The following is a 113,423-nucleotide window of genomic DNA, read 5'->3' as shown; positions in this document are numbered from 1 at the left end:
GCAAACGGCGGGCGCGGAGGCGAAGGACGCGGGCGCGGCGGGCGTGGGCATCGCCGATGCGGGCGTGGGCGGTGCCGGTGTGCCGGGCGCGGGCACGCGGCGGCGGCGATCGCGGCGGAATGGCTGGCGCGCCGCGACATGGCCGCCGTCCTGCGTCTCCTGAGAGCCCGCCGGCCGATGCCCGCCGTCCCGGTCACCGTGGTGAGCACGACCCTCCGGCGGGCGCCGGGCCGGCGGGTGGCGGCGGCGCTGGGCGCGGAGCTGGTCCGCGTCCGCCGCCGCGCCCTGCTCCGCGACCCGACCCCCCTGGTGGCGGCCGTACGCGGCCCGGGGGAGACGGGCAAGGGCTGACGGCGGGCGTGACGGCCAGCACAATGGGGCAGCGGAACGGCCCATCCGTACCAGATCCGTCCGACGCCACACGAAGGACCCGGACCCGTCCACGAAGGGGTGCGCGTGACCACCGAACACGAGCAGATCGCGGTCGCCGGAGAGGGATCGGCGTCGGCCGCGCCCGACGTCATGCGCCTGAGCGCGGGGGTGGAGGCGCGCGGCGCCTCGGCCGCGCAGGCGTTCGCCGAGGTCAGAGCGGCCTCGGCGCGGCTGGACGCCGCCCTGCGCGAGGCCGGGGTCGCCGCCGATGACCTGCGCACGAGCGAGCTGTCGCTCGGTCCGGAGTACGAGGCGTACCCCAAGGTGTCCGGCTACCGCGCCGCCCAGGGGGTCGAGGCCGTGGTGCGCGACCTGACGCGCGCGGACCGGGTGGTGGACGCCGTCGCCGGGGTGGGGGAGGAGGCGCGGCTCGACGGCGTGTCCTTCGAGCTGTCCGACCCGGCCGCGACGCTCGCGCGGGCCCGCGAACGGGCGTTCCGCGACGCCGCGGCCAAGGCCGCCCAGTACGCGAGGCTGGCCGGGCGGGCGCTCGGCCGGGTCGTCTCCGTCACCGAGGACGCGCGCGGCGGCCCCCAGCCGATGCCGTTCGCCGCGATGGCGGCCGAGGAGCGCTCGTCGATCAGCCCCGGCCGCCAGACGCTGTCGGTCGGCGTGCGGGTCGTCTACGCCTTCGCCGACCCCGACCCCGACCCCGACCCCGACCCCGCCGACCCCGATCCAGATCGCGACGCCGCCGACGCCGGTGCGCCGGACCCGCGCCACGGAGGGCGGACGGAGGACTAGGGCAGGGCCAGCATGCGGTCGAGGGCCACGCGCGCCCAGTGCGCCGTGTCCTCGTCCACCGTGATCTGGTTGACCACCTCGCCCAGCGACAGCGACTCCAGCGCCCACACCAGGTGGGGCAGGTCGATGCGGTTCATGGTCGAGCAGTAGCAGACCGTACGGTCCAGGAATGAGACGTTCTTGTCGGGGAACATCCCGGCGAGCCGCTTGACCAGGTTGAGCTCGGTGCCGACGGCCCAGCTCGACCCGGCCGGGGCCTGCTCCAGCGTCTTGATGATGTGCTCGGTGGAGCCGACGTGGTCGGCCTTGAGCACCACCTCGTGCCGGCACTCCGGGTGGACGAGCACGTTCACGCCCGGCACGCGCCGCCGTACGTCGTCGACCGACTCGGCCGTGAAACGGCCGTGCACCGAGCAGTGGCCCTTCCACAGGATCATCCTGGCCCGCTGGAGCTGCTCGCGGGTGAGGCCCCCGCCGGGACGGTGCGGGTTCCACACCACGCAGTCGTCCAGCGACATGCCCATCTCCAGCACGGCCGTGTTGCGGCCGAGGTGCTGGTCGGGCAGGAACAGCACCTTGCCGCGCTGATCGAACGCCCAGTCCAGCGCGCGGCGCGCGTTGGAGGAGGTGCACACGGCGCCGCCGTTGCGGCCGCAGAACGCCTTGATGTCGGCGCTGGAGTTCATGTACGTGACGGGGATCACGTCATCGGCCAGGCCGGCGTCCTCCAGCGCCTCCCAGCACTCCTCCACCTGGTCGAACGTGGCCATGTCGGCCATCGAGCACCCGGCCGCCAGGTCGGGCAGGATCACCTTCTGGGCGTCGGAGGTGAGGATGTCGGCCGACTCCGCCATGAAGTGCACGCCGCAGAAGACGATGTACTCCGCCTCCGGCCGGGCCGCCGCCAGCCGGGCCAGCTTGAAGGAGTCGCCGGTCACGTCGGCGAACTGGATGACCTCGTCGCGCTGGTAGTGGTGGCCCAGCACGAACAGCCGCTCGCCCAGCGCCTCCTTCGCCTTGCGCGCCCGCTCCACCAGGCCGGGGTCGGAGGCCGGCGGCAGCTCGCCCGGGCAGTCCACCCCCCGCTCGGAGTGCGGATCGGCGCCCTGGCCGAGGACGAAGAGCGGCAGACCGGTCTGGGTGGCCATCGCCATCCCCCCTTATCGTCGGTTTGACGATACCGATGATGGCACACGGCTCGCCATGGTCGCGTCCCGGGTGGGCGGAGACCGAGCAGAACAGGGGAGGGGCAGGGGAATGCCGGGCATACCCCTGGTGTTGGTAGCGTCTTAGTAGGACGTCAGAAAGAGACAGCCGGGTTAGGGAGTCAGCAGATGACGGTTGAGAGCAGCGAGACCACAGCGCAGGGCCTGATCCTGACCGACGCGGCCGCCGCCAAGGTCAAGAGCCTGCTCGAGCAGCAGGGCGAGGAAGGTCTGCAGCTGCGCGTGGCCGTGCAGCCGGGCGGCTGCTCCGGCCTGCGCTACCAGCTCTTCTTCGACGACCGCCAGATGGACGGCGACGTCGTCACCGACTTCGGCGGCGTGAGTGTCGTCACCGACAGGATGAGCGCCCCGTACCTGATGGGCGCCTCCATCGACTTCGTCGACACCATCGAGAAGCAGGGCTTCACCATCGACAACCCCAACGCCACGGGTTCGTGCGCGTGCGGCGACTCCTTCAACTAGTCGCCTGACGGGTCGTCACCGACACGGTCCCGCTCGCCTTTGTGCGTGCGGGACCTTCGCGTATTCTCGTTGGGCTCAATTGGCTTGCAGACAACGAGGAAGAAGAATCCCGTGCGCATCGCCGTCACCGGCTCCATCGCGACCGACCAACTGATGACGTTCCCCGGCAGCTTCGGCGACCAGCTCATCGCCGAGCAGCTCGACCGGGTGTCACTCTCGTTCCTGGTCGACGACCTGCAGATCCGTCGCGGCGGGTGCGCGGCGAACATCGCCTTCGGCATGGGCTGCCTGGGCCTCAACCCGATCCTCGTGGGCGCCGTCGGCAACGACTTCGCCGACTACCACTCCTGGCTGGAGCGCCACGGCGTCGACTGCGGCTCGGTGCACGTCTCCGAGACCCGCCACACGGCGCGCTTCCTGTGCACCACCGACGAGCACCACAACCAGATCGCCTCCTTCTACACCGGGGCGATGGCCGAGGCGCGCCTCATCGAGCTGCAGCCGGTCGCCTCCCGCGTCGGCGGCCTCGACCTCGTGCTGGTCAGCCCCAACGACCCCGACGCGATGCTGCGCCACACCGACGAGTGCCGCCAGCGCGGCATCCCGTTCGCCGCCGACCCCTCGCAGCAGCTCGCCCGCATGGGCGACGACCAGATCCGCGACCTCGTCGACGGCGCCGCCTACCTGTTCTCCAACGACTACGAGAAGGGGCTCATCGAGCAGAAGACCGGCTGGTCCGACGCCGAGATCCTGTCCCGCGTCGGCGTCCGCGTCACCACGCTCGGCCCCAAGGGCGCGGTCATCGACCGCGCGGGCGAGCCGTCCATCCACGTGGCCCCGGCCCCCGAGCTCGGCAAGGCCGACCCGACGGGCGTCGGCGACGCCTTCCGCGCCGGCTTCCTCGCCGGCCTGGCCTGGGGCCTGTCGCTGGAGCGCTGCGGCCAGATCGGCAACCTGACGGCCACCCACGTGCTGGAGAACGTCGGCGGCCAGGAGTACGAGCTCGGCCAGAAGGTCTTCCTGGAGCGCTTCGCCGCCGCCTACGGAGCCGACGCCGCGGCCGAGGTGGCCGCCCACGTGCGCTGCCACCACCCGTAGCCCCGAGCGCCCTGCGGCGCCCCTCACGGGCGCCCCGGCACCCTCCAGCAAGAGGCCCTGGAACTGTGAGGGGCCCCTGGAACGCGGACGACCCGCGAGCCGCGCCTCGGCGCCGCCCGCGGGTCGTCCGGGTGCCGCCCGGGTCAGCCGCGCGCGTAGACGCGGTGGACGAACTCGGCGAGCTGCGCGTCCGGCAGGTGCCTGGCCAGGTCGGCCTCGCTGATCATGCCCACCACGTGGTCGCCCTCGACCACCGGCAGCCGCTTGATCTGGTGCTCCTCCATGCGCGACAGCGCCTCGGCCAGCGGGGCGTCCGGCGTCACCGACACCAGCCCCGCCGTGAGGTCGGCGGCCCGTACCTGGGAGGGGTCGCGCCCCTCCGCGATGCACTTCACGACGATGTCGCGGTCGGTGATGATCCCGACGACGCGCCCGTCCGGATCGCAGACGGGCAGCGCCCCAACGTTGTCGTTGCGCATGAGCTGCGCCGCCCGGTCGAGCGTCTCGTGGGCCGGGAGGCATTCGGCGCCCGGGTTCATCACGTCGCGCGCGGTCTCGTGCGGGTGTCCTGCGGTCATCTCTCTCCCCCTGGGGTGCTCGTCAGCGGTCGGTCCGCTCTGGCCCTACCCAGGTCGCGTCACATGCCACATCCCCGGACGAATCAGACGAAACAGGGGGAGAGGTCAGTAGTTGCGCCGCACGTGGATCGCCCAGCCGCCGCCCGGCAGCTCGTACGAGCCGACGTGGCGGTGGGACTTGAGCCGGCACCAGGCCGGCACGTCGGTGTAGGCCGCCGGGTCGTCGGCCAGGACGGCCACCACCGAGTTGAGCGGCACGTGATTGATCTGCTCGGCCAGCATGATGATCGGGATCGGGCACTTCTTCCCGAGCGCGTCGATCGTCAGTGCCGGTGCGGTGACCTCGGTCATGCGACTCCTGCGTCGTGGCGGATCCGGCGCACCAGCTCGGGCAGCACGGCGAGGAACCGATCGACCTCGTCCGCGGTGGCGCCCCTGGGCAGGGAGACCCGCACGTTCCCATGGGTGAGCACGCCCATCGCTTCCAGGACATGCGATGGACGAAGCGTACTAGCGGTGCAGGAACTCCCGGACGAGACCGCGAATCCCGCCTTGTCGAGTTCGCCGAGCAGCACCTCGCCGTCCACGTACAGACAGGAGAACGTCACGATGTGCGGGGCCCGCTCGACCGGCTCGCCGATCACCTCGACGTCCGGGACGACCTTCGGGATCGTCTCCCTGATCCGCCCGACCAGCTCCGACAGCCGCCGCTGCTCCTCGGGCGCCTCCTCCGCCATGGCGCGCAGCGCCGCGGCGGCGGCCACGATCGCCGGGACGTTCTCGAAGCCCGGCACGCGGCGGCGCTCGCGCTCGTCCTCGGGCAGGAACGAGCGGAACCGCGTGCCCTTGCGCACGGCCAGCACGCCCACCCCGGCCGGGCCGCCCCACTTGTGGGCGCTGGCCGTCAGAACCGACCAGCCCGCCGGCACCGGCAGCCGGCCGGCCGTCTGCGCCGCGTCGACCAGCAGCGGCACCCCGTGCCGCCGGCACGCCTCGGCCACTTCGGCCACCGGCTGCAGCGTGCCCACCTCGTGGTTGGCGCTCTGCAGGCACGCCAGCGCGGTGCCCTCGCGGGCCACGGCGGCCTCGAACGCGGCCGGATCGACCCGTCCGGTCAGGCTCACGCCGACCGTCTCGACCGTGCCGCCGTCGCGTTCGTGCAGCTGGGCAGCATGGAGCACGCTGGAGTGCTCCACCGCGCCGGTCACCAGATGGCGTCCGGCCCTGCGCCTGCCGTGTAGGGTGCCGAGGGCGCCGAGATGCACGGCCTGCGTGCCCGAGGAGGTGAACGACACCTCGTCGGGGCGCGCGCCCAGCACCTCGGCCACCTCCGAGCGCGCCTGCTCCAGCAGCAGGTGCGCCCGGCGGGACTGGGTGTACGGCCTCGCGGGGTCGGCCCAGCCGACGTCGACCGCCTCCAGGAGCGCCTCGCGCGCCCGGGGGTGGAGGGGCTCGGTCGAGGCCGCGTCGAAGTACGCCACGAGACCATCGTCCCACCCGCGCGGACCCGCTCGCGGCCGGCTGCCGGCCGTCCGGCCGTATCCCGGCCGGGAGAGGCGGGCCCCGTCAGGGCGCGCCATTCGAGGGGCCGCGCGGGAGGGCGGGGCCCCTGCACGCTAATGTGTCTGCAATCAGCTGTGCATTTGGAAATACGAGCGCCCAAGAGTGACTCTTGGGCTTCATCTGTGGGGTAGGCGATCCGTGAGTCCGACTCGCCGTTCGACACGGCGTTCGTTGGCCCGGCGCGGGGTGCCGCGCGCCGCCGCTTTGGCGTTGCTGCTGGCCACCGTGACGGCGTGTGCTAATGACGTGCCCAAGGCCGACTGGTCTCGTGGCCTCCTTCCGACGAGCATCACGACCCAGGGTGACACCATCACCAATCTGTGGAACGGTGCCTGGATCGCCGCGCTCGCCACGGGTGTCGTCGTCATCGTCCTGATCGTCTGGGCGTGCATCTTCCACACCCGGCGGCGGGCCAAGGCGGAGCTGCCTCCGCAGGTGCGCTACAACCTGCCGATCGAGATCTTCTACACGCTGGTCCCGCTCGTCATGGTGTCGGTGTTCTTCTTCTTCACGGCGCGTGACACCCGCGAGGTGGACGCCGTGTCGGGCAAGCCGGACGTGCAGGTCAAGGTCGAGGCGTTCCAGTGGAGCTGGCGCTTCACCACGGTCGTCGGCGGCAAGACGCTCAAGCCCGTCACCGGCACGCCGGTGAGCGACTACCACCAGGGCCCCCAGCTCGTCCTGCCGGTGAACAAGCGCGTGGAGTTCGACCTGAGCTCCCCGGACGTCATCCACTCGTTCTGGGTGCCGGCCTTCCTGTTCAAGCGCGACGTGATCCCCGGCCTGCTCGAGAACGACAAGGGCCGGAAGTTCGAGATCACCACGCTGAACAAGCCCGGCGTCTACGCCGGCCGCTGCGCCGAGCTCTGCGGCGTCGACCACAGCCGCATGCTGTTCAACGTCAAGCTCGTTCCGCAGGCTGAGTACGACCAGTACATCGCGACCCAGACTGGGAGCGCCCAGTGACCGCCATCCAAGAGCCCCTCCGGACGACGGCCAGGCCCACACCCAAGGGCCGGATCATCGCCAAGTGGCTGTCCTCCACCGACCACAAGATCATCGGTCATCTGTACCTGATCACGTCGTTCATCTTCTTCCTGATCGGCGGCGTCATGGCGCTGGTGATGCGGGCGGAGCTGGCACAGCCGGGCCTGCAGATCACCACCAACGAGCAGTTCAACCAGCTGTTCACCATGCACGGCACGATCATGCTGCTGATGTTCGCGACGCCGCTGTTCGCGGGCTTCGCCAACGAGCTGATGCCGCTGCAGATCGGCGCCCCGGACGTCGCGTTCCCGCGCCTCAACATGGTGAGCTACTGGCTCTACCTGTTCGGCAGCACCATCGCGGTGTCGGGCTTCTTCACCCCGAACGGCGCCGCCTCCTTCGGCTGGTTCGGCTACGCCCCGCTGTCCAGCGCGGTCTACTCGCCCGGCATGGGCGGCGACCTGTGGATCATGGGTCTGGCGCTGTCCGGTCTGGGCACCATCCTCGGCGCGGTCAACTTCATCACCACGATCATCTGCATGCGCGCACCCGGCATGACGATGTTCCGCATGCCGATCTTCACCTGGAACGTCCTCCTCACCAGCATGCTGGTGCTCATGGCGTTCCCGGTGCTGGCCGCCGCGCTGCTCGCCCTGGAGGCCGACCGCAAGCTCGGCACGCATATCTTCGACGCGGCCAACTCCGGGCCGATCCTGTGGCAGCACCTGTTCTGGTTCTTCGGCCACCCCGAGGTGTACATCATCGCGCTGCCGTTCTTCGGCATCGTGACCGAGATCCTGCCGGTCTTCAGCCGTAAGCCGATCTTCGGCTACATCGGCCTGGTGGGCGCGACCATCGCGATCGCGGGTCTGTCCATCACGGTGTGGGCGCACCACATGTTCCCGACCGGCCAGGTCCTGCTGCCGTTCTTCTCGTTCATGACGTTCCTCATCGCGGTGCCGACGGGCGTGAAGTTCTTCAACTGGATCGGCACGATGTGGCGGGGCCATCTGAGCTTCGAGTCGCCGATGCTGTTCTCGGTCGGCTTCCTCATCACCTTCCTGCTCGGCGGTCTGACCGGCGTCATCCTGGCCTCGCCGCCGCTGGACTTCCACATCAGCGACACCTACTTCGTGGTGGCCCACTTCCACTACGTGGTGTTCGGCACGGTCGTCTTCGCGATGTTCGCGGGCTTCTACTTCTGGTGGCCGAAGTTCACCGGCAAGATGCTCAACGACCGCCTCGGCAAGCTGCACTTCTGGCTGCTGTTCATCGGCTTCCACACCACGTTCCTCATCCAGCACTGGCTGGGCGTGGCCGGGTTCCCCCGCCGCTACGCCGACTACAGCGCGGCCGACGGCTTCACCGACCTCAACATGATCTCGTCGGTGGGCGCCTTCATCCTCGGCGCGTCCACGCTGCCGTTCTTCTACAACGTGTGGAAGACCTGGCGCTCGGCGCCCAAGGTCACGGTCGACGACCCGTGGGGCTTCGGCGGCTCGCTCGAATGGGCGACCTCCTGCCCGCCGCCGCGGCACAACTTCACCTCGCTGCCGCGCATCCGGTCGGAGCGTCCGGCGTTCGACCTGCACTATCCTCACACGTCCGCCAAGTCCGCCCAGGAGGTCGAGGCCTGATGAAGGTCCAGGGTTGGCTGTTCCTGCTGTGCGGCCTGTTCTTCGCCGGCGTCGACGTCGCCTACTGGTTCTGGACGAAGGCCGAGTCGGGCCGGGGAGAGCCGGTCGGCACCACCGCCATGGCGATCTCGGTCGGCTTCGCCTTCATGATCGGCTACTACCTGATGTTCACCGCGCGGCGCATCGGCGCCCAGCCGGAGGACAACAAGCAGGCCGACATCAGCGACGGCGCCGGTGAGATCGGCTTCTTCAGCCCGAGCAGCTGGTGGCCGCTGTTCCTCTGCCTGGCCGCGGCCTTCGCCTTCGCCGGGTTCGTCATCGGCCTGTGGATGTTCATCATCGGGGTCTTCCTGGTGATCATGGCCATGATCGGCTTCGTGTTCCAGTACTACCGGGGCAACTTCTCGCACTGACCCGAGCCGTCTGGTCCCAGTCTCGAAGCGGGCGTCCTCCTTGGGGGAGGACGCCCGCTTTTTGATGATCTTTACCACGTCGCGGAAGTGGCCAATCCATCACGCAGGGTAAGACAAGAGGCGAAGGGACCGAACAGGACGGGGGAGTACTCGTGGGGCACCTCGCGCATGGATCGGCCGCTCTGATCGCTGTGTCGCTGCTGACGGCCTGCACCGCCACCACCGCGACCAAGCAGACCGTCAAACCCGCGGCGGCCCCGGACGTCTCCGTGGCCGTGACCCCCCGTGACCGCGCCGGCGACGTGCCGACCGACGAGACCGTGGTCGTCGCCGCGGACTCCGGGACGCTCAAGAGCGTCCACGTCACCAGCGACCACGGCCGCCTGGCCGGCGTCATCAGCGACGACGGCACCCGCTGGCGCAGCAACCAGACCGCCCGGCCCGGCACCACCTACACGGTGCGGACCGTCGCGGTCAACGCCGACGGCAAGCGCAAGGAGAGCACCAGCACCTTCACCACGGTCAAGGCGAAGGACACCTTCGACATCGCCTACATCACGCCCAACAGCAACGACACCGGGCTCACCGTCGGTGTCGGCATGCCCATCATGATCACCTTCGACAAGCCGGTCACCGACCGGATCGCCGTCGAGCGCAACCTCACCGTGCAGACCTCCAAGCCCGTCCAGGGCGCCTGGCACTGGTTCGACGACCGGCACGTCGACTTCCGGCCCACCGAGTACTGGCCCGCCCGCACCAAGGTGCGCGTGGAGGCCCGCCTGGCCGGCGTGCGCGGCGGTGAGGGCCTGTACGGCAAGCGCGACGTGCGACTCGACTTCCGCATCGGCCGCGAGCAGATCACCCGTGGCAGCACGCAGAACCACGTCCTGACCGTCAAGCGCGACGGCAAGGTCATCCGCACCATGCCGATGAGCGCGGGACAGGGCGGCGCCTGGAAGTTCTACACGACCTCCGGCGTCCACCTGGCCATGTCGCGGGAGGCCGTCACGGTCATGACCTCTCCCGGCATCGGCCCCGGCGAGCCCGGCTACTACCAGCTCACGGTCTACAACACCGTCCGCATCTCCAACAGCGGCGAGTACGTCCACAGCGCGCCCTGGTCGGTGGGGGCGCAGGGCAACTCCAACGTCAGCCACGGGTGCGTGAACGTCAGCCCCGAGAACGCCAAGTGGTTCCTCGACAACACCCTGATCGGCGACCCGATCATCATCACGGGGTCGCCGCGGGTGCTGGAGCCCACCAACGGCTGGGGGCACTGGCAGGAGAACTGGAAGGAATGGCTGAAGTGGAGCTCGCTCAAGGACGGGCCCACGACGACCTTCTGACCCGCCCCTGACCAGTGGCGCCGCGTCGTGGCCGCCAGAGGGCCTCCTGGCGCTCTGTGACGCTCCCGGTACTCCGTTGTACGGGAACGGGCGTGCGGGCGGCTGAGGGCCGTCCAGGCGCCTCACAGGCAGTCGAGGGCACGAGCCCTGAGCCGGGGGTCAGGCGGCGCAGCTGACCTCGATCCAGCGGTCGAGGGTCGCGGCGGCCCGGCCGGAGTCGACCGCCTGCGTCGCGCGCGCGTAGGCGTCGATCATGGCGGAGTCGAGGTCGTCGCCCGGACCGTCGAGCGCGACCAGCGCGGCGGCGGCGTTGAGCAGCACCGCGTCGCGCACCGGCCCCGTCGCCCCGCCGACCAGGTCGCGCACCGCCTGGGCGTTGAAGGCCACGTCGCCGCCCCGCAGCGCGCCCGCGTCGGCGCGCGGGATGCCCAGCACGGCCGGGTCGAACACGGTCTGCGTGGCCGCGCCGTCGCGGACCGTCCACACCGTCGAGGTGGTGGAGATCGTCAGCTCGTCGAGGCCGTCGTCGCCGCGGAACACCAGCGCCGACACCCCGCGCTCGGCGAAGACGCCCGCGAGCACCGGCAGCATGCCGGCGTCGTAGACGCCGATCGCCTGGGCGGCGGGCCGGGCCGGGTTGGTGAGCGGGCCGAGGAAGTTGAAGACCGTCGGGACGCCGATCTCCTTGCGCGGCGGCCCGGCGAAGCGCAGCGCCGGGTGGTAGACGGGCGCGAAGCAGAAGGCGATGCCCGCCTCCCGGGCGACCCGGGCGGTCTGCTCGGGGGTGAGGTCGAGGCGGATGCCGAGGTGCTCCAGGACGTCGGCCGCGCCGCACGAGGACGAGGCCGCGCGGTTGCCGTGCTTGACGACCCGGGCGCCCGCCGCGGCGGCCACGATTGCCGCCATCGTGGAGACGTTGACCGTGTGGGCGCGGTCGCCGCCGGTGCCGACCACGTCGACCACCGGGCCCTCCACGCTCAGCGGCGTGGCGAACTCCAGCATGGTGCGGGCCAGGCCCGCCACCTCGGCCACCGTCTCGCCCTTGGCGCGCAGCGCGACGGCGAAGCCGGCGATCTGCGCCGACGTCGCGGAGCCGGACATGATCTCTCGCATCGCCCACGCGGTCTCGTCGGCGGTGAGGTGCTCGCCGGCGAGGAGCGCCGACAGCAGGGCGGGCCAGGTGGTCCGGGCATCCACGGCGGGCACCTACTTAGCGTTGAGTCGGGTGGAGGAGCGGCGGCGCATGAGGTCGGCCACGGTGTCGGCCAGAACCAGGGGCTCCAGCGGCTGCGGGACGACGGCGTCGGCCTTGGACCACTCGGCCAGCCAGCGGTCGTCGCGCCGGGCGATGATCAGGCACACCGGCGGGCAGTCGTAGACCTCGTCCTTGGCCTGACGGCACACGCCCATGCCGCCGGCCGGCTGGGTCTCGCCGTCGAGCACGGCCACGTCGATCTCCCCGGAGCCCAGCCACTGGTGCGCCTTGGGCTCGGTGGCGCACTCCACGATCTCCACGAAGGGCACATCGGCGGCCGGACGGCGGCCGAGCGCCTGCCGCACCTCCTCGCGGGTGGTGGCGTCGTCGCTGTAGACGAGGACCTTCATGGTGTCGTCGGTGCTCACGGTCGCGCTCACTATCGGTCGAAGCGGTATAGGGTCACCTGGGATCGTACCGGTGCGGCGGCGTGCAATCCCAGGCCGCCGCCCCTGGCGCGTGATTTGCAGGAATTATCCCAGCTTGATGGTCTCCGGACTCCCGCTAACGGGGGGTCGTGCGCCGGACCGACACCCGGAGCCGCAATAATGCTGCCCGTGGCGACAGCATCCGCAATAACTTCGACGACGACAGCACACCCGGCCCGTAGACCGAACCTGGTCAGCGTCGGGACCATCGTGTGGCTGTCCTCTGAGCTCATGTTCTTCGCGGCGCTGTTCGCGATGTACTTCACCATCCGGTCGGTGAGCGAGGGCCACGGCCTCGAATGGGGGCCTGCGCTGCTGCCGAAGGGCGCGACGGCCGAGGGCGCTCACCTGAACATCCCGTTCGCGACGGTCAACACGATCATCCTGGTGCTGTCGAGTGTGACGTGCCAGCTCGGCGTGTGGGCCGCTGAGAAGGGACAGGTCGGCAAGCTCCGCTTCTGGTACTTCGTCAGCTTCCTGATGGGCGCCGTCTTCGTCGCCGGGCAGCTGTACGAGTACGGCGAGCTGGCGAGCGAGGGCGCCACCCTGTCCGCCAACGCATTCACGTCGGTGTTCTACCTCACGACGGGCTTCCACGGCCTGCACGTGACCGGTGGCCTGATCGCGTTCCTGTTCATGCTGGGACGCACGTACGCCGCGAAGCGCTTCACGCATGAGCAGGCCACCAGCGCCATCGTCGTGTCCTACTACTGGCACTTCGTCGACGTCGTCTGGATCGGTCTTTTCGCGACCATCTACATCATTCGTTAAGGAACGGGATCTCTGTGACTAGGATCACCGCTTGGCGGCGGCATCCCCTCGCGAGATACGCCGTCCTGATTTTGGCGTTGGCGCTGGTCGGGATGGTATACACCGCGTTCGTGCAGGCCAGCCGGCCCGCGGACGCGGCTCTTGCCTCGGGCAAGCTCGACGACGTCGCCGCGGGCAAGAGCCTGTTCGAGGTCCACTGCGCCAGCTGCCACGGCATGAACGCGCAGGGCACCTCGACCGGTCCGACGCTGATCGGCGTGGGCGCGGCGGCCGTCGACTTCCAGATGAGCACCGGCCGCATGCCGGCGTCCAACCCCGGCGCCCAGGCGCCGCGCAAGCCGATGGCGGGCTGGGTCACGCCGGACAAGATCCGTCAGATCGGCGCCTTCGTGCAGTCGCTCGGCGGCGGTCCGCAGGTGCCCGGCAAGGAGCAGGTCGACCCCGCGCTCGGCGACGCCGGCAAGGGCGGTGAGCTCTTCCGCGCCAACTGCATCCAGTGCCACAACTGGGCCGGCGCCGGCGGCGCGCTCACGCAGGGCAAGTACGCGCCCAACCTGAACCAGGCCACCCCCACGCAGATCTACGAGGCGATGGCCACCGGCCCGCAGGCCATGCCGGTGTTCAACGACACCACGATCACGCCCGAAGAGAAGCGCAGCATGATCGCCTACATCACCCAGGTGCGCGAGCAGAAGGACCCGGGAGGCTTCGGCCTGGGCCGGATTGGCCCCGTGACCGAGGGTCTCGTAGGTTGGATCGTGGGCATCACCGCCCTCGTACTCGCCTCCATCTGGATCACCGCGAAGAAGCGACAGAAGTCATGACAGACATCGAGCACGAGATCGAGCAGCCGGACGAGCGCGTACCCAAGCGCGTCATCGGCACCCCCGCCCCGGGCACCTCGATGCTCGGCGACGGGGGACCCGCCGCACGCGACGCGGAGGTCGCCGGCGTCACGTACCAGGACGAGACCAAGGCCCGCAAGGCCGAGAAGATCGTGGCGCTGTGCTTCACGATCACCTTCCTGGCGGCGATCGCGTTCATCATCTCCTACGTGGTGTTCCAGGTGGGCAGCCCGGAGAAGACCGCGATCTCCAACCTCGCGCTGGGAGGCAGCCTCACGCTCGCGTTGCTGGGGCTGGCCGTCGGCATCGTGGTCTGGGTCCGCCAGATCATGCCGAAGTACTCCCTCATCCAGGAGCGCCACCCGATGGTCTCCGACGAGGACAGCCGCGAGGTGGTCGCCGAGACCTTCCTCCAGGGCGCGAAGGAGAGCGGGTTCGTCAAGCGCCCGCTGCTGCGCCGCACCCTGCTGCTCGCGGCGGCCCCGCTCGGCCTGATCCCGCTGGTCCTCCTGCGCGACCTCGACAACTCGAAGATGCCGGGCGCGAAGTTCAACGAGACGCTGCGCCACACCGTCTGGGGCGAGAAGACCAAGGAGGGCAAGCCGCTGCGCCTCGTCGTCGAGGGCACCGGCCAGCCGATCCGCGCGGCGGACTTCAACTCGCCGGGCGGCATCCTGTCCGTCGTTCCCGAGGGCTACCAGCACGACCTCAACGCCCTCGCCAAGGCCACGCTGATCCTGATCAAGTTCCGGCCGGACGAGATCAAGTCGGGCACCAACCTGAACTGGACGCACGACGGCATCGTGGCCTACTCCAAGATCTGCACGCACGTGGGCTGCCCCGCGGCCCTGTACGAGCAGACCACCCACCACATCCTGTGCCCCTGCCACCAGTCGACGTTCGACGCCGCCGACGGCGCGAAGGTCATCTTCGGCCCGGCCGCGCGGCCGCTGCCGCAGCTGCCGATCACGGTCGACGACCAGGGCTACCTCATCGCCAAGGGCGACTTCGCGGTGCCCCCCGGTCCCAGCTACTGGGAGCGCGGCGACGCCGAGGCCGAGGCCAGGGCCAAGGGAGGTCACGCATGAGCAGCGACCTGACATCGGTACCCAAGGGCATCGCCGGCCCGTCGAACTTCCTCGACGAGCGCATCGGCGGGGCCAACTTCCTCAAGCGCAACCTGAGGAAGATCTTTCCCGACCACTGGTCGTTCCTGCTCGGTGAGATCGCCCTCTACGCGTTCATCCTGCTGCTGCTGACCGGTACGTTCCTGACGTTCTGGTTCAAGCCCAGCATGGGGGAGATCGCCTACAACGGCTCGTACGCCCCGCTCAAGGGCGTCATGATGTCCGAGGCGTACGCGTCGTCGCTGGAGATCAGCTTCGACGTGCGCGGCGGCCTGCTCGTGCGGCAGATGCACCACTGGGCGGCCCTGCTGTTCGTCGCCGGCATGATGGTGCACATGCTCCGGGTGTTCTTCACCGGCGCCTACCGCAAGCCCCGCGAGCTCAACTGGCTGATCGGCGTCCTGCTGCTGACGCTGGCGCTGGTCGAGGGCCTCACCGGCTACTCCCTGCCCGACGACCTGCTCTCCGGCGCCGGTCTGCGGATCACCGAGGGCGTGGCGATCTCGCTGCCGCTGGTCGGCACGTACATCACGTTCTTCCTGTTCGGCGGCGAGTATCCGGGCGAGGACATCATCTCCCGGTTCTACTCGCTGCACATCCTGCTCATCCCGGGCCTCATCCTGGCGCTCGTGTCGGCCCACCTGGTGCTCATGTGGGTGCAGAAGCACACCCAGATGCCGGGCAAGGGCCGCACCAACAAGAACGTGGTGGGCGCGCCGTTCTACCCGGCCTTCATGGCCAAGGCGGGCGCGTACACGCTGTTCACGTTCGCCGTGGTCGCCGGGCTGGCGACGTTCACCCAGATCAACCCGATCTGGCTGTTCGGCCCGTACACGCCGGCGGACATCTCGGCGGGTTCGCAGCCCGACTGGTACATGGGCTTCCTGGAGGGCTCGCTGCGGCTCATGCCGTCGTGGGAGATCAACCTCTTCGGCACGTCCCACGCGGGCACGCTGCCGCTGAGCGTGATCATCCCGGCGCTCGTGCCGCTGGGTCTGGTGATGACCGGTCTCGCGCTGTACCCGTTCCTCGAACGCTGGATCACGGGCGACCACCGCGAGCACCACGTCGCCGACCGCCCGCGCAACAACCCGCACCGCACGTCGATCGGCATGTCGGCGATCGTGTTCTACGGCGTGCTGTGGCTGCTCGGCGCCAACGACGAGCTCTCGGCGAACTTCCAGATCTCGCTCAACTGGACCACCTACGCCGGCCGGGTGCTGGTGTTCGTGCTGCCTGCGCTGGCGTACATCATCACCTACCGCGTCTGCCTCGGCCTGCAGCGCTCCGACTCGGCCGTCGTCTCGCACGGCGTCGAGTCGGGCGTCATCAAGCGGCTGCCGCACGGTGAGTTCATCGAGATCCACACGCCTCCGGCGGACGACATCGAGGCTCACGTGCGCGGCAAGGAGGCGGTGCCGATGCTGCCCGTCGAGGCGGACGGCGCCGGCATCCCGCCGAAGGGCATGCGCGGTCCGCTCGGCAAGCTCCGGGCCCGCATGTCGCGCGCGTACGGTGGCGAGAAGATCGCTCTGGACGAGGGTCACGGCCACGGCCATGGCCACGAGGACGAGCACGCCGCGATCGGGTCGGGCGAGGACCGCTCGCTGACCCACTGATCCACCCGCCGCCGGTCTCGTGGGACCGGCGGCCCAGCCCGGGCCCGGACGGCACCAGCCGCCCGGGCCCGCGCTGTCTCCTCGTCCTATGGGCGGCGGGGGGAAGATCGTGCCGGACGTCACGAGGCCGGGGGACGCGGGCGGCGCGGTACGAGGCGGAAGGGCGCGGGCGGCGACGACCGAACAGCGCCGCACGAAAGCGGGCAGCGTAGAAGGCGCGTCTCAACAGGCGGTGCAGCAGCGGGCGGCGCGGCCGCTGGCGGTCGGCAGCGGGCGGTGCAACGGCGGGCGGCAGGGGAGAGCGCGGATGGGGGCGGGGGCGGAGGCGGCGCACGGTGGCGAGCCGCATCCGCGCACGGGGACGCACCCAAGCGGGTAGTGCGCGACAGGCCGCAAGCGACGGGCCGCACAGTGAGACTGCACGTCAGCGGGCCGCGCGGACGTCGGCGGCACAGGTGGAGCGCGCAGAAGGGCGGCCCGGCGGGGCGCACCTCCAGCGAGAGACACAGCAGAGGCCGGCCGTCGGGCCCTCAGCGAGTGGTGGGTCGTCAGTGGGAGGCGGACTGTCGGCCCCTCAGCGAATGCTGAGCCGTCAAGGGAAGGCGGACCGCTGGTCCTTCAGCGAGTGATGGGCGGTCAGTGGGAGGCGGAGCGCCGGGCTTCACCGAGTGACGGGCCGCCCGATCAGCCGAGTGAGACCGGCGGTCCAACCGGGATCGCCGGTTCAGGCTGAGATCCCAGGTTCAGGCAGCGATCGGCGGTTCGGGGGGAGGCCGGCAGCGCAGGCGGAGGCCGGCGGTTCAGTCGGACTCGGTGAAGCCGATCGAGAACGCGGCGTCCAGGTCGTGCTTGGAGTAGGCCCGGAACGCGATGTGGGTCTCGGTGTGCAGCACGCCCGAGACCTTGTTGATGCGGCCCGGGACCACCTCGGCGATCTCCTCGTAGGCGGCCACCCGCACCATGGCCAGCAGGTCGTACTCGCCGGTGATGGAGTAGACCTCGCTGACGCCGTCGATCTCGGCGATCGTCTGGGCGACCTCCGGGATGCGGTCGACCTCGGCGTTGATGTGAACGATAGCCGTGACCATGGCCCCAACTCTATCGGGTCAGCGCAAGGGCCGGCCCTCGCGGGAGCGGGAGCGATCGGCGGCGAGCGGCCGGTAGGCGAGCTCGATGCGGGCCTTGTGGCGGGCCGCCCCGTGGATGGGCAGCGCCCAGTCGCCGTCGACCTCCACCAGCCGCACCCCCGGCGACTCCAGCCAGCGCAGGATGCACTCCGTCTCCTCGGCGCTGGCCGCGTGGATCGGCCCCGCCCCCGGCAGGACGGTCTCGGCGCGGGCCGCCAGCGACTCGACGAACGGCACGGGGTGGGCGCCGCGCGGCATGACCCCGGCCGCCGCGAGCCGGCCGTACCGGATGACGTGGATGTCCCAGCCGCCGTCGAAGGCGGGGCTGGCGGCGATGAGCTGCGGGATGCGCGTGATCGCGGACAGGCGCTGCATGCGCGCGGCCGTGCGGACGAACGCGGCCAGCCGGTCACGGTCGATCGACGCCTCCTCGTAGCGCTGCTCGGCCGACAGCCGCTCCATGCGGGCGGTCACGGCGGCCAGGACGGGCGAGGCGTCGAGCGTCATGGCCCGGCGCGCCGCCTCGGCGTGCAGGGCGTACTCGGCCTGGCTCTGCCGCCCCTCGCAGGGCGCGCCGCAGCGGCCCATCTCCAGCAGCACGCACGCCGCCCGGCGGGTGCGCAGCGTCATCGGCTGGGTGCACTGGCGCAGCGGCACCGCCTCCTGCAGGGCGAGGCGGGCGTCGTCGGCGGAGCGGTTGTTGCCGAACGGGCCGAGGTAGGCGGCGCCGTCGTCCTTGATCTCGCGCACGATCGACAGCCGGGGGAACGGTTCCTGGGTGAGCTTGAGCCAGACGACCTTCTCCGGGAAGCGGGAACGGCGGTTGTAGCGGGGCTTGGCGCCGCCGATGAGGCGCAGCTCCCGCACCTCTGCCTCTAACGCCGTGGCGCAGACGATGTGGCGGACCCGTTCGGCGATGCCGATCATCTCGCGGATGCGCGGCCGGGTCTCGCTGGCGGTGAAATAGGAGCGCACGCGGTTGCGCAGGTTGGTGCTCTTGCCGATGTAGAGCACCTCGCCGCGCTCGTCCTCGAACAGGTAGACGCCGGGGGAGTGCGGCACCGACTCGGCGAGGTGGCGCTTGCGCTGCTGCTCGGGCGTGGGGGCGCGGACGAACGACTTCAGCTCCTCCAGCGTGTGGACCTGGAACGATCCCGCCCGCTCGATCAGCCCGTGCAGGACGTGCACGGTGGCCCTGGCGTCCTGCAGGGCACGGTGGCACGGGTCGGCGGGGCTGCGGAAGAACCGGGCCAGCGTGGCCAGCTTGCTGTTGGGCGTCTCGTCGCGGGTCAGCACCCGCCGGGCCAGGTCGACGGTGTCGACGACCGGGTTGGCCGGCGGCGGGTAGCCGTGGGCGGCGCAGGCCGCCTTGACGAAGCGGGTGTCGAAGCCCGCGTTGTGCGCGACCAGCGTGGTGCCCTGGATGAACTCGAGGAAGCTCGGCAGCACCGCCTCGATGCGCGGCGCCGCCACGACCATGGCGTCGGTGATGCCGGTGAGCACCGAGATGAACGGCGGGATCGGGCCGCCCGGATCGACCAGCGTGGAGAACTCGCCCAGCACCTCGCCGGCCCGCACCTTGACCGCGCCGATCTCGGTGATCTGGTGCTCGGCCGGCGAGCCGCCGGTCGTCTCCAGGTCGAAGACGACGAACGTGACGTCACTCAGCGGGGTGCCGAGCTCGTCGAGGGTGCCTTGTACCGCGTCCACGATCCAAGACCATAGAGTCGGCCACCGACAGTTGTGCGTCCGCCCGACGAATAACCCTTCATCATGATCATTAGTTAGTCTTCCGGGTATGTCTGGCGGAAGACTCGCCGGCCGCTACTCCCTGATCGTCCAGCTCGGCGCCGGAGGCATGGGGAAGGTGTGGCTGGCCAGGGACGAGATGCTCGATCGCGAGGTGGCGGTCAAGGAGCTGACGCTGCCCGAAGGGCTGCCCGCCGCGGAGCGGAACGAGCTGGTCACGCGGGCCGTGCGCGAGGCGCAGGCCACCGCCAGGCTGCGCCACCCCGGCATCGTGGCCCTGCACGACGTCATCGTCGAGTACGGCCGCCCGTGGCTGGTCATGGAGCTGCTGCGGGGCGGCAGCCTGGCCGACGTGGTCAAGCGGCACGGCCCGATGCCGCAGGAGCACGCGGCCCGGGTCGGCGCCGACCTGCTGGAGGCGCTGGCCGCCGCCCACGCGCAGGGGTTGCAGCACCGCGACGTGAAGCCGGGCAACGTGTTCATCACCGACACGGGCCGGGTGGTCCTGACCGACTTCGGCATCGCGCGCCAGGAGGGCCAGGCCGCGATCACCGAGCAGGGCCTGACGATCGGCTCGCCGGGGTTCATCGCCCCGGAGCGGCTGGACGGCGACCCGGGCGGCCCGGCCAGCGACCTGTGGTCGGTCGGGGCCACGCTGTACTACGCGGTCGAGGGCCGGCCGATGTACGGCGGCACGGCCGGCGAGCGGATCACCGCGACGCTGACCACGCCGCCGCCCGAGGTCGGCGGCCACATCGGCCCGGTGATCGCGGCGCTGACCGCGCGCCACCCGTTCGCCAGGCCGGACGCCCGCACCGCCCGCGACGCGCTCCGGCAGGTGGCGGCCGGCCAGTCGCCGCGCCTGACCGTCACGCACGAGATGACCGCCCCCGGCCGGGTGCGGCGCCCCCGCAAGGGCCTCCTGTGGGGGGCCGTGGCCGCCGTCGTCGCGCTCGCCGTCGTGGGCGCCGGCGTGTTCCTGCTGGTGCGGCAGCGGGGCGACGGGCTTCCCGAGGCGTTCACCGTGCCGATGGACGTGTGCGCGGTGCTGCCGGGCGAGGACGTCGCCCGGCTCCTGCGGGTCCAGAAGCCCCCGGCCGGTGAGCGCAGCTCCAACGAGGAGGGACCCACCTGCGGCTGGACCATCCCCAAGACGGGGATCGGCCTCCAGCTCCAGAACGACTCCGACACGGCCGACCCGTGGTCGATGACGCCGGCCTCGGCGCACATCCTGTTCGAGAACCAGAAGATCAAATGGGGGAAGTACCGGCAGATCGACTGGACCTGGCCCGAGGTCGGCGCGACGGGCTCCAACAAGGCCACCCTCACCCCCGTCCACGCCGTGACGGGGATCGGGGAGGAGGCGTTCGGCTACGAGATGAAGGGGCCGACGGGCCGGATGCACAGCGCCCACGTCTACTTCCGGCTGGCCAACCTCGTGGTGCGGGTCGAGTACACCACGCTGGGCGACCGGCCCACCGACGACGACATCAAGCGCACCGTGCTGGACGCGGCGCGGGCCACCGAGCAGGCGTTGCGCCGTGCGGGCTGACGCCTATCGGCTGGCCGGCCGCTACCGCCTGGTCGAGCGGCTCGGCGAGGGCGGCGCGGGCACGGTCTGGCGGGCGATCGACGAGACGCTCGACCGGCAGGTGGCGGTCAAGCAGGTCCGCGTGCCGCCGGGCCTGACCCCGCCGCAGCGGGCCGCGTTCGCCGACCGCGCCATTCACGAGGCCCGCTCCGCCGGGCGGCTGCGCGACCCGGCGATCGTCATGGTCCACGACGTGGTGCTCGACGGCGATCAGCCGTGGATCATCATGGACCTGGTCACCGGGCGCTCGCTGGACAAGGTGGTCAAGGAGCGCGGACCGCTGCCGCCCGAGGAGGTGGCGCGCATCGGGCTGAGCGTGCTGTCGGCGCTGGAGACCGCGCACATGAACGGCATGCTCCACCACGACGTCAAGCCGGCCAACATCCTGATCGACGCCGACGGCTCGGCCATGCTCACCGACTTCGGCATCGCCGTGCCTCTGTACGGCCAGAACGGGGCGGGCCCCACCTCGGGCGGCGGCTCGCTCGGCTACATGGCGCCCGAACGGCTGAACCAGCAGGCCGCCGGCTCCGCGTCCGACCTGTGGTCGCTCGGCGCGGCCCTGTACGTGGCCGCCGAGGGCAGGGCGCCGTTCGAGCGGTCGATGCCGGCCGCCGTCGCGGCGGCGGTGCTGCTGCACGACCCCCCGTTCCCGGAACGGGCCGGACCCGAGCTCGGCGGGCTCATCATGGCGATGCTCGCCAAGGACCCGGTCACGCGCCCGCCGGCGGGCCTCGTGCGGGAGCGGCTGAGCGCGCTGGCCGAGCCTGTCCGCCGCCGTCGCCGCTGGTGGCTCGCCCCGGTGGCGGCCGTGGCCGCCGTCCTGGTGGGCGTGGCCGGCTGGTACGGGGTCACGGCGCTCAAGGGGACGCCCGAGACCGGGAGGTTCGCCGCGGCGCCCGACCCGTGCGGGCTGGTCGGCGACGCCCTGGCCGTCGAGCTGCTGGGCGGGAAGGTGCTGCGGACGGCGCCCCGGTGGGGCATGTGCCAGTGGAAGCTCGACGGGGCCCCAGCGCCGCGCACGCTGACCGTCGAGGTCTGGGCCGAGCGGCCGGCCGACGACCTCGGCGGCCCCCAGGTGGCCGAGCGCAGGTACGCCAGCGAGCGCGCCGGAAGGGTGGGCGCGAAGGGCACGGTGTTCCGCACGGTCACCGGCGAGGGGCAGGATGTGAAGGAGGTGGGCGAGGCCGCGTACGCGCAGACCTCCTTCAAGCTCTCCACCCTGAAGGAGGGCATCAGCCACGATGTGGTGCTGTTCCGCCTGAGCAACCTCATCGGGCAGGTGACGCTGGAGCGCGGCGACGTGCCGCTCAAGGACGCGGGAGGCGGCAAGGAGACGGTGCTCACGGCCGCGCGGACGGTGTCGGCGGCGCTCGGGGGATGACCTGTCGCCGGGTCCCTGGTGCCCGCCCGGACCCTGGGGGCGGGGCCGTGGCGCTGGAGGACGTGGGCGCTCTGGGTGGATCGGCGAGTGCCGCATCACCGCTTTCACTAGCATGTTCAGTCGCATGTCAGGACGAATCCTCAGGAGTCCCTCGTGAATGCCGGTAGCCGGAACGAGCCCCCGCACAACCCCCGCCCGGGGCCGGGCGGCCCGTCCGAGCCACCGGCCGGGCCCGCGGCGCCGCCGCCCGGGTTCCAGCCGCCGTCCCCGCAGGCCGGGCCGCAGGGTCACCCGCCGTCCCAGCCGGGGCCGCAGGGCTCTCCGCCGCCTTCTGGGGGCCCGCAGCCGCCGTACGCCGGCCCGCCGGGGTTCCCGCCGTCGCAGGGGTCGCCGGTGCCTGGCGCGTTCGTTCCGTGGGAGCCGCAGGCGGAGCCGTACGAGGGCCGCCCGGTCCCTGCCCCCGCCGGCCCGCCGCCGGGTCCTCCCGCCGGTGCTCCAGCGGAGGCTCCGAACGGTGCTCCGGCCGGGCCGCCATCCGGTCCTCACTCCGCTGGTCCTGACTTCGCAGGTCCTGACTTCAGGGCCCAGCCCGGTCCTCACTCCGGGGCCCCTTCGGGTCCCGGTTTCGGGGCGCCGGTCTGGCCTCCCGCGTCACCGTCTCCCGCATCACCGTCTCCCGCGTCTCCGTCGCCCGCATCGCCGTCTCCGGGCTCGCCGGCCGGGCCGCCCTCGGGAGCGCCCGCCGGGCCGCCCGTCCGGCCGGACGCCGGTCCCTCCGCCTCGCCAGAGGGCATGCCCGCCCCGTACGGCGGCCCGCCTTCGGGACCGTCCCAGGGCCCCGCGCCTCAGCCGTACGGCGCACCGCCTCCCGGCATCCCGTACGGCCCGCCCGCCCAGAACGCTCATGGCCCCGGACCCGGTCGGCCGGCGACCACGGACGGCGGGCCGGTCACCATGCCCTCGTCCGTCGGCCTGGACCTCCCCACCGGAGGAGCCCCCACCCCCGCCCGCCCGAAGGCGCGCCGCCCCTGGGTGACGCCCGTCGTGGCCGCGGGCGTGGCGCTCCTGCTGGCGGGCGGCGCCGGCGGCGCGTACCTCGTGTACGGCAGGACGTCCGCCGGTGAGGAGCCCGCGGCCAAGACGTCCAAGCCGGCGAACGGCCCCGTGCCCGGCCCGGACGTGTGCGCCATGCTGCCCAAGGAGACGATCGACCGGCTCGTGCCCGAGGCGAAGGTCACCGGCGACTCCCGGTCCACCGACTACACGATCAACTTCGACTGCACCTGGGCGAACCCTCGCATCTCGTTCGGCGAGTACTGGCGCAGCCGCCAGATCGAGGTCAGGGTCGACCAGCACCGCGGCGACGGCGCGAAGACCGGCCGGTCGATGGCGCAGAACTCGTTCGAGATCGACCGCGGCGGCGCCAAGTACGCCGAGACCGCCAAACCCACCGCGAAGAAGGGCGACAAGGACTACACCTCCAAGGTCACGGACCTCCAGGGCGTCGGCGACGGCGCGTTCGCCCAGTACGTGTGGCGGCGCTCGGGCAGCGTGCTGTGGTACTCCTACGGCGAGGCCCACGCCCGGGTCGGTGACATGACCATCGAGGTCAAGTACCAGGCCGACCAGCGGCGCAAGGACGCCGCGGTGCTCACCAACAAGACCGTCCAGTCGATCACCGAGGACAACGCCATCCGCGAGGTCACCGGTCTCGTCGGCCAGATCGCCAAGGGCGTGGCCGCGTGGAAGGCCGCGCACCCCGACGTGCTGGCCCAGCCGCTCAAGATCTCCACGCCCTCGCCCTCGCTCCCGACCGCCACGCCCTCGCCGTCGCCGACGCCCCTGGCGGCCATGCCCGCCGACTGCGTGGCGGCGGGGAAGGCGGCGACCGCCCTGGTGCCGGACGCCGAGACCAAGGCGACGGGCAGCACGACGGGCGCGGAGACCCAGAACGAGTGCCGCTGGCTCAACCGCAAGATCGACGCAGGCGGCGGCGTCACGAAGGTCCGCAGCGTGCTGATCACCACGCACCGGTTCGTCAACCGGGCGGGGGCGCCCGATCCCGGCGCGGCCAGTACGTTCTACGCGAGCCGGCGCGGCGGCAACAAGTCCATGGAGTCCTTCTCCACGAAGGAGGTCGCCTGGGACGAGCTGACCGACATCAAGGGCATGGGCGACGCCGCCTACAGCCAGTACCTCACGTACCGGCGGGGCGTGGTGTTCGCCGGCAGCACGACCGTGATGATCCGCAAGGGCGCGCTGGTCGTCGCGGTGGACTACGCGGGGCAGCAGCACCGCGACGACGAGCCCACCAACTCGCCCAAGGTCCGGCTCATGGCGAAGAAGGAGGCGCGCGCGGGGGCGCTCAAGGTGGCCCGCGCGTACCTGGCGGGCCTGGAGGGCAAGCCGACCGGAAGCTGACCGGCCAGCCGGAGGCGTCCCCGGTCCCACCGCCCTGAGACGCCTGTCCCGGGACACGGTGTCCCGGGACAACGGGACACAAAACCGGCGACAATGCTCGAATGACGAAAACCGGACCGGTCGGGGCGCCGGCGAGCGCCGCCCGCCCGCCCGTGATCGTGGCGGTGGCGGTGACGCTCCTCGTGGTCGCGCTCACGGCCGGCACGGTCGTCCTCGACGTGGTCAACGCCGGCGTCGCCGTCCCGCCGGGCGCCGACCTGGACGAGGTGAGCTGGCCGTACGCCGTGGCCGGCCTGGCCCAGGTCGTGCCGGGCGCGCTGCTGCTGCGGCGGCTGCCCCGGCACCCGGTCGCCTGGGTGCTGGTGCTGTCCGGGGTCCTGTGGGGGCTGAACGGCTTCTCCGACGCCTGGTCCCTGCACGCCGTCTACGGGTCCCCGGGGACGCCGGGGGCGGCTCTGGCGTACTGGCTGTACGCCCGGTTCGGAGCGCTGCTGCTCGTTTGGCTGCCGCTGCTGATCCTGCTGTTCCCGGACGGCCGCCTGCCTGCCGCGAGGGGATGGCGGTGGCTGTCGCTGGCCAGCCTCGGCCTGACCGCGTTCCAGGCGGTGGTCTGGCTGCTCGTGCCGATGGACGTGCTGAGCCGGCACTGGGCCTCCGAGCTGCCCGCCGGGATCGCCCGGCTCGACCTCGACCTGCTCAGCGTCGGCCTGCCGTACGAGGTGTGGCAGCCGCTGATCGCGGTGGCCCAGGCGGCGGTGCCGGTGAGCCTGGTGGTGCCGTTCGCGGTCGTCGTGCGCCGCTACCGCGCCGCGGACCCTGAGCGGCGGGCGCAGATCCGCTGGCTGACGTGGGCGGCGCTGGTGGACATGTTCGTGCTGCTGCTGCCGCTCGTCACGCCGCCGGGAGTGCCCGCGGTGCTGCTGTGCGTCGCGCTCGGCCTCACCTCCTGCGCGGTGCTGGTCGCGGTGACCAAGTACCGCCTCTACGACATCGACCGGCTGCTGCCGGCCACCTTCCTGTACGGCCTGCTCGCGGCCCTGGCCGTCGTGATCGACATCGTCGTGTTCACCGTGGCGGGCAGCGTGCTCGGGGAGCGCGAGTCGGCGCTGACCGCGATGGCGATCGTGGCGGTGGCCTACGCGCCGCTGCGCACCTGGCTGTGGCGGGCGGCCCGGCGGCTGGCCCGCGGCGCGCGCGACGACCCGTACGCCACGGTCTCCACGCTGGCCCAGCGCCTCGAACTCGCCACCGACCCGGACGACCAGCTCCGCGCGCTGGCCACGACGGTGGCCGAGGCGTTCCGCCTGCCGTACGTGCGGGTGGAGATCGAACGGCCCGGCGGCGTGCGGTCGGTGGTCGAGCACGGCTCGCCGCGCGGGCCGTCGCTGTCGCTGCCCGTCGCCTACCGCGGCGAGGCGGTGGGCCGCCTGGTGCTGTGCCGGGCCGACCTCACCGAACGCGACCAGCGGCTGCTCGGCGACCTCGTCCGGCAGGCCGCCGCGGCGGCGCGCGCCAGCGAGCTGAGCACAGACCTGCAGCGCATCCGGGCCCGGCTCGTCCTCGCCCGCGAGGAGGAGCGCCGCCGGCTGCGGCGCGACCTGCACGACGGGCTCGGACCCAGCCTCGGCGCGGTGGCGCTGCGCATCGAGGCGGCCCGCAACCTCGCGGCGTCCGCGCCCGCGGAGTCGGACCGCATCCTGGAGCAGACGGCCGCCGAGGTCACCACCGTGCTGGCCGACGTCCGCCGGCTGGTCCACGACCTGCGCCCGCCGGCGCTCGACGAGCTCGGCCTGCTGCGCGCCGTCGAGCAGCTGGCCGACCGCCTGCGCTCCGGCGGGCCGCACGTGGCCGTCTCCGGCGACGGGCTCGCCGCGCTGCCGGCCGCGGTGGAGGTGGCGGCGTACCGTATCGTGTCGGAGGCGCTGGCCAACGTGGTGCGGCACTCCGGCGCGCGGCGCTGCGACGTCACGCTCGGCGTGCGCGAGGGCACGCTGGAGGTGCTGGTCCGCGACGACGGGCGCGGCATCGGCCCGGACGTCGTCGCCGGGGTCGGCATGCTGTCGTTGCGCGAGCGCACGGCCGAGCTGGGCGGCGACTGCGAGGTGAGCTGCCCTGCGGAGGGCGGCACGCTGGTCCGCGCGAGGCTGCCGCTGGCGCAGGTCTCGGAGCCGCCGCCGGCTCGGGCGCCGGCGCCGGGTCCGCCTTCGGTTTCCGCCACGGCGGCCGGCCCGGGAACGTCCGCCGGCTCGACCATGGCCGCGGCCCTGGAGAGGACGGATGTGGAGGCGACAGGTGTCCGATGAGCCGATCCGCGTGCTGCTGGCCGACGACCACCCGGTCTACCGGGACGGGCTGGCGGTGCTGCTGGGCTCGATCCCCGGCGTGGAGGTCGTCGGCACGGCCGCGACCGGACGCGAGGCGGTGGAACGCGCCGCCGCCCTCCAACCGGACATCGTCGTGATGGACGTCACCATGCCCGACCTCGACGGCATCGAGGCGACGCGGCGGGTGGTCGCCGACAGCCCGCACATCGGCGTGCTCATGCTGACGATGTCGGAGGAGGACGCCACGCTGTTCGCCGCCATGCGCGCCGGAGCCCGCGGCTACCTGCTCAAGGGCGCCAACCAGGCGGAGATCGTCCGCGCGATCCAGGCGGTCGCCCACGGCGAGGCCATCTTCGGGCCGACGGTCGCCCGCCGCGTGGCCGAGTACTTCTCCGCCCCGGCGCCCGCGACCGAGGAGGCCCTGTTCCCGCAGCTCACGCCGCGCGAACGGGAGATCCTCTCGCTGATCGCCGCCGGCCGGTCCAACCCGCAGATCGCCTCCGCGCTGTTCCTGTCGCCGAAGACCGTGCGCAACAACGTCTCCAACATCTTCGCCAAGCTCCACGTCGCCGACCGGACCGAGGCCATCGTCCGCGCCCGCGACGCCGGCCTCGGCCGCTGACCCCCATGCGGCCCCGGATCATCCTGTGCGAGGGCCGCCACGGACCAGGAACGGGTCGAGCAGTCCGGGCACGGCGCGTGCCGCCAGCTCCAGGCCGGTGTCACCGCCCACGTCCACCACGTCGTAGTGACCGTCGCCGGCGGCCGTCGTGGCCGAGACCGTCAGCAGCCCGGCGCGGCGCTGGAGGTACGACTGGGTGATCGTCCAGCCGACGATGCCGCCACGGTCGAGCGCGACGGTACGCCGGACCACCGCACCGGACCGGGCCAGCAGGTGACGCCCGCCCAGCCCGTGCCCCAGACCCCGGTACCCGGCCACGGCCACCAGGAGCGCGAGCGGCAGCACCAGGAGCGGCACCGCTGCCGCCGCCCCCCACGCCCACGCCTCCAGCGTGCCGTCCCCGATCCACGCCCGCACGGCGCCGTCGCGGGCCCACGCGCCGAGCCCACCGCCACGGACCCACGCCTCCGCACCGCCGTTCCGGATCCATGTGGCCGTCGCCGCGAGCGCCACGGCGGGGGCGCCCGCGACGATCAGCGCCCGCCGCACGCGCCTGCGCCGCGCTGCCGCCGGGTGCGGAACGGGTTCGGGCAGGCGCCCGCCCGCGACCAGCGCCGCGATGCGCGCCGCCTCCGCCCGGGGAAGGGGCGGGGTGAGCGCCGCCACGTCCTCGGTCTCGCCCTCCCGCGCCTTGCCCAGCCCGGTGGCCACCGCCTTGACGCGCGCGCCGCCGCCCAGCCTGAGCAGCAGCGGCTCGCGGATCTCCGCGCCGCGCAGCCGCGACTCGTCCAGAGTGAGGGAGCGGCTGGTCAGCAACCCGCGCCGCACCCGCCACCGCCCGTCCCGCGGCGCCAGCCGCCCACAGGGTTCAACCGCTGGTTCCACCGCGCCCCCGTACGGCCCCGCCGGACGTCCGGGTGCTCCGGGACGGCCGGGCTCGCGTTCCAGGCGGTAGCCGCCCCAGGACTCCACGAAGATCAGGACGGCCCCCGTCACGCCGGCCGCCACGTTGCCCGCGAGCACCACCGGGATCGTCACCCAGGGCCGCTCGGTCAGCCAGCCCCACACGAGGGCCGCCGTCCCGGCCGAGAACACCTCCACCCCGAGCGCGTCGAGCGGCTTGTAGAGCACGCCGAGCACCAGCGCCGCACCGGCGAACGACCACACGGTCAGCGGCGCGTACCTGACCCACGGCCACCGCAGCCGCACCACCACCTCGACCGCCCGCGCGGCCCCCGCCGGCCCGTCTCCCCAGGAACGCCCACGTTCCCCGGATGCCTCATCTTCCCTGGACGGACCGCTTCCCCGGGAGGTCTCCCCACCCCGGGAGGGACCGCTTCCCCGGGAGGTCTCCCCACCCCGGAGCGGCTCGCCCTCTCGGCTCGGCGCGCCCGCGGGCACGGGATCCTCCGCGAGGAACGCGCCGGCCGGGGCGCCCGACAGGAGGACGCGGCGCAGGGCCTCGGCCTCGGAGACCGGCAGCGGGTCCAGTGTCAGCTCGGCGCCCTCGTCCCCGTGGCCGCCCGTGCCGATCTTCACGACGGTCAGCCCGAAGGCCCGCCGTACCGGATCGGCGCGCAGGTCCACGCTGCGCACCCGGTCGCGCGGCACCGACCGGTGCTGCCGGGACACCACGCCGGAGCGCAGCTCCAGGCGCTCGCGGGTGAGCCGCCAGCGCGTCGCGCGCAACCGCGTCACGTCGTACGCCACGACGCCCGCCACGACCAGCACCGCGGTCACGGCCGCGACGGCCGCGATCGCCCCCCACGTCCAGTCGCGCCCGTGCAGCACGCGCACCACCACCACGTCCACCGGCACCACGGCGCCCAGGGACAGCACCGCGGACACCGCCAGGCTCCGCCGGGGCAGCCGGCGCCAGCTCATGTCGCGTCCCCGGGCGTGGCCTGCGTGATCGCGGTCAGCCTGGCCGCCAGCTCGGCGGCCAGCTCGTGGTCCAGCCCTTCGATCGTGATCGGCCCGGCGGCCGAGGCCGTGGTCACCGTCACGTCCGCCAGCCCGAACAGTCGCTGCACCGGCCCCCGCGCGGTGTCGACCGTCTGGATGCGCGACATCGGCGCCACCCGCCAGGTGTGGGTCAGCCAGCCCTTGCGCGTGTACACGGCGTCGTCCGTGACCTCCCAGCGCTCCACCCGGTACGACGCCCGCGGACCGGCGACCGCCAGCGCCAGGCAGCAGCCCGCGAACCCTCCCACCAGCACCCCGAGCCAGGCCGGGTGCCCGGTGAACAGCCAGTACGCCGCCACGGCGGCGCCCGCCACCGGGACGGCCAGCATCAGCGCCTGCGCCGTCCACCACGAGACCGCGCGCGGATCGGCCTGATGCCGCGGCGGCCGCAACGCCACACCGCCTCCACCGTCGCCCGCGCCGCCGCCCGCGTCGGGGGTGCGCGTCGCGCGCCGGAGGGCGGGGGCAGGCCGGGAAGCCGGGGCTGCTCCGCGCCGGGAAGCCGGGGCTGCTCCGCGCCGGGAAGCCGGGCCCTCGCCGGGCCGGGGGACCGGGCCCTCGCCGGGCCGGAGGACCGGGCCTCGGCCGGACCGGGAGCCCGGGTGCTCGTCGTGACGTTCCATGGTCCCGACCATGGCAGCGGCGGTGACTCCGGCGCGTCCGCCGGAGGTCGCTCGGTGTATCGACTTTGGTCGCTGTCCGCCCGCCCGGCGAACCCCTAACCTCGGGATTTGTGAGCGACCACGACGAGTACCGCTGGGCCCTGCCGGCCGTCCTGCTGGGCGACGGCTCCGCCGTGCGGCCGGTGCGGCGCTCCACCCGCGACTGGATCGTCGACATCACGATGTTCCTGGCCGCGTGCGGCATCACGCTCCTGACCGCGCCCGAGCTGGAGGGCCTGCCGCGACCGCTCATGCTGGTCGAGCAGGTCGCCGGGGTGCTGTCGTGCGTGGCCGTGTGGCTTCGCCGCCGGTGGCCGGTGTGGTTCGCGATGGTGACCACGGTGGTGTCGACGTTCCTGCTGATGGTGGGCGGGGCGGCGGTGGTGGGCATGTTCACGGTGGCGGTGCATCGGCCGTTCAAGGTGGCCGGACCGGTGGCCGCGTTCGCCATGCTGACGATGGGCCCGTACGTGATGCTGCACCCCGACCCCGACCTGGGACGGGCCGGCACGCTGACGCTCAGCGTGGCGATCCTGCTGACCGTGTTCGCGTGGGGCGTGGTCATCCGGGCCCGGCGGCAGCTCGTCTGGTCGTTACGGCAGCGCGCGGTCATCGCGGCCGAGGAGGCCAAGCGGCTCGAACGCGAGCGGATCGCCCGGGAGATGCACGACGTGCTGGCCCATCGCATCTCCATGCTGAGCCTGCACGCGGGGGCGCTGGAGTTCCGGCCCGGCGCGCCGCCCGAGGAGATCTCCAGGGCGGCGGGCGCCATCCGGCACAGCGCCCACCAGGCGCTCCAGGATCTGCGCGAGGTGATCGGGGTGCTGCGCCATCCGTCGTCCTCCGGCGACGAGAACGGCCCGGTCCCCGCCCCGCCCCAGCCCACGCTGGCCGACCTGCGCTCGCTCGTCGAGGAGTGCCGGCAGGCGGGCATGAAGGTGTCCTTCACGATGGACGGGTTGGAGGGGGCGGGGGTGCGGGGCGAGCCCGGCGGCGGTCCCGGCGACGGCGCCGCCGGGCCGGCGGGCGAGGCGGTGGTGTCCGACGGTCTCGGCCGCACCGTCTACCGGGTCGTCCAGGAGGCCCTCACCAACGCGCGCAAGCACGCGGGCGGCGCGCCGGTGTCCGTGACCGTCGCGGGACGTCCGGGCGACGGGGTGACGGTCGAGGCGCGCAACGCGGTGTGGGCCAGGCAGAGCCCGCGCATCCCGGGCGCGGGGGCCGGGCTCATCGGGCTCACCGAACGGGTCGAGCTCGCGGGCGGCCGGCTGGAGTTTGGCCCGGCGGCGGGCGGTGACTTCCGCCTGCGCGCCTGGTTGCCGTGGACCCCGTGATCCGGCCGCGCGAGTCGGGAACGGCCGGACGGGGAGGGCGGATGATTGGCGGCGGACGACGGTTACGGTGGACGGCATGACGATCAAGGTGCTCATCGTGGACGACGACCCGCTCGTCCGGGCCGGTCTGGCGATGATCCTCGGCGGCGCCGACGACATCGAGATCGTGGGGGAGGCGGGTGACGGGTCCCAGGTGCCGCGGATGGTCGCCGGACACCGTCCCGACGTCGTGCTCATGGACATCCGCATGCCGGACGTCGACGGGCTCACCGCCACCGAGGCGCTGCGCGCGGCCAAGGAGCCGCCCGAGGTGGTGGTGCTGACCACGTTCCACGCCGACGCGCAGGTGCTCCGGGCGCTGCGGGCCGGCGCGGCCGGGTTCCTGTTGAAGGACATCGCGCCCGCCGAGCTGGTCGGTGCCATCAGGAAGGTGGCCGCCGGCGAGCCCATCCTGTCGCCGGTCGTCACCCGGCAGCTCATCAGCCACGTGTCGGGCGGCGGGGCCGAGAGCCGCGCCGGTCGTGCCCGCGCGCTGCTCGACCGGCTGAGCGAGCGCGAGCGGGAGGTGGCGGTGGCGGTCGGCCAGGGCCGGTCCAACGCCGAGATCGGCGCCGACCTCTACATGAGCGTCGCCACGGTGAAGGCGCACGTCTCGCGCATCCTCACCAAGCTGGGGCTGAACAACCGGGTGCAGATCGCCCTGATCGTCCACGACGCCGGCTCCGCGGGCTGAACCGCCGGATCGGGTAGCGACGGTGAGGGTGAGGAGGCGCCCCGGGCGGTGACCCGGCTCAGTCCGCGATCATGCGTTCCAGGGTCGTGCGGTGCAGCACGAGGTCGTCGGGGTCGTCCGGCATGGCCTGTTCGCCGAAGTGGATCCGCCGCCGCCACACCCTCGCCATGATCACCCCGTGTCTGAGCGCCGCGTACGTCAGGTGGAAGTCCATGTTCGCGGGCGGATGACCCGTGAGGTCCCGGTACGTCCGGCAGACGTCGTCCCGGCGCATGAAGTCCGGCAGCCCAGGAAGGCCCATGGCCTCCGTGAGGTCCTGGAAGAACCGGTGCAGGAAGATCATCCAGGCCAGGTCCAGCTCCCGGGGTCCCACCGCCGCCATCTCCCAGTCCAGCACGGCGACCGGCCGGAAGTCCCGGTACATCACGTTCCCGATGCGGGCGTCGCCCCAGGTCAGGACGTCGGGCCCGGGGTCGTCCGGCCAGTGCGCCTCCAGCCAGTCGAAGGCGCGCTCCAGCAGCGGGATCGGGTGGTCCCCGTGCGCCCAGGCGTAGTAGGCGCGCTGCGCGTCCACGTGCGCCCGCAGCCCGTCCCTCCCGCCTGCTCTGCCGTGAGGGCCGGGCGATGGGGCCGATTCGGGCCGGGAGAGGACCGACAGGTCGTCCCGCGTGAACGGCGCGTCGTGCAGCGCGGCCAGCAGCCCCACGCTCGCGTCCTGGAGCTCCCGCCGCCTCTCGGGCGGCGCGTCGAGCAGCCACCCCTCGAACGTGTACGGCATGACGTCCGGCGGCACGTCCCCGTCCGCCCGCTCCATGACGAAGAACGGCGTGCCGAGCGCCCCCGGATCCGGCTCCAGCCACAGCGCCCTCGGCGCCGGGACTCCCGCCCGCTCCCTGGCCAGCCGCATGACCTCGAACTGGGCCTCCAGGTCGTAGCGGGGGAAGACGGGCACCGCCTCGGCCGCCGGGGCGAGCCGCGCCACGCAGCGCACCGGCGGCCGTCCCGCCCAGGAGGCGGTGAAGAAGAGCGTCTCGCTGGACATGCCGTTCGCCGAGGGCCGCGACAGCTCCGAGACCTCCACCGGGCCGCCGGTGCGGCCGGACAGCCACGCGGCCACCCGGTCGTGGAGGGCGCGCAGGTCACGGGTCGACGTCCGCATCTCCTCGGCCACTGCGGTCTCCTCCGGCTGTCGGGGTCCCGCACCAGTGGTATACCCCTAGCAAGCGCTTGTCTACGTGGGGCGAGCGTTACGGTCAGGTACGGGTCAGCCGTACCCTTGTCTGAAAGGGCATGTCACGAAGGGACAGTGGGATGAGCTCAGCGGGTGAAGGCCTGTCTCGCCCGCTTCCCGAGCCGGTGCGGCTGAACGTCGTCGACCTGGCGGCCCAGGTCCTCGGCTCGCTCCCTGCTGCGTCCGTTCCGCCCCCGTTGCGGGGCATCGCCAAGTTCGACCCGCGCAAGCGCGCCCGCCTGGGCAGCGCCCCCATCGCCGCGCAGCTGGAGAACGACAAGGAGTTCCGCGAGCTGGTCGCCGAGTCGGTCACGGCGGGCTGGCCCGAGCTGGTCGCCTCGCTGGCCGAGGGCCACGTCCCGCCCGCCGCCGACCCCGTGCTCGTGGCCGCCGCGGCCTACCTCACCCGCCCGCCCGGCTGGGCCGACATGGTCGAGGCGGCCCGCGCCGACCTCGAACGCTCCGCCGTGGCCGCCGAGGGGTCCGAACGCGAAGAGGTCGTGACGCGGCTGCGCGAGCAGCTCGCCACCCAGAAGAACGCCGCCAAGGAGGAGGCCGAACGGCTGCGCGAGCAGCTCAAGGCCGCCCGTACCGAGAACTCCGACCTGCGCCGCCGCCTGCACGAGGCGCGCGAGCGGGCCAGGGCGGCGCAGCGGCACGCCGAGGAGATGGCGCAGGCGGCCGAGGAGGCCCGGTCGGCGGCCTCGGCGGCGGGCAGCGCGGGCGAGACGGAGCTGCGGCGGCTGCGCGAGCGGCTGGCCGACGCCGAGAAACAGCTCGAAGCCTCCCGCCGGGCCGCCCGCGAGGGCCGCAGCATCGAGGACGCCCGCATCCGCGTCCTGCTCGACGCCCTCCAGGACGCCTCCGCCGGGCTGCGCCGCGAGCTGGCCCTGCCCACGATGATCAGCCGGCCGGCCGACTCGGTCGCGGCCGTCACCGGCGAACGTCCGAGCGTGCGCGGCGTGCCCGCCCGCGCGCTGGCCGACGACGACCCGCAGCTGCTCGACCAGCTCCTCGCCCTGCCCCAGGTGCACCTGATCATCGACGGCTACAACGTGACCAAGGCCGGCTACGGCACGCTCACGCTGGCCGACCAGCGCAACCGCCTCATGACCGGGCTCGGCGGGCTCGTCGCGCAGACGCGCGTCGAGGTGACCGTGGTCTTCGACGGGGCCGAGCTGAACGCGCCGGTCCAGGTGGTGGCGCCGCGGGGGGTTCGCGTGCTGTTCAGCGCGCCGGGGGAGATCGCCGACGACCTCATCCGCCAGCTCGTCCGCGCCGAGCCGCCCGGGCGGGCCATCGCCGTGGTCTCCTCCGACCGCGAGGTCGCCGAATCCGTGCGCAGGATGGGCGCCCGGCCCGTACCATCAGGACTGCTGCTGCGCAGGCTGGGCCGCGCGTAAACCCCGACCGGCGCCGGCGGCTCCGTTCGGGCTGGGCCCGGTGCGGCGATGCCGCCCCGGGCCGGACAGGTGCGGTCAGGGGCGCCGACGTGAACGGACGCGGTCGCGACCGCTCGAGCGGTAACGCGGCGGTAAAAGGAATCTGGCGTTTAGGTGAGATCACACCCGCCACTTCTGTACTATTTCGCCCCAGGTGTGTTCCCTGGGAGGCGACGCTGTGAGGTTGGGCCGGGTTCCGGTGGTCGCGGGTCTCGCGGTCGGGTTGATGATCGCGCCGACAGGTGGCGCCCAGGCCGCGCCAAAGCCGACGATCAAGCAGGCGAAGGCCAAGCTCGCCAAGCTCAACGACAAGGCCGACAAGGTCGTCGACCGCTACAACACGGCGACCGAGAAGCACAAGAAGGCCCAGTCCGTCTACGACGAGCTCAACGCCAGCTACAAGCGCAAGCTCTCCACCGTGGCCGACCTGCGCCAGCAGGTCATCTCCGCGGCGGTCAACAGCTACAAGCTCGGCGGCGCCGCCGCGGCCGTGCCCGGCGTGATCACCTCCGACGACCCCACGACCGTCCTCGGCAGCCTCGCCCTGGCCGACCAGGTGTCCAGGGAGCGGGCCCAGAAGCTGGCGGCCTTCGACCGGGAGAACCGCGGCCTCAAGGCCGAGCGCGACAAGGCCGAGGCGGCCCTGGCCGCCGCCGACGACGAGCGCGACGCGGTGCGCAAGGAGCGCGCCGAGGTCCTCAAGCTCATCGCCCAGCAGAAGAAGCTGCTCGACCGGCTCGGCGCCTACCGGGCCGGCGACCCGAACAGCACCGGCATCAAGTACACCGGCGCGGCCTCGGGCAACGCGGCGGCCGTCCTGAGGTTCGCCTACGCCCAGGTCGGCAAGCCGTACGTGTTCGGCGGCACGGGCCCCGGCGGCTGGGACTGCTCGGGCCTCACGCAGGCCGCCTGGCGCGCGGCCGGCGTCTCCCTGCCGCGCACCACCTGGCAGCAGTGGGCGTGGGGCGCCTCGCGCAAGGTCTCGCTGGACGCGCTCCAGCCCGGCGACCTGATCTTCAGCAACGGTCTCGGTCACGTCAGCATCTACGCGGGCAACGGCCAGATCGTTCACGCGCCGCAGACGGGCGACGTGGTCAAGGTCGTCACGCTCTCCTCGTACGGCGGCAGCATCGTCGGCGCCGTCCGCCCCTGAGACACCTCTCCACGGCGGCCCCGTCGCCCCTCTCGCGAGGGCGTGCGGCGGGGCAGTGTAGCAATTCTGTCGTTATTCCGTGACGGAACAACAGTAAAGAACCGAACGGATCTGGTGCCGGTCATGGTGCCGTGGCCTGTCATGATGCCCGGGACAAACCTGACAAATGCGACGAAAGAGTCCTGACTGGCCAGGGATGCGTCAAGTGTGACCAGAGTCACATTTGCGTAACGAATCATGGTGACAAGCTGGGATTCATCGTCTTACTGACACCTTATGTGGATCTTTACAGCTTGACGATGGCTTTGCCGTTTCATGACTTGTCGGCGTAACTTCTGGCGTCGCGGCGGACAAGCCATGGCGTCGCGAGCCAGCATCGGTCCTCCCGATGTGGACGAGATAGAGATCCAGCGGTCGCCGCCGTGAACATCCGTACTCACGTCGGCGGTGGCCTGCCGAGTCCGTGCAGCCAGGAGGCACGGAGCCGGGGACCCAGCGATCCCGAACCCGGGATCAGGGGTGAATCGGCGCGCGAGCGCGCCGTAGGGCGACTTCCAGGCCCGAATCCGTCAGCTAACCCGGTAGGCGTTCGTGGAAGATCCAAGGAGAAATCCTGTCTACCTCTTCGCACAACCCCCGTCTGTCCCGAATCGCTCTGAGCGGTGTCGCTCTCACCATGACCGTGACGGCCGGAGGCCTGGTTCTCCATGCCCCGGCGGCCCAGGCACAAGGGACGACGAGCACCACGGCCGGCTCCTCCACGGTTGCGGCGGGCACGGCCGCCGCGTCCGTGAAGCAGGCCACCCGTAAGACGGCGAAGGCGTCGAAAGCCGTCCGGCAGCAGGCGAAGGCCCGCACGGCCGTCGCCGTGGCGAAGGCCCAGATCGGTGACCCGTACCGCTACGGCGGCACCGGCCCTGGCGCGTTCGACTGCTCCGGCCTCGTCCAGTACGCCTGGAAGAAGGCCGGCGTGCGCATCCCCCGCGTGACGAACAGCCAGTACGCGCGCATCAAGAAGAAGGTCTCCTGGAAGCACCTCCAGCCGGGCGACCTGATGTTCTTCCGGGGGCTCGGCCACGTGGGCATGTACATCGGCCACGGCAAGATGGTCCATTCGCCGCGGACAGGTCTGACGGTACGCATCGAGAAGCTCAGCGGATGGCGCAAGTCGTCGTTCGTGGGTGCGGTACGTCCTGGCCTGTGAGCACTCACGAAGACCCCGTCCCGGGTTGGGGACGGGGTCTTCGTGCGTTCACGGGTGGGGTGTCCGTGCGTTCAGGCGCGGGCTCCTTGTGCGTTCACGGGCGGAGAGGGGGAGCGGGTCGCCGTCGCAGGGCGGCACTGCCGGACGGCGCCGGGCGGCGGCCGGACGGCGGCCGGACGGCCGGGTACGATCGGACAGCGTGGCCGCCCGGGTGAGTCGTCGTGCCGTGCTGGCGGGGGTTGCGCCCCTGCTCGCGCTCGCCGCCGCGTCCTCTCCTGACCGCACCGGCGCCGTGCTCCGGGACGCTCACGACCGTAAGCGGACCGCCCCCGGGAACGCTCGCGACCGTAAGGAAGCCGCCCTAGGGGACGCTCGCGACCGCAAGGGAACCACCCTCGGGGACGCTCAAGACCGTAGGAGAGCCGCCCTCGGGGACGCTCGCGACCGTAGCGGGGCCGCGCCCCGAGACGCGCGGACCACGGCGGCAGGCCGGCCCGGCGGCGCCCTGGCGGCCGAACCGTGGCCGGGCGAGACCCGGGCCGCCGCCGGCGCGCGGTCGCTCGTGCTGGGACACCGGGCCGATCCGGCGCTCCTGCGCGACCTGGCTCACCGCGCCGACACCGCCGGCGCGCGCGTCTCCGCCGTCCTCCGGACCCCCGTGCGGCCCCTCGTGCTCGTACCCGCCTCCTCCGCCGAGGCCGCGCGGCTGGCCGGCGTCACGGACGTCGCAGGGCTCGCCGCCCTGGCCGACGACGGGCGCGTCATCGTCGTTCCGGACACGTTCGGCCGCCTCACCGACGTCGGACGGGACGTCGTGCTCGCCCACGAGCTCACCCACGTCGCCGCCGGGACCGGGGGACTGCCACCCTGGCTGTACGAGGGGTTCGCCGACTACGTGGCCTACCGTGACGCGGGCCTGGCCGTGCCGGTGGCCGCCGCCGAACTGGCCGCCGAGGTGCGGGCCGGGAGGACGCCGCGCCGGCTGCCCGGGGCCGCCGACTTCGCGCCCGGTTCGTCCAGACTGGCGGCGGTCTACCAGGAGGCGTGGCTGGCGTGCCGGTTCGTCGCCGAGTGGCGCGGAGAGGAGACGCTGGTGAGGCTCTACCGTGATGCCAGGACACGGGGCGCCACCCGGGCGCTCGCCGCCGCCCGGCTCCCCGCCGCGAGGCTGACGGCGGGCTGGCGCGCGTACGTGCGTGAGAAGCTGGCGTAGGGGGACACGTGACGAAGGACGGGCAGGTGGGGGACACGGTCCCTCCGACGGACGCGTCCAGACCGGACGAGCGGGGGTCTGCCATGCCAAGCGCCTCCGGACCCGAGGGGCCGGGGCCTGACGTGTCCGGCGCCTCTGGACCCGAGGGGCCGGGGTCTGGAGTGTCGGGCGCGTCCGAAGACGAGGGGTCAGGACCCGGTGTGTCGGGTCCTTCTGAGGACGAGGGGTCGGGGTCGGGCGTGCCCCAGACGGACACGCGTGGCGATCAGGCCGGGGTCGGGTGGCGGCAGGCCGGGGTGGTGTGCGCCGTGCTCGGACTCGCCACCCTGGCCGTCGTGGTCGTCACGACGCCCTGGCGGGCGCTGCCGCCCTCCGCGCCGTACGTCGCCCCCGACCCCGCCCGTGACTTCACCCCCGCCGAGATCGCCCGCGCCGCCGCCTTCGACGCCGCCACCACCGCCCCCGGCTACCTGTCGCTGGGCCTCAGCCTGCTCTTCGCCGGCCTGCTCGTCCTCACGCCGTTCGGCGCCCGGCTGCTCGGCCGTCTGCGCGGCCCCTGGTGGGTGCGGGTCGTCCTCGGCGTGCTCCTCCTCACCGCGCTGGTCGAGGCGGTGCGCTGGCCGCTCGGCATGTGGGCCGAGACCGTGCTGCGCGCGTACGGGCTGTCCACGCAGGACTGGGCGTCCTGGTCGGCCGACCGGATCAAGGGCATCGGCGTCAACGCCGCCGTGCTGGCGGTCGCGATGGTCGCCGTGGTCGGCCTGGCCCGCAAGGTGCGGCGGTGGTGGATCCCCGCCGCCGTCGGCGCGTTCGCGCTGACCGTGGCGCTGTCGTTCGTCTATCCCGTGGTGGTCGAGCCGCTGTTCAACGACTTCCGTCCCATGCCGCAGGGCCCGCTGCGCACGAGCCTGCTGGCGATGGCCGCGCGTGACGGCGTGCCGGTCGAGGACGTGCTCGTCGCCGACGCCTCCCGCCGCACCACGGCGCTCAACGCGTACGTCTCCGGCTTCGGCGCCACCCGCCGGATCGTCGTCTACGACACGCTGCTGCGCGGGCCGGCCCCGCAGGTGGAGCTGGTGGTCGCGCACGAGCTCGGCCACGCCAAGAACGGCGACGTGCTCGACGGCACCCTCGTCGGCGCGCTGGGCGCCGCCGCCGGCGCGGCGCTGCTGTACCTGGCCTTCCAGCTCGTACGGCGGCGCACCGGAGTCGCCTCGGCGGCCGACCCGCGGGCCGTGGCCGTGCTGGTCGGGCTGATGTCCCTGGCCACCGTGCTGTCCGGCCCCGCCCTGAATCTCGTCAGCCGTCGCATCGAGGCCCGGGCCGACGTCCACGCGCTCGATCTGACGAAAGACCCGGTCACCTTCGTGGCCATGCAGAAACGCCTGGCAATAACCAATATTTCCGACTTGTCGCCCGATGCCGTGGAATACGCGCTCTATGCCTCTCATCCGTCGACGCCCGAGCGGATCGCCCTGGCGCGGGCCTGGGCGCGGCTGAACGGCGTCCCGGCGCCGTGACCGCCCGCGTCGTCATCGTCACCAACGACTTCCCGCCGCGGCCCGGCGGCATCCAGTCCTTCGTCCACGGCCTGGCCGCCCGCACCCCCGGCGTGGCGGTCTACGCGCCCGCCTGGCCGGGCTGCGAGGAGTTCGACCGCCGCCAGCCGTACCCCGTCGTGCGCCATCCGACCTCGCTCATGCTGCCCACGCCCGCCGTCGCCGGCACGGCGGCCCGGCTGGTCGCCGAGCACGGCGCCCGGACCGTGGTGTTCGGGGCGGCCGCACCGCTCGGGCTGCTCGCGCCGCGGCTGCGCGCCGCCGGGGCGCGGCGGGTGGTGATGCTCACCCACGGCCACGAGGCGTCCTGGGCCGCCGGGCCGGGGTTCCGGTCCGTGCTGCGCCGCATCGGCGGGCACGCCGACGTGGTCACCTACCTGGGGGAGTACACGCGCGCCCGGCTGGCCGCCGCCATCCCCGAGGACAAGCTCGTCCCGCTCGCGCCCGGCGTCGACACCGGGCGCTTCCGCCCCGAGGCCGAGCCCGGCCGGGCCAAGGAGGCGCTCGGGCTGGCCGGCCGGCCCGTGGTCGTGTGCGTGTCCCGGCTCGTGCCGCGCAAGGGCCAGGACCGGCTGATCGCGGCCTGGCCGGAGGTGCTGGCGGCCGTCCCGGACGCGGTGCTCCTGCTGGTGGGCGGCGGGCCGTACCGGCGGCGGCTGGAACGGCTGGCCGGCGGGCACGAGTCGGTCCGCTTCACCGGCACCGTCCCGGCCTCGGCGCTGCCCGGTTACTACGCGGCGGGCGACGTCTTCGCCATGCCCTGCCGTACTCGCTGGGGCGGGATCGACGTGGAGGGGCTCGGCATCGTGTTCCTGGAGGCGTCGGCGACCGGCCTGCCCGTGGTGGCGGGCGCCTCCGGCGGGGCGCCCGACGCCGTCCGCCACGGTGAGACCGGCCTGCTCGTCAACGGCGAGGACACCGGCGAGGTGGCCGCCGCCGTCGCCGAACTGCTCGGCGACCCCGAACGGGCCCGCAAGCTGGGCGCCGCCGGACGCGAGTGGATCGCCCGCGAATGGTCCTGGGACCTGGTCGCCACCCGCTTCCACACCCTGCTCTGACCTCCGGGCCCGCGCCGGTGAGGTCATCCCTTGGTGGCGCCCAGCGTCATTCCGGCCACGAACCACTTGTGGGGACGGGGAAGCCGGCCAGCGTCGGCGCGGCGGGCGATGACCCGCCTCTCAGCGCCATCGCCTCCGGTCCTCGTGTGACCGGCCGGGCGCGCGGCCGGTCACGCGACACGCCCGAATACGGGCTAGGGCCTGTACGGAGTTGAGATCAGCGGATCCGCCCTCGGCCTCGTCATGGCGTGTGGAAACCTTCGGGATGTTCCTCGCGTCTCACACATCATGCATAAGATCGCGACCGCAGCCATCGCCGGTGTCGGCATCCTCATCTTCTCGTCCGCCTGTGCCACGACAGAGGTGTCCGCTTCCCAGGGGGCGTGCACGTTCACCTGGTCCAACATCGACGACCGTGACGTCCTCACCGCGGTCTCCGAGGCGAGAACATTGGCGAAAGGTGAGAAGTGGGTCCCGTCCATGCGGGTGCTGCGGTCGGGCGTCGCGCAGGTGACCGGGGTGAGGCTCGACAACCCGCAGACGGCGATCACGTCGTTGGGCGAGCGGGTCGGCCACTCGTTGGCACCGATCGGCCAGACGTATCCGTCCAAGGGCCGTCACGGTGAGAACTCTTTCGGTGCCGCGGGACGGTACGTCGTCTACCAGGTGGCGCCTCACCTGGTGGACGCCGACTTCGTCGTGGAGTGCGGTGGGAAGCGGCTCGGCTCGGGACAGGCCACCTCCTGGGAGTACGGCGACTCCGGCGGGACGGCGGAGTGCGACGTCAAGACGGGGGACGACAGCCGCATCGCCCGCATGGCGGCCGAGGTGGCTTGCTAGGGCCTGTATGGAGTTCGGATCTCTAGGCCGGTCGGAGGCTTCGCATCCATAAGACGTCTCCGCGTAGGTGCAGGCCAGCTACATAGCTTTCGGGTGTCTTATCGAACCGGAAGGCCAGACCGCGCCACTCCTTCATCCGGTTGATGCAGCGTTCGGCCGTGTTGCGCTGCTTGTAGAGATCGAGATCATGAGTGACCGGCCGACCGCCGTGGGATCCGCGCTTCTTACGGTTGGCCGCTTGGTCTGCCTTCTCGGGGATGGCCGCCTTGATCCGGCGTCGGCGCAGGTAGGCGCGGTTGTCGCGGGAGGAGTAGGCCCTGTCGGCGGCCACCGCGTCCGGCCGGGTGCGCGGACGGCCGATGGGCACGCGGATCTTGATGCGCTCCAGCACAGCACGGAACTGCGGGCTGTCTCCGGCCTGGCCGGCAGTCAGGATGAAAGACAGCGGACGGCATCGATGGTCGGCCGACAGATGCACTTTGCTGGTCAGGCCGCCCCGCGAGCGGCCCAGTTTGGCCGCCTTCAGCCGGAGCTGGTGCCGGTGTCGTAGCTGCCTTCGTCCGTCGCCGTCGCCGTCGCCGTCGCCGTCGCCGTCGCGGGCGTTTTGCCCCTTTGGCGTAGCCCCTTTTCCTGCATGACGGCTTCTTCCAGCGCGGCGCTCAGCTCACCGTCCAAGACCATCCCGGCGGCATGATGGTGGGCGCGGGCGGTGGTGGAGTCGACGCTGACCAGGTCGAGGCTGGCCTGCCCACGGGCTGTGGCCTTGGCGATTATCGCCTGCATCAGGTGCTCAAACACGCCGGCCAGCGCCCAGGAGCGAAACCGATCGTAGGCGGTGGACCATGGCCCGTACTCGATCGGCCGGTCCCGCCAGGGGCTGCCGGTACGAAACCGCCACATCACCGCGTTGAACAGCCGCCGCAGATCCGGGATCGGACCTCGCTCACCCAGCGGTAAGTGAGGCTCGATCAAGGACCATTCCTCGTCGGTGAGGTCTCCACGGGCCATGCCCGATGGCCTACCAGGACCGCCGACCATACCGCAGGCAATCCTTCTGATCTCAACTCCGTACAGGCCCTAGTTGAGTTCGAGCTTGGCCTGGATGGCGACGAGGATGTCCATCATCTCGACCTGAGTCTTCTGAATGGAGCGCTGGCTGTCCTGCATCGCCGTCTGGGTCTTCTGCATGGCCTCTTGCGCCTGGCGCAGCTCCGCGAAGCCGGTGTCCACCTTGTGGTCCAGGGTCTCGACCGTGCGCTCCAGGCGCGTGAGCCTGCCGTCGAGGATCGTGACCTTACCGTCGAGGATCTTGACGCGCTCTGCGACGCCGTTGATGCGCTCGGTCAGTTGCTGGCCGAGCTCCATCTGGTCGGCGCGAACCTGGATCATCTCGTTCTCGATCGCCGTGGCGTATTCGAGTGCCGCGTCCTTGATGCTCATCGCGATCTCCCCTACCTTTCTAGGTAGGGACCGGGGATGTACAGGATCTCCGGTCCCGCTTTCTTTCTTGGGGCTCAGATTACCTGTGCGGTCTCGGCTGCCAAGGCCATTTCCGGCCGCGACTTCGAACAAATTTCAGGTCGCCCACCTGGGTAAATCCTCGAAATTTCGGGAAAAGGCATTCATAATGTTCGCCGGTCAATGTGGACATAAAGGGTGGAATGGCGGGGCTGTGAGCGGTGTTGGGAGCTCACATGAAGGGCATGAAGATCGGCGATCTGTCGCGTGAGACCGGCGTGAGCCCTCGGCTGTTGCGCTACTACGAGGAGCAGGGGCTCCTGGAGGCCGAGCGCGACGGCGGCGGGCAGCGCCACTACGGACCGGACGCGCCGGTCGTCGTGCGGCGCATCCGCACCCTGCTCGACGCCGGCCTGCCGACCAGGGTGATCAAGGAGGTGCTCCCCTGCGTCGAAGGGGACGAGCAGCTCGCCGCCTGCACGCTCACGCACCTGCGGGGCCGGCTCACCGGGCTGGAGGAGCAGCTCGCCGGGCTGCAGGCCACCCGTGACGCCCTGGCCGGCCTGGTCGAGGCCGTCGAGCGCACCAGCCGGCGGCTGACGGCCGTGGGCTGACCGCCGCCGGTCGAAACTCTGCCGACCGCGAAAAGGGGGAGCGCAAAAGCCGGAAAGGGGACGTCTTCCCGGCTGCGGGCCAGGACGTCAGGACGTGTACAGGGCCTCCACGTCGGCGGCGAAGTCGCGCATGACGATGTTGCGCTTGATCTTGAGGGTCGGCGTCAGGTGGCCGCTCTCCTCGGTGATGTCCGCGTCCAGGATCGTGAACTTCTTGATCTGCTCCGCCTTCGACACCGTGGCGTTGGCCCGGTCCACCGCCTGCTGGACCTCGGCGCGGATCTCCGGGTCGGCGGCCGGATCGGCGGCGGCCCCCGCCGGCCCGCGCGTGGAGCGCCACTGCTCCAGCGCCTCCGGGTCGAGCGTGATCAGGGCGCCCACGAACGGCCGGCCGTCGCCGACCACCACGGCCTGGGAGACCAGCGGGTGCGCCCGCAGCGCGTCCTCCAGCGGCCCGGGGGCCACGTTCTTGCCGGCCGCGGTGACCAGGATCTCCTTCTTGCGCCCGGTGATCCGCAGGTAGCCGTCGGCGTCCAGATCGCCCACGTCGCCGGTGTGGAACCAGCCGTCGCCGTCGATCACCTCGCCCGTGGCGTCCTCGTTGTTCCAGTAGCCGCGGAAGACGTTGCGGCCCCTGGCGAGGATCTCGCCGTCCTCGCCCACGCGCAGGGTGACCCCGGGCAGGGGCTTGCCGACGGTGCCGATCTTGTTGGCCCCGGGCATGTTCACGGTGCACGGCGCGGAGGTCTCCGTCAGCCCGTACCCCTCGAAGACCTCGATGCCGGCGCCCCGGAAGAAGTGGCCGAGCCGCTCGCCGAGGGCGCCGCCGCCGCTCACGGCCGCCGACAGGCGGCCGCCGGTGGCCGCGCGGAGCTTGCGGTACACGAGCCGGTCGAACAGGGCGTGCCGCAGGCGCAGCCCGAGCGGGGCGCCGCCCGCGCTCTCGGCGCGGCTCCAGGCCACGGCCGTGTCCACGGCGCGGGCGAAGATGGCGCCCTTGCCGCCCGCGATGGCCTTCTGCTCGGCGCCGTTGTAGACCTTCTCGAAGACCCGCGGCACGCCCAGCAGGAACGTGGGACGGAACTCCACCAGGTCGGGCGCCACGTTCTTCATGTTCGGCGTGTGGGCGAGGACCGCGCCCGCCTCCACCAGCGCCACCTGGATCATGCGCGCGAAGATGTGCGCCAGCGGCAGGAACAGCAGCCCCGCCGGGTCCTTGGTGGTGAACAGCGGCTCCAGGGGGCCGCGCACCACGTTGCGGCCGGTGAACAGCAGGTTGTCGTGGGTGATCCGGCAGCCCTTGGGGCGGCCGGTCGTGCCGGAGGTGTAGACGACGGTGGCGAGGTCGGCGCCGCACACCCGGCCGCGGCGCTCGGCCACGTCCGCCTCGGAGATCTCGGAGGCGCCGGGCAGGCCGTCCAGCGCGGCCTCGACCCGCCACAGGTCCTTCAGCCCCGGCGCGGCCTCGCGCACGGTCTCCTCGTGCCCGTCCAGCTCGACGAAGGCCGCGCGGGCCGCGCTGTCGGTGAGGATCCAGCGGACCTGCTCGGTCGAGGACGTCTCGTAGATGGGCACCGTCACGGCGCCCACGGACCAGATGGCGTAGTCGATCAGCGTCCACTCGTAGCGGGTGCGCGACATGAGCGCGACGCGGTCGCCGTGCTCGATCCCCGCCGCGATGAGTCCCCTGGCCAGGGCGACCACCTGGTCGCGCAGCTCGGCGGCCGTGACGGCCGCCCAGGCGCCGTCCACCTGGCGTCGCACGACGACCCGGCCGGGCTCCCGCTCGGCCCTGTCGAACACCGTGTCGGGCAGGCTCGCGGTGGGTGGCACATCCACCAGTACGGGAACGCTGTACTCGCGCACGGACAAACTCCTCCAGGCGGACGCTTCGGGGATTGCCTGGACGTTACCGCGATAAGTTACGCGCCGGTAGCTTTGTCATCCAGGCGTTATGAACCCCTTCCTCACGCTAGCAGCCACAGATCAGCGGGGACGCCCACCGCGTTCAGCGGACCGCCACAGGCAGCACCGCATCGGCGCCTATGGTGGGTCGCGTTCAGCGACCCACCACAAGCAGCGCCGCAGGCGCGCTTATGGTGGTCCGCGTTCAGCGGACCGCCACAGGCAGCACCGAAGGTGCGCCTAGGATTGCCCGCATGCGGGTCCACGTCATCAGCGATGTGCACGGCCGCGCCGACGCGCTGGCCGCCGCCGGGGAGGGCGCCGACGCGCTGGTGTGCCTGGGCGACCTGATCCTGTTCATCGACTACGCCGACCACGGCAACGGCATCTTCGCCGACCTGTTCGGCGCCGAACGGGCCGCGGAGTTCATCGGCCTGCGCACGGCTGGGCGGTTCGACGAGGCCCGCGCCATGTCCGCCCGCCTGTGGGCGACCCTCGACGGCGACCCGCGCGAGCACATCGAGCGCCAGGTGCGCGCCCAGTACGAGCGCCTGTTCGCCGCGATGCCGGCGCCCGCCTACCTCACCTACGGCAACGTCGACCTGCCGCGCCTGTGGGCCGACTACGCGCGCGACGGGCACCGGGTGCTCGACGGCGAGAGCGTGGAGATCGGCGGGCTGCGGTTCGGGTTCGTCGGCGGGGGCCTGCGCACCACGTACCGCACGCCGTACGAGATCAGCGACGAGGAGTACGCGGCGAAGGTGGAGGCGGTCGGCGAGGTGGACGTGCTGTGCTGCCACATCCCGCCGGCGGTGCCCGAGCTGCTCTACGACGTGGTGGCCCGGCGTTTCGAGCGGGGCAGCGAGGCCACGCTGGAGCTGATCCGCCGCACGCAGCCCCGTTACGCGCTGTTCGGCCACGTCCACCAGCCGCTGCACCGGCGCGTCCGCATCGGCCGCACCGAGTGCGTCAACGTGGGGCATTTCCGCGGGAGAGGCGTTCCGTTCGTCCTCGAGTGGTGAAGCTTTCCGAGGCTCTTCGGCGCTCCGCCGCAAGTGGCGGTTTCTGCACTACGGTGGTCGCATGGCTGATCGCACGACTTCGAGCATCGTCATCGACGCCGACCGGCCCGGCGTGATGGCCGTCATCGCTGACTTCCCCGCCTATCCCGAATGGGCGGGCCAGGTGAAGAGCGCCGAGGTCCTGACCACCGGCGCCGACGGCAGGGCCGAGACCGTGCGGTTCGTGCTCGACGCCGGAGTGATCAGCGACACCTACACCCTCGGCTACACCTGGCACGACGACGAGAGCGTCTCCTGGCAGGTCGCCGAGCCCGGCAAGATGGTCGCCGAGCTGGCGGGAAGTTACCTCCTGTCCGAGGTGGGCACGGGCACCGAGGTGACGTACGAACTGGCGGCCGAACTGAAGGTGCCGATGATCGGCATGCTGCGGCGCAAGGCCGAGAAGGTCATCGTGGACACCGCCCTCAAGGGCCTGAAGAAGCGTGTCGAAGGCCGCTGAGGTGAGCCCCCGGGTCCTGCTGTTCACCGGGAAGGGCGGGGTGGGCAAGACCACGGCCGCCGCCGCGACCGCGACCCTCGCCGCCCGGCGCGGCCTCAAGACGCTGGTCGTCTCCACCGACACCGCGCACTCGCTGGCCGACGCGCTGGCCGTCGAGCCCGGCGAGGTCGCCCCCGGCCTGCACCTGCACCAGGTCGACACGCAGAAGTCCCTCGAACGCCACTGGGGCGAGCTGCGCGACTACGCCCGCGGCCTGCTCACCGAGCTCGGCCTGGACGAGATCACCTCCGAGGAGATCACCGTCCTGCCCGGGGCCGAGGAGATCATCGCCCTGCTGGAGCTGCGCGAGCACGCGCAGTCCGGCGCCTGGGACGTCATCGTGGTCGACTGCGCGCCCACCGCCGAGACGCTGCGGCTGCTCGCGCTGCCCGAGGCGCTCGACTGGCACGTGAACCGGCTGCTGCCCGTGGGCCGCCGGATCATGAAGCTGGCCGCGCCGTTCGTGCGCGGCGTCGCGCGCGTCAGCACCCTGGGAGACGAGGTCGTCGGCGCGGGGGAGCGCCTGCACCGCGCCCTGCTGGAGGTGCGCGAGCTGCTCACCGGCGACGGCGCGTCCGTGCGGCTGGTGCTGACGCCGGAGGCCGTGGTGCTCGCCGAGGCCCGCCGCACGCTCACCTCGCTCAACCTGTACGGCTACCGCGTCGACGCGGTCATCGCCAACCGGGTCTTCCCGGCGGGCGGGGCCGACGAATGGCGCGCCCAGTGGGTGAACGCCCAGACGCGGCTGCTGGCCGAGGCTGAGGAGTCGTTCGCGCCGCTGCCCCTGCACGTCGTGCCGTACCTGCCGGCCGAGCCGGTCGGCGCCGACGCGCTGGCGGCCGTCGGCGAGCGGCTGTACGGCGAGGCCGACCCGTTCGGGCCGCCCGGGGTGCGGCCGCCGCTGCGGCTGTCCGCCGACGAGCTGGAGCTCGACCTGCCCGGCGCCGACCGCGGCGACGTGGACCTGGCGCGCAAGGGCGACGAGCTGATCGTGACCGCCGGCCCGTACCGGAGGATCCTGGCGCTGCCGGTGGCGCTGGCCCGCAGGGAGATCGGCGGCGCGGTGCTCCGCGACGGCGTCCTGCGGGTACGGTTCAGCTCGGGAGCCCGATCCGGCGCGACGAGCGGAGCCTCCGGCCACGACGACAGGCCGGCCGCGACGTGAGCGAGACGGCGGGCGCTCCGGAGCCAGGGAGGGCCAGATGAGCGAGACCAACGACAGAGACCCCCGCGACACCGACGCCCGCGCCGCCGACCCCCGCGCGGACGACACCCGAAGCACCGGGACGGGCCGGACCGGCCAGAGCAGCCGGACCGGCCAGAGCGGACAGAGTGGACAGAGCTGGCAGGGCGGGCAGAGCGGCCGTGACCCGATCGGCACGGTGGCCGACGAGGCGCGCAAGCTGTTCGACGCGATCCAGGGCCAGGCCACCCGCCACGTCGGCCGGACGGTGCTCAGCTCGTTCACCGGCTCCCTCGGCGGCGGCGGGCGCAGGGACCAGCAGGACGTGTGGAGCGAGGCCGTCTCCGAGCCCCACGAGGAGTACATCTGCCGCGCCTGCCCGGTGTGCCGGGCGATCGCGGCGCAGCGCGAGTCGGGCAAGGACGTGACCGGCCATCTGGTCGCCGCGGGCGGCGAGCTGTTCGCCGCGTTCCGGCAGACGCTCGACGCGCTCAGCAAGCCGGCCGCCCCCCGCGGGCCGCGCGAGGACCGGGAGCGCGGGCACGATACCGTGCAGCACATCGACCTGGGATGAGGGGGCTACGGCAATGCTCACGATCGGCGTGGACATCGGCGGCACGAAGGTCAGCGCGGGTGTGGTCGACGAGAACGGCGCGATCGTCGAGCAGGCGCTGAGGAAGACACCGGCCGACCGGCCCGACCTCATCGCCGAGACCGTGGCCGACGTCGTCCGCGAGCTGGCCGAGGGCCGCGACATCGAGGCCGTCGGCGTCGGCGCCGCCGGGTTCGTGGACGAGTCGCGGTCCGTCGTCCGCTTCGCGCCCAACCTCGCCTGGCGCGAGGAGCCGCTGCAGAAGAAGATCAGCGGCATGGTCGGCCTGCCCGTGGTGATCGAGAACGACGCCAACGCCATGGCCTGGGGCGAGACCCGGTTCGGCGCGGGCCGCGGGCAGTCGCACATCGTGTGCCTCACGGTCGGCACCGGCATCGGCGGCGGCCTGGTGTTCGACGGCGCCCTGTTCCGCGGCCACTGGGGCATGGCGGCCGAGCTCGGCCACATGCAGGTCGTCCCCGACGGGCGGCCGTGCGGCTGCGGCCAGCGCGGCTGCTGGGAGCAGTACGCCAGCGGCAACGCCCTGGTCATGGAGGCCAGGCTCATCGCCGAGGAGCAGCCCGAGCGCGCCGGGATCCTGCTCGGCCTGGCCGGCGGCAAGATCGAGGGCGAGGAGGTCACCGAGGCGGCCCGGCAGGGCGACGAGGCGTCGCTCGCGGCGTTCGCCAGTCTGGCGGACTGGCTCGGCCAGGGCATGGCCGACCTGGCCGCGATCCTCGACCCCGGCTGCTTCATCGTGGGTGGCGGCGTGTGCCGCGCCTCCGACCTGTTCCTCGACCGGGCGCGCGAGGCGTTCACGCGGCGGCTGACCGGCCGCGGGCACCGGCCGCTGCCGGAGATCCGGCTGGCCGAGCTGGGCGCCAACGCCGGGATGGTCGGCGCCGCCGACCTGGCCAGGCATCGCTGACGGGTTTACAGTCCGTCCGTGACGGTCAGGCTGGCCACCTACAACGTGCGGGGGATGAAGGACAGCGTCCCCGCGCTCACCCGCGTGATCGGCGCGCTGCGCGCCGACCTGCTCTGCCTCCAGGAGGCGCCCCGGCTGCTCGGCTGGCAGGCCCGGCGTGCGGAGCTGGCCGGCTCCTGCGGGCTGCGGGTCGTGGCGGGACGGCGGCTCGGCGGCGTGGCCGTCCTCGCCGCCCCCCGGGCGCGGCTGCTGCACGCCGAGAGCCACGTGCTGCGCGTCTTCGTCGGCCTGGAGGTGCGCGGCCTGGCGATCGCCGTCGTCGAGGTCGAGGGCGCGCGGCTGGCCGTCGGCTCCACCCATCTCGACCTGAACGGCGCGGCCCGGCTGCACCACGTGACCGAGGCGATGACGCTGCTGGAGGCGGCGGCGGCCCGCTTCGGCGCGGAGCCCGTGCTGTGCGGCGACTTCAACGAGCGGGACCACCAGCCGGCCTGGCGCTACGTCGCCGCCCGGCTCGCCGACTGCTACCCGGCGGCGCCGCGGGGCGACGGCCTGACCTTCCCCGCCGGGTCGCCCCAGGCCCGCATCGACGCGATCTTCATCGGCCCGGGCCTGCGGGTTCGCGACTGCGGAGGGGCGCTCGCCGCCCCGGCCGACCTGGCCGCGGCTTCGGACCATCTGCCGGTGGTGGCGGAGGTGGAATCGGGGGCTGGGCTCCGGGGACCGGTCGTGAACCCTTAGCATTTGTTCATGACCCGTCGCTTCCGGCGGCGTGCGTTCTCCTTGATCATGGCGACGTCCGTGGCCTGGTCCCAGGTCACGCATGCCGCGCTAGCCGAGCCCCCGCCCGCCTCGGTCGAGGCGTGGCAGCGTTCGTCGAGCGCGCGCCTGGTCGCCGACGGCTCCCTGTCCGACGTGGCCGCACTGTCCGCCGACGACGTGTGGGCCGTGGGGCAGCAGGAGATCTGGGACGTCTGGAAGAGTCGCGGCACGATCCGCCACTGGGACGGCTCCCGGTGGTCGGAGGTCGCGATCCGGGACGCGAGCGGCGCGGGCAACCTGCGCGGCGTCGCCGCGGCCTCGCCGTCCGACGTGTGGGCCGTGGGCGACGGCCACGACGGCGTGCCCTATCTCGCCCACGGCGACGTCAACGGCTTCGACCGCGTACGCGCCGAGGGCCTGTGGACCGGCGACTGGCTCGGCGGCGTCGACGCCCGTCCCGGCCGGGTGGTGGCCGTCGGCCGGGGCAGGAGCCGCGACCTCGACCCGAGGAAGAGCAGCTGGACGGTCGGGCTCATCGTCACCGGCCAGAACGGCAAGTGGACCGTCCAGGAGACCGAGGCCGAGGGCGCCCTCTACGCGGTGTCCGAGGGCATCGCGGTCGGCGACACCGGCACCCAGCCGCTGATCATGCACCAGTCCGGCGACACGTGGAAGGCCATGCCCGTGCCCGACGTGCCCGGCGGCTACCTGCGCGACGTCCAGGTCGACGGCGGCAAGCGGGCCATGGCCGTCGGCGGCGTCTACCACGGGCCCAGCGACGTCGAGCCGCTCGTGCTGTCCTGGGACGGCAAGCACTGGCGGCGGGTGCCGCTGCCCGGCACCGACGCCCGCCTGTACGGGGTGACCGGCGACGGCAAGGGCCGCTACTGGATCTCCGGCTACGACCCCACCCGCGAGACCGAGCCGTTCATGCTGCGCTGCGAGAAGGGCGACTGCGAGATCATCCGCGGCGCCCCCGCGCAGGGCCGCAGCAGCGTGCGCCTGCAGGCCGTCACCTACCTGCCGGGCAAGGGGGCGGTGTGGGCCGTGGGCCACGCCGTCGACCTGGCCGACCGTTACGCCGATGTGGTGGAGACCTTCGGGCCGGGTGGCCCGCCGCCGAAGGACTCCTGACCCAGGCCGGCTCCTCCCGCGGAGCCGCCCTGAGCAGCCGCCCTGAGCCGTCCTGGGCCGAGTCGTCCAGCGGACGAAGGGGCCGGGGCTACAGGACGGCCCCGTCGTCCCAGCCGGAGTCGTTGGGCGGGCCGTCGCCCATGCGGACCACCAGCGCCACGAACCCGCCGATGAACGCCGCGACCGCCGTGAACAGCGCCCAGCCCTCCATCCGCCAGTCGGCCATCGCGGCCAGCAGCAGATAGGCCGGGCCGCCGAACAGCGCCGTCCAGGCCAGCTTGGTGGTCAGGTCGAGCTTGGGCAGCGGAGGTGGCGGCGGCGGCTCGTAGTGGCCCTCGTCGTCCGCGTCGTCGTGTCCGTCATGGTGCGGCTCGGGACGCTCGGCGTCGCTCTCGCGCAGGACGGGCTCGGCGGGCTGGATCACCCGGCGCGTCTGGTCGAGGGGGACGTTCTCGCTGTCCGGCCATGGCTGATCGGCCGAGTCGCGCTCGGCGGTGTCGTTGAAGGACGCGACGATCTGCCGCCAGACCTCGTCCTCATCACTCTGGGGCGTCACCTAGCCGGCCCTCTCCGCAGCGATCGCGGCTTCCCCCTGGGCGCGATCAGTCCCTCTGCAAGGGTACCGAGGCATGCGTCCTGATGAAGCCGAGGCTACCGGCAAAGATCCTGTCGGCATCGTTGTCGAGCGTCGCAACATGGTAGCTATCCGTAAGCTCCTCGATCGTGGCCTGCGGGACCTTCTGACGGATGATGGCCACGCTGGTGGGTTTCACCACGTGGTCGTCGATGCTGTGGAACACCAGCAGCGGCTGCGTCACCCGGGCGAGGTCGGCCTGCACCAGCGACCACAGGCCCGGCAGCGAGGCGGCCGCCTTCACGGGGGTGCGGGGGTACGCGAGCTCGGTCACGCCCGGCTTCTTCACGTCGTTCGCCACGCCCGGCACCGACGGCAGGAACCACTTGAGCAGCGGCGCCAGCCTCAGCAGCGGCACGTCGTTGGCGATCGACGGGTTGACCACCACCACCCCCTTGATCGCCTCACCGTGCACCTCGGCCAGCCGCAGCGCCAGGCAGCCGCCCAGCGACAGGCCCGCCACGAACACCTCGGCGCAGCGCCCCTGGAGGTCCTCGAACGCCTTCTCGACCTCGGCGTACCAGTCCTCCCAGCGGGTGTGGTTCATCTCCTGCCAGGTCGTGCCGTGACCGGGCTGGCGGGGCAGGGAGACGCTCAGACCGTGCCCGGCCAGGAACTCCGCCCACGGCCGCAGCGACTGCGGCGTGCCGGTGAACCCGTGGCAGAGCAGCACACCGATCTGGCCTGCTTCGTGATGGTACGGCTCCGCGCCTGGCATGAGCGGCATAACAGCTCCTCGAAGGGATTTCATCCCGGAACTGCCCGATCGTCGCACGATCCCGGGGCTTTGTGCGAGAGGTGGTGTAGGAGCATCGAGTCTGAGATGCGAAGATGACGTTGCTCACACATGAAGCGCAGAGGAAGAGGTGGCCGGGTGTTCTACTGGGTGGTCAAGGCCATCTTGGGGCCGTTCCTCCATCTCATCTTCCGTCCCTGGACGGAGGGTGCGGACAACGTGCCCCGGCAGGGGCCGGTGATCCTCGCCGGCAACCACCTGTCGTTCGCCGACCACTTCTTCGGCCCGCTGCACCTGCGCCGCAAGGTCATCTCGCTCGGCAAGTCGGACTACTTCACCGGCCGGGGGGTCAAGGGCTTCTTCACCCGGCTGTTCTTCAGCGGCGTCGGCACCGTGCCGATCGACCGCTCCGGCGGAAAGGCCAGCGAGGCGGCGCTGCGCACCGGCCTGCGGGTGCTGCGCGAGGGCCAGATCCTCGGCATCTACCCCGAGGGCACCCGCTCGCCCGACGGCCGCCTGTACAAGGGCAAGACCGGCGTCGCCCGGCTGGCGCTGGAGTCGCGGGCCCCGGTCATCCCGTGGGCCATGGTCAACACGTTCGAGATGATGCCCCCGGGCCGGCCGCTGCCCAAGCTGGGGATCCGGCCGGGTGTCCGGTTCGGCAAGCCGCTCGACTTCTCCCGCTACTACGGCATGGAGGACGACCGGCTGGTCCTGCGCGCGGTGACCGACGAGATCATGTACGCACTCATGGAGCTGTCGGGCCAGGAGTACGTCGACAAGTACGCGGCCAGCGCCAAGGTCGAGATGGAGCGCGCGGCCCGCGCCGCCAAGCACTGACCCACCCTCGTCCCGGAGCCGGCTACTCGCGCAGGGCCCGCTCCGTCTTGCTCATGGCCGTGGTCATGACCTCCAGTTCGTCGCGGGTCAGCCGGTCGACGAGGTAGGCGCGCACGACCGCGAGATGGCCCGGCGCCACGCGTTCGAGGCAGCGCAGGCCGGCCTCGGTGAGCACCGCCAGCACGCCGCGGTCGTCCGACGGGCAGGTCGCGCGCTCCACCAGTCCCGCCTTCTCCAGGCGGGTGATCTGGTACGTCAGCGCGCTCTTCGACACGACGACGCCCCGGGCCAGCTCGGTCATGCGCATCTGCCGGTCCGGGGCGTCGGCCAGCCGGACCAGGATCTCGTACTGCGGATGCGTCAGCCCGGCCGCGGCCTTGAGCTGCTCCTCGATGCGCCTCTCCAGCAGGTGAGAGGTGGACAGGAAGGCGCGCCACGCCGCCATTTCCGTGTCGTCTAGCCACCGGGTGTCGGTCACGGCCCAAGTGTACTTGTTGTTCAGATTTGAACCATCCTGTTATATTCGTTCAAATCTGAACGAACGACATCTGAGGAGACCGCATGATCGACCAGGCGCGCCCCGTCGCCCTGCTGCTCGCCCGGGTGGCGCTCGGCGTCATCTTCCTCGTGCACGGCTACCAGAAGTTCGCCGTCATGGGCATCGGGGGAGCCACGAAGTTCTTCGAGTCGATCGGCGTCCCGATGGCGGGCGTGGCGGCTCCGGCCATCGCGGTGCTGGAGGTGGCGGGCGGCCTGGCGCTGATCCTGGGGGCGGCGCTGCCGATCGCGGGCACGCTGCTGGCGCTCGACATGATCGGCGCGATCGTGTTCGTCCACGGGGCCAACGGGTTCGGCGCGGACAAGGGCGGTTACGAGTTCGTGCTGTCGCTGGCGGCGGGGGCGCTGGCGGTGGGCTTCACCGGGGGCGGCGCGCTGGCCGTGGACACGCTGCTGCGCCGCCGTCGCACCCCGGCCGGCGCGGCCGTCTGACGCCCGGGGCCGAGACGTCTCCGGAAGAGAAACTCTCTGGTGGAGCGGCAAGACCACCTCTGAACCGACGCGTCCGGGGTCGACGCGGGAGCGACTCCGCGCTCACCTCGCGGTGGGGCGGCCCCGCGCGGGCCGGTCAGAGATGGCCTTGCCCTGTCATGCCAGGGGTCGGTTCCCGTTCCAGGTCGGGCTGGAGACCAGCTCTGACCAGGGGATCAGGACAGGTGGGTGCGGATCTGCCTGATGTGGTCGGGCGTCGTGCGGCAGCAACCGCCGATCAGCGACGCGCCGGCCCGCTCCCACTCCTTGGCCGCCTGGCCGTACTCCACCGGGTCGGTGAGGCCGAGCCAGCGGCGGTTCTCGGCGTCCCACGTCTCGCCCGAGTTGGGGTAGACGACCACCGGCAGGCCGCCCGACAGGGCGGCGATCACGCCGGGCACGTGGCGCGGCGCCGTGCAGTTCGCGCCCACGGCCACGACCTGCGGGTCGCCGGTGAACAGGGCGGCCGCCTCGGCGACGGGCGTGCCGTCGCTGATGTGCTCGCCGTCCCGGCAGGAGAAGCTCACCCACGCCTTGAGCCCCGGCGTCTCCTTCAGCAGCCGGGCCAGCGCCCGCGCCTCCGCGTACGACGGGATGGTCTCGCAGGCCAGCAGGTCGGCGCCGGCCGAGGCGAGGATCTCCCAGCGGGGCCGGTGCCAGGCGAGCAGGCCCTCCTCGCCGAGGTCGTAGTCGCCGGTGTACTCGGCGCCGTTGGCCAGGAAGGCCCCGTACGGGCCGACGCTGGCGGCGACCAGCCCGCCGCCCGCCTCGTCCCGGGCCTGCGCGGCCAGCTCGACCGAGAGCCGGATGAGGCGCTCGGCCTGCGCCACGCTCGCGCCCCGGCGGAGGAACCCCGGGATCGACGCCTGGTAGCTGGCCGTGGTCGCCACGTTCGCGCCCGCCGCGAAGTAGTCGGCGTGGACGCGGCGGATCAGGCCGGGGTCTTCCATCAGCAGCCGGGCCGACCACAGCTCGTCGCTGAGATCCGCGCCGAGCGCTTCGAGGTGGGTGGCCAGACCGCCGTCCAGGACAAGAGTGCTCACACGCTCCAGCCTATGGGCCGCGGCGTACCGGACCGGACGGTGCGCGGATTTTCCGGGATGCCGGTGGGGGCGGGATTTCCCTGACAACCGGGAAAGGCGATCCACCCTCTTTATCAGGAAATTTCGGTGATTATGGGTGCGGTGTGCGCCGCGGACCGATGCGGCCGGGGAAGCGCTTCTCCGCAGGTCGCACGGCGGACGGGCGGGAGCGTACGCGGCCACCGGATGTCGCCGGGCCGCGTCCGTGGAGTTCGCCGCCGCGTGCCGGGCCGTTTTCGAACGGTGTCGCAGAGTGCCGCCACGGCGGCGGATCGTATACGGCCTTCTTGCCGGAATTCACCGCATTCTCCAGGCGAAGAATGTGGTTTCGCGCGCCTCGTCATGGAGCGGCCACCGCTCATCGGGGGCCTCGGGACCGGGCGCGCGCATTCGATGGAGGGTGACCGGCCGCCGCGCCGCAGATCTCCCTGTGACCGGCCTGGGCCAGGCGTCCCGGGCACCCGGCCTCGACCGATCCGCCACATCAGCCTGTCGGAGGCTGGGCCGGAGACGATCCGCCGCGCCCAAGCCGTCCACCCGGTCACCGCCGTGCAGTCGGAGTACTCGCTGTGGACCCGCGACACCTGCGCCTGGCCGACGAGGTGCGGGCCGTCGCCGCCGACGGCGTCGAGCTGACCGGCGAGCAGCCGGCCAAGCTCGACGCCCTGCCTCCGGCCGCGGGTGACCACCACGACGAGGAGCAGCTGCGGATGATCGAACGCTGACGGACACCCCTCACCACGGAGCGGGGTGCCCGGAGCGTCAGCCGCGCTTCCAGAAGGGCCCGCGCCGCGGCTCGGCCGGGGAGCCGCCGCCCACCTCCGGGGCGGGGCCGCCCGTCAGCGACGTGAGGACCTCGATGGCGTGCCGCCGCAGCTGCGCCAGGTCCGTCCCCGGCCGCTCGGCCGCCTCCAGCTCCCGCGCCAGGGCCGACAGCTCCGCGTGATCCCCCAGGTACGCGGACAGGGCCGCCAGCCGGGAGCCCAGGTCGGCGAGGTACAGCGCGTCGGCCGTGGGCAGCGCCCTGAGTCGGTCGAGCTCGGCCACGAGCTGTCCCCGCACCGCCTCCAGCCCGCGCGGGGCCCGGCGGGCGGGACGCGGCACCGCGCCCGGCCTGCCGAACACCGGCCCGGGCGGCCCGGACGACCCGCCCGAGGAAGCGCCGAACCCGCCGGCGTCCCCCGCCCCGGAGCCTGGAGCGGAACCCGGAGCCGGCGGCGCCGGGGCGGCCGGCGGGCTCATCGGGACCCCCTGGTCCAGCGCCGCCTCGAACGTCGGCGACGCCGCGCGGAACCCGGCCGGCGCCGCCATCACGGCGGCCTGCGCCATGAACCCCGGCATCGGCGGCGCCGACGGCATCTCCCAGCCGCTCGGCGGCTCGACCGGCTGGATGACCCGGTGCTCGGGCCCGCCCTCGGCGACCGTCCTGGTGTCCACCGCGACGTACGCCGTGAACCTGCACAGGACGCCGTGCTCCAGCGAGACCCGGACGATCTCCGCCTCCAGCTCGTGCTCGCCCATCGCGTACCGGTCCTCCAGCGCGCGCAGGTGCGCCCGGGCCCACACGGCGCGCAGCGCGGGGTTGGCCACCGCCGTCGCGGGGACCCGCCGCTCCCACGGCTGTCCCGCCGCGAGCCCGCGCACGGTCACGGTCGCGCCGCCCGGCTCGACGCGCCGCAGGCGCCCGTACGCCCGCAGCGGCACGCCCGGGAAGATCGAGCCCAGGTGGGTGAGCGTGCCCGGCTCCGCGTCGAGGCCCTTGAGGGCCAGGTCCGTGACCAGGGGCGCGCCGATGCGCCGGTGGATCTGCTCCATGGCGGCGTCGAGCCGGTCCTCCGACTCGACCAGCTCGCACCGGCCCGCGCCGAGCCCGGCCAGCCTGCCGAGGAAGCCGGCGTTCACGGCGCGGTCGATGCCGACGGCGTGGACGCGCATGGCCGACAGCGCGCCGCCGGCCTGCTCCAGGATCTGGTCCTCGTTGCCCACCTGGCCGTCGGTGACGAGGACGAGCACGCGCTCGCGGCCCTCGGCGGGCGGCAGCAGCCGCACGGCCTCGCGCAGCGGCTCCAGCAGCTCGGTGCCGCCCCGGGCGTCCACGCGGGCGAGCTGCTCGACGGCGCGGTACCGGTTGCGGTCGGACGCCTCCACGAGCCCCTCGAACGGCTGCTCGACCACCGAGTCGAACGTCAGCACCGTGAACCGGTCGGCGGAGGTGAGCGTGTCGACGATGCGCGCGGCGGCCCGCCGGGCGGCGACCATCTTCCACCCGCTCATGCTGCCCGAGCGGTCGAGCAGCAGCACCAGGTCGCGCGGCGTGCGCGGGGCCTCCAGGGCGGGCGGGACGACGGTCAGCGCGAACGTCCCGCCGCCGCCTGTCTCACCGCCCGTCCCGCCGCCCGTCTCGCTGGTGTCGATCTGGAGGGAGGTCGAGGTGTCGAAGGCCAGCCTCAGGACGAAGTCCCGGTCCAGCCGCTCGCCGGGGCGCAGGCGTACGGTGTGGCCGTCCTCCTCGACCACGTGCAGGCTGGAGGAGACGTCGCGCAGGTCCAGGCCGGCGGGGTCGACGGTCACCGCCAGCGACAGCCGCACCGGCGCGGGGAAGCCGGGCAGCAGCACCGGCGGGGTGATCCGCGAGGCGTCGGGCACCGCCTCGGTGTCGGGCGCGGCGCCGTCACCGGCGGGGGCGCCGTCGAGCGGCGCGCCCGGGATGTAGCGGGGCGCCACCACCAGCGGGAAGCGGAACGTGGCTGCGCCGTCCTCGTACGGCAGCGGCTGGCTGAGCGACATCCGGACCGTGACCCGCTCGCCGGGCAGGATGTTGCCCACCCGGATCGTGAACACGTCCGGCCGCTCCTCCTCGGCGATCGCCGCGCGCCGGCCCTCGCGCAGCGCGCGGTCGTAGTCGGCGCGCGCCTGGCCGCGCTCCTTGAGCACGCCCTCGATGACCCGGTCGTCGGCCTCCATCCGGAACGCGGTCACGGCCGCCCGGTCGGGCAGCGGGAAGACGTAGGTGGCCTCCAGTGTGACGTCGAACGGATTCCGGAACTCCTGGGCCACCTCGACCCCGGCGACGAGACCGGAGACGGCGGCCGTGACGTCCACGCTCTCCAGCGGCAGGTTGCCCCGGTCCGTGCGCAGCGCGCCGAACCCGGCGTCCGGCACCGGCCGGCACCGTCCGGGCTCGAGTGGAACGATCTTCATGCGAGCTTCCTCTCTTCGAGCACCGCCAGCAGCGGGGCGGCCGCGCCGAGCACGGCCTGGACGTCGTCGGTGGAAGGGACGCGGCCGGAGCCGTCGAGCACCAGCGTCACGCCGGGCGCGAGCCTGATCCCGCGCACCAGCCCGCCGGGCGGCGCCGGCTCGGGAGCGGCGCCGGGACCGCGGAGACGCGGCTCGTCGTGGCCGCCGGGCCGGGGCGCGGCGGGGGAGGGGGCGCGGCCGCGCGGCGCGCGTGCCCAGAACCGGTCCGGCGCGTCCTCCGGCGCGGCGTCCTGAGGACGGGCCGGGTCGGTCTCCGGGTGGGCGGCTCCCTCCAGCATGGCGTCCGTCGCGCCCGCCAGGGCCACCTGGATGTCGGCGATCGACAGCCCGGCCGCCTGGAGGCGCTTGACGGCCACGAGCTGGAGCAGGTGGCGCCGCCCGTACCGGGCGACCCGGCCGCGCCGGGACAGCGGCGGGTCGACCAGGCCGATCGTCGTGTACCACCTGATCAGCCGCTCGCCCGGCACCTCGCGCACCCGGCCGTTGCCGTTCGGCCCGCCCGCGCGCAGCAAACCGGCAGCCCGCTCCGCCAGCTCGCCGATGGTCCAGGTCTCCTCCATGTCTCTCACGATGACACTGTCACTATTGCAGTGTCAATCCGCAGGATTAAAGCGCCAGATTCCGTGCAGAAGAGCAGAGATGTCGTACAACGGGGAGGAAAACATCATGGCTCCGATCACCGGACCCCTCTCGGGCGAGGCGAAGAGCACGGTCGCCGAGTGCCTGCAGGGCACCCTCGTCGACCTCGTCGACCTGTCGCTCGTCGCCAAGCAGATGCACTGGAACATCGTCGGCACGAACTTCCGCTCGGTGCACCTGCAACTCGACGAGCTGGTCGCGCTGGCGCGCGAGCACGCCGACACCGTGGCCGAACGCGCGGCGGCGCTGGGCGTCAACCCCGACGGCCGCTCCTCCACCCTGGCCAAGAGCACCAAGCTGGCGCAGCCCGAGAACGGCTGGATCGAGGACGGCAAGGTCGTGGCCACGATCGCGGACATCCTCGACGGGATCGGCCGGCGGTTGCGCGAGCGGATCGAGGCGACCGACGAGCCCGACCCCGCCACGCAGGACATCCTGATCGCGATCGCCCAGGACATCGACAAGGAGCGCTGGATGTTCCAGGCCCAGCGCTGACCCCGCCGGTGAAGCCCGGAGCCCCGCGCGGCCCCGGGCTTCTCCATGCCGGACCACGGGGCCGACGGTGAATGCCGGTGAACGCGGGGGAGCCGCGGGCGATATGCACGGATGCGACAGGCCGGTGGGCCGGGGTTCGCGTGCTGTTCGGCGGCCGGGATCCCGCCATTCATGTCCGTGCTGTCGACTAGCGTGGACCCAGAGGGAGGCCTGACCATGTCCCGCAAGACTCTCCTCCGCACGGGCCCGCTCCGCAGGGAGACGGCCGGCCCGTACGGCCCGCTCGCCCCGTACGGCGGCGACGGGCTGGTCCTGCCCGCCGGGTTCGCCGGCCGGGTCGTGGCCCGCTCGGGCCACAAGGTGGCGGGGCTGACCTGGCACGCGGCGCCCGACGGCGGCGCCTGCTTCCCCGACGGCGCCGGCTGGATCTACGTGTCCAACTCCGAGCTGCCGCTGCTCGGCGGCGCCTCGGCCCTGCGCTTCGCCCCGGACGGCACGGTCGCCGACGCCTACCGCATCCTGTCCGGCACCGACCTCAACTGCGCCGGCGGCGCCACCCCGTGGCACACCTGGCTGTCGTGCGAGCTGGGCCACCGCGGCCGGGTCTTCGAGTGCGACCCGTACGGCGCCCGCGCCGCCCGGCCGCGCCTGGCCATGGGGCGCTTCCGTCACGAGGCCGCCGCCTGCGACCCCGACCGCCAGGTCGTCTACCTCACCGAGGGCGAGCCCGACGGGTGCTTCTACCGGTTCGTGCCGGGCGACTGGGGCGACCTGACCGAGGGGCGGCTGGAGGTGCTGTGCGTCTCCGGCGGCTGGCGGCCCGTGCCCTCGCCCGCCGCGCTGCTCAAGGCCGCGCGCCACCAGGTGGAGGACGCGCGCCGCTTCGACGGCGCCGAGGGCTGCCACTACGCCGGCGGCGTCTGCTACTTCACCACCAAGGGCGATCACGGCCTGTGGGCCTACGACGCGCAGACCTCCACGCTGGAGCGGCTGTGCGGGGGAGTGCGGGCCGTCACCGCCGCGCCCTCCGGCGACCTGTACGTGACCCGCGACACGATGGGCGTCGACGTCATCACCCCCGACCGGGAGATCGCCCCGTTCCTGCGGCTGGAGGGGCACGCCGGCGCGGAGCTGACCGGGCCCGCGTTCTCGCCCGACGGCTCGCGCCTGTACTTCTCCTCCCGGCGCGGCCCGGCCGGCGAGCCGGGCGACGGCCACACCTTCGAGGTGAGCGGCCCCTTCCGCCACTGACCTTCGAGTCGCTCACCTTCGCGGCCGCTCAGCCCAGGTAGCGCACCAGCATCGTCTTCAGCTCGGCCACGAGGGCGTCCGCCCGCTCCGGCGCGGCCGTGGAGACGAGCGGCATGACGGCCTTCACGGCGGCCACCGCCATCGTGCCGAGGGTCAGCGCCCGCTCCGGCTCCAGGCCGGGGGAGCGCCTGCGCAGCATCTGCGCCACCTGGCCGGCGATCGCCTCGTGCAGCCGTCCCGCCGCGGCGGCCAGCCGGTCGCCGGTCGCCGAGCCGTACAGCAGCGCCCAGTAGGCGGGCGAGCGGGTCTTGAACGCCACGCTCTCGTCCACGAGCCGCCCGACCAGCGCCTCCAGCGGCACCTCCGGGGTGACCTCGGCCAGCCGGGCCGCCCAGAACTCCTCCCGCTCGTCGGTGTAGCGGGCCACCAGCCCGTCGAGGATCTCCTCCTTGTTGCGGAAGAACTGGTACAGCGAGCCCGGCGACATCCCGGCGCGGGCCGCGACCTGGTTGGTCGTCATCTCCGGATAGCCGACGTCGGCGATCACCAGCTCGGCCGCGTCGAGGATCTCCGCCATGCGCCGGAGCCCCCGCGCCTGCCTGCGCACCACGCGCTCGGTCACGACGGCCTCCGGACACGGCGGCATCCCGCGTTGACAAATGCGAGCATTTACTTGTATTCCTGAGCCTCGACGGACTGAACACGAGTAGATTACCGACTTTTCCGGGGAGCCCGCATGACCAACCCGACCGCGCCCGTGGTCCCGGACACCGGACCCGCGCCGGCCGCGCCCGAGGGCGGGCCGCCCCTGCGCCGGCTCGGCCGCCTCCTCGCCCGGCGCCGCCGCGCCGTGCTCGTCCTCGCCCTGGCGCTGCTGGTCGCCGCCGCGGCGCTCGCGGCCGGCGCGGTGCCGCGCCTGTCGCTGGCCCGGTTCGAGGCGCCCGGCTCCGAGTCCGACCGGGCGCAGGCCGAGCTGGCCGCCCGGTTCGCCACCGGGAGCCCCGACCTGGTCCTTCTCGTCACCCCCAGGACGGGCACCGTGGACGACCCCGCCGTCGCCGAGGCGGGCCGGCGGCTGACCGCCCGCGTCGCCGCCGCGGACGGCGTCGCCGAGGCCGCCTCGTACTGGACCCGCGGCGGCTCCGCCACCCTGCGCAGCGAGGACCGGCGGCACGCGCTGATCGTCGCGCGCGTCCCCGGGGACGCCGGCCACGTCCGGCAGGTGGTGCTGCCCCGCCTGCTCCCCGGCGTCACGCGGGGCGACGCGCTCCTGCAGGTGCGGGCCGGCGGCGGCGAGGAGGTCTTCCGCCAGACCGTGCCGCTGGCCCGCCAGGACTTCGTCCGCGCCGAGCTGGTCGTCTTCCCGCTGGTGTTCGTCCTGCTCTGGCTCTACCAGCGGCGGGTCGCGGCCGCCCTGGTGCCGATCCTGGCCGGGGTGTACGCCATGGTCGTCGGGCTGGCCCTGCTGCGCGGGGTGCTGGCGTTCACCGAGATCTCCACCTTCGCCCTGAACCTGACGCTGGCGATGGGCCTCGGGCTCGGCGTCGACTACTGCCTGTTCATGATCGCGCGCTTCCGCGAGGAGACGCGGCGCGGGCTCGACCGGGTGGAGGCCGTGGCCGCGGCCGTCGAGCACGCGGGGCGCACCGTGCTCTTCAGCGGGCTCACCGTGGCCGCCTCGCTGGCGGTGCTGTTCGTGCTGCCGTTCGGGTTCCTGCGCTCGTTCGCGTACGCGGGCATCGCCGTGGTCCTCGGCGGGACGGTGGCCGCCGTGCTCGTGCTGCCGGCCGTCCTCGCCTCCGCGGGCGGGGCGCTGCTGCCGCGCAGGCCCGCGCCGGAGCGGGACGGCGGGTTCTGGCACGGACTGGCGACGCGGGTGATGCGCCGGCCGCTGATCTTCGGGGGCCTGGCGGCCGGGCTGCTGCTCCTGCTCGCCTCGCCGTTCCTCGGGCTGCGCTTCGGCGTGGCCGACGACCGGATCCTGCCGGCCTCCGCCCCGGCCCGGCAGACGCAGGAGGTCATCCGGCACGGCTTCCCCGCCGAGGAGACCGACGCCATCCAGATCGTCTCCCGGTCCGCCGCCGTGGCGGCGGGCCGTGCCGCCGTACCGGTGGACGCCTACGCGGTGACGCTGTCGAGGCTGCCCGGCGTGGCCCAGGTCGACTCCGCGGCGGGCTCGTACGCGGCCGGGCGGCGCGTCGGCGCCGGCGATCCGGCCCGGTTCGCCGGCCGGGGCGGCACCTGGCTGTCGGTGGTGCCGTCGGCCGAGGCGCTGGCCGGCGACCCGGTGCGGCTGGTCGCGGCCGTGCGGGCCGTCCGGCCGCCGTTCCCGGTGCTGGTGGGCGGCTACCCGGCGGAGCTGGCCGACTACCGGGCCTCGGTCGTCGGCCGGCTGCCCCTGGTCCTCGGGCTGATGCTGGGCGTCACGTTCGTGCTGCTGTTCGCCATGACCCGCAGCCTGCTCATCCCGGTCAAGGCGAGCGTGCTGAACCTGCTCAGCCTCGGGGTCATGTTCGGCGCGCTCGTCTGGGTCTACCAGGACGGGCACCTGGCCGGCCTGCTCGGCTTCACGCCGACCGGCAGCCTCGACCCGAGCATCCCCATCCTCATGCTGTGCGTGGCCTACGGCCTGTCCATGGACTACGAGGTGTTCCTGCTGTCGCGGATCGAGGAGGAGTACGCGAGGACGGGCGACACCACGCGGGCCGTGGCGGCCGGGCTCCAGCGGGGCGCCCCGCTGATCACCGCGGCGGGCGGCATCCTGGCGCTGTCCTTCGCCGCGTACGCCACGGCGGAGGTGACGTTCGTGCAGATGCTGGGCGTCGGCATGGCGGTGGCCGTGCTGGTGGACGCGACCGTGATCAGGGCGGTGCTCGTGCCCAGCCTGATGCGCCTGGCCGGGCCGCTCAACTGGTGGCCGGGCCGGCGCCGCCGGCCCTGACTCACAGGTCGAGCGTCCAGATCTCGTCCACCACCTCGACGCCGTTCTCGACGCCCGTCTCGCTGGACTCGTGGACGAACCCCACGCGCGCGTAGATGCGCCGGGCGCCCTCCAGGCAGTCGCGGGTCCACAGCGTGATCCGCTTGTAGCCGCCCTCGCGGGCGTGGCGCACGCACTCCTCCACCAGCCGCCGCCCGAGGCCGAGCCCCCGGGCGGACGGCTCGACCAGCAGCATCCGCAGCTTGGCGGTGCCGTCGTCCACGTGCTGGAAGAACACGCAGCCGAGCCGTTCGCCGCCGGCCTCGGCGATCCAGCCCGTGTCGCGGCCCGCGAAGTCCAGGCCGCCCATGAGCCGGGCCACGAGCTGCTCGAACGCGAGGCCCCAGCCGTACTCGCGGCTGTAGATGTCGCCGTGCCGCTGGACGGCCCAGCCGAGGTCGCCGACGCGCGGCGTCCTGATCACGAACGGCTCGCGCTCCCGGTCCGGGCTGATCAGCTTCCTGATCGTGGCCATCGAGCTCACCAGCCGCTCCTGCTCGGCCTCGGGCAGGCCGGCCAGGAGCCGCCCGATCTCCTCGGCCGACAGGGCGTCCAGGCGCCGGTACGTGGCCACGCCGGCCTCGCTCAGCCGTACGACCTGCTTGCGCGCGTCACCGGGCGAGCGCTCGCGCGACAGCAGCCCGTCGCCCTCCAGCCGCGACAGGATCCGGCTGAGGTAGCCCGCGTCGAGCCCGAGCAGCCCCCGCAGGTCGCCGGTCTCCATCGGCTCGGCGTGGTGCGCCAGCTCGTACAGCACTCTGGCCTCGGTGAGCGAGTACGCGGAGTCGTGCATCCCCGCCTGGAGAACGCCGATCACCTTCGTATAGAACCGGTTGAAGGCTCTGATCTCCGAAACCCTTGCTTGGGTCAACGAATTCATTGCTTCAGTCAACCATGAGAGGACGCGTTTCGTGAAGCACCTGTACATCGGCGGATACGGCCCGGGCATCATCACGGGTGACGGCGAGCTGACCCGCATCGCCTCGCCGTCCTTCCTGGCCGCCCATCCCGCCCTTCCGGTGCTGTACGCGGTGGGCGAGCTGGCGCAGGGGTGGATCACCGCGTTCCGGGCCGAGGGCGGCCTGTCGCCGCTGGCCGAACGCCCCAGCGAGGGGCACACGCCGTGCCACGTGGCCGTCCATCCGTCCGGCGCGCTCCTGGCGGTCGCCAACTACGGCGACGGCACCGCGAGCATCCACCGCCTGGACGAGCGGGGCGCCTTCACCGGCCCGGCGACCGCCCTGCGCCACACGGGCTCCGGCCCGGTCGCCGACCGCCAGGAGGGCCCGCACGCCCACCAGGCGGTCTTCCACGAGGACGTCCTGCACATCAGCGACCTCGGCACCGACGAGATCCGCCGCTACACGCTCGACGGCGAGCCCCTGGAGCCGCTGCGCCTGCCGCCCGGCACCGGCCCGCGCCACATGGCCTTCGCCGGGTCGCGGCTGTACGTGGTGGGGGAGCTCGACGGGGTGGTCACCGCCATTGACGGGGACACGCGCCTCACGGGACCGGCCTCGCGGGCGGGCTCCGGCAACCAGCCGTCCCACCTGGAGGTGCGCGGCGAGCACGTCTACGTGGCCAACCGGGGGCCGGACACGATCTCCGTGCTGCGGGCGGACGACCTGACGGCGGTCGCGGAGGTTCCGTCCGGCGGCGCCTGGCCGCGCCACTTCGCCATCGACGGCGACCGGATGTACGTGGCCAACCAGCACGCGAACGTGGTGACGGTGTTCGCGCTGGAGGACGGGGTGCCCGTGTCGACCGGGGAGACGTACGAGGTGGAGAGCCCGGCCTGCGTCCTGCCGGTGTGACGGGCCGCGGCGGGCGGGGGCCCCTGTGACGGCCCACGGCGGGCCGGGGGTGGCCGCGAGCCGCGAGGGCCGCGACGGCCCCGACGGGCCGGGGGTGGTGGTGACGGGTCGCGGGTGGGCCGTGGGGCCGTAAGGAGTCGGTCAAGTGGCCGGCCCGCGGGGGCGGCGTCGTGACGATGGGGTTCCGTGCGTACCTCTCCGGGCGCTTCGGCGCCGTCGTCCCGCCGCGTCCCGCCGCGCCCGGCGCGGACCCTCAGGCTGCCGGCGGCCGGGCTCGCCCTGACGCTGGCCCTCGCGCCGGTCGCCGGCTGCGGCGCCGCCGCCGTGCCGCCCGGCTCGCGTCCCACGCCCGCCGCCGCCCCGCCCCCGACCGCCGCCGCGCCCCCGACCGCCGCCGCGCCCCCGACCGCCGCCGGGGCCGTGCCTCCGGGCGCGGCGGGAGCCGGCCTCGGCCCGGGCGACGGGGCGGCGGCCGGCAAGGGCGCGGACCCGGGGACGGGCGCCGGCGCCGCCGGCCCGGTTCCCGGACGCCGGCAGGTCCGGCGGGCCGCGTGGCGCATAGGCGCCGAGGGCGGCGAGCACGAGATCGAGGGGTACGCCGACCGGGTCAGCGTGCTGCCGGGCGAGCGGTTCCGGCTGCTGGTGTCCACGACCGCGCCCGGCTTCACCGCGCGGGCCTTCCGCATGGGGGCCCGGCCGGAGCTGGTGTGGCGGTCGGGCGACGTCCCGGGGATGCGGCAGGCCGAGCCGCTCACGGTCGGGGGCATGGTGACGGCCGCCCACTGGAAGCCGTCGCTGACCGTGGACACCACCGGCTGGCGCGAGGGCGCCTACCTGGTGCGGCTGGACGCGTCCACGGGCGGCGGCCGGTACGTGCCGATCACCGTACGCTCCTCGTCGGCGCGTGGCCGCGTGGTGCTCCTCAACGCGGTCACCACCTGGCAGGCCCACAACCGGTGGGGAGGGCGGGACCTCGCGCAGGGCGGGACGCGCGCGCCGAAGGTGACGTTCGACCGGCCCTACGACGGGACGGGCGCGGACTTCTTCACCGCCTACGAACGGCGCGCCGTCGCCGTGGCCGAGCGGAGCGGCGCGCCTCTGGCGTACCTGACCAGCGTGGACCTCACCCCCGGCGCGTTGCGCGGGGCGCTGGCGGTGGTGTCGCCGGGGTGGGACGCGTACTGGTCGCCGGAGATGCGCGCCGCCCTGACCCGCGCCGGACAGGACGGCGCGGACCTGGCCTTCCTCCACCCCGGCGCGGGCCGCACCCGCATCGGGCTGTACGGGCGGCTGATCCGTTGCGAGGGCCCGTGCCCCCGCTGGGGGACGCCGGGGCCGCCCCGAACCTCCCTCGGCCTGCACGCCCTCCTGCGCCGGGCCACCAGCAGCCCGGCGCCGGGCCCCCGCCTCCTCCCGGCCCCGGCCCGGACCCATGACACCGGCGCCGGGAGCGGCCGGCCGCGACGCGGCCACGGCACGGCGTAGGCCCGCCCGGCCTCCTCGTCGGCGGAGCCGGGCGGTCGCTCAGGTGCGGTCGCGGAGGATGCGGGCCAGGCGTTCCTTGATCTCGCGCTCGGCCGCTTCCTTGGTCACGCCGAGCCCTTCCAGCACCGTCACGACGGGATGCGCCGCGGGGCCCTCGCCGAGCGAGAGCACGCCCAGCAGCACGTGCTCGGTGCCGACGTAGTTGTGCCCCAGGTGCAGCGCCTCGCGCAGCGTCAGCTCCAGCGCCTTCCTCGACTGGGCCGAGAACGGCGGCCCGCCCGCCGCGGCCTCTCCCTCCGAGCCCGCGGGAGGCGCGGGGGGCGCGGTCGCGGAGGCGTCCCCGGACGCCTGGCCGGCGGGCGTGAAGGCCTCCATCGCCTGGCGCACGGTGTCCGCCGGCGCGCCGAGCGCGTCCATCGCCTGCACGGCGAGGCACTGCGGCTCGCTCAGCAGCCCAAGCACGAGGTGCTCCGGCTCGATGTGGCCCGCCCCGCTCTCCTGGGCGAGGCCCTGCGCCGCCACGATGACGGCCCGGGTCCGCTCGGTGAAGCGCCCGTACGAGCGCAGGTCCTCGGCGAGCGAGGTCTCCTTGGGCACGAAGCGCTTCTGCGCGGCCTGCTTGGTCACGCCCATGCTGCGCCCGATGTCGGTCCAGGAGGCGCCGGCGTGCCGGGCCTGGTCGACGAAGTGGCCGATCAGGTGGTCGGCCACCTCGCCGAGCTGCTCACCCAGCACGACGGCGTCGCTGAGCTGCCCCAGCGGGTCGCCGTCGGGGTGACGGCTCTTGATCGCGTTGATGAGTTCGCCCAGACGAACGATCTGATCCATGCGTCAACCATAAGTTGACGATAGCGCGCCGTCAACCGTCGGTTGACGGCGCGCTGGGCGATCAGGCCGGTGTGGCGAACGCCCGCTCCAGCGCGTCGAAAGCGGCGTGGACCCCGGCCACGTAGTCGTCGAGGACCTCGGCCGAGCTCTGCCCTGCCAGCATCCGGCGGGCGGTCTCCTGGTAGGTCGCGCGATAGGCGGCCACGAGCATGGCGGCGGCGAGCGGCGCGGGAAGGTCCTCGCCGGACTCGGCGATCAGTTCGGCCAGGACGGCCTCCACCTCCTCGATGATCTCCCTGGCGCGCGCCCGCAGGGCCGGTGAGGCGATCACCACCCGCCAGAAGTGCATGTACCGGTCGTCGACGCCGCCGAGCGGGTGACCGGCCTCCACGTGTCTGAGCAGCATGCGGCGGATCGCCTCCAGCACGGACTGGCCCGCCTCGCGTTCCCGCACCGTGGTGGTGAGCAGGTCGACCAGCTCCGGGATGCGGTCGAAGAAGATGTCCTCCTTGCGCGGGAAGTAGTTGAACACCGTCACCTTGGACACGTCCGCCGCCTCGGCGATCTCGCCGATGGTCACGTTGTCGAAGCCGCGCTCGTAGAACAGCATCGAGCCGTGGTCGGAGATGCGCTGACGGGTCTGGGCCTTCTTGCGTTCACGCAGGGAAGATGGTCTGTCCACAAGAAAAGTATACCGCACTCAAAATTTAGTCGGATATAGTTTTCGGCATGGACTACGACGTGATCATTTCCGGTGGCGGCCCGGTCGGCCTGATGCTCGCCTGCGAGCTGGGCCTGCAAGGAGTGCGCGTGGCCGTGCTCGAACGGCTCGCCGAGATCGACCAGACCATCAAGGCGGGCTCGGTCAACACCCCCACCGCCGAGGCGTTCTACCGCCGGGGCCTGCTGCCCGCGCTGGAGGAGGCGCAGGAGCACACCATGGTGGCCTTCCGGCAGTTCATGGCGCAGGGCGGCGAGAAGCCGAAGCCGCCCAGCTTCGCGGGGCACTTCGCCGCGCTCTGGCTCAAGGGCGACCACGTGGACGAGGACGATCCCGCCTTCGCCGACCGCGGCCCCGCGGCGCGGCTCGTCGGTGTCCGGCAGCAGGACATCGAGCACCTGCTGGGCGTGCGGGCGGCCGAGCTCGGCGTGGAGGTGCTCCGGGGCGTCGAGCTGACCGGGTTCGAGGCCGCCGCCGACGAGGTCACCGTGCATGCCGGGGACCGGGAGTTGCGGTGCCGATGGCTGGTGGGCTGCGACGGCGGGCGCAGCACGGTCCGGAGCGTCGCCGGGTTCGAGTTCCCGGGAACCCCGCCGATGATCACCGGGCACCAGGCCATCGTGACGATGGAGGGCGCCGAGCGGCTGGGGGTCGGCTGGACGCACACCGACACCGGCATCTACGTCCACGGGCCGGTGCCCGGGCGGATCCTCACCGTGGAGTTCGACGGGCCGCCGGAGGACCGCACCACGCCCGTCACCGCGCAGGAACTGCAGGCCAGCCTGCGCGCGGTGTCCGGAGTCGACGTCACGATCACCGAGGTGAAGACGGCCACCCGCTTCACCGACAACGCCCGCCAGGTCACCACCTACCGCCTCGGCCGGGTGCTGCTGGCCGGCGACGCGGCCCACGTGCACTCGCCGTTCGGCGGCCAGGGGCTGAACCTCGGCATCGGCGACGCCGTCAACCTCGGCTGGAAGCTCGCCGCGGTCATCCAGGGCCGCTCCCCGGAGGCGCTGCTGGACACCTACACCGCCGAACGCCACCCCATCGGCGCCTGGGTCCTGGACTGGACCCGCGCCCAGGTCCTGCTCATGCGGCCCGAGGCCCGCTCGCGCGCGCTGCGCGCGATCGTGTCCGACCTGGTCGACACCGTCGCCGGGACCACGTACTTCGTCAAGAAGATCTCCGGTGTGTCGCAACGGTACGACCTGCCCGGCGACCATCCGCTGATCGGCCGCAGCGCCCCCGACCTCGAACTCGCCGACGGCAGCCGCCTCGCCGACCACCTGCGCCAGGGCCGCGGCCTCCTGCTCGACCTCGGCGCGGGCCTCGACCACGCCCGGGTTCCCGTCCTGGCGGCCAAGCCGGTGGACGCCCGCGACTTCAGCGGCCTGCTCGTCCGGCCCGACGGCATCGTCGCCTGGGCGGGGAACGCCCCGGACGCGGCGCTGGAGGAAGCCCTGGCGACCTGGTTCTGAGCCACGCCGTCCAGGCAGCCGCCGCCCCGGCCCCGGCGACGGCGGCTGCCTGGACGGCGGCTTCGCGCGGGTTTCGGCCGGCGCCCGGCGTGGGCATGACCTGGGGTGGCAGGTATGGGCGCGAGGCCCCCTCCGGCTTGCCCGAAGGGCCGACACGCTCGTGGAGTTCCGCGCCGCGCGGGTCGCCGATCAGTACGCTCCCGTTTGGTCTAGACCAGTGCCCGCGGATGTGGGCACAATGCGATCCTGGTCGTGTGAAGCCCATCGGGAGGAACCCGCCATGCGTATTGGAGTGCTCACCGGAGGGGGCGACTGCCCCGGTCTCAACGCCGTCATCAGGGCCGTCGTCCGCAAGGGCGTGAGCGTCTACGGACACGAATTCGTCGGATTCCGCGACGGCTGGCGCGGGCCGCTCGAGGGCGAGACCATGCCCCTGGACATCCAGGCCGTACGCGGCATCCTGCCGCGCGGCGGCACGATCCTCGGATCCTCGCGCACCAACCCCATCAAGATCGAGGGCGGCGTCGACCGCATCAAGGACAACCTCGCCTCGGGCGGCGTCGACGCGCTCATCGCCATCGGCGGCGAGGACACGCTGGGCGTCGCCCGGCAGCTGTCCGAGCGCGGCGTCAAGGTCGTGGGCGTGCCCAAGACCATCGACAACGACCTGTCGGGCACCGACTACACCTTCGGCTTCGACACGGCCGTCAACATCGCCACCGAGGCCATCGACCGGCTCCACACGACCGCCGAGTCCCACCACCGGGCGCTGATCTGCGAGGTCATGGGCCGCCACGCCGGGTGGATCGCGCTGCACGCCGGCATGGCGGGCGGGGCCAACGTCATCCTCATCCCGGAGAAGCCGTTCGACATCGACCGGGTCTGCGAGTACGTCGAGTCGCGCTTCCGCACCCGCTACTCGCCGATCATCGTGGTCGCCGAGGGCGCCCACCCGGTCGAGGGGCAGATGGCGCTGCAGGCGGGCGAGCTCGACGCGTTCGGCCACGTACGGCTGGGCGGCATCGGCGAGATGCTGGCCAAGGAGATCGAGAAGCGCACCGGCAAGGAGGCGCGCACGACGGTGCTCGGCCACATCCAGCGCGGCGGCACGCCCACCGCGTTCGACCGGGTGCTGGCCACCAGGTTCGGGCTCCAGGCCATCGACGCCGCCCACGAGGGCGACTTCGGCACGATGGTCGCGCTGCGCGGCACCGACATCGTCCGCGTCAGCCTCGACGAGGCCACCTCCGAGCTCAAGACCGTCCCGGTGCAGCGCTACGCCGAGGCGGAGGTGTTCTTCGGCTAGCGGGCTCCGCGGCGCGCCGGAAGCCGCCGGCGGGCGCTTCGGCGGCCTGTAAGCCGCCTGCAAGCGGCGGGCCGTACCTTCGCTGCCAGGGGGTCGTCGACGACCCCCTTCGGGGTACGGCTTGCGCCGCGGCGAGTTGGCGGCCCACTACGCGACGCAGGCCGTACCCAGGGGACGTCCCACGGGGGTGGCGTCATCCACGGGGCGTGCCGAACGATTCCGGTTCCGGCGCGCCCCCTTCACCCCTCAGCATGCGCTCCCGGAACTCCAGCTCGGCGAGCACCTCTCGCTCCGACGGCGACAGCAGCACGGCCAGCAGCAGGCCCACGGTCACCACGCTCAGCCCGACGATGAGCGGCAGCAGGAAGTCGCCCGCCGCGGCGCCGCCGAGGGGCGTCTCGTCCGAGTGGACCTCCACGGCCATGGCGTACATGCCGGTGTAGTGCATCCCGGACACGGCCCCGCCCATGACCAGGGCCGCGACAGTGGTGCGCAGGGCGCCCCGGACGCGCAGCGCGAACCACAGCGCCGCCGTCGCCGCCGCGACCGCGATCAGCACCGACAGCGCCACGCCCACCGGGTCGTAGGAGACGTGCCCGGCCATGCGCATGCCCGCCATGCCCAGGTAGTGCATGCCGGCCACGCCGAGGCCGGTCAGGACGCCGCCGCCGACGAGGGACGGGACGCGTTCGCCGCCGTGGAAGACGAGGAACAGCCCCATGCCCACCACCACGACGGCGAGCAGGGCGGAGGCGGCGGTCAGCGGCAGGTCGTAGTGGATGTCCGTGCCCTCCACGGCGAAGCCCGTCATCGCGATGAAGTGCATGGTCCAGATGCCGGTGCCGCCGATGGCCAGCGCGGCCCCCACCAGCCAGTACCGGCCCTCCTTGCCGCCGATCAGGCGGGCCCGCGCGGTGAGCAGCAGGCCGAGCAGAGAGCCGACGCTGGACATGGCGTAGGCCAGGACGGGCGTGAGCCACCCGTACGAGAACTGGTCGATCGGTGACATGAGCCCCCCTCGGCAATTCCAGGAGTATCGGGCTCGGGTCGACCGAAATCAACTACCTACGGCGAGATCGTGATCTCTTTCCGGATTGTTGCTGCTGAGGGTCCGGAGCCTGGCCGCCCTGCTGGTGCTGCGCACCGGGGAAGGGGATGACGGGCGCGTTCTGGCCGGGGGCCGCCCGGCCGTCGGGATACGGCTGGCCGGAGTACGGGGCCCGCTGCGCGCCGGGGGTGAACGCGCCGGGGGCGCCGGGCACGGAGGCGTCGGGGGCGAAGGGCTGGCCGGGGACGGGGGCGGCGAGCACCGGCCCGCGCTGCGGGCGCCCGCCGGTGGCGAGGGGAGCGGCCTCGGCGAGCGGGGTCTCGGTGAGCTGCTGCCGGTTGCGCCGGCGCAGCTCCAGCCGGCGCGTGAGCTCGGCGTCCTCGCTCATCTCCTGCTCGGACGGCGACAGGATGACCATGAGCAGCATGGTCAGCGTGATCAGGCTGATCACGGTCATGAGGGGGACCAGGAAGTCGAGCGCGTCGGCGCCGGGCACGACGCCCGGCTCGGGGTCGACCGTGACCCGCAACGCGTACATGCCGGTGTAGTGCATGCCGGAGACGGCGACGCCCATGATCAGGGCGGCGGCGAAGATCCAGACCGGCCGCGTGACCCGCAGGGTGAACCACAGGGCGGCGGTGGCGGCCACCACCGCGATGACCACGGAGGCGATCACGGTGATGCGGTCGTAGGAGACGTGCGCCGACATGTTCATGGCGTACATGCCGAGGTAGTGCATGCTCGCCACGCCCAGGCCGGTCAGCAGGCCGCCGCCGAGCAGCGCGAGCACCCGGCCGCGGCCGTACGAGACGAGGAACAGGCCGGTGCCGACGACCACGATGGCGACCGCGGCCGAGGCGGCGGTGAGGGGCACGTCGAACCTGATCTGGGTGCCCTCGACCTGGAAGCCCATCATGGCGATGAAGTGCATGACCCAGATGCCCGTGCCTCCGATGGAGACGGCTGCCCCGAGCAGCCAGCGCATCCGCGAGGCCCCGCGGGAGGCGCGGGCCTGGACGGTCAGCCGCAGTCCGAGCATCGAGCCCATGCACGACATCACGTAGGCCAGGACCGGCGTGATGAGCCCATGGGTGAAGTGGTTAACAGCGGAAGACATTCGGTGGAGTTTCCTTGCATTAGGGGTCACCGGATTGTGCCAGTTGTCCTGTCCCATTCGCATGGATACCCCGACTATCTGTCAATCGGGCGTGTCGATAACGTGAGAACTCCTCACGCCTGCCGCCGGCCGAAGTGAGGGGGCCGGCGGCGGACTAAACTCGATGGGTCGCGGTGTTGCCCGCGGTGCGCGTCCCTGTCTTCCCCGGAGGTTCCACCATGACGATGTCCGCCCTGGGCGAGCCGTGCGTTCTGCTCAAGCTGGGCGAGATCGTCCTCAAGGGCAAGAACCGCGAGCTGTTCGAGCGGCGCCTGATCGCCAACATCCGCCACGCCCTGAAGGAGCTCGGCCTCGAGCTCGACGTGCGCAGGCGGCACGGCGTCGTCGCGATCTTCCTGCCCGCCGGCTCGACCCCCGAGCAGGCCGAGGCCGTCGCCCGGCGGGTCGCCGACGTCCCCGGCCTGGTGTGGATCCACCCCGCCTGGCGCGTGGCCAAGGACCCCGACACCGTGCTCAAGGCCGGCCTGGAGCTCGTGCGCGACACCGACGAGGTGCGGCGCCGCGCCCCGTTCGCGGTGCGCTCCCGCCGCCGCGACAAGCGCTTCCCGCTGCGCTCCAACGAGCTCGACCGGCTCGTCGGCGGCGCCATCAACGACGAGTACGGCCTGCCGGTCGACCTCAAGCGGCCCGAGCTGACGGTGCACATCGAGGTCGACCGCGACGAGGTGTTCGTCTTCACCGGCGGGCTGCCGGGGCAGGGCGGCCTGCCGGTCGGCAGCAGCGGCCGGGCCCTCGTGCTCATGTCGGGCGGCATCGACTCGCCGGTGGCGGCCTACCGCATGATGCGGCGCGGCCTGCACGTGGACTTCCTGCACTTCTCCGGCATCCCGTTCACCACCTCCGAGTCGATCTACAAGGCGTACGCGCTGGTGCGCAAGCTCGACCGCTTCCAGGGCCAGTCGCGGCTGTGGGTGGTGCCGTTCGGCAAGGCACAGCAGTCGATCCGCACCTCCGGCCAGGACCGGCTCGCGGTCATCGCCCAGCGGCGGCTCATGCTCAAGACGGCCGAGGAGGTCGCCCACCGCATCCGCGCCGCGGCGCTGATCACGGGCGACGCGCTGGGCCAGGTCTCCTCGCAGACCCTGGCCAACATCACCGCCCAGGACCACGCCGTCGACCTGCCGATCCTGCGGCCGCTGGTCGGCTGGGACAAGACGGAGATCATGGCCGAGGCGCGGCGCATCGGCACGCTGGAGATCTCCGAGCTGCCCGACGAGGACTGCTGCAGCCTGCTCGCCCCCAAGCGGGCCGAGACCCGGGCCAAGATCGAGGACCTCAAGCAGATCGAGAAGCGCCTCGACGCCGAGGAGCTGGCCGTCCAGCTCGCCGACTCCATCCAGGAGTACACCCTCTAGACCTCTCGTGACCCGTCCTGGGCCGGTACGGCGGCCTGCCCGCTCGTGGCGGGGCCTGTGCCGTACCGGGAGAGATCGCTCGCTCGTGGCGGGTGGTGAGCCGCTGGAGGTGGACCGTCAGACGGTCAGGGGCGTCGCGGCCGACTTGCCGAGCAGTGGCGGCAGGTCGCGCATCAGCGTGGCCAGCTCGTCCAGGTCACCGTCCACCAGCGCCTGCGGGCCGTCGCACAGCGCGAGCTCCGGCTGCGGGTGCACGTCGATGATCACGCCGTCGGCGCCCACGGCCACGGCCGCGCGCGTGAGCGGCAGCACCAGGTCGCGCCGCCCGCCCGAGTGCGACGGGTCCACGATCACCGGCAGGTGCGACAGGCGCTGCGCGACCGGCACGGCCGAGACGTCCAGCGTGTTGCGGGTGGCCGTCTCGAAGGTGCGGATGCCCCGCTCGCACAGCACGATGTCGAGGTTGCCGCGCTGCGCGATGTACTCGGCGGCCATGAGCCACTCCTCGATCGTGGCGCTCATGCCGCGCTTGAGCATCACCGGCTTGCCGGCCTCGCCCACGGCCTGCAGCAGCCCGAAGTTCTGCGCGTTGCGCGTGCCGACCTGGAGCATGTCGGCGTACGAGGCGACGAGCGCCACGTCGTGCGCGTCGACCACCTCGGTCACGACCGGCAGACCCGTCTCCTCCCGCACCTCGGCCAGGATCCGCAGGCCCCGCTCGCCGAGCCCCTGGAAGGCGTACGGCGACGTGCGCGGCTTGTAGGCGCCGCCGCGCAGCAGCGTCGCGCCCGCCGCCTGCGCCATCCGGGCCGCGGCCAGCGTCTGCTCGGGCGTCTCCACCGCGCACGGGCCCGCGATCAGCGTCACGGTCTCCGGCCCGATCGGCACGCCGCCCACGTGCACGGTCGAGCGCTGCGGATGGTTCTCCCTGCTCACCAGCTTGTACGGGGTCGACACGCGCATCACGTCCCGGACGCCGCTCATGCCGCGCAGACCCGCGGCGTCGAGCTGGGTGACGTCGCCGACCAGCCCGACGATCGTGCGCCGCACGCCCCGGCTCACGAACGCCTCGACCCCGGCCGCCTGGACGACCGTCACGATCGACTCGACGTCCTGCCGCGTGGCCTCCGGGCCCATCACGATGACCATCTGCTGCTCCTTGTCAGAGAAGTGCTCTTGTCGGGGAAACTTCCGGAAAACACGAAAGGCCCCGGGTCCTGTGAGGACCCGGGGCCTTTCGTTCGCCTGTCTGCTAGCGCAGCGTCAGATGGCGAACGGACTCGGGTCCGTCGCCATACCAAAACAGGAACGCGGTGCGCATAGGCCGCAATACTAGCGCACCTCCGGGGAAGAGGGACCGCACCCGGGCGCGGGCCACCCGCGGGCCGGTGGGAGGATGGCTCCGGACCACGAGACCGTGCGAGGGGAGTGCCCGTGGAGCAGTCGCGCCTGCCGCCAGGCCAGTACGTCCCGCGCGGCCGGCCCGTGATCCACTACGGCAGGGTGCCCGCGTTCAAGCCGGACAGCTGGGACTTCCGCGTCTACGGCGCCACCGCCTCCGGCGAGGAGCACTGCCTCACCTGGCCCGAGTTCGAGCGGCTGCCCCGCACGAGCGTGCTCGCCGACTTCCACTGCGTCACCAAGTGGTCGATCATGGGCAACGAGTGGTGCGGCGTGAGCCCGGCCGCCATCATCGCGGCCGCGCCGCCCGACCCCGGCGTGCGGCACGTGATGATCTGGGCCGAGTACGGCTACGGCGCCAACATCCGGATGTCCGACTTCACCGCCGCCGGCACGCTGTTCGCGATGGAGCTCGACGGCAAGCCGCTCAGCGCCGAGCGCGGCTTCCCGGTCCGGCTCGTCGTGCCCCACCTGTACGCGTGGAAGAGCGTGAAGTGGGTCCGGGCGGTGGAGTACCTGTTAGAGGATCGGCGCGGCTTCTGGGAGGAGCGCGGCTACCACAACGTGGCCGACCCCTGGCGGGAGCAGCGCTACTCCTATCAGGAGGAGCCGGGCGAAGGGCCCCCGTAACCCTCAAGGATCAGGCCGCAATATGGCTCATTGTGACCAGATCTTTACTCTGGGTTTGCGTATCGCTTGTGACCTTGGCGTTCTTGCGTCAGCGTAGATGGCATGCTGCGTCTCCTGGCCGTTGACGACGAACTGCCCGCACTGGAGGAGCTGGCATACCTGCTCCGCCAGGACGTCCGGGTCGAGCACGTGCTGACCGCGTCCGACGGCGTCGCCGCCCTCCAGGACATGGTCCAGATGATCGGGGCGGGCGAGCGGCTCGACGGGGTGTTCCTCGACATCGAGATGCCGGGCCTGAGCGGGCTCGACCTGGCCCGCCTGGTCGGCGGCTTCCCGAGCCCGCCCAAGCTCGTCTTCGTCACCGCCCACGAGCGGTGCGCGGTGCAGGCGTTCGAGCTGGAGGCCGTCGACTACCTGCTCAAGCCGGTGCGTGCCGAACGCCTGTCGGAGGCCGTCCGCCGGCTCCAGGCGGCGGCCATCCCCGTGGTGGACCCGGGCCACGACGACGTGATCCCGGTCGAGCTGGGCGGCATCACCCGGTTCGTGCCCCAGCAGGCGATCTGGTTCGCCGAGGCCAAGGGCGACTACGTGCGGCTGCACACCGTGGACGGCAGCTATCTCGTCCGCATGTCGCTGGCCGCGCTGGAGCGGCGCTGGGCCGAGGCCGGGTTCATCCGGGTCCACCGCAGCACGCTCGTGTCGTCGCGGCACGTGAGCGAGATGCGCTTCGAGGGCGGCCGGGTGACGTTGACCGTGGGCACCGAGACCCTGAAGGTCAGCCGCCGCCACAGCCGGCAGGTGCGCGAGCAGCTCGTCCACCAGCACCGGGGCGGCTAGGCCCCTCCGGCTGGCCGCGGGCCGCGGGCGCATGAGGGGCGCGCCCGAGTCCGGGGGTGCGGACGGTCCGGCGTGGTCTCGCCCGGGTGGGCGGGGTGCGGGATGCGGTCTCGCCCGGGCGGGCGGGGGTGCGCGGCGTGCTCTTGCCCGGGAAGGGCGGGGGCGTGCGGCGTGCTCTTGCCCTGGAAGGGCGGGGGCGTGCGGCGTGCCGGGGCTGGGCGGGGCGCGTGGGACGTGCCCGCGCCCGGGAAGGGCGGCGTGGGGTCGCGCTCGGTGGGCGCGGGGGTGTGCGCGGCGTGCTCGCGTACGTGGCGGGCGGGTGTGAACGGCGCGGGCCGCGCACCGGCGCGTGCGCCCCCCGCCGCCCGCCCATGCCCACCATCGCGCCATGGTTTTCCCTGGTCAAGGCCCGGTCGTCCGCCGGGCCCCCGCCGTGCCCGCGGGTCAGCGTCCCGCTCGGGTGCCGTTCACGCCCCTCGCGCCGGAGCGCGAGCCCCTTGGATGACCGTTCGTCGCACCGCAACGACCGCTCGTCCGACCGACACGCTCCGTATGGCGATGACTACAGACCGTTCATCGAGGCATGCGAAAACCGGGTGTCGGCCGGAAGATCGCGACCGTAGTGTTTCGCCATCGGACAACGCCCCGGCGCATCGGGGGACGAGCCGGGGGGCTCACCGCACGCCTGATGCGCCGGATTCACCGGTGACCGTCCAGGTCACCACGGCCGCCGGGCCCTTGCCGGGGGGTAGGGCCCGTCCGCCGGCCACGTGTAGGGGCGCCCGCCAGGGGGCCGCGGGCCTCTGGCCGCGATCCGCCAATCGGGGGCGCTGGATCGCGCTAGCGGGCGCCCCACACGAGCCTTTCCCGGACGACCGGCGACGCCGACCGGCCGCTCAAAGAAGCAGCCGCCACAGAGGCATCCGCCCCGGCAGGATCAGCCGCCGTCGCGCAGGCTCTTCAGCAGCTCGATGTCGGCCCGGTGCTTGTCGGCCTTGCCCGGGGTCTCGATGCAGATCGGCACGCCGGCCACCGCCGGATGGCGCATCAGCGCGGCGAACGGCGCGCTGCCGATCAGCCCGGCCCCGATGTTCTCGTGGCGGTCCTTCTTGGAGCCGCACGCGTCCTTGGAGTCGTTGGCGTGGATCAGCTTCAGCCGCCCCTCGGCCAGCTTGTGCAGCACGTCGAACGTCTCCCGCAGCTCCTCCTCGCTCGTCAGGTCATGGCCGGCGGCGAAGGCGTGGCAGGTGTCGAGGCAGATCCCGGCCCGCGGGTGCCAGTCGAGCGCCGCGAGGTACGGCTCGACGTCCTGGACCGTGGCGCACAGCATCGCGCCCTGCCCGGCCATCGGCTCCAGCAGCACGTCCGGCCCGCCGTCGGGGATCTCCTCCAGCAGCGGCAGCAGGTGCTCGTGGAGCTGGCGCATGGCGTCGTCGCGCGACTGCGACACCGCCGAGCCGGTGTGGACCACGACCCCCTTGGCCCCGATCTCCGCGCCGCGCCGCAACGTGTGGCGCAGGACCGCGACCGAGTTGGCGAGCGTGTCGGGGTTGGGCGAGCCGAAGTTCACGAGGTACGGCACGTGGACGAAGGTCTCGACGCCGGACTCGGCGAGCTTGGCGTCCTCCTCGGGCCTGCCCTCGGCGAGGGCCCAGCCGCGCGGATTGGTGACGAACACCTGGATCATCTCGGCGCCGATCTCGGCCATGTAGGCGAGGCCGCCCTTGGCCAGGCCGCCGGTGACGAAGACGTGTGCGCCGATGAGAGAGCGTGAGGTCATGGTGGACCCAGTTTAGGCGCGACGGCCGACCGTTCCCGACGCGTACGCGCCTTGGAGCATGCCACGAAAAGACCTGGCCAACGGGTCGCGCGGTTCGGAGTTCTCGGGGATGGACCGGGAATGACGGGCATGTGTGTACTGCTGGCATGCCCGAAACGCTCACCGCGCTGGCCCGGTTCGACGCGGCGCCGGAGGCCGAGGCGCGGCGGCTGCTGCTGTCCTGCTGCGCGTCCCGCGCGTTCGCCGCGGCCGTCGCCGCGGGCCGCCCGTACGAGGACCCGGAACGGCTCCTGGACGCGGCCGGAACCGCCGTGCGCGGGCTGGACTGGCCGGACGTGCTGGAGGCGCTGGCGGCCCACCCGCGCATCGGCGAGCGCCCCGCGGGCGCGGGCCGGGAGGCCGCCTGGTCGCGCCAGGAGCAGGCCGGGGTGGAGGAGGAGACACGGCGGGAGCTCGCCGAGGGCAACCGCGCCTACGAGGACCGCTTCGGCCACGTCTACCTGGTCTGCGCCGCCGGCCTGACCGGCGCCGAGCTGCTGGCCGGGCTGCGCGGCCGGCTGGGCAACGAGCCCGCGGCCGAGCGGGACGTCGTCCGCGGCGAGCTCGCCGCGATCACCCGCCTGCGGATTCGCAAGCTGCTCGGGGAGACCCCGTGAACCCCTTCCTGGAGGAGACGACCCGATGAGCTTCTCCACGCACGTCCTCGACGCGGTCACCGGCCGGCCCGCCGCCGGGCTGCTCGTCCGGCTGGAGCACGACGGCCAGGTGCTGGGCGAGGGCCGCACCGACGGCGACGGCCGCCTCAAGGGCTGGACCCCCAGGACCGGCGTCAACCGCGTCGTCTTCGACACCGGCGGCTACCTGGCCGACACCTTCTACCCGGAGGTCGTCGTCGCCTTCACCGTCACCGACCCCTCGGCGCACCACCACGTGCCGCTGCTGCTCAGCCCGTACGCGTACTCCACCTACCGAGGGAGCTAGATGGCGATCATCCTGGGGTCCAACCGTTACGGCAAGGCGGAGACCAGGCTCGTCCGCGTCACCAGGGACGGCGACACCCACCACCTCAAGGACCTCGACGTCAGCACCTCCCTGTCGGGCGACATGGAGGCCGTCCACCTGACCGGCGACAACAGCGCGGTGCTGCCCACCGACACGCAGAAGAACACCGTGTACGCCTTCGCCAGGAAGCACGGGGTGGACCAGATCGAGGACTTCGCGCTGCTGCTGGCCCGGCACTTCACCACCTCCCAGCCGGCCGTCCACCACGCCCGGGTGGAGATCGAGGAGTACGCCTGGGACCGGGTCCCCGTCACCGGGCACTCGTTCACGCGCCGGGGCGGCGAGGTGCGCACCTGCGTCGTCCACCACGACCGCGACGGCCGCGTCAGCGTCGTGTCGGGGTTGAAGGACCTCGTCCTGCTCAACACGACGGGCTCGGAGTTCCGCGGCTACGCGGTCGACGAGTACACGACGCTGCCGCCGACCACCGACCGCGTGCTGGCCACCGCCGTCCACGCCCGCTGGCGGCACGCCGGCGACACCCCCTCCTACGGCGACTCGTACGTCCGCGTGCGCGATCGCCTGGTGGCGGCGTTCGCCGGCACGCACAGCCGCTCGCTCCAGCAGACCCTGTACGCGATGGGGGAGCGGGCCCTGGCGGAGTGCCCCGAGATCTGCGAGGTGCGGCTGGTGCTGCCGAACCGGCACCACGTCGCCGTGGACCTGTCGCCGTTCGGCCTCGACAACGACAACGTGGTCTTCAACGCCGCCGACCGCCCCTACGGCCTCATCGAGGGCGCCGTGCTGCGGGACGACGCGCCCGACCCCGGATTCGCCTGGGAGTAGCGATGGACTTCTTGCGCCCCACGACGTGGCAGGAGGCGCTGGCCGCCAAGGCCGACCGGCCCGGCGCCCTGCCCCTGCAGGGCGGCACCGACGTGATGGTCGAGATCAACTTCGACGTGCGCAGGCCCGAGGCGCTGCTGGACCTGACCGGGGTGGCGGAGCTGCGGGAGTGGTCCGTGGCGGGCGGCGTGTGCCGGCTCGGCGCGGGTGTGACGTACGCGACCGTGATCGACGAGCTGGGCGGCGCGCTGCCGGGGCTGGCGCAGGCGGCGCGGACCGTCGGCTCGCCGCAGATCCGCAACCGCGGCACGGTCGGCGGCAACCTGGGCGCGGCCTCGCCCGCGGGCGACAGCCACCCGCCGCTCCTGGCCGCCGGCGCCGCCGTCGAGGTCGAGTCGCGCGGGCGGGGGGTCAGGACGATCCCGGCGCACGCCTTCTACCTGGGCGTCAAGCGGCCCGCGCTGGAGCCGGACGAGCTGATCCGGGCCGTGCGCGTCCCGGTGGCCGCCGGTCCGCAGTACTTCTCCAAGGTCGGCACCCGCAACGCCATGGTCATCGCGGTCTGCTCGTTCGCGCTGGCGCTGCACCCGGCCGAGCGGCGGGTGGGCACCGGCATCGGCTCGGCCGCGCCCACGCCGCTGCGGGCGCTGGAGGCCGAGGACTTCCTGAGCCGCGAGCTCGACTGGGACGCCGCCCTGGACGCCGGGCTGCTGCGGCGGTTCGGGGAGCTGTGCGCGGCCGCCGCCGCGCCGATCGACGACGTGCGCGGCACCGCCGCCTACCGCAGGCACGCCGTCGCCGTGATGGCCCGCCGCACGCTGACCTGGGCCTGGGACGACCACCGGGGAAGGAGGGCCGCCTGATGCGCGTCACGTTCACCGTCAACGGCCGCGAGGAGAGCGCCGACGACGTCTGGGAGGGCGAGAGCCTGCTGTACGTGCTGCGCGAGCGGCTCGGCCTGCCCGGCTCCAAGAACGCCTGCGAGCAGGGCGAGTGCGGCTCCTGCACGGTCTACCTCGACGGCACGCCGGTCTGCGCCTGCCTGGTCGCCGCCGGACAGGTCCAGGGCCGCCGCGTGCGCACCGTCGAGGGCCTGGCCGAGGGCGGGCGGCTGGACCCGGTCCAGGAGGCGTTCATGGAGTGCGGGGCCGTCCAGTGCGGCTTCTGCACGCCCGGGCTGCTCGTGCAGGCCCACGACCTGCTGAGCCGCGTCGCGCGGCCCTCCGACGCGGAGATCCGCGAGGCGCTGGCGGGCAACCTGTGCCGCTGCACCGGCTACGAGAAGATCCTCGACGCCGTGCGCCTCGCGGCGCGACGCAGGGCGGCGGCGGGGCAGGCGCGGGGAGAGGCGGGCGCGTGAGCGGGCTGCTCATCGAGAACGCCTGCGTCGCGCCCGTCGCCGGGCCCGAGATCCGCTCGGGGTACGTCCTGGTGGACGACGACCGGATCGCCGCCGTCGGCCCCATGAGCGAGGTCCCCGAGGCGCCCGGCGCGACCCGGGTCGACGGCTCCGGCTGCCTGGCCACGCCCGGGCTGGTCAACACGCACCACCACCTGTACCAGTGGGCCTCGCAGGGGCTCGCCCAGGACGCGACGCTGTTCGAGTGGCTGGTGACGCTCTATCCCGTGTGGGCGGCCATGGACGCCGAGGTGGTCCACGGCGCCGCCACGGCCGGGCTCGGGCACCTGGCCCTGTCGGGCTGCACGACCTCCAGCGACCACCACTACCTCTTCCCCCGGGGCCGCGGCGACCTGCTGGCCGCCGAGATCGAGGCGGCCCGCGCGGTCGGGCTGCGCTTCCACCCGTCGCGCGGCTCCATGGACCGCGGCCGGTCACGGGGCGGGCTGCCGCCCGACGACGTGGTCGAGCCGCTGGACGCCATCCTCGAGGCCACCGCCGAGGCCGTGGACCTCTACCACGACCCGTCGTTCTCCTCGAAGCTGCGCGTCGCGGTCGCGCCGTGCTCGCCGTTCTCCGTCAGCTCCGACCTCATGACCGCCGCGGCGGAGCTGGCCAGGTCCAAGGGGGTGCGCCTGCACACCCACCTGGCCGAGACGCTGGACGAGGAGGAGCTGTGCCTGAAGCAGACGGGCGTGCGGCCGGTGGAGTACATGGAGGAGCTCGGCTGGCTCGGCGACGACGTGTGGGTGGCGCACGCCGTGCACCTGAACGACGCCGACATCGGCCGGCTCGCCGCGACCGGCACCGGCACCGCGCACTGCCCGTCGTCCAACGGGCGGCTCGGCGCGGGCGTCGCCCGGGTGTCGGAGATGCTGCGGCGCGGCGCGAACGTCGGCCTCGGCGTGGACGGCAGCGCCTCCGCCGAGCTGACCGGGCTGGCCGGCGAGATGCGGCAGGCGCTGCTGTTCCAGCGCGCGGTCAACGGGCCCGCGGCGCTGACCGCCCGCCAGGCGCTGGAGCTGGCCACGCTCGGCGGGGCCCGCAACCTCGGCCGCGAACGCGAGCTCGGCACGCTGGAGCCGGGCAAGCTGGCCGACATCGCGCTGTGGCGGGTGGACGGGCCGTTCGCCACGGCGGTGGACGACCCGGTGTGCGCGCTCGTGCTGGCCTCCGCGCAGCCGCCGCTGGCCCGCCTGCTCGTGGGCGGGGAGACCGTCGTGGCGGACGGCGAGCTGAGGACCGTCCCCCAGGACGCCGCCGGGCAGGCGGGGGCGCGGGCGCGGCGGCGCCTGAGGCGGCTGGCGCGGGAGCGCGGGGCGGACCTCGCGTAGCGCCGCGACGTGATGGGCAGGCGCGGGGGCGCGACAGGGGAGGTGTGATGATGAGTCCCACGCCGGCACGCCGCGCCCGCCCGCGGGACGCGGCATGGTGGCCGGGCAACGTTCGTCGTCGCGTGGGAGTTCGCAGTGGTTGAGCACGTGCTTGTCGCGCCGGACAAGTTCAAGGGGTCGCTGACGGCCGCGGAGGTGGCCGCCAGGGTGGCGGCGGGGCTGGGCGTACCGGCGGTGGAGCTGCCGGTGGCCGACGGCGGCGACGGCACGGTCGACGCGGTCGTGGCCTGCGGCTTCACCCGGGTCACGCTGGAGGTGACCGGACCCACCGGCCTGCCCGTGCGGGCCTCCTACGCCTGGCACCCCACCGGCACCCCCTCCGGATCGCCGGACCAGGGCCGCCCGACCGCCGTGGTCGAGCTGGCCGAGGCGTCCGGGCTGCGCCGCCTGCCCGGCGGGCCCGAGCCGCTCACCGCCACCAGCCACGGCACCGGCGAGCTCATCGCCGACGCCGTCGCCCGCGGCGCCCGGCGCGTCGTGCTCGGCCTGGGCGGCAGCGCGTCCACCGACGGGGGAGCCGGCATGGCGCGGGCCCTCGGCGCGCGCTTCCTCGACGCGGACGGCAAGGAGCTGGAGCCCGGCGGGGCCGCGCTCACCGCCCTCGACCGCATCGACATCAGCGGCTTCACCGACATCTCGGGCATCGAGTTCGTGGTGGCGAGCGACGTGGACAACCCGCTGCTCGGCCCCCACGGCGCCGCCGCCGTCTACGCGCCGCAGAAGGGCGCCAACCCGGCCGAGGTCAAGCTGCTGGAGGCCGCCCTGACCAGGCTGGCCGCCGTGGCCACCCGCACGCACGGGCTCGTCGGCGCGGTCGAGCACGACGGCACGCCGCGCCCCATGGGCGTCGCGGGCGCGCCCGGCGCCGGCGCGGCGGGCGGCGTGGGCTTCGCCGCCCTCGCCTTCCTGGGCGCGGAGATCCGCCCGGGGATCGACTACCTGCTCGACCTGCTCGGCTTCGGCGAGCAGGTGCGCGGCGCGCGGCTGGTGATCACGGGGGAGGGGTCGCTGGACGGCCAGTCACTGCGGGGCAAGGCCCCGATCGGGGTCGCCCAGGCGGCGGCCAAGGCGGGTGTCCCCGTGGTCGCGGTGTGCGGGCGGCGCGCGCTCTCCGACGACGAGCTGCGGGCGGCGGGCATCGAGGCCGCGTACGCGCTGACCGACCTGGAGCCCGACCCGGAGCGCTGCATGGCCGACGCCGGCGCCCTCCTGGAGCGACTGGCGGCCCGCCTGGCCGCCGACCGCCTCTGAGACACGACGTAAGGACGGGCGCCGGCCCGTGCTGAGGAAGGGAGCGGCCATGTTCGACCTGGTGGTGCGGTCGCGGCGGGTGGTGACGCCCGAGGGCGAGCGGCCCGCCGCCGTGGCCGTGCGCGACGGGCGGATCGCGGCCCTGCACCCCTACGAGGCGCCCCTGGAGACCGCCGAGGACGTCGACCTGCGCGCCCTGCCCCTCCTGCCGGGCCTGGTCGACACCCACGTCCACGTCAACGAGCCCGGCCGCGCCCACTGGGAGGGGTTCGCGTCGGCGACCCGCGCGGCGGCGGCCGGGGGCGTCACCACGATCGTGGACATGCCGCTCAACTCCGTCCCGCCCACCGTCACCCCCGACGCCCTGGACGCCAAGCTGCGCGCCGCCGAGGGCCGCTGCCACGTGGACACCGCGTTCTGGGGCGGCGCCGTGCCCGGCAACGTGGAGCACCTGCGGCCGCTGCACGAGCGCGGCGTGCGCGGCTTCAAGTGCTTCCTGTCGCCCTCCGGGGTGGAGGAGTTCCCGCCGCTGCGCCCGGACGAGGCGCGCCGGGCGATGACGGAGATCGCCGGGTTCGGCGGGCTCCTGGTGGTGCACGCCGAGGACCCGGCGCTGCTGGCCGAACCGGCCGGGCCCACGTACCGGGAGTTCCTGGAGTCGCGGCCCGGCGCGGCCGAGCGCAGCGCCGTCGAGCTGGTGATCCGGCTGGCCGAGGAGACCGGCGCCAGGGTGCACGTCCTGCACGTCTCCAGCGCCGCCTGCCTCGGACCGCTGGAGGAGGCCCGCGCCAGGGGCGTGCCGGTCACCGCCGAGACGTGCCCCCACTACCTCACGCTGGCGGCCGAGCAGGTGCCGGAGGGCGACACGAGCTACAAGTGCTGCCCGCCGATCCGCGACGGGGCCAACCGCGACCGCCTCTGGGAGGGCCTGGCGCGCGGCGTCCTCGACTGCGTCGTCTCCGACCACTCGCCGTCCACCGCCGACCTCAAGGTGCCCGACTTCGCCGCCGCCTGGGGCGGCGTCGCCTCGCTCCAGCTCGGGCTGCCCGCCGTGTGGACGGAGGCGTCACGCAGGGGGTACGGGCTGACGGACGTGGCCCGCTGGATGTCCGCCCGCCCCGCCGCGATCGCCGGCATCCCGCGCAAGGGCGCCGTCGAGCCCGGGAACGACGCCGACCTGGTGGCCTTCGACCCGGACGCCGCCAACCCGGTGGACGCCCGCGCCCTCCACCACCGCAACCCCGTCACCCCGTACCACGGCCGCACCCTGAGGGGCGCGGTGCTCACCACCTGGCTCCGCGGCCGGCCCGCCGACGGCGAGCCGCACGGGGTCTTCCTGCTGGGAGACAAGTAGATGGCGCCCGAACGGCCGTCCGCCGGCTTCACCACGCTGCCCGACCTGGCGCTGCGCACACTGGGCGGCTCGGTCGTCGCCGCCAGCGACGAGTCCTTCGCCGAGAAGGAGAGCCTCATCAGGCCCGGCCGGCCCGCGTTCCGGCCCCAGACGTTCGGCGACAAGGGCCAGGTGTACGACGGCTGGGAGACGCGGCGGCGGCGCGGGCCGGGGCACGACTGGGCGATCGTCCGGCTCGGCCTGCCCGGCGCCGTGCGCGGCGTGGTCATCGACACGGCCTGGTTCACCGGCAACCACCCCACCCACGCGTCGGTCGAGGCGGCGGCCGTCGACGGCCACCCGTCGCCCGCCGAGCTGCTCGACGCCCGCTGGACCGAGATCGTGCCCAAGGTCGCCCTGCGCGGCGACGCCGAGCACCCCGTGGAGGTCGCCGGCGACGTCCGTTACACGCACGTACGGCTGAACATGTACCCCGACGGCGGCATCGCCCGGCTGCGGGTCCACGGCGAGGCGCGCCCCGACCTGTCGGTGTACGACGGGCTGAGCCTCGACCTGGCCGCGCTGCACAACGGCGGCCTGGTCACCGCCTGCTCCAACGCCTACTACTCCTCGCCCCTCAACGTCATCGCCCCCGGACTGGCCCGCCACCAGGCGGAGGGATGGGAGACCGCCCGCCGCCGCGAGGAGGGCAACGAGTGGCTGGTCATCCGGCTGGCCGGGCGGGGCGTCGTCCGGCTCGCCGAGATCGACACCACGAACCTCATCCACAACGCCCCCGCCGCCGTGACCCTCACCGGCCTCGACGGCGACCGCGAGGTCGAGCTGCTGCCCCGGACGCGGCTGCAGCCCGACACCCCGCACCGCTTCCGCCTCGCCCACGTCGACCCCGTCACGCACGTACGGGTCGACATCCACCCCGACGGAGGGCTGGCCCGCGTGCGGCTGCACGGCCACCTCACGGGCTGACCCGCGCGGGGGTCAGTGCCAGAGGATGACCTCCGAGCCCGGCGGGCGCTCGCTGTTGGGCAGGGGCCGCTGGAAGCGGACGACCCCGCTGCCCTTGCCCAGCTTGAGGACTCGCACCTTCCAGCCGAGCTGCTGGAGCTCCTGGCGGGCGTCGTTGACGTTCTTGCCCATGACCGCGGGCACGAGCTGGTGCTCCTGGTCTTCGCGGGCCTCGTTGTCGCCCTTCCACCAGTCCCAGAAGTCGCTCTGGCAGCGCGCCACCGTGACCATCGCCGCGGCGCCCCGGTCGACCTCCGCGCCGGCCTTGGGCGACTGGGCGATGACCGTGCACGGCTCGGCGTCGTCGTCCACCTCGTTGACCTGCACCTGGAAGCCCTGCTCCTGCAGGAAGGCGGCGGCCTGGTCCTTGGGCATCTTCGCGACGTCGGGCATGGTGAGCCCGGCGCTCACGTAGATGGAGACCTTGGTGCCCTCCTTGAGCTTCTCGCCCACGAGCGGCGAGGTGCGGATCACCGTGTCGCGGGCCACGTCGGGGTTGGCCAGCCGCCGGACGGTGCCCACGGTCAGGCCGGCCTTGGCGATGGCGGCGCGGGCGTCGTCGGCCGACATGCCCGCCACCTTGGGCACCACCACGAGCTTGGGGCCGAGCGAGGGCACGAGCGTCACGGTCGTGCCCGCCTCCACCTCCTGACCGCCCACCGGGTCGAGGCTGAGGACCATCCCCTCGTCGGTCTTGTCGTCGTGGCGGCCCTGCGCGACCTTCACCTTCAGGCCCCCGGAGGCGAGCTTCGCCTCGACCAGGGACACCGGCCTGCCGACCAGGTCGGCGGGCACGGTCACGTACTGGGGGCGGGAGACGTACCAGCCGGTCAGGCCGATCGCGGCCACCATCACGACGGCGAGCGCCACGATGATCCAGCTCGGCCGGAACCCGCGCCGCCGCCCGGAGGGCGGCTCCGCCGGCGTCTCGGCGCGCGGCTGGATCATCGTCGGGTTGGGGAGCGCCGCGCCGCCGGGCGGGACCTGCGGCATGGCCACCGTCATCCCCGGCGAGCCCGCACCAACCGGCTGGGAAGCGGGCTGCGGGCCGTAATTGCCCGGCTGGGAGGCGGGCTGCGGGCCGTAACCGCCGTGAGCCGGTCCGGTGGGCTGCGCCCCCGAATGGGGGCCCGTCCGGGGGCCCGGCAGGTGGCCCCCGGCGGGCGAGGTGTGGACGCCGGAGGGAAGCTGCGCCGTGGGCACCGGAAGCGAGCCCGAGGGGGCGTGCGGCCCCGAAGGGGCGTGCGGGCCGGTGCCGGGCAGCGAGTACCGGGCGCCCGTGTGCGGGACGCCCGGAGCGGTGAGCCGGGGGAGCTGGCGGTGCACCTCGACCGCCTCGACCAGCATCGCGGTCGCGTCGGCGGGCCGCGCGTCCGGCTCGCGCGCCGTGGCGTGCGCCACCAGCGCGTCGACCACGGGCGGCACCTCGGGGTTCAGCGACGACGGCGCCGGCACGGTGTCGTGGACGTGACGGTAGGCCACGGACATGGGCGTCTCGCCCTCGTACGGCGGCTGGCCCGTCAGCAGCTCGAACAGCATGATCCCGGCCGCGTAGACGTCGGTGCGCACGTCGGCCCGGCCGGTGGTCACCTGCTCGGGCGACATGTAGCCGATCGTGCCGATCATCATGCCGGTGCGGGTCTGGTTGGTCGCCTCGATGGCCCGCGCCAGGCCGAAGTCCACGACCTTGACCCGGCCGTCGGCCGTCATCAGCACGTTCTCCGGCTTGACGTCGCGGTGCACCATGCCGGCCTGGTGGGCCGCGCCCAGCGCCGCGAGCACCGGGATGAGGATCTCCAGCGCCTCGCGGGCCGGCAGCCTGCCGCGCTCGTTGAGGATGTCGCGCAGCGTCCTGCCGGGGACGTACTCCATGGACAGGTAGACGACGTCGCCGTCGGTGCCCTGGTCGAAGACGTGGACCACGTTGGGGTGGGAGAGGCTGGCCACGGACTTGGCCTCGCCGATGAAGCGCCGCACGAACGCCGGGTCCTCGGCGAGCGAGCGGTGCATGACCTTCAGCGCGACCGTGCGGTCGAGCCGGACGTCCAGCGCGAGGTAGACGGTCGCCATGCCGCCCCGCGCGATCCGGGACTCGATGCGGTAGCGCCCGTCCAGGGTCCGCCCGACCAGGGGGTCCGCAGTCGTCGTGTCCACGTCGCCGAGTTTACGGGCGTTTCGCGGCCCGCAGGGCGCGACCATCCGAAACGATGCGGACCCGTGGCCCTCGTCCGGCCCCCTCCGGCCGCCCCGATCCCGGCGGGACCAGGGCGCCGTCCGATCTCCGGCGCCCTCGCCGCCCCGGCGGGCGGGGCCGGGACCGCCCGCCTCGGAGCCCTCGCCCGGGAGCCCGCCGCCCGCCGTGCCGGCCCTTGGGGCTTGACGGCCGCCCCTTTGCGGACATCCGATACGCCCCGCTAGGCAAGGCTCGGGCGCGCGCCCGAGCCACGCCTACGGCGTCATCGGGGAGGACGCCTCGGCGTAGCGGCGGCGCGGGATGCGGCCGGCCTGGCGGGCGAGGCGTCCGGCCTGGACGGCGCTCCGCATGGCCGCCGCCATCAGGTCGGGCCGCTGCGCCCGGGTGACGGCCGTCGCCAGCAGCACCGCGTCGCAGCCCAGCTCCATCGCCAGCGCGGCGTCGCTGGCCGTGCCGATGCCCGCGTCGAGGATCACTGGCACGCCGGCCGCCTCCACGATGAGCTCGATGTTGTGCGGGTTGCGGATGCCGAGCCCCGAGCCGATGGGCGCGCCGAGCGGCATGACCGCCGCGCACCCCGCCTGCTCCAGGCGGCGCGCCAGCGCGGGGTCGTCGCCGATGTACGGCAGCACCACGAAGCCGTCGGCCACCAGCCGCTCGGCCGCGTCGAACGTCTCGATCGGGTCGGGCAGCAGGGTCCGCTCGTCGGCGATCACTTCGAGCTTGACCCAGTTCGTGCCGAGCGCCTCGCGGGCCAGCCGGGCCGTCAGCACGGCCTCGCCGGCCGTGAAGCAGCCCGCGGTGTTGGGCAGCACCTTGATGCCGCGCCGGCGCAGCACGTCCAGGACGGAGCCGCGCGCCGACGGGTCGAGCCGCCGCATCGCCACCGTGGTCAGCTCGGTGCCGGAGGCGGCGAGCGCCTGGTCCAGCACCTCCAGCGAGGGCGCCCCGCCGGTTCCCATGATGAGCCGGGACGAGAACTTCTCCCCGGCGATGATCAGATCATCCACCCTGCACCGCCGTCAGCACCTCGACGCGGTCGCTGTCGCCGAGCGCCGTGGTGTCCCACGAGCCGCGCGTCACGACCTCGTCGTTCACGGCCACCGCCACACCGGTGGTGGCGGTGGTCAGGATCCGTACGGCCTGCGCCACGGTGGTGCCGTCGGGCACCTCGCGCGGGCTGCCGTTGATCGTCACTTTCATCCCATCTCCTTGGAACCGGAGGTCTCGTCGTACGGGGGAGCGGCCGGGCCGCGGGGATCACGGTGGCCGGCACTCGCGGGGTCCGGGCGGTGGCGGGCCGGTGAGCACAGGGCCGCCAGCTCGGGCTCCTCCCCCTGGAGGAGGGCCGCCGTGAGCGGCGCCAGCAGCACCCCGCCGCGGTGGTGCCCGGTCGCCAGCGTGAGGCCTGGCGTGCCGCTCGGGCCGATGAGCGGAAGGTTGTCCGGGGTGCCGGGACGCAGGCCGGCGACCACCTCGGCCACCTCCAGCTCCGTCACCCCGGGCACCAGCTCCCGGGCGTCGCGCAGCAGCTCGTACACGCCGCCGGCCGTCACCCGCGTGTCGAAGCCCATCTCCTCCTGCGTGGCGCCCACCACGAGCTCGCCGTCGCCGCGCGGCACCAGGTAGACGGGGGTGCCGTGGACCATGCCGCGCACGCACCTGCTCAGCAGCGGCTCGGCCGAGCGCAGCCGCATGATCTGCCCCTTGACCGGCCGGACGGGGACGCCGGCCAGCTCCGCGCTCCACACCCCGGCCGCCAGGACGACCCCGTCGGCCCGGAGCTCCGCGGGGACCGCCCCGCCGCCGGCCGCCTCGTCCAGCTCCACGCCCACGACCGCGCCCTCCTGGGGGCCCTGTGAGGCCCGCAGGAGCCTCGACACCCGGGCCCGCACCACGGGGACCCCCCGCCGCTCCAGGGCGGCGAGCAGGGCGGAGGTGACGCGGCGCGGGTCCACCCACGCGTCGCCCGGCGCCAGCAGCCCGCCCCGCACCGAGGGGGCCAGCATCGGCTCCAGGCGCCGGCACTCGCGGCCCGTCAGCCGTTCCACCGGCAGGCCCAACTTGGTCATGAAGGCGGCCAGCTCGTCCAGCGCGGCGAGGTCGTCCGCGCCGAACGCCACGTCCAGGGTGCCGTCGGCGCGGAAGTCCAGCCCGTACGAAGGCGCCCCGGACCCGCCGTTCGAGGGCGCGCCGGTCCCGCCGTTCGAAGGTCCGCCGGATCCGCCGTTCGAGGGCGAGAGCACGCCGGGCGGCAGTCCCGCGTCGGCGGCCAGCTCGGCGGCGAACGACGGCCAGCGGCGCAGCGACGCCACCCCCAGCCGCAGCAGCGGCTCCTCGGTGTAGGAGACCTCGCTCACGGGCGCCAGCATGCCCGCGGCCGCGTGCGAGGCCCCGGAGGCCGGGGCCGGGTCGACCACGGTGACGGGACGCCCCGCCCGCGACAGCCGCCAGGCGATCGACAGCCCGACGACCCCGCCGCCCACGATCAGCTCCATGCGCGCTCCCTTCGCCGGCATGATCCGGATCAGGTGGATTGCGGTCGAAGGCCCGGTCAAGCCTTCCTCTCAGCCCGGTCACGGCCGGACTCCCGCGCGTCGTACGCCCCCAGCCTACGGCCTCGGTGCGAAACCCCGGCGGCGGCCCCGTTATGGTCTTGAACGTGAACCGTGTCGTGGTGGCCGGAGCCGGCCTGGCCGGAGTGCGCAGTGTCGAGGCCCTGCGGGCCCGCGGGTTCGAGGGCGAGATCGTCCTGCTGGGACAGGAACGGCACCGCCCGTACGACCGCCCGCCCTTGTCGAAGGCGGTGCTCCTGGGCACCAGCGACTCCAGTTTCGTCGACTCCGACCTCGCGACGCTGGAGGTGGACTTCCGCCCCGGCGTCAGCGCCACCGGCCTGCGCGCGGGCGTGGTCGAGACGAGCGAGGGCGACCTGCCCTACGACGGCCTGGTCATCGCGACCGGCGCCGACCCGATCACGCTGCCCGGCGACGGGCAGCAGCACGTGCTGCGCACCCTCGACGACGCGCTGGAGCTGCGCGCCAGGCTCGTCCGCGGCGCCCGCGTCGTCGTGATCGGAGCGGGCTGGATCGGCGCCGAGGTGGCCACGGCCGCGCGCCGCGCCGGCTGCGAGGTGACCGTGGTCGAGGCCGGCCCCGCGCCGCTGTCCCACGCCGTCGGCGCCGAGCTGGGCGCCCGCACCCTCCCCTGGTACGACGGGATCGACCTGCGGCTCGGCACCATGGTCGCCTCGGTGGACGAGGGCGGCGTGCGGCTGGTGGACGGCGAGTTCCTCGAGGCGCACGTGGTCGTCACCGGCGTCGGCGTCCGCCCGGCCGTCGAGTGGCTGGCCGGCGCCGACATCGACCTGCACAACGGCGTCGTCGCCGACGAGCACCTGCGCGCCTCCCTGCCGGGCGTGGTCGCGGTGGGCGACTGCGCCGCCTGGTGGTCGCGCCGCTACGGCACCCGCCTGCGGGTCGAGCACTGGGACACCGCGCTGGGCGCGCCCGAGGTCGCCGCGGCCACGCTGCTCGGCGAGGACGCGGTGTACGACCCGGTGCCGTACTTCTGGTCGGAGCAGTTCGGCCACATGGTCCAGTACGCGGGCCACCACCCGGCCGGCTCCCGCCTGCTCCACCGGGGCGGGCCGGAGGGCAAGTGGTCGGCCTGCTGGCTGACCGAGGACGACACCCTCGCCGCGGTCCTCGCCGTGGACCGCCCGCGCGACCTCGTCCAGGGGCGCCGCATCATCGACGCCGGCCACCGGATGGACCCGGAACGCCTGGTAGATCCCGATGTCCCTCTACGGGATTGTGTTGTTTGAGCAAGCGCGCCATGTGGTAGTTGTGGTTTCGTGACGCTTTCTGTTGCACAGATCGACCGGGACACCGAGCAGCTCGTCAACGAGTGGCTCACTCTTCCGGAGGTGGCCGAGCGCATGCAGCTGTCGCTCGGGCGCACCAAGCAACTCCTCAAGGACCACAAGCTGCTGGGAGTCCGGCGGGGCAGTGGCGGGCCGCACGTGCCCGCCGTGTTCCTCGACGGCAACGACGTGATGAAGGGCCTGCCCGGCACGCTCACCGTGCTGCAGGACGCCGGCTACGACGACGTCGAGGCGCTGCGCTGGCTCTTCACCCCGGACGACTCGCTGCCGGGCTCGCCCATCGAGGCGATCCGCGCGGGCCGCCACACTGAGGTCAAGCGGCGTGCCCAGGCCCTCGCTTTCTGACGCCCGGCTCTACCTCTGCACCGACGGCCGCCGCGCTCGCGGCGATCTGGCCGAGTTCCTCGACGCGGTCCTGGCCGGCGGCGTCGACATCGTCCAGCTCCGCGAGAAGGGCCTGGAGGCGCGCGAGGAGCTCGCGCTGCTGGAGGTCTTCCGCGACGCCTGCGACCGGCACGGCAAGCTGCTCGCGGTCAACGACCGAGCGGACGTGGCCCACGCCGCCCGGCCGGACGTGCTCCACCTGGGGCAGGACGACCTTCCGGTGAGGGTCGCACGGGAGATCCTCGGCGACGACGTCCTCATCGGCAGGTCCACCCACTCCGCCGCCGAGGCGTCCGCCGCGGCGGTGGAGGAGGGCGTCGACTACTTCTGCTGCGGGCCGACCTGGCCGACCCCTACCAAGCCGGGGCGCCCGGCGCCGGGGCCGCCCCTGCTGCGGCACGCGGCCGGGCTCGGCACCGACCGGCCGTGGTTCGCGATCGGCGGCATCGACCTCGGCAACCTCGACGAGGTCATGGCGTACGGGGCGACCCGCGTCGTCGTGGTGCGGGCGATCACCGAGGCCGACGACCCGGGCGCCGCGGCGGCCGAGTTCGCCAAGCGTCTGGGGGCGACGCGGTGACGGGGTCCACGGTCGTGGCGGCCGGTTTGGTGATCGCGTTCGCCGGTGTCGTCGTCTAGACGGTGTGGTCGCTGATCGCCGGACGCCCCTCCTTGCGGAGAGGAGCCGGCAACCCGGGCATCCCCCTTCACGGTGTGACGATGCCCGGCTCCGGCTCCTCCGACTGCGGCGGCTCCTCGGGCGGTGACGGCTCCTCGGGCGGCGCCTGACGGCTCACGCCTGGCGTGAGGTGGCCGCGACCGCCAGCTCGGCGAGCGCCGAGCGCGCCTCCGCCGTGATCGGCGCCTGGTCGAGGCAGGCCAGCGCCTCGGTCAGGTACGCCCCGATCAGCTCCTCGCACTCCTTCAGCGCCCCCGTGTCCTCGATGACCTCCCGCAGGGCCGCCACGCCCCGGTCGTCGAGCCCCGGGTCGCCCAGCAGGCTGCGCACCAGCGCCGCCTGCTCGGGCGTCGCGGCGGCCAGCGTGCGCGCCACGAGCATCGTCCGCTTGCCCTCGCGCAGGTCGTCGCCGGCCGGCTTGCCGGTGGCCGCCGGGTCGCCGAACACGCCGAGGATGTCGTCGCGCATCTGGAACGCGATCCCCACCCGCGTGCCGTACGTGGTGCACAGCTCGTCCATCCACGGCGTGAGCCCGCCCGCCGCCAGCGCCAGCCCGAGCCGCAGCGGCTGCTCCACGGAGTACTTGCCGCTCTTGTAGAGCGCGACCCGCAGCGCCGACTCGAACGTGTTCTCGCCGTGGGCCTGCTCCAGCAGGTCGAGGTACTGGCCGCACATCAGCTCGGTGCGCATGTGGTCGTGGACCGGCTGCGCCCCCGCGAGCGACTCGGGCGGCAGGCCGCTGCCGCGCCACATCTCGCCCGACCAGATGAGCAGCAGGTTGCCCAGCAGGATCGCCGCGCCCATCCCGAACTGCTCGGCCGAGCCGTGCCAGCCGGCGTCGGCGTGCATCGCCTCGAACCGGCGGTGGGCCGAGGGCATGCCGCGCCGCAGGTCGCTCTTGTCCATCACGTCGTCGTGGACCAGCGCGCTCGCCTGGAGCAGCTCCAGCGACGCCGCCGCCTGGTAGACGCCCGGCAGGTCGGCCCCGCCCGCGCCGCGCCACCCCCAGTAGCAGAACGCGGGACGCAGCCGCTTGCCGCCCGCCAGCAGCTCCTTGGCGGCCAGGCGGAGCGGCTCCAGCTCCGGCGCGCCCGTGAGGGGAAGCTGCCGGTCGACGAACTCCCTCAGGCAACGGTCCACCTGTTCGCGCAGGGTGTCCATGCTCGCGGCCTCAGTGTTCATGCCTTGAGACTAGTGGCCGCGGGGCGACGCCGGATCTCCAGGCCACCCGAGTGACGGCTGGTGCGGGCCGCGCCACGGTAACCTTGGACCATGGCCCTTGGTCGACCATCCGTCCTGCCCGATCGCGTCCCCACCGTCCGCGAGCTCCTCGCCTCAGGTGGCCGGTCGTTCTCCTTCGAGTTCTTCCCGCCGAAGACCGACGAGGGCGAGCGGCAGCTCTGGCGCGCGATCCGGGAGCTGGAGTCGCTGCGGCCGACCTTCGTCTCGGTGACGTACGGGGCGGGCGGCTCGACCCGCGACCGCACGGTCGACATCGTCGAACGGGTCGCCCACGACACGACGCTCACGCCGGTGGCCCACTTCACCGCCGTCAACCACTCGACCCGCGAGCTGCGCCACCTCGTCGGCCGCTTCGCCGACGCCGGGGTGCGCAACATCCTGGCCGTGCGCGGCGACCCGCCCGGCGACCCGACCGGCGAGTGGGTCCGCCACCCCGAGGGCGTCCTGTACGCCGAGGAGCTGGTGCGGCTCATCCGCCAGGCCGGCGACTTCTGCGTGGGCGTGGCCGCCTTCCCCTACAAGCATCCGCGCTCGCCGTCCATCGACTCCGACACCGAGTTCTTCGTGCGCAAGTGCCGGGCGGGCGCCGACTACGCGATCACGCAGATGTTCTTCGAGGCCGACGACTACCTGCGGCTGCGCGACCGGGTCGCGGCCCGCGGCTGCGACACGCCGATCATCCCGTGCATCATGCCGGTCACCCAGATGAGCACGATCGCCCGCTCGGAGCAGCTGTCGGGGGCGCCGTTCCCGCCGGCTCTGGCGGCCCGTTTCGAGGCCGTCGCCGACGACCCGGCGGCGGTGCGGCAGCTCGGCATCGAGCACGGCGCCGAGCTGTGCCAGCGGCTGCTCGACGAGGGCGCGCCGGGCATCCACTTCATCACGTTCAACCGGTCGAGCGCCTCGCGCGAGGTCTTCCAGCTCCTGTCGCGTCCGGAGCCGGTCGCGGTCTGAGGCCGCCGCCCCCGCTCATGCGAAGCGCCCGCCCCCTGACGGGGACGGGCGCTTCGACGTGTGCGTACCGGTGTGCGTGTCGCCTCTCGGCGAGTGGCACAACGCGGCTCCAGCCGAACGGTATTCCGCGAAGGCGATAGGTGAGGCCCGGGGACACTGGGCACACCGGCCACGTGTCATAGAACCGGCCGGCGCCCGCGGACATTCCCGGGCGCCGGAAGAATTCATGCCCGCGGGATGCCCGTGGGGCAATGGGGCACTGGTGTGCGCGCCGGGGCCGGTGTGGCCCGCCACCCGCCCGCAGGGGGACCCGGCGGGTGGCGGGTAGGGGTGGGACGGACGCGGGGTAGAGCGTCCATTACTTTGCGTAGTCATTCATCCCCGACCGTCACGTCCGCCAAACCCGCTGGTCAAGGCTTTGCCAGCAGGGCCGGTTCAGTTCAGCGGCAGCGGCCGGCCGGCGATCGCGTACTCTTCGTAGCCGCCGGGGAAGACGAACCGGGAGAGCAGGTCCGTGAAGCCCATGCTGCGGTAGAGGTGGCGGGCGGCCGTGGGCCGGTCGTGGGTGGACAGCACGGCCGAGCGCTCCGCGCGCCCCGCGCACAGCGTGGTGATCATGGCGCGGCCGATGCCCTTGCCCTGGTAGTCGGGATGGACGTGGATCTCGGCCAGCTCGAACGCGTCACCGAGCCAGGCGTCGGCCACCCGGGGCCCGGACCGCTCCTCCAGCGCCCGGTAGACCACGTCGTGCCACCACTGGCCCGGCGCGCCGTGGAAACCGTACGCGAACCCGACGACCTTGGCCGCCCCCCGCCGGACCGGCCCCGCGCCCGGCCCCGCGCCCGGCCACGGGACGGGGACGGGCACGGCCGGTTCGCCGCGCAGCTCGGCGAAGTAGCACTGGAACCGCGGGTACATGCCGTGGTTGCGCATGATGCTGCGCCGCCCCGTGATCTGGTCCGCGGGCGGGCGCATGGCGGCGGTGTAGATGTCGATCACCGTGTCCAGCCGCTCGTCGAACTCGGCCGGCCCCGCCCCGCGAAACTCGATCACGCTGCGCACATTACTCGACGTCGACCGGTGTGCCCCCGGTGATGCGCACCAGCTCGTCGAAGGTCGTCGGGAACACCGTGTGCGGATGGCCGCCCGCCGCCCACACCACGTCGTACTTGCTCAGCCAGGTGTCGACCAGGGTGCGGATCGGGGAGGGGTGGCCCACGGGCGCGACGCCGCCGATCGGCTGGCCGGTCGCCTGCCGGACGAACTCCGGTGTGGCCCGCCGCACCGACCGGACGCCGGCCGTGCGGGCGACCAGCTCGACGTCCACGCGGTGGGCGCCGCTCGTCATCACGAGCAGGGGCGCGCCGTCGGCGTCGAAGACGAGGCTGTTGGCGATCGCGCCGACCTCGCAGCCGAGCTGCGCGGCGGCGGTCGCGGCGGTCGGGGCCTTCTCCGGCAGGACGACGATCTCGCCGGCGGCGCCGAGCTCGCGCAGGGCGCCCTGGACGATGACGGCGTTGGCGGGCAGCCCGGTGGAGCGGGCCGCCAGCTCGGCCGCGGTGGGGGGCGCGGACGGTTCCGTGTGCTGTGCGTCAGGCGACTTCTCGGACATGGGGCCACTCTACGGGGATTGACCTCGCCCTTACCTGGTCATGGTGGTGGTGTAAGGTCCTTTGATTCGATTGTTGAGCTGAAGAGGTGATTCGGGTGAGGGCACGACGTCTGCCGGGAATGGCGGCTCTCGTCACGGCCGGCGTGGTCGTCCTGACCGGGTTCGGGACGGGGCCCGCGGCCGCCGCTCCCACCGGGACGCCGGCGCTCCAGGCCGCGACGACCACCCCCACGAAAACCCCCACGACCAACCCGACGACCACCAACCCGACGACCACCGCCGCGGCGGTCACGGCCGAGGCGCCGCGCAAGACCCTGCGGCTCGGCGCGAAGGGCGAGGCCGTCACGTGGCTCCAGCGCCGCCTGGCCGAGCTCGGCTACCAGCCGGGCCGGGCGGACGGCCGGTACGGCGGGACGACGCTGGCGGCCGTGTGGGCCTTCCAGAAGGTCAACGGCATCGCGCCGACCAGCACGGTCGCCGCCCGCACCTGGCGGGCCCTGGAGAGCCCCCGGGCGCCGAAGGTCCTCGTCCCCAACGGGCGGCCGACCCGCGCCGAGGTCAACCTCACCAAGCAGGTCATGGTCCTGTACGTGGGCGGGCAGCCCAAGCTGATCACGCACATCTCCTCGGGCAGCGGCGTGGCCTACTGCGAGGCCGCGGTGTGGCAGGGCAAGAAGCAGCGCTTCTGCGGCTCGGCCCGCACGCCCACGGGCGACTACAAGACCACCTGGCGCAAGTCGGGCTGGCACACCTCGTACCTGGGCCGGCTGTACAACCCGATCTTCTTCAACGGCGGCATCGCCTTCCACGGCGCGCTGTCGGTGCCGCTGTACCCGGCCTCCCACGGGTGCGTGCGGATGCCGATGAACGTGGCCGAGGTGCTGCCCGGGATGCTCGGCACGGGTGTGCCGGTGCACGTCCGGGGCGCCTTCCACCGCGCCTGAGCGGCTCCTTCTACCGAGCCTTCCCCGCGCCCGGGCGGCGTCCGTGCCGCTCAGGCGCGGGGACGGGGCTCCGTCCCGCGAGGTCCCGGCCGGCTCGCCGTCTCTACGCGTCGAGGCCCGACTCCTTGGCCGCCCGGTCGACGGCGGCCAGCTCGTCGCCGGTGAAGCCGAGCCGGTCCACGGCCGCAACGTTGGCCTCCAGCTGCTCGGGGCTGGAGGCGCCGACCAGCACGGAGGTGACGCGCGGGTCGCGCAGCGCCCAGGCCAGCGCGAGCTGCGCCACGCTCTGCCCGCGCGCGGCGGCCAGCTCGCCGAGCGCCCGGACGAACGCCAGCACCTCGGGCGTGACCTTGTCGGCCGTCAGGAACCGCCCCTCGGCCGCCCGGGAGTCCTCCGGGATGCCGTCGAGGTAGCGGTCGGTCAGCAGCCCCTGCGCCAGCGGTGAGTACACCACGCAGCCGACGCCCTCCTCCTCCAGCACGCCAAGGAGCGACCGCTCGATGCCCCGGTTGAGCAGCGAGTACGGCGGCTGGTGCACCAGCAGCGGCGTGCCGAGCGAACGCATCAGCGCGGCGATCCCGGCGGTGCGCTCGGGGGAGAAGTTGGACACGCCCGCGTACAGGGCGCGGCCGGTGCGCACCATGTGGTCGAGCGTGGCCGCCTGCTCCTCCAGCGGCGTCTCCGGGTCGTCGCGGTGCAGGTAGAAGATGTCCACGAAGCCGAGGCCGAGCCGCTCCAGCGACCGGTCGAGCGTGGCCAGCAGGTGCTTGCGCGAGTTGCCCTTGCCGTACGGGCCGTCCCACATGGGGTTGCTGCCCTTGGTGGTCACGACGATCTCGTCGCGCAGCCCCCGCAGGTCGGCGCGGAAGATCTGGCCGAACGCCGACTCGGCGGCGCCCAGCGGCGGGCCGTACCGGTCGGCGATGTCGAAGTGGGTGATGCCGAGGTCGAGGGCCTTACGGATGATCGCCCGCTGTCCGTCGAGGGGCTTGCCGCCGCCGAAGTTGTGCCACAGCCCGAGGGAGACGGCGGGCAGCAGCAGGCCACTTCGGCCACAGCGCCGGTACGGCTGGCGTTCGTAGTTCAAGACTCACCTTTCCACGATGGATCACCGACTCAAGGTACTGGTCGCGCCGCCGGCGGACGAGACCGGCATCACCGCGGCAGGCGGGCGTCCACCTCGATCTCGATCTTCATCCGGGGGTCGGCCAGCCCGCACATGAGCATGGTCGCGGCCGGGCGCACCTCGCCGAAGCACTCCCGCAGCACCGGCCAGCACGGCTCGAAGTCCGCGCGGTCCGGCAGGAGGTAGCGCACCCGCACCACGTCGGCGAACGAGCATCCCGCCTCGGCCAGGGCCGCCCCGATGTTGCGCAGGCACTGCCGGGCCTGCTCCACCACGTCGCCGGAGATGGTCATGGTCGCGTAGTCGAACCCGGTGGTGCCGGACACGTGCACCCGGTCGCCGTCCACCACGGCCCTGGCGTACCCGATCCGCTCCTCGAAGACGGACCCACTCATGATCGCGCGTCGCTCTGTCATGCCCCAGAACGGTAGGGGACCAGCGATGATACGTCCAAGACGCCCTGAGCCATGGTGTGATATCCCTGCGCGTATGGACCGGTCTGGCAGTGAACGGCCGGAGCTCGCGCTGCACCAGCTCCACGCCTTCGCCGTGCTCGCCGAGGAGTTGCACTTCGGCCGGGCCGCCGAACGCCTCGGCATCGCCCAGCCGCCGCTCAGCCAGCAGATCCGGCGGCTGGAGCGCAAGGTCGGACATGCGCTGTTCGACCGCGGCCCCGGCGGGGTCACGCTGACGCCCGCCGGGTACGAGCTGCTGCCCGCCGCGCGGCGCGCCCTCGGCGAGCTCGCCGGCGGCCTCGACGCGGCCCGCCGCGCCGGCAGGGGAGAGGCGGGCCGCATCCGGATCGGCTTCGCGGCCTCGCTGGCGCTGACCGTGCTGCCGCGGATCCTCGGCGCGTACCACGACCGGTATCCGGGGGTGGAGATGGAGGTGCGCGAGATGACCACGGCGCCGCAGGTGGCGGCGCTGTGCGACGGCTCGCTGGACGTGGGGCTGCTGCGGGAGCCGCCCGAGACGGACGGCCTGGTGGCCGAGCCGCTGCTGTCGGAGGGCTTCGTCGCCGTGCTCCCCGCCGGGCACCCGCTGGCCGCCCGGCGCGCCGTGCCGGTGGCGGCCCTGGCGGGCGAGCCGTTCGTGCTGCTGCCGCGCGAGGCGGCGCCCACGGTCCACGACCGGATCGCCGGGCTGTGCCGGGCGGCCGGCTTCGAGCCGCGCGCCGGGCAGCGGGCGGTGGAGTGGCAGACAGTCTGCGCGCTCGTCGGAGCGGGCCTCGGGGTGTCGCTCGCCCCGGCGAGCGTCCGGCGCATCCGGTCGGCGGGCGTCGCGTACCGGAGGATCAGCCCGGGCGGCGCGCGCACGACGGTCGCGGCCTGCTTCCGGGGCGAGGACCCGAACCCGCTGGTGGCCCGCTTCCTGCGGACGGCCCGCGAACAGACCTCGGCTCCGGACGGTCGTCCACGCCCCTGAGGCCGGCCCGCGGCGGCTTCCGCGCCGGGTCGCCCGACATAACGCCCGTATAACCACATGTGGTGACGGCCCGGTTAGCGGGCTTTTGCTGGACTGCCTGCTCTGAGCTCGGGAGACACCCGGGCGCCGAGCAGGGGGGAACATGCTGTCCACGCCCGTGGCCCGCACCGCGCACACCTCGCCACCGGTCAGGCGGACGTCCAGGCAGACGGCCAGGGGGCGCAGCAGGTGGCTGGGGTGGGCCCTGGCGGGCGGCTGGCTGGCCCAGGTGCTCCTGCGCCTGTGGCTGTACCGGTACCACACCGGTCCCGTCGCCAACCCGGACGAGACGGGCTACCTGGTCGCGGCCCGCTGGCTGGCCGGGGGAGCGGGGGCGGACCTCACGGGTTCGACGTTCTACCAGGGCGGCTACGCGTTGCTGCTCGTGCCCGCGTACTGGGTGACGTCCGATCCCGTCACGGTCTACCGGCTGGTGGCCGGGATCGGCTCGGCGGCGGCCGCCACGGCGTTCCCGCTGGCCTACGTCGTGCTGCGGCGGCTCGCGCTGGGGCGGCGGGAGGCGGTCGCGCTGGCGTTCGTGGCGGGGCTGTCGCCGGCGCTGCTGCTGTTCTCGGGGCTGGCGCTGGCGGACGCGGTGCTGCCCACGCTGGCGCTCGGCTGGCTGCTGGCCACGCACGACCTGGCGCGCACCGGCTCGCCGCGGGCCGGAGCGGCGGCGGGGGCCCTGGCGGGCTTCGCCACGGCCGTCCACCTGCGGGGGACGGTGATCCTCGCGGCGTACACGCTGACGGTGGTGGCCCTCCTGGTCGTCCGCCGTCCGGCGCGGCGCGCGGGCCGGCGGTTGCCGCTGCGGGCCGGGGCCGTCGCCCTGGGCGTCGCCGGGGTGGTCGCGGCGGCCGGCGGGGCGCTGAACCGCGCGCTGGCGTCGGCGGTGTACCCGGGCGGCGCCCGTGACCTGTCCGGGATGCTGGCCGAGCGCCTCACTGGGCTCGACGGCCAGGCGTGGGCGCTGTCGGGCGCCACCGGCCAGCTCTGGTACCTGATCGTCAGCACCTGGGGCCTCGCGGGCGTCGGCCTGGCGGCGGCGGCCGTCCAGCTCGTCCGGCCGGGCGGCCCGTTCGCCCGCCGCGTGCTCGCGGGCACGCTGCTGGCCGTCACCCTGGGAGTGGCGTACGCGTCGTCGGCGGCGCTGCCGGACGAGCACCGGGTGGGCAACTACGTCTACGGCCGGTACCTGGCGTGCGTGGCGGTCGTGTGGACGCTGGTGGGCCTCGCGACCCTGTCCAGGGCGGCCCGCGCCGCCCTGACCCGCCGCGCCGCCGCCCCGCGCCCCGTGCCCGCCGAGGACCGCGCGGGAGCCCTCCGCCGCCTCCATCCGGCCGTGCGGCGCATGGCGGCGTACGCGGGGGCGGCGGCCGTGCTCATGGCGGCCACCGGGGGAGTGGCGGCCTGGTACGCGGGCGACCGGCTCAGGCGGTACGCGTTCATCGCCTTCGACTTCCCCGAGGTGTCCTTCCTCAGCGGCGTACGCGACTCCCTCGACATGGTGCGGGCCACGGCGGCCGCCCTCGTCCTGCTGACCTGCCTCACCCTGGCGGCGTGCCTGGCCACGTTCCGGCCGGCCCGCCGTGCCGCGCGCCGTCCGTGGACGCGCGCGCTGGTGCCGGTCGTCGTCGTGCTGGCCGCCGTCAACGTCGCCTTCACCGCCGACCTCGCCCCCAAGGCCGCCCCTCCCGCCGGGCCCGACTGGCTGCCCGCCCCGCCTCCCGGAAGGGTGGCCCTGGATGACAGGGTGCGGTGGAACGTCTGGGTTCCCCTCACGTACCGGGTCTGGTGGACCCGGCTGGAGCGGTACGACGGCGCCCGCCAGGCCCCGCCAGCCGGAGCCTGCACGGCCGTGGTCCCCCCGGACGCGGGCCCGCCCCCGGCGGGCTGGACCGCCACGGGCCTGGGCGGCGAGCGCCAGGGATGGACGAGCTGGTCCGGCCCCGGCTGCCGCTGAACGGACCCGCGGCGACCGGGCGCGGGACCGCCGGCCCGCGGCGTTCAGGTCAGCGAGCCGAGGCCGCGCACCGAGATCTCCGCCGCGCGCAGGGCGGCGTCCAGCGCCTCCTGCATGGAGTCGCCCCGCTCGACGCTGGCCACGATCGCCAGCTTGGCCGCGCCCGCGAGCGCGCCCACCGCCGCCGCGGCCTCCACCATGCCGAGCCGTCCCCGGTAGGCCTCCTCCAGCGCCTGCACGAGCCGGAGCTGGTTGGCGAACACCATGCGCAGGGCCCGCGCCTGCAGGCCCGGGACGGTCGTCACGAGCCGGATCCGCAGCCGGGTCTCCTCGGCGTCGTAGTCCTCGTCCTCGGACACCTGGGCCAGCGCGTCGCGCACGATCCGCATCAGCAGGTCGGGAAGCGGCTCGTCGGGGGCATGGCTCGCCACGATCGCGATGGTGCGTTCCATGCGGATCTCGATGTCGTGGAGGAGCACGTCCTCCTTGCTCGCGAAGTAGCTGAAGAACGTGCGCGTCGACACGTCAGCCTCCGCCGCGATCTCCGCGAGCGTGGTCTCCTCGTAGCCCTTCTCGGCGAAGAGCCGGAGCGCCGCCTCGATCAGCGCCCGGCGCGTGCGCTGCTTCTTGCGCTCCCTGATGCCCGCCATGGCGGAACTGTACTGCACGCATTTTGGATTTACATCCATTGAAAGTTTGCATTCGATGATGTTTTCTGGGGGTGACCCGGAAGTTCTGTGCAAGGCGACCGCTAGGAGCCACGGATGTCAGAGCTCATCATGACCACCGACCGCGAACGCCCGTTCGACCCGCCGGAGCGGATCGCCGAACTGGGCGGGGAGGCGCCCCTCCATCGGCTGACCTTCGCCGACGGGCACGAGGGCTGGCTGGTCACCGGTTACACGGCCGCCCGCGCCATCCTCGCCGACCCCCGCTTCAGCAACCGGCCGGAGTACACCCATCCGACCATCCCCGCCCGCGCCGAGGTGGCCGAGAAGCTGCGCGGCAAGGAGTTCGCGGTGCCGGGGTTCTTCCTGCGCATGGACGCGCCCGAGCACACCCGCTACCGCAAGCTGCTCACCGGCCAGTTCACGGTCCGCCGGATGAAGCAGCTCGAACCCCGCGTCGAGGAGATCACGCGCGCCCGCCTCGACGCCATGGAGGCCGCCGGCAAGCCCGCCGACCTGGTCGAGCAGTTCGCGCTGCCCATCCCGTCACTGGTGATCTGCGAGCTGCTGGGCGTGCCGTACGAGGACAGGGAGCGCTTCCAGCGCGACTCCAGGCTGCTGCTCGCGCTGGAGAGCGGCGCCGACGAGGTCATCGACGCCATGAGGAGCATGACGGGCTACCTGTACGACCTCATCCAGCGCAAGCGGGCCGAGCCCCGGGACGACCTGATCAGCGGCCTGGTCCAGGGCGGCGAGCTGGCCGACGACGAGCTGACCGGCGTCGCGTTCCTCCTGCTCGTGGCGGGGCACGAGACGACCGCGAACATGCTCGGCCTCGGCACGTACGCGCTGCTGCGCAACCCGGACCAGCTCGCCGCCATGCGCGACGACCCGTCCGTGGTCGACAACGGCGTGGAGGAGCTGCTGCGCTACCTGACGATCATCCACATCGGCCCGATCCGCTCCGCGCTGGAGGACGTCGAGGTGGAGGGCGTCGTGGTCCGCAAGGGGCAGGCGGTCGCCTTCAGCCTGCCCGTCGTCAACCGCGACCCGGCCCGCTTCCCCGGCGGCGACTCCCTCGACCTCACCCGGCCCGCCGGCGGTCACCTGACCTTCGGCCACGGCATCCACCAGTGCCTCGGCCAGCAGCTGGCGCGCATCGAGATGCGCATCGGCTATCCGGCGCTGCTGCGCCGCTTCCCCGGGCTGCGCCTGGCCGTGCCGCCGGAGGAGGTGCCGATGCGCACGGACATGAGCATCTACGGGGTGCACCGCCTCCCCGTCACGTGGTAGGGAGATCACCATGAAGATCAAGGCTGACACGACGGTGTGCATCGGAGCGGGCATGTGCGCGCTCACGGTGCCCCAGGTCTTTGACCAGAGCGACGAGGACGGGACGGTGGTCCTGCTGGAGGCGTCGCCGCCAGCGGAACTCGAGGACGCGGTCCGGCGCGCGGTGACGCTGTGCCCGTCGGGCGCCCTGTCGATCGCGGAGTGACCCGGGAGGGGGTGCAAGGCCGCGCCCTGCGGCGCCCGAGGAGCCGTCCGCACGTCCTACGGTCGCGTTCTTCGCCATGCCGATCGAACCTGTGTTCTGAAACGGGTTGACACCGAGCGTGATCGAAATTATGTTCGACGTAGTGACGTGAGGCTCGCGGCTCACGTCGAAGGACCTGGTCGCGGGCCACGCTTCCCCCAAGCGAGACCCGCGGTCAGGCTCCACGGGCGAAGGGCGCGTCCTCGTCGTCGGCGGAGACGAGCAGGGCGTGTCCTGGCCGGACGGGGAGAGGGGAAGCTCCACGTCCGGCCGGCCCGGCGGAATTTGTCGGTGGCGCCTGGGATTCTGGCTTCACCGGCGGTGACGCCGGCCGCCCGCCACGACCCCAAGGAGGCGTGCACATGGCACCACGGTCCAGAGACCCGCAGGGTCCCCGGCTGTCGCAAGCCGTTCGGGCGCACTTGACGGATTCACGTTCCTGCCTGGCGGAGGCGTCTGTCGCGCGCACCCCGGCATCCCGATACGTGTCGGCACACCTGGCGGCGCTGCGCGCGGCCGCCGCGATCCTGGCCGCCCGGCCCCGGCCGATGGAGGGCCGCCGGCGCCGCCTGCGCAGCGCGTGGGAGCTGCTCCCGGAGGCGGAGCCCGAGCTCGCCGAGTGGGCCGCCTACTTCGCGGTGAGCGCCGCCAAGCGCGCCGCCGCCGAGGCCGGCATGGTCCGCGGGGTCTCCGCGGCCGACGCCGACGAGCTGCTGGCCGAGGCCGAGACCTTTGTGACGCGAGTGGAGGAGATGCTGGGGGTCCCTACCCAACCCCAGTTGCCCGTCGAGGTCCCTTTGGCCGGGTGAGCCGCCGCCGCGCCCAGCCACCCCAGGGCCCGGCCCTGTTCTGACGCGGCTCCAGAGACCTGACGGGGCCTTGCCCTGCCCGGCCGTCCTTCTGCGCTCGCCCGGCACGGCGCGCTCCGGAGGCGCCTGAGAGCCCGCTCCCGTGGCGCCACCTACGGCGAGTCGCCGGCCGTCCTCCGCGCTCGCCTGGCAAGGCGCGCTCCGGGGGGCACCTCAGCGCCCACCCCCGTTTTCCTGCCGCCGCCCTGATCCGCCGCTCCCGGGTCGCCCCGGGAGGCTCGCCCTGCCCTCGCGCGGCCGGGATGCGGCGCCGCCCACGGCGGGTCGCCCCGGTCGCGTCTTCCGGCCCCTCCTGCCCGCGCCCGTGCCCCACGCACACCTGTGACGGGCCCCGGACAAGCCTGAGGGGCGCGCAGTGCGGTGCGCGCCCCTCAGGTGGGAAAAACCATCTCGCCCCCGGCGAAAGGGCCGGGACGGGAGCCGGTGGGGCGGGGCCCCGGGGTCCGGGCGGGTCAGAACGACTCGACCGCCCTGCGGGCCTCCGCGTCCAGGACACCCCAGCTGATGAGCTCCTCCGTCAGCTCACTGGGCGACTTGTCATAGATGACGGCCAGGGAGCGCAGGTCCTCCTGGCGGATCGACAGCACCTTGCCGTTGTAGTCGCCACGCTGGCTCTGGATGGTGGCGGCGTAGCGGGCGAGCGCCCCGGCCTTCTCCTTCGGCAGCGTGGCAAGCCGCTCCAGGTCGATCACAAGCTTCGGCGTCGGCCCGAGCGGGCTGGGCGCGGCGCCGCCCGGCAGCAGCTCGGAGACGGGCACCCCGTAGAAATCGGCAAGTTCGGCAAGCTTCTGCACCGTGACGGCGCGGTCGCCACGCTCGTACGACCCCACGACCACGGCTTTCCACCTGCCACGCGACTTCTCCTCGACCCCGTGCAGGGACAGGCCCTGCTGGGTGCGGATGGCGCGCAGTCGTGCACCCAGCGACTTTGCGTACTCAGACGGCATCGTGTGGCCCCCCGGCTCTCGTATGTATCGCTATCAGTAGATTGTGCTCCCCCGCGGTGAACGCCGAAGCCACCGGGGGTCTGGTGCCGAACTCGGCACCATCGGTAGCCAAGGCCCTGGGTTTACCCCAAAAACCCCGCGCGGTGTGGTTACGCACAGTGACGGTAAAGGGGAGGACGCCCAAGGTCAAGCTGATTGGAAAAAAGATGCCGAATCCGATCCGGGAGGCTACGCCACATTAGTCCCAGTTGTCCCGGCAATAACGGTACTTCGTCACCGTTTGTCGAGTACGAGTTTTCCGTTTCACGGTTGTCGAGTGAGGATCATCACAGGGCACGGGGCAGCCTTGACGATCTTGACGGAGGTGTCCCCGAGGAAGACGCGGCGCAGCGGCCCGCCCGTGCTCGACGCGCACACGAGGATCTCCCCGGGCCGCCACGACGTCGTGACGAGCGCCTGGGCCACGTTCCGTCCCTCCAGCACCTCCACGTCCACGTCCAGCCGCCGCCGGTGCCCCCGCGCCGCCACCTTGAGGTCGGCCGCGGTCTGGTCGCGCAGCCGTTCCAGCATCCGCTCCTCGATCTCGACCCTCTTGCCGCTGCTGAGCACCATCGTGACCAGGCGCAGCGGGACCTCCAGCGAGGCCGCCGCCTTGGCGGCCGAGGCGACCGCCGCGTCGGAGCACGGGCTGCGCCGGTAGGCGACCGTGATGCGCTCGAAGACGCCCGGCGGGTCGTCGGCGTAGCCGCGCGGGGCCACCAGCACCGGCACCGGCGAGGAGTGCAGGAGCTGGTCGGCGGTGCTGCCGATCGCGATGCGGCCCTTGGCCCCGCCCGGCGCCGAGCCGATCACGACGACGTCCGCCGAGCGCCGGCGCGCGAGCTCCACCAGCCCGCGCCCGCTGCCCTTGTGCGCGTGGGCGACGTACTCGGCGTCCTCACCGGCGATCTGCCGGGCCTGGGCGAGCGTCGCCTCGGCCTGCTCCTTGAGGTAGGCGCGCCAGGCGGCCTCCTCCGCGCGCGCCGGACCGGGCGTGTGCCAGGCCGGCGGCTCGATGGCGGCCACCGTGAGCCGCCCGCCCGCCTGCTTGGCCAGCAGCGCCGCCAGCACGAGCCCGTCGCGGCCCCTCGGCTCCGGGATGGCTCCGGCCAGGATGTCGTCGAACCGCATCAGACCACCTCCGCGTTCAGGCGCGACTTGCGGAAGCCGTACAGGAAGTACCCGGCCATGCCCACCAGCATCCACAGGCCGAAGGCCAGCCAGGTGACGCCCGCGAGCCCGGCCATCACCAGGGCGCAGAAGATCGCGCCCAGCACCGGGGTGAGCGGGAAGAACGGCGTGCGGAAGCTGCGGGGCAGCTCGGGGCTGCGGTAGCGCAGGACGAGGACGCCGATGTTCACGATGAGGAACGCGAACAGCGTCCCGATGCTGGTGGCCTCGGCGAGCTGGCCGAGCGGCACGAACCCGGCCAGCACCGAGATGAACGCCGCGACGATGAGCGTGTTGGCGACCGGCACCTGGTGGCGCGGGTTGACCTTCTGGAACACCCGGGGGATGAGCCCGTCGCGCGACATCGCGAACAGGATGCGGGTCTGGCCGTAGATGACGGTCAGCACGACGCTGGCGATGGCGATGACCGCGCCGAACGACACGATGAGCCCCGCCCACGTGGAGCCGGTCGCCAGGTCGGCGATCTGCGCCAGGCTCGCCTCGGTGCTCTCCGGGTCGAACCGCGTCCAGTGCATGGCGCCCACCGCCGCCGCCGCGACGAGCACGTACAGGACCGTCACGATGACCAGCGACAGGATGATGGCCAGCGGCAGGTCCCGCTTGGGGTTCCTGGCCTCCTCGCCGGCGGTGGAGGCCGCGTCGAAGCCGATGTAGGAGAAGAACACCTGCGAGGCGGCGGCCGTGATGCCGGCGACGCCCAGCGGGGCGAACGGCGTGAAGTTCCCGGCCTGGAACGCCGAGAACGCCACCACGCAGAAGAACAGCAGCACGACCACCTTGACGAGCACGAAGACGGCGTTGGCCGTGGCGCTCTCGGAGGCCCCGTACAGCAGCACCCAGGTGGCCAGCACGACGATGAGGATGGCGGCCAGGTTGATCACGCCGCCGTCCTGGCCGGGGGAGGCGATGATCGCGGTCGGCAGCGTCCACCCGAACAGGCTGTGCAGGAACGAGTTGAGGTACTGGCCCCAGCCGACGGCCACGGCCGCCACCGAGACGGCGTACTCCAGCATGAGGCACCAGCCGCACACCCAGGCGATCAGCTCGCCCAGCGTCGCGTACGCGTACGAGTACGACGAGCCGGACACCGGGATGGTCCCGGCCAGCTCGGCGTACGACAGCGCCGAGAACAGGGCCGTGACGGCGGCGAGCACGAACGACAGCACGACCGCGGGACCGGCCTTGGGCACGGCCTGGCCGAGGATGACGAAGATGCCCGTGCCGAGCGTCGCGCCGACGCTGAAGAGCGTGAGCTGCCACAGGGACATCGTGCGGCGCAGCTCGCCGCCCTCGCCCCGGCCGCCCTCCGCGACGATCTGCGCGGTCGGCTTGGTGCGGAACAGCCGTTGGGCCAGTGTCACCGGAACCTCCTACGGACCTAGAGCGTGCTCGTCAGCGGCCAGCGGGCGTTGGGCGTGACGATGGTGCCCGCGGAGCCCTCCAGGATCTGCTCGGCCTGGTCGAGCCGGCCGATGGCGGCCATGTCGCCGGTCGTCTCGACGAACCTGCACGCCGCCTCGACCTTCGGCCCCATCGAGCCGGCCGGGAAGTCGAGGGCGCGCAGCTCGTGCGGGGTGGTGTGACCGATCTCGCTCTGCGCGGGGGTGCCGAAACCGCGCATCACGCGCGGCACGTCGGTGAGGATGAGCAGCGCGTCGCAGTCCAGGGCCTCGGCCAGCATCGAGGCGGTCGCGTCCTTGTCGATGACGGCCTCCACGCCCGACAGCCGGCCGTGCTCGTCGCGGATGACCGGCACGCCGCCGCCCCCGGCGCAGATCACGATGACCCGCTCGCCCAGCATCCGGCGGATGAGCCGGGTCTCCACGACGCGCTGCGGCGCGGGGGAGGGGACGACCCGCCGCCAGTAGTCGCCGTCCGGCTTGACGGTCCAGCCGTACTCCTCGGCCAGCTTGGCGGCCTCGTCGCGGTCGTAGACGGGGCCGACGAACTTGCCCGGGTCGTCGAAGGCCGGATCGACCGCCGAGACCAGCGTCTGCGTGACCATGGCGAGGACCTGGCGGCCGGGCAGCGCGTTCTGCAGGGCCTGGAGCATCCAGTAGCCGATCATGCCCTGGGTCTGCGCTCCGAGCGCGTCGAACGGGTACGGCCGGGTCAGGTGGTGGTCGGTGGCGCTCTCCAGGGCGAGCAGCCCGACCTGCGGGCCGTTGCCGTGCGTGATGACCAGCTCGTGCCGGTCGGCCAGGCCGGCCAGCGTCCGCACGGCGGCGGCCACGTTGGCGACCTGCGTGTGGGCGTCCGGCTTCTGCTGCCGTTGCAGCACCGCGTTGCCGCCCAGGGCGACGATGACCCGCATCCTGCCCCCTTCCCGTTCTCGTCTCAGATCCCGTCGCGTTCGAGCGGGCAGCTCATGCAGCGCGGCCCGC

At 73.2% G+C, this 113,423-nt stretch carries 108 protein-coding genes, 1 pseudogene and 1 riboswitch (2 of these 110 only partly in view); of the genes and pseudogenes, 66 read left to right on the top strand and 43 right to left on the bottom strand.

All coding sequences use genetic code 11. The features are described 5' to 3' along the window. Together HT134_RS07835 and HT134_RS07830 are read left to right on the top strand one after the other, a co-directional pair. Window positions 1-351 carry the end of a DUF998 domain-containing protein gene (locus tag HT134_RS07835; RefSeq protein WP_175599482.1) on the top strand. 1,488 nt of this gene lie to the left of the window's left edge, so the window shows 351 of its 1,839 coding nt (coding positions 1,489-1,839); the start codon falls outside the window, past its left edge; the stop codon is at window positions 349-351. Between the two features lie 105 nt (window positions 352-456). Continuing rightward, window positions 457-1,176 (top strand): SIMPL domain-containing protein, encoded by a 720-nt coding sequence (locus HT134_RS07830; RefSeq protein WP_312888029.1) that lies wholly within the window; start codon window positions 457-459, stop codon window positions 1,174-1,176. On the opposite strand, the gene nadA is transcribed toward HT134_RS07830, so the two are convergent. Beyond that, the gene (nadA, locus tag HT134_RS07825) at window positions 1,173-2,330 is read right to left on the bottom strand and encodes a quinolinate synthase NadA (protein ID WP_175599481.1); all 1,158 of its coding nucleotides are present in this window, start codon (window positions 2,328-2,330) and stop codon (window positions 1,173-1,175) included. The two genes, HT134_RS07830 and nadA, sit on opposite strands and share 4 nt — an antisense overlap. Before the next feature lie 180 nt (window positions 2,331-2,510). Between nadA and erpA the strand changes: the two genes are divergently transcribed. Together erpA and HT134_RS07815 are read left to right on the top strand one after the other, a co-directional pair. Next, a complete protein-coding gene (gene erpA / locus HT134_RS07820; protein WP_175588871.1) occupies window positions 2,511-2,864 on the top strand; it encodes an iron-sulfur cluster insertion protein ErpA in 354 nt (117 codons plus the stop codon). A 111-nt stretch (window positions 2,865-2,975) separates the two neighbouring features. Continuing rightward, on the top strand, window positions 2,976-3,962 hold the full coding sequence (locus HT134_RS07815) for a carbohydrate kinase family protein (protein WP_175599480.1): 987 nt from the start codon (window positions 2,976-2,978) through the stop codon (window positions 3,960-3,962). Between the two features lie 143 nt (window positions 3,963-4,105). Here HT134_RS07815 and HT134_RS07810 read toward each other — a convergent pair whose 3' ends face one another. The 3 genes from HT134_RS07810 to HT134_RS07800 all read right to left on the bottom strand — a co-directional run bounded on the left by HT134_RS07810 (window position 4,106) and on the right by HT134_RS07800 (window position 6,021). Further along, window positions 4,106-4,540 (bottom strand): CBS domain-containing protein, encoded by a 435-nt coding sequence (locus HT134_RS07810; protein WP_175599479.1) that lies wholly within the window; start codon window positions 4,538-4,540, stop codon window positions 4,106-4,108. Between the two features lie 105 nt (window positions 4,541-4,645). Beyond that, the gene (locus HT134_RS07805) at window positions 4,646-4,891 is read right to left on the bottom strand and encodes a sulfurtransferase TusA family protein (protein ID WP_175599478.1); all 246 of its coding nucleotides are present in this window, start codon (window positions 4,889-4,891) and stop codon (window positions 4,646-4,648) included. Continuing rightward, window positions 4,888-6,021, bottom strand: coding sequence for a cysteine desulfurase family protein (locus tag HT134_RS07800; protein WP_175599477.1), 1,134 nt, complete (start codon window positions 6,019-6,021; stop codon window positions 4,888-4,890). The genes HT134_RS07805 and HT134_RS07800 overlap by 4 nt, the downstream gene beginning before the upstream one ends. A gap of 184 nt (window positions 6,022-6,205) precedes the next feature. On the opposite strand from HT134_RS07800, the gene ctaC reads away from it, so the two are divergent. The 4 genes from ctaC to HT134_RS07780 all read left to right on the top strand — a co-directional run bounded on the left by ctaC (window position 6,206) and on the right by HT134_RS07780 (window position 10,486). Further along, window positions 6,206-7,069, top strand: coding sequence for an aa3-type cytochrome oxidase subunit II (gene ctaC / locus HT134_RS07795; RefSeq protein ID WP_446685756.1), 864 nt, complete (start codon window positions 6,206-6,208; stop codon window positions 7,067-7,069). After that, window positions 7,066-8,727, top strand: coding sequence for an aa3-type cytochrome oxidase subunit I (gene ctaD / locus HT134_RS07790; protein WP_175599475.1), 1,662 nt, complete (start codon window positions 7,066-7,068; stop codon window positions 8,725-8,727). Before ctaC ends, ctaD begins: the two co-directional genes overlap by 4 nt. Beyond that, a complete protein-coding gene (locus tag HT134_RS07785; RefSeq protein ID WP_175588864.1) occupies window positions 8,727-9,140 on the top strand; it encodes a cytochrome c oxidase subunit 4 in 414 nt (137 codons plus the stop codon). Before ctaD ends, HT134_RS07785 begins: the two co-directional genes overlap by 1 nt. A 152-nt stretch (window positions 9,141-9,292) precedes the next feature. After that, a complete protein-coding gene (locus HT134_RS07780; protein WP_175599474.1) occupies window positions 9,293-10,486 on the top strand; it encodes a L,D-transpeptidase in 1,194 nt (397 codons plus the stop codon). Between the two features lie 159 nt (window positions 10,487-10,645). Here HT134_RS07780 and trpD read toward each other — a convergent pair whose 3' ends face one another. Both trpD and HT134_RS07770 read right to left on the bottom strand, forming a co-directional pair. Next, a complete protein-coding gene (trpD, locus tag HT134_RS07775; RefSeq protein ID WP_175599473.1) occupies window positions 10,646-11,683 on the bottom strand; it encodes an anthranilate phosphoribosyltransferase in 1,038 nt (345 codons plus the stop codon). A 9-nt stretch (window positions 11,684-11,692) separates the two neighbouring features. Continuing rightward, entirely contained in the window at window positions 11,693-12,091 is a 399-nt protein-coding gene (locus HT134_RS07770) for a response regulator transcription factor (RefSeq protein ID WP_175589166.1), read from the bottom strand. A 198-nt stretch (window positions 12,092-12,289) separates the two neighbouring features. Here HT134_RS07770 and ctaE point away from each other — a divergent pair, with 198 nt between their 5' ends. The 4 genes from ctaE to qcrB all read left to right on the top strand — a co-directional run bounded on the left by ctaE (window position 12,290) and on the right by qcrB (window position 16,531). Beyond that, window positions 12,290-12,940, top strand: a complete 651-nt coding sequence (gene ctaE / locus HT134_RS07765) for an aa3-type cytochrome oxidase subunit III (RefSeq protein WP_175599472.1) — start codon at window positions 12,290-12,292, stop codon at window positions 12,938-12,940. 92 nt (window positions 12,941-13,032) lie between these two features. Next, window positions 13,033-13,764: a cytochrome bc1 complex diheme cytochrome c subunit gene (qcrC, locus tag HT134_RS07760; protein WP_246363569.1), complete on the top strand. Its 732-nt coding sequence runs from the start codon at window positions 13,033-13,035 to the stop codon at window positions 13,762-13,764. Next, the gene (qcrA, locus tag HT134_RS07755) at window positions 13,761-14,873 is read left to right on the top strand and encodes a cytochrome bc1 complex Rieske iron-sulfur subunit (RefSeq protein ID WP_175599470.1); all 1,113 of its coding nucleotides are present in this window, start codon (window positions 13,761-13,763) and stop codon (window positions 14,871-14,873) included. Before qcrC ends, qcrA begins: the two co-directional genes overlap by 4 nt. Continuing rightward, the gene (gene qcrB, locus HT134_RS07750) at window positions 14,870-16,531 is read left to right on the top strand and encodes a cytochrome bc1 complex cytochrome b subunit (RefSeq protein WP_175599469.1); all 1,662 of its coding nucleotides are present in this window, start codon (window positions 14,870-14,872) and stop codon (window positions 16,529-16,531) included. The genes qcrA and qcrB overlap by 4 nt, the downstream gene beginning before the upstream one ends. Window positions 16,532-17,331: 800 nt before the next feature. On the opposite strand, the gene HT134_RS07745 is transcribed toward qcrB, so the two are convergent. Next, on the bottom strand, window positions 17,332-17,619 hold the full coding sequence (locus HT134_RS07745; RefSeq protein WP_175588857.1) for an Lrp/AsnC family transcriptional regulator: 288 nt from the start codon (window positions 17,617-17,619) through the stop codon (window positions 17,332-17,334). Window positions 17,620-17,637: 18 nt separating this feature from the next. Beyond that, entirely contained in the window at window positions 17,638-19,368 is a 1,731-nt protein-coding gene (locus HT134_RS07740) for a DEDD exonuclease domain-containing protein (RefSeq protein ID WP_175599468.1), read from the bottom strand. 88 nt (window positions 19,369-19,456) lie between these two features. Here HT134_RS07740 and HT134_RS07735 point away from each other — a divergent pair, with 88 nt between their 5' ends. The 5 genes from HT134_RS07735 (at window position 19,457) to HT134_RS07715 (ending at window position 27,749) form a co-directional block, all read left to right on the top strand. Further along, the gene (locus HT134_RS07735; RefSeq protein WP_175599467.1) at window positions 19,457-20,959 is read left to right on the top strand and encodes a serine/threonine-protein kinase; all 1,503 of its coding nucleotides are present in this window, start codon (window positions 19,457-19,459) and stop codon (window positions 20,957-20,959) included. Beyond that, the gene (locus HT134_RS07730; protein ID WP_175599466.1) at window positions 20,949-22,382 is read left to right on the top strand and encodes a serine/threonine-protein kinase; all 1,434 of its coding nucleotides are present in this window, start codon (window positions 20,949-20,951) and stop codon (window positions 22,380-22,382) included. The genes HT134_RS07735 and HT134_RS07730 overlap by 11 nt, the downstream gene beginning before the upstream one ends. A gap of 954 nt (window positions 22,383-23,336) precedes the next feature. Then, a complete protein-coding gene (locus HT134_RS07725) occupies window positions 23,337-24,803 on the top strand; it encodes a hypothetical protein (RefSeq protein ID WP_175599465.1) in 1,467 nt (488 codons plus the stop codon). Window positions 24,804-24,904: 101 nt separating this feature from the next. Next, complete coding sequence (locus tag HT134_RS07720; RefSeq protein ID WP_175599464.1) at window positions 24,905-27,106, top strand: sensor histidine kinase; 2,202 nt, start codon at window positions 24,905-24,907, stop codon at window positions 27,104-27,106. Continuing rightward, entirely contained in the window at window positions 27,096-27,749 is a 654-nt protein-coding gene (locus HT134_RS07715; RefSeq protein WP_312888026.1) for a response regulator, read from the top strand. The genes HT134_RS07720 and HT134_RS07715 overlap by 11 nt, the downstream gene beginning before the upstream one ends. Before the next feature lie 18 nt (window positions 27,750-27,767). Here the strand turns inward: HT134_RS07715 and HT134_RS07710 are convergent, their stop codons facing one another. After that, the gene (locus HT134_RS07710) at window positions 27,768-29,633 is read right to left on the bottom strand and encodes a PH domain-containing protein (RefSeq protein WP_175599462.1); all 1,866 of its coding nucleotides are present in this window, start codon (window positions 29,631-29,633) and stop codon (window positions 27,768-27,770) included. Then, entirely contained in the window at window positions 29,630-30,112 is a 483-nt protein-coding gene (locus HT134_RS07705) for a PH domain-containing protein (protein WP_312888025.1), read from the bottom strand. Before HT134_RS07705 ends, HT134_RS07710 begins: the two co-directional genes overlap by 4 nt. Window positions 30,113-30,447: 335 nt before the next feature. Here HT134_RS07705 and HT134_RS07700 point away from each other — a divergent pair, with 335 nt between their 5' ends. Together HT134_RS07700 and HT134_RS07695 are read left to right on the top strand one after the other, a co-directional pair. Continuing rightward, a complete protein-coding gene (locus tag HT134_RS07700) occupies window positions 30,448-31,710 on the top strand; it encodes a sensor histidine kinase (RefSeq protein WP_175599461.1) in 1,263 nt (420 codons plus the stop codon). Between the two features lie 76 nt (window positions 31,711-31,786). Beyond that, window positions 31,787-32,443: a response regulator gene (locus HT134_RS07695; RefSeq protein ID WP_175599460.1), complete on the top strand. Its 657-nt coding sequence runs from the start codon at window positions 31,787-31,789 to the stop codon at window positions 32,441-32,443. A 58-nt stretch (window positions 32,444-32,501) separates the two neighbouring features. On the opposite strand, the gene HT134_RS07690 is transcribed toward HT134_RS07695, so the two are convergent. Beyond that, complete coding sequence (locus HT134_RS07690) at window positions 32,502-33,614, bottom strand: phosphotransferase family protein (RefSeq protein WP_312888024.1); 1,113 nt, start codon at window positions 33,612-33,614, stop codon at window positions 32,502-32,504. Window positions 33,615-33,754: 140 nt separating this feature from the next. Between HT134_RS07690 and HT134_RS07685 the strand changes: the two genes are divergently transcribed. From HT134_RS07685 to HT134_RS07655, 7 genes are all read left to right on the top strand, one after another. After that, window positions 33,755-35,077 (top strand): NYN domain-containing protein, encoded by a 1,323-nt coding sequence (locus HT134_RS07685; protein WP_175599459.1) that lies wholly within the window; start codon window positions 33,755-33,757, stop codon window positions 35,075-35,077. A gap of 217 nt (window positions 35,078-35,294) precedes the next feature. Further along, a complete protein-coding gene (locus HT134_RS07680) occupies window positions 35,295-36,269 on the top strand; it encodes a C40 family peptidase (RefSeq protein WP_376768072.1) in 975 nt (324 codons plus the stop codon). A gap of 443 nt (window positions 36,270-36,712) precedes the next feature. After that, a riboswitch (cyclic di-AMP (ydaO/yuaA leader) is annotated at window positions 36,713-36,872 on the top strand. Between the two features lie 73 nt (window positions 36,873-36,945). Next, a complete protein-coding gene (locus HT134_RS07675) occupies window positions 36,946-37,473 on the top strand; it encodes a C40 family peptidase (protein WP_175599458.1) in 528 nt (175 codons plus the stop codon). 562 nt (window positions 37,474-38,035) lie between these two features. Then, a complete protein-coding gene (locus HT134_RS07670; RefSeq protein ID WP_175599457.1) occupies window positions 38,036-38,686 on the top strand; it encodes a hypothetical protein in 651 nt (216 codons plus the stop codon). A 239-nt stretch (window positions 38,687-38,925) separates the two neighbouring features. Further along, on the top strand, window positions 38,926-40,206 hold the full coding sequence (locus HT134_RS07665; RefSeq protein ID WP_312888023.1) for a M48 family metalloprotease: 1,281 nt from the start codon (window positions 38,926-38,928) through the stop codon (window positions 40,204-40,206). Beyond that, window positions 40,203-41,303, top strand: a complete 1,101-nt coding sequence (locus HT134_RS07660; protein WP_175599455.1) for a glycosyltransferase family 4 protein — start codon at window positions 40,203-40,205, stop codon at window positions 41,301-41,303. Before HT134_RS07665 ends, HT134_RS07660 begins: the two co-directional genes overlap by 4 nt. Before the next feature lie 363 nt (window positions 41,304-41,666). Next, on the top strand, window positions 41,667-42,143 hold the full coding sequence (locus tag HT134_RS07655; RefSeq protein ID WP_217707233.1) for a hypothetical protein: 477 nt from the start codon (window positions 41,667-41,669) through the stop codon (window positions 42,141-42,143). A 22-nt stretch (window positions 42,144-42,165) separates the two neighbouring features. Here HT134_RS07655 and HT134_RS07650 read toward each other — a convergent pair. Both HT134_RS07650 and HT134_RS07645 read right to left on the bottom strand, forming a co-directional pair. Then, window positions 42,166-43,151 (bottom strand): annotated as a pseudogene (locus HT134_RS07650) (IS5 family transposase). Window positions 43,152-43,220: 69 nt separating this feature from the next. Further along, on the bottom strand, window positions 43,221-43,583 hold the full coding sequence (locus HT134_RS07645; protein ID WP_175599453.1) for a hypothetical protein: 363 nt from the start codon (window positions 43,581-43,583) through the stop codon (window positions 43,221-43,223). A 254-nt stretch (window positions 43,584-43,837) separates the two neighbouring features. Between HT134_RS07645 and HT134_RS07640 the strand changes: the two genes are divergently transcribed. Beyond that, window positions 43,838-44,215, top strand: a complete 378-nt coding sequence (locus HT134_RS07640) for a MerR family transcriptional regulator (protein ID WP_312888022.1) — start codon at window positions 43,838-43,840, stop codon at window positions 44,213-44,215. Window positions 44,216-44,302: 87 nt separating this feature from the next. On the opposite strand, the gene HT134_RS07635 is transcribed toward HT134_RS07640, so the two are convergent. Further along, a complete protein-coding gene (locus tag HT134_RS07635; protein ID WP_175599452.1) occupies window positions 44,303-46,081 on the bottom strand; it encodes an AMP-dependent synthetase/ligase in 1,779 nt (592 codons plus the stop codon). Window positions 46,082-46,374: 293 nt separating this feature from the next. Here HT134_RS07635 and HT134_RS07630 point away from each other — a divergent pair, with 293 nt between their 5' ends. The 7 genes from HT134_RS07630 to HT134_RS07600 all read left to right on the top strand — a co-directional run bounded on the left by HT134_RS07630 (window position 46,375) and on the right by HT134_RS07600 (window position 52,279). Beyond that, window positions 46,375-47,142, top strand: a complete 768-nt coding sequence (locus HT134_RS07630) for a metallophosphoesterase family protein (protein WP_175599451.1) — start codon at window positions 46,375-46,377, stop codon at window positions 47,140-47,142. Between the two features lie 61 nt (window positions 47,143-47,203). After that, entirely contained in the window at window positions 47,204-47,641 is a 438-nt protein-coding gene (locus HT134_RS07625; RefSeq protein WP_175599450.1) for an SRPBCC family protein, read from the top strand. Then, window positions 47,625-48,845, top strand: coding sequence for an ArsA family ATPase (locus HT134_RS07620; protein ID WP_312888021.1), 1,221 nt, complete (start codon window positions 47,625-47,627; stop codon window positions 48,843-48,845). The genes HT134_RS07625 and HT134_RS07620 overlap by 17 nt, the downstream gene beginning before the upstream one ends. Before the next feature lie 37 nt (window positions 48,846-48,882). Further along, window positions 48,883-49,437, top strand: a complete 555-nt coding sequence (locus HT134_RS07615) for a hypothetical protein (RefSeq protein WP_175599449.1) — start codon at window positions 48,883-48,885, stop codon at window positions 49,435-49,437. 13 nt (window positions 49,438-49,450) lie between these two features. Continuing rightward, window positions 49,451-50,383 carry an ROK family glucokinase gene (locus HT134_RS07610; RefSeq protein WP_175599448.1) on the top strand — a complete coding sequence of 311 codons (933 nt, stop codon included), beginning with the start codon at window positions 49,451-49,453 and terminating at the stop codon, window positions 50,381-50,383. Between the two features lie 18 nt (window positions 50,384-50,401). Continuing rightward, the gene (locus tag HT134_RS07605; RefSeq protein WP_175599447.1) at window positions 50,402-51,124 is read left to right on the top strand and encodes an endonuclease/exonuclease/phosphatase family protein; all 723 of its coding nucleotides are present in this window, start codon (window positions 50,402-50,404) and stop codon (window positions 51,122-51,124) included. Window positions 51,125-51,133: 9 nt separating this feature from the next. Then, window positions 51,134-52,279, top strand: coding sequence for a hypothetical protein (locus tag HT134_RS07600; protein WP_246363565.1), 1,146 nt, complete (start codon window positions 51,134-51,136; stop codon window positions 52,277-52,279). Window positions 52,280-52,367: 88 nt separating this feature from the next. Here the strand turns inward: HT134_RS07600 and HT134_RS07595 are convergent, their stop codons facing one another. Beyond that, on the bottom strand, window positions 52,368-52,835 hold the full coding sequence (locus HT134_RS07595; protein WP_175599446.1) for a hypothetical protein: 468 nt from the start codon (window positions 52,833-52,835) through the stop codon (window positions 52,368-52,370). 46 nt (window positions 52,836-52,881) lie between these two features. Further along, a complete protein-coding gene (locus HT134_RS07590) occupies window positions 52,882-53,640 on the bottom strand; it encodes an alpha/beta hydrolase (protein WP_175599445.1) in 759 nt (252 codons plus the stop codon). Between the two features lie 147 nt (window positions 53,641-53,787). Here HT134_RS07590 and HT134_RS07585 point away from each other — a divergent pair, with 147 nt between their 5' ends. Beyond that, the gene (locus tag HT134_RS07585) at window positions 53,788-54,489 is read left to right on the top strand and encodes a lysophospholipid acyltransferase family protein (RefSeq protein WP_175600205.1); all 702 of its coding nucleotides are present in this window, start codon (window positions 53,788-53,790) and stop codon (window positions 54,487-54,489) included. Window positions 54,490-54,511: 22 nt separating this feature from the next. Here the strand turns inward: HT134_RS07585 and HT134_RS07580 are convergent, their stop codons facing one another. Continuing rightward, entirely contained in the window at window positions 54,512-54,967 is a 456-nt protein-coding gene (locus tag HT134_RS07580) for a MarR family winged helix-turn-helix transcriptional regulator (RefSeq protein ID WP_175599444.1), read from the bottom strand. A gap of 83 nt (window positions 54,968-55,050) precedes the next feature. Between HT134_RS07580 and HT134_RS07575 the strand changes: the two genes are divergently transcribed. Then, a complete protein-coding gene (locus HT134_RS07575; protein WP_175599443.1) occupies window positions 55,051-55,479 on the top strand; it encodes a DoxX family protein in 429 nt (142 codons plus the stop codon). 215 nt (window positions 55,480-55,694) lie between these two features. Here HT134_RS07575 and mmuM read toward each other — a convergent pair whose 3' ends face one another. Beyond that, window positions 55,695-56,570, bottom strand: coding sequence for a homocysteine S-methyltransferase (gene mmuM, locus HT134_RS07570; protein WP_217707681.1), 876 nt, complete (start codon window positions 56,568-56,570; stop codon window positions 55,695-55,697). Window positions 56,571-57,169: 599 nt separating this feature from the next. Between mmuM and HT134_RS44630 the strand changes: the two genes are divergently transcribed. Beyond that, window positions 57,170-57,325 carry a hypothetical protein gene (locus HT134_RS44630; RefSeq protein ID WP_217707230.1) on the top strand — a complete coding sequence of 52 codons (156 nt, stop codon included), beginning with the start codon at window positions 57,170-57,172 and terminating at the stop codon, window positions 57,323-57,325. Between the two features lie 37 nt (window positions 57,326-57,362). Here the strand turns inward: HT134_RS44630 and HT134_RS07560 are convergent, their stop codons facing one another. Both HT134_RS07560 and HT134_RS07555 read right to left on the bottom strand, forming a co-directional pair. After that, window positions 57,363-59,801, bottom strand: a complete 2,439-nt coding sequence (locus HT134_RS07560; RefSeq protein WP_175599441.1) for a VIT domain-containing protein — start codon at window positions 59,799-59,801, stop codon at window positions 57,363-57,365. Continuing rightward, window positions 59,798-60,421, bottom strand: a complete 624-nt coding sequence (locus tag HT134_RS07555; protein WP_175600204.1) for a helix-turn-helix domain-containing protein — start codon at window positions 60,419-60,421, stop codon at window positions 59,798-59,800. The genes HT134_RS07560 and HT134_RS07555 overlap by 4 nt, the downstream gene beginning before the upstream one ends. A gap of 106 nt (window positions 60,422-60,527) precedes the next feature. Between HT134_RS07555 and HT134_RS07550 the strand changes: the two genes are divergently transcribed. Next, the gene (locus tag HT134_RS07550) at window positions 60,528-60,995 is read left to right on the top strand and encodes a Dps family protein (RefSeq protein WP_175599440.1); all 468 of its coding nucleotides are present in this window, start codon (window positions 60,528-60,530) and stop codon (window positions 60,993-60,995) included. 216 nt (window positions 60,996-61,211) lie between these two features. Next, window positions 61,212-62,246: an alkaline phosphatase PhoX gene (locus tag HT134_RS07545; RefSeq protein ID WP_217707229.1), complete on the top strand. Its 1,035-nt coding sequence runs from the start codon at window positions 61,212-61,214 to the stop codon at window positions 62,244-62,246. A gap of 28 nt (window positions 62,247-62,274) precedes the next feature. Here HT134_RS07545 and HT134_RS07540 read toward each other — a convergent pair whose 3' ends face one another. Continuing rightward, window positions 62,275-62,868 carry a TetR/AcrR family transcriptional regulator gene (locus HT134_RS07540; protein WP_312888020.1) on the bottom strand — a complete coding sequence of 198 codons (594 nt, stop codon included), beginning with the start codon at window positions 62,866-62,868 and terminating at the stop codon, window positions 62,275-62,277. 114 nt (window positions 62,869-62,982) lie between these two features. Here HT134_RS07540 and HT134_RS07535 point away from each other — a divergent pair, with 114 nt between their 5' ends. Next, entirely contained in the window at window positions 62,983-65,187 is a 2,205-nt protein-coding gene (locus tag HT134_RS07535) for an MMPL family transporter (RefSeq protein ID WP_175599437.1), read from the top strand. Between the two features lies 1 nt (window position 65,188). On the opposite strand, the gene HT134_RS07530 is transcribed toward HT134_RS07535, so the two are convergent. Then, window positions 65,189-66,043 (bottom strand): bifunctional helix-turn-helix transcriptional regulator/GNAT family N-acetyltransferase, encoded by an 855-nt coding sequence (locus HT134_RS07530; protein ID WP_312888019.1) that lies wholly within the window; start codon window positions 66,041-66,043, stop codon window positions 65,189-65,191. Between the two features lie 94 nt (window positions 66,044-66,137). Here HT134_RS07530 and HT134_RS07525 point away from each other — a divergent pair, with 94 nt between their 5' ends. After that, the gene (locus HT134_RS07525; RefSeq protein WP_175599436.1) at window positions 66,138-67,040 is read left to right on the top strand and encodes a lactonase family protein; all 903 of its coding nucleotides are present in this window, start codon (window positions 66,138-66,140) and stop codon (window positions 67,038-67,040) included. Window positions 67,041-67,226: 186 nt separating this feature from the next. Further along, entirely contained in the window at window positions 67,227-68,525 is a 1,299-nt protein-coding gene (locus tag HT134_RS07520; RefSeq protein WP_175599435.1) for a N,N-dimethylformamidase beta subunit family domain-containing protein, read from the top strand. Window positions 68,526-68,564: 39 nt separating this feature from the next. Here HT134_RS07520 and HT134_RS07515 read toward each other — a convergent pair whose 3' ends face one another. Further along, on the bottom strand, window positions 68,565-69,353 hold the full coding sequence (locus HT134_RS07515) for a Clp protease N-terminal domain-containing protein (protein ID WP_175599434.1): 789 nt from the start codon (window positions 69,351-69,353) through the stop codon (window positions 68,565-68,567). A 61-nt stretch (window positions 69,354-69,414) separates the two neighbouring features. Next, window positions 69,415-70,035, bottom strand: a complete 621-nt coding sequence (locus HT134_RS07510) for a TetR/AcrR family transcriptional regulator (protein WP_312888018.1) — start codon at window positions 70,033-70,035, stop codon at window positions 69,415-69,417. Between the two features lie 47 nt (window positions 70,036-70,082). Between HT134_RS07510 and HT134_RS07505 the strand changes: the two genes are divergently transcribed. Together HT134_RS07505 and HT134_RS07500 are read left to right on the top strand one after the other, a co-directional pair. Further along, window positions 70,083-71,555 (top strand): FAD-dependent monooxygenase, encoded by a 1,473-nt coding sequence (locus tag HT134_RS07505; protein WP_175599433.1) that lies wholly within the window; start codon window positions 70,083-70,085, stop codon window positions 71,553-71,555. 280 nt (window positions 71,556-71,835) lie between these two features. Continuing rightward, window positions 71,836-72,861 (top strand): 6-phosphofructokinase, encoded by a 1,026-nt coding sequence (locus HT134_RS07500; protein ID WP_175599432.1) that lies wholly within the window; start codon window positions 71,836-71,838, stop codon window positions 72,859-72,861. 193 nt (window positions 72,862-73,054) lie between these two features. Here HT134_RS07500 and HT134_RS07495 read toward each other — a convergent pair whose 3' ends face one another. Beyond that, a complete protein-coding gene (locus HT134_RS07495; RefSeq protein ID WP_175599431.1) occupies window positions 73,055-73,870 on the bottom strand; it encodes an MHYT domain-containing protein in 816 nt (271 codons plus the stop codon). 52 nt (window positions 73,871-73,922) lie between these two features. Then, window positions 73,923-75,026 carry an MHYT domain-containing protein gene (locus HT134_RS07490; protein ID WP_246363564.1) on the bottom strand — a complete coding sequence of 368 codons (1,104 nt, stop codon included), beginning with the start codon at window positions 75,024-75,026 and terminating at the stop codon, window positions 73,923-73,925. 218 nt (window positions 75,027-75,244) lie between these two features. Here HT134_RS07490 and thiI point away from each other — a divergent pair, with 218 nt between their 5' ends. Next, entirely contained in the window at window positions 75,245-76,441 is a 1,197-nt protein-coding gene (gene thiI / locus HT134_RS07485) for a tRNA uracil 4-sulfurtransferase ThiI (RefSeq protein ID WP_175599430.1), read from the top strand. 117 nt (window positions 76,442-76,558) lie between these two features. Here thiI and aroF read toward each other — a convergent pair whose 3' ends face one another. Next, window positions 76,559-77,590: a 3-deoxy-7-phosphoheptulonate synthase gene (aroF, locus tag HT134_RS07480; RefSeq protein ID WP_175599429.1), complete on the bottom strand. Its 1,032-nt coding sequence runs from the start codon at window positions 77,588-77,590 to the stop codon at window positions 76,559-76,561. A gap of 285 nt (window positions 77,591-77,875) precedes the next feature. Here aroF and HT134_RS07475 point away from each other — a divergent pair, with 285 nt between their 5' ends. Next, complete coding sequence (locus HT134_RS07475; RefSeq protein WP_312888017.1) at window positions 77,876-78,472, top strand: molybdopterin-dependent oxidoreductase; 597 nt, start codon at window positions 77,876-77,878, stop codon at window positions 78,470-78,472. Between the two features lie 102 nt (window positions 78,473-78,574). Further along, complete coding sequence (locus HT134_RS07470; RefSeq protein WP_175599427.1) at window positions 78,575-79,309, top strand: LytR/AlgR family response regulator transcription factor; 735 nt, start codon at window positions 78,575-78,577, stop codon at window positions 79,307-79,309. Window positions 79,310-80,246: 937 nt separating this feature from the next. Here the strand turns inward: HT134_RS07470 and HT134_RS07465 are convergent. Beyond that, a complete protein-coding gene (locus HT134_RS07465) occupies window positions 80,247-81,089 on the bottom strand; it encodes a deoxyribonuclease IV (protein WP_175599426.1) in 843 nt (280 codons plus the stop codon). Window positions 81,090-81,235: 146 nt separating this feature from the next. Here HT134_RS07465 and uraD point away from each other — a divergent pair, with 146 nt between their 5' ends. From uraD to alc, 9 genes are all read left to right on the top strand, one after another. Further along, window positions 81,236-81,745, top strand: coding sequence for a 2-oxo-4-hydroxy-4-carboxy-5-ureidoimidazoline decarboxylase (gene uraD / locus HT134_RS07460; protein WP_175599425.1), 510 nt, complete (start codon window positions 81,236-81,238; stop codon window positions 81,743-81,745). Window positions 81,746-81,770: 25 nt separating this feature from the next. Beyond that, window positions 81,771-82,070, top strand: coding sequence for a hydroxyisourate hydrolase (gene uraH, locus HT134_RS07455; RefSeq protein WP_175599424.1), 300 nt, complete (start codon window positions 81,771-81,773; stop codon window positions 82,068-82,070). Then, window positions 82,071-82,937: a factor-independent urate hydroxylase gene (gene pucL, locus HT134_RS07450; protein ID WP_175599423.1), complete on the top strand. Its 867-nt coding sequence runs from the start codon at window positions 82,071-82,073 to the stop codon at window positions 82,935-82,937. It abuts the gene before it with no gap. A 2-nt stretch (window positions 82,938-82,939) separates the two neighbouring features. Continuing rightward, a complete protein-coding gene (locus HT134_RS07445; RefSeq protein ID WP_175599422.1) occupies window positions 82,940-83,800 on the top strand; it encodes an FAD binding domain-containing protein in 861 nt (286 codons plus the stop codon). Next, on the top strand, window positions 83,800-84,297 hold the full coding sequence (locus HT134_RS07440) for a (2Fe-2S)-binding protein (protein ID WP_175599421.1): 498 nt from the start codon (window positions 83,800-83,802) through the stop codon (window positions 84,295-84,297). The genes HT134_RS07445 and HT134_RS07440 overlap by 1 nt, the downstream gene beginning before the upstream one ends. Next, a complete protein-coding gene (locus HT134_RS07435) occupies window positions 84,294-85,670 on the top strand; it encodes an 8-oxoguanine deaminase (RefSeq protein ID WP_175599420.1) in 1,377 nt (458 codons plus the stop codon). Before HT134_RS07440 ends, HT134_RS07435 begins: the two co-directional genes overlap by 4 nt. Window positions 85,671-85,805: 135 nt before the next feature. Next, complete coding sequence (locus HT134_RS07430) at window positions 85,806-86,981, top strand: glycerate kinase (RefSeq protein ID WP_312888016.1); 1,176 nt, start codon at window positions 85,806-85,808, stop codon at window positions 86,979-86,981. Between the two features lie 49 nt (window positions 86,982-87,030). Next, window positions 87,031-88,335 (top strand): allantoinase AllB, encoded by a 1,305-nt coding sequence (gene allB / locus HT134_RS07425; RefSeq protein WP_175599419.1) that lies wholly within the window; start codon window positions 87,031-87,033, stop codon window positions 88,333-88,335. Next, the gene (gene alc, locus HT134_RS07420; protein ID WP_175599418.1) at window positions 88,336-89,301 is read left to right on the top strand and encodes an allantoicase; all 966 of its coding nucleotides are present in this window, start codon (window positions 88,336-88,338) and stop codon (window positions 89,299-89,301) included. 12 nt (window positions 89,302-89,313) lie between these two features. On the opposite strand, the gene HT134_RS07415 is transcribed toward alc, so the two are convergent. The 4 genes from HT134_RS07415 to HT134_RS07400 all read right to left on the bottom strand — a co-directional run bounded on the left by HT134_RS07415 (window position 89,314) and on the right by HT134_RS07400 (window position 94,032). Then, window positions 89,314-91,494: a Stk1 family PASTA domain-containing Ser/Thr kinase gene (locus HT134_RS07415; RefSeq protein ID WP_312888015.1), complete on the bottom strand. Its 2,181-nt coding sequence runs from the start codon at window positions 91,492-91,494 to the stop codon at window positions 89,314-89,316. Window positions 91,495-91,788: 294 nt separating this feature from the next. After that, window positions 91,789-92,544 carry a thiazole synthase gene (locus HT134_RS07410; RefSeq protein WP_175599417.1) on the bottom strand — a complete coding sequence of 252 codons (756 nt, stop codon included), beginning with the start codon at window positions 92,542-92,544 and terminating at the stop codon, window positions 91,789-91,791. Beyond that, a complete protein-coding gene (gene thiS, locus HT134_RS07405) occupies window positions 92,537-92,737 on the bottom strand; it encodes a sulfur carrier protein ThiS (RefSeq protein WP_175599416.1) in 201 nt (66 codons plus the stop codon). Before thiS ends, HT134_RS07410 begins: the two co-directional genes overlap by 8 nt. Further along, window positions 92,734-94,032 (bottom strand): FAD-dependent oxidoreductase, encoded by a 1,299-nt coding sequence (locus tag HT134_RS07400; protein WP_175599415.1) that lies wholly within the window; start codon window positions 94,030-94,032, stop codon window positions 92,734-92,736. Before HT134_RS07400 ends, thiS begins: the two co-directional genes overlap by 4 nt. A gap of 164 nt (window positions 94,033-94,196) precedes the next feature. Here HT134_RS07400 and HT134_RS07395 point away from each other — a divergent pair, with 164 nt between their 5' ends. From HT134_RS07395 to thiE, 3 genes are read left to right on the top strand one after another with little or no spacing between them, the layout of a single operon-like run. Beyond that, window positions 94,197-95,360, top strand: a complete 1,164-nt coding sequence (locus HT134_RS07395; RefSeq protein ID WP_312888014.1) for an NAD(P)/FAD-dependent oxidoreductase — start codon at window positions 94,197-94,199, stop codon at window positions 95,358-95,360. 30 nt (window positions 95,361-95,390) lie between these two features. Then, window positions 95,391-95,765, top strand: coding sequence for an Rv2175c family DNA-binding protein (locus tag HT134_RS07390; protein WP_175599413.1), 375 nt, complete (start codon window positions 95,391-95,393; stop codon window positions 95,763-95,765). Next, window positions 95,743-96,384: a thiamine phosphate synthase gene (gene thiE, locus HT134_RS07385; RefSeq protein WP_175599412.1), complete on the top strand. Its 642-nt coding sequence runs from the start codon at window positions 95,743-95,745 to the stop codon at window positions 96,382-96,384. The genes HT134_RS07390 and thiE overlap by 23 nt, the downstream gene beginning before the upstream one ends. A 213-nt stretch (window positions 96,385-96,597) precedes the next feature. Here the strand turns inward: thiE and HT134_RS07380 are convergent, their stop codons facing one another. Next, window positions 96,598-97,665: a polyprenyl synthetase family protein gene (locus HT134_RS07380; protein WP_175599411.1), complete on the bottom strand. Its 1,068-nt coding sequence runs from the start codon at window positions 97,663-97,665 to the stop codon at window positions 96,598-96,600. A gap of 90 nt (window positions 97,666-97,755) precedes the next feature. On the opposite strand from HT134_RS07380, the gene metF reads away from it, so the two are divergent. Continuing rightward, the gene (gene metF, locus HT134_RS07375) at window positions 97,756-98,679 is read left to right on the top strand and encodes a methylenetetrahydrofolate reductase [NAD(P)H] (protein ID WP_175599410.1); all 924 of its coding nucleotides are present in this window, start codon (window positions 97,756-97,758) and stop codon (window positions 98,677-98,679) included. A 435-nt stretch (window positions 98,680-99,114) separates the two neighbouring features. Here metF and HT134_RS07370 read toward each other — a convergent pair whose 3' ends face one another. Both HT134_RS07370 and HT134_RS07365 read right to left on the bottom strand, forming a co-directional pair. Beyond that, window positions 99,115-99,732, bottom strand: coding sequence for a GNAT family N-acetyltransferase (locus HT134_RS07370; protein WP_312888013.1), 618 nt, complete (start codon window positions 99,730-99,732; stop codon window positions 99,115-99,117). A 10-nt stretch (window positions 99,733-99,742) separates the two neighbouring features. Then, complete coding sequence (locus tag HT134_RS07365) at window positions 99,743-100,291, bottom strand: YbaK/EbsC family protein (RefSeq protein WP_175599409.1); 549 nt, start codon at window positions 100,289-100,291, stop codon at window positions 99,743-99,745. 95 nt (window positions 100,292-100,386) lie between these two features. On the opposite strand from HT134_RS07365, the gene HT134_RS07360 reads away from it, so the two are divergent. Next, complete coding sequence (locus tag HT134_RS07360; RefSeq protein ID WP_312888012.1) at window positions 100,387-101,235, top strand: L,D-transpeptidase family protein; 849 nt, start codon at window positions 100,387-100,389, stop codon at window positions 101,233-101,235. A 103-nt stretch (window positions 101,236-101,338) separates the two neighbouring features. Here HT134_RS07360 and HT134_RS07355 read toward each other — a convergent pair whose 3' ends face one another. Beyond that, window positions 101,339-102,322: an aldo/keto reductase gene (locus HT134_RS07355; protein ID WP_175599408.1), complete on the bottom strand. Its 984-nt coding sequence runs from the start codon at window positions 102,320-102,322 to the stop codon at window positions 101,339-101,341. 68 nt (window positions 102,323-102,390) lie between these two features. Further along, a complete protein-coding gene (locus HT134_RS07350) occupies window positions 102,391-102,777 on the bottom strand; it encodes a RidA family protein (protein ID WP_175599407.1) in 387 nt (128 codons plus the stop codon). A 73-nt stretch (window positions 102,778-102,850) separates the two neighbouring features. Between HT134_RS07350 and HT134_RS07345 the strand changes: the two genes are divergently transcribed. Then, complete coding sequence (locus tag HT134_RS07345; protein WP_175599406.1) at window positions 102,851-103,786, top strand: LysR family transcriptional regulator; 936 nt, start codon at window positions 102,851-102,853, stop codon at window positions 103,784-103,786. 142 nt (window positions 103,787-103,928) lie between these two features. Further along, window positions 103,929-105,788: a hypothetical protein gene (locus HT134_RS07340; protein ID WP_175599405.1), complete on the top strand. Its 1,860-nt coding sequence runs from the start codon at window positions 103,929-103,931 to the stop codon at window positions 105,786-105,788. 44 nt (window positions 105,789-105,832) lie between these two features. On the opposite strand, the gene HT134_RS07335 is transcribed toward HT134_RS07340, so the two are convergent. Beyond that, window positions 105,833-106,438 carry a TetR/AcrR family transcriptional regulator gene (locus HT134_RS07335; RefSeq protein WP_175599404.1) on the bottom strand — a complete coding sequence of 202 codons (606 nt, stop codon included), beginning with the start codon at window positions 106,436-106,438 and terminating at the stop codon, window positions 105,833-105,835. Window positions 106,439-106,552: 114 nt separating this feature from the next. Here HT134_RS07335 and HT134_RS07330 point away from each other — a divergent pair, with 114 nt between their 5' ends. From HT134_RS07330 to HT134_RS07320, 3 genes are all read left to right on the top strand, one after another. Beyond that, a complete protein-coding gene (locus HT134_RS07330) occupies window positions 106,553-107,749 on the top strand; it encodes a cytochrome P450 (protein ID WP_175599403.1) in 1,197 nt (398 codons plus the stop codon). A 10-nt stretch (window positions 107,750-107,759) separates the two neighbouring features. After that, on the top strand, window positions 107,760-107,954 hold the full coding sequence (locus HT134_RS07325) for a ferredoxin (RefSeq protein ID WP_175599402.1): 195 nt from the start codon (window positions 107,760-107,762) through the stop codon (window positions 107,952-107,954). 524 nt (window positions 107,955-108,478) lie between these two features. After that, entirely contained in the window at window positions 108,479-108,802 is a 324-nt protein-coding gene (locus HT134_RS07320; protein ID WP_253765338.1) for an SAV_6107 family HEPN domain-containing protein, read from the top strand. A gap of 512 nt (window positions 108,803-109,314) precedes the next feature. Here the strand turns inward: HT134_RS07320 and bldD are convergent. The 5 genes from bldD to HT134_RS07295 all read right to left on the bottom strand — a co-directional run. Continuing rightward, window positions 109,315-109,809: a transcriptional regulator BldD gene (bldD, locus tag HT134_RS07315; protein ID WP_026214021.1), complete on the bottom strand. Its 495-nt coding sequence runs from the start codon at window positions 109,807-109,809 to the stop codon at window positions 109,315-109,317. 303 nt (window positions 109,810-110,112) lie between these two features. Further along, window positions 110,113-110,979 carry a universal stress protein gene (locus tag HT134_RS07310; RefSeq protein WP_175599400.1) on the bottom strand — a complete coding sequence of 289 codons (867 nt, stop codon included), beginning with the start codon at window positions 110,977-110,979 and terminating at the stop codon, window positions 110,113-110,115. Beyond that, the gene (locus tag HT134_RS07305) at window positions 110,979-112,400 is read right to left on the bottom strand and encodes an amino acid permease (protein ID WP_175599399.1); all 1,422 of its coding nucleotides are present in this window, start codon (window positions 112,398-112,400) and stop codon (window positions 110,979-110,981) included. The genes HT134_RS07310 and HT134_RS07305 overlap by 1 nt, the downstream gene beginning before the upstream one ends. A 17-nt stretch (window positions 112,401-112,417) precedes the next feature. Beyond that, window positions 112,418-113,353: a carbamate kinase gene (arcC, locus tag HT134_RS07300; RefSeq protein WP_175599398.1), complete on the bottom strand. Its 936-nt coding sequence runs from the start codon at window positions 113,351-113,353 to the stop codon at window positions 112,418-112,420. A gap of 23 nt (window positions 113,354-113,376) precedes the next feature. Then, a protein-coding gene (locus tag HT134_RS07295) for an arginine deiminase (RefSeq protein ID WP_175599397.1) crosses the window boundary here: on the bottom strand, window positions 113,377-113,423 show its end. The gene runs 1,198 nt beyond the window's last position; the window shows 47 of its 1,245 coding nt (coding positions 1,199-1,245); its start codon lies off the right edge, out of view; its stop codon occupies window positions 113,377-113,379.

The organism is Nonomuraea rhodomycinica (genome assembly GCF_013363995.1).
GTDB lineage: Bacteria > Actinomycetota > Actinomycetes > Streptosporangiales > Streptosporangiaceae > Nonomuraea > Nonomuraea rhodomycinica.
Note: the sequence above shows the minus strand (reverse complement) of the source record. Positions and strands in the feature narration are given on the sequence as shown.

Excerpts from the sequence above, each read along its gene's own strand:
- HT134_RS07785 (WP_175588864.1), top strand. The coding sequence starts at position 8,727 with ATGAAGGTCCAGGGTTGGCTGTTCCTGCTGTGCGGCCTGTTCTTCGCC.
- HT134_RS07810 (WP_175599479.1), bottom strand. The coding sequence starts at position 4,540 with ATGACCGCAGGACACCCGCACGAGACCGCGCGCGACGTGATGAACCCG.
- HT134_RS07770 (WP_175589166.1), bottom strand. The coding sequence starts at position 12,091 with ATGAAGGTCCTCGTCTACAGCGACGACGCCACCACCCGCGAGGAGGTG.
- HT134_RS07440 (WP_175599421.1), top strand. The coding sequence starts at position 83,800 with ATGCGCGTCACGTTCACCGTCAACGGCCGCGAGGAGAGCGCCGACGAC.
- bldD (WP_026214021.1), bottom strand. The coding sequence starts at position 109,809 with ATGCCGTCTGAGTACGCAAAGTCGCTGGGTGCACGACTGCGCGCCATC.
- HT134_RS07745 (WP_175588857.1), bottom strand. The coding sequence starts at position 17,619 with ATGGTCACGGCTATCGTTCACATCAACGCCGAGGTCGACCGCATCCCG.
- HT134_RS07625 (WP_175599450.1), top strand. The coding sequence starts at position 47,204 with ATGGCTGATCGCACGACTTCGAGCATCGTCATCGACGCCGACCGGCCC.
- qcrC (WP_246363569.1), top strand. The coding sequence starts at position 13,033 with ATGGTATACACCGCGTTCGTGCAGGCCAGCCGGCCCGCGGACGCGGCT.
- HT134_RS07695 (WP_175599460.1), top strand. The coding sequence starts at position 31,787 with ATGACGATCAAGGTGCTCATCGTGGACGACGACCCGCTCGTCCGGGCC.
- thiS (WP_175599416.1), bottom strand. The coding sequence starts at position 92,737 with ATGAAAGTGACGATCAACGGCAGCCCGCGCGAGGTGCCCGACGGCACC.
- HT134_RS07470 (WP_175599427.1), top strand. The coding sequence starts at position 78,575 with ATGCTGCGTCTCCTGGCCGTTGACGACGAACTGCCCGCACTGGAGGAG.
- HT134_RS07465 (WP_175599426.1), bottom strand. The coding sequence starts at position 81,089 with ATGACCTCACGCTCTCTCATCGGCGCACACGTCTTCGTCACCGGCGGC.
- thiI (WP_175599430.1), top strand. The coding sequence starts at position 75,245 with ATGACGATGTCCGCCCTGGGCGAGCCGTGCGTTCTGCTCAAGCTGGGC.
- HT134_RS07335 (WP_175599404.1), bottom strand. The coding sequence starts at position 106,438 with ATGGCGGGCATCAGGGAGCGCAAGAAGCAGCGCACGCGCCGGGCGCTG.
- HT134_RS07505 (WP_175599433.1), top strand. The coding sequence starts at position 70,083 with ATGGACTACGACGTGATCATTTCCGGTGGCGGCCCGGTCGGCCTGATG.
- HT134_RS07560 (WP_175599441.1), bottom strand. The coding sequence starts at position 59,801 with ATGAAGATCGTTCCACTCGAGCCCGGACGGTGCCGGCCGGTGCCGGAC.
- arcC (WP_175599398.1), bottom strand. The coding sequence starts at position 113,353 with ATGCGGGTCATCGTCGCCCTGGGCGGCAACGCGGTGCTGCAACGGCAG.
- HT134_RS07610 (WP_175599448.1), top strand. The coding sequence starts at position 49,451 with ATGCTCACGATCGGCGTGGACATCGGCGGCACGAAGGTCAGCGCGGGT.
- alc (WP_175599418.1), top strand. The coding sequence starts at position 88,336 with ATGGCGCCCGAACGGCCGTCCGCCGGCTTCACCACGCTGCCCGACCTG.
- HT134_RS07550 (WP_175599440.1), top strand. The coding sequence starts at position 60,528 with ATGGCTCCGATCACCGGACCCCTCTCGGGCGAGGCGAAGAGCACGGTC.
- HT134_RS07495 (WP_175599431.1), bottom strand. The coding sequence starts at position 73,870 with ATGTCACCGATCGACCAGTTCTCGTACGGGTGGCTCACGCCCGTCCTG.
- HT134_RS07325 (WP_175599402.1), top strand. The coding sequence starts at position 107,760 with ATGAAGATCAAGGCTGACACGACGGTGTGCATCGGAGCGGGCATGTGC.
- HT134_RS07545 (WP_217707229.1), top strand. The coding sequence starts at position 61,212 with ATGTCCCGCAAGACTCTCCTCCGCACGGGCCCGCTCCGCAGGGAGACG.
- HT134_RS07735 (WP_175599467.1), top strand. The coding sequence starts at position 19,457 with ATGTCTGGCGGAAGACTCGCCGGCCGCTACTCCCTGATCGTCCAGCTC.
- HT134_RS07590 (WP_175599445.1), bottom strand. The coding sequence starts at position 53,640 with ATGCCGCTCATGCCAGGCGCGGAGCCGTACCATCACGAAGCAGGCCAG.
- HT134_RS07310 (WP_175599400.1), bottom strand. The coding sequence starts at position 110,979 with ATGCGGTTCGACGACATCCTGGCCGGAGCCATCCCGGAGCCGAGGGGC.
- HT134_RS07445 (WP_175599422.1), top strand. The coding sequence starts at position 82,940 with ATGGACTTCTTGCGCCCCACGACGTGGCAGGAGGCGCTGGCCGCCAAG.
- HT134_RS07710 (WP_175599462.1), bottom strand. The coding sequence starts at position 29,633 with ATGAGCTGGCGCCGGCTGCCCCGGCGGAGCCTGGCGGTGTCCGCGGTG.
- HT134_RS07600 (WP_246363565.1), top strand. The coding sequence starts at position 51,134 with ATGACCCGTCGCTTCCGGCGGCGTGCGTTCTCCTTGATCATGGCGACG.
- HT134_RS07725 (WP_175599465.1), top strand. The coding sequence starts at position 23,337 with ATGCCCTCGTCCGTCGGCCTGGACCTCCCCACCGGAGGAGCCCCCACC.
- HT134_RS07330 (WP_175599403.1), top strand. The coding sequence starts at position 106,553 with ATGTCAGAGCTCATCATGACCACCGACCGCGAACGCCCGTTCGACCCG.
- metF (WP_175599410.1), top strand. The coding sequence starts at position 97,756 with ATGGCCCTTGGTCGACCATCCGTCCTGCCCGATCGCGTCCCCACCGTC.
- nadA (WP_175599481.1), bottom strand. The coding sequence starts at position 2,330 with ATGGCGATGGCCACCCAGACCGGTCTGCCGCTCTTCGTCCTCGGCCAG.
- HT134_RS07575 (WP_175599443.1), top strand. The coding sequence starts at position 55,051 with ATGATCGACCAGGCGCGCCCCGTCGCCCTGCTGCTCGCCCGGGTGGCG.
- ctaE (WP_175599472.1), top strand. The coding sequence starts at position 12,290 with ATGCTGCCCGTGGCGACAGCATCCGCAATAACTTCGACGACGACAGCA.
- HT134_RS07535 (WP_175599437.1), top strand. The coding sequence starts at position 62,983 with ATGACCAACCCGACCGCGCCCGTGGTCCCGGACACCGGACCCGCGCCG.
- HT134_RS07630 (WP_175599451.1), top strand. The coding sequence starts at position 46,375 with ATGCGGGTCCACGTCATCAGCGATGTGCACGGCCGCGCCGACGCGCTG.
- HT134_RS07350 (WP_175599407.1), bottom strand. The coding sequence starts at position 102,777 with ATGACAGAGCGACGCGCGATCATGAGTGGGTCCGTCTTCGAGGAGCGG.
- HT134_RS07490 (WP_246363564.1), bottom strand. The coding sequence starts at position 75,026 with ATGTCTTCCGCTGTTAACCACTTCACCCATGGGCTCATCACGCCGGTC.
- uraD (WP_175599425.1), top strand. The coding sequence starts at position 81,236 with ATGCCCGAAACGCTCACCGCGCTGGCCCGGTTCGACGCGGCGCCGGAG.
- HT134_RS07365 (WP_175599409.1), bottom strand. The coding sequence starts at position 100,291 with ATGTCCGAGAAGTCGCCTGACGCACAGCACACGGAACCGTCCGCGCCC.
- HT134_RS07345 (WP_175599406.1), top strand. The coding sequence starts at position 102,851 with ATGGACCGGTCTGGCAGTGAACGGCCGGAGCTCGCGCTGCACCAGCTC.
- HT134_RS07615 (WP_175599449.1), top strand. The coding sequence starts at position 48,883 with ATGAGCGAGACCAACGACAGAGACCCCCGCGACACCGACGCCCGCGCC.
- pucL (WP_175599423.1), top strand. The coding sequence starts at position 82,071 with ATGGCGATCATCCTGGGGTCCAACCGTTACGGCAAGGCGGAGACCAGG.
- HT134_RS07340 (WP_175599405.1), top strand. The coding sequence starts at position 103,929 with ATGCTGTCCACGCCCGTGGCCCGCACCGCGCACACCTCGCCACCGGTC.
- allB (WP_175599419.1), top strand. The coding sequence starts at position 87,031 with ATGTTCGACCTGGTGGTGCGGTCGCGGCGGGTGGTGACGCCCGAGGGC.
- erpA (WP_175588871.1), top strand. The coding sequence starts at position 2,511 with ATGACGGTTGAGAGCAGCGAGACCACAGCGCAGGGCCTGATCCTGACC.
- HT134_RS07515 (WP_175599434.1), bottom strand. The coding sequence starts at position 69,353 with ATGGATCAGATCGTTCGTCTGGGCGAACTCATCAACGCGATCAAGAGC.
- HT134_RS07555 (WP_175600204.1), bottom strand. The coding sequence starts at position 60,421 with ATGGAGGAGACCTGGACCATCGGCGAGCTGGCGGAGCGGGCTGCCGGT.
- HT134_RS07500 (WP_175599432.1), top strand. The coding sequence starts at position 71,836 with ATGCGTATTGGAGTGCTCACCGGAGGGGGCGACTGCCCCGGTCTCAAC.
- HT134_RS07720 (WP_175599464.1), top strand. The coding sequence starts at position 24,905 with ATGACGAAAACCGGACCGGTCGGGGCGCCGGCGAGCGCCGCCCGCCCG.
- HT134_RS07675 (WP_175599458.1), top strand. The coding sequence starts at position 36,946 with ATGACCGTGACGGCCGGAGGCCTGGTTCTCCATGCCCCGGCGGCCCAG.
- HT134_RS07645 (WP_175599453.1), bottom strand. The coding sequence starts at position 43,583 with ATGAGCATCAAGGACGCGGCACTCGAATACGCCACGGCGATCGAGAAC.
- HT134_RS07640 (WP_312888022.1), top strand. The coding sequence starts at position 43,838 with ATGAAGGGCATGAAGATCGGCGATCTGTCGCGTGAGACCGGCGTGAGC.
- HT134_RS07685 (WP_175599459.1), top strand. The coding sequence starts at position 33,755 with ATGAGCTCAGCGGGTGAAGGCCTGTCTCGCCCGCTTCCCGAGCCGGTG.
- qcrB (WP_175599469.1), top strand. The coding sequence starts at position 14,870 with ATGAGCAGCGACCTGACATCGGTACCCAAGGGCATCGCCGGCCCGTCG.
- HT134_RS07380 (WP_175599411.1), bottom strand. The coding sequence starts at position 97,665 with ATGAACACTGAGGCCGCGAGCATGGACACCCTGCGCGAACAGGTGGAC.
- HT134_RS07400 (WP_175599415.1), bottom strand. The coding sequence starts at position 94,032 with ATGGAGCTGATCGTGGGCGGCGGGGTCGTCGGGCTGTCGATCGCCTGG.
- uraH (WP_175599424.1), top strand. The coding sequence starts at position 81,771 with ATGAGCTTCTCCACGCACGTCCTCGACGCGGTCACCGGCCGGCCCGCC.
- aroF (WP_175599429.1), bottom strand. The coding sequence starts at position 77,590 with ATGGTCATCGTGATGGGCCCGGAGGCCACGCGGCAGGACGTCGAGTCG.
- qcrA (WP_175599470.1), top strand. The coding sequence starts at position 13,761 with ATGACAGACATCGAGCACGAGATCGAGCAGCCGGACGAGCGCGTACCC.
- HT134_RS07805 (WP_175599478.1), bottom strand. The coding sequence starts at position 4,891 with ATGACCGAGGTCACCGCACCGGCACTGACGATCGACGCGCTCGGGAAG.